We start from the raw sequence: 115,343 nt of genomic DNA, 5'->3' as shown, positions 1-115,343 counted from the left end.
GTGCTGCCCATTATCTTCTCTACCTGCTCGCGAGATTTACCCTTGAATTGCGGGAGATCCTGGGCAGCAACGAGGCCGAGCTCGTCTGTCACGAGGGTAGGGCTGCCGTTGAAACCAAACAGATCGCTCCCGCCCTCGATGCCCAGCGGGTCCGGCGACAGCCACCGCCCCACGTCCGGATCGAAGTACCGGAACCGCGTCGAGCACAGCCCGGTCTCCTCGTCGGCATACTGCCCGAGCAGCCGGAACGGCGAGCTCACCTTCCCCAGGTGGTTCATCTCGCTGATCGGGTCGCCGTAGGTCTCGACCACCTTGCCCCAGGCCGAGTGCGCCGCCGACCAGGCGACCATCCCCTTGCAGTCGATGAGCTCCTTCGGCGTCCCCAGGTGGTCGTTGACGTACGTGAACACCTCCCCCCGCTCCGCTTGCAGCAGGGGCACGAGCGTCCCGGGCTCGTGCACGAAGCACCGCGCCCCGCACACGCTGTCCAGCTCCGCGGCGATCGCGTCGCCATCCCACAGGAACGTCACCTCCCGAGCCCTGTCGCCCGCCGCGGCGATCACCTCCTTGCGCACCCGCCGGCCCAGGGCGTCGTAGGCCATGCGCACCCGCTCCCCGGACGGCAGCTTCACCTCGCGGAGCCGGTCGCGCACGTCCCAGCCGTAGGTCGTCGTCCGCTCCGCCTCGCTCGCCTTCGGATCCGCGCCCGTCGCGGCGATCTCGCGCTTGCCCACCCGCCGCCCACGCGCGTCGTAGGCATACCTGCCCCGGTCCGTCTGGCGGAGCAGGTTGCCCGGCGCGAGGGTCCACGGCGGCGCTTCCGAGCCCCTCGACCAGCTTGCGCTCTCGCCCGCGCTCGCCCGCGGGTCGAGCCCCTCCAGCGCCTGGACCAGCGCCCCGGCCCCGTCGTACGCGAACACCTCGCGGTGCGCTCCGCGCGTCGCCTCCACGAGATCCCCGCCGCGGCTGTACCGGTACGCTGTCGCCCCCCAGCGCGCGTCGTCGATGCGCGTGACGCGCCCGCCCTCGTCGCGCTCCCAGCGCCGCGTCACCAGCATCCGGGGCACGCCGTCGCCCGGCGTTGGCGCCGTCGCGCGCTGCTCGATCAGCCGGTCCATCGCGTCGTAGCCGCTGTGGATCGACAGCCCCACCGCCGCATTGCGCCGCGCGATCTCGCGGCCCAGGACGTCGCGCTCGATGTCGAGCCGGACGCCGCCGTGCTCCACCGCCGCCAGCGCGTCGGCCGCCTCGTAAGCATACCGCGTCGTCGCCCCGTCCGGCATCACGCGCACCGCGCGCCTGCCGCGCGCGTCGTACCCGTAGCGGATCGCGCGGTCGCCTTGCCGCTCGACGACGATCCGGCCGAGCGCGTCGCGCTCGAACCAGGTCTCCACGCGCTGCCCGTCCTCCTCGATCACGGCGGCGAGCAGCCGCCCAACCCGGTCGCGCCCGTACGAAACGGTGCTCCCGTCGCTGGCCCTCTCGCTCACGACGAGCCCTCGCCGGTCGTAGCCGAACACGCGCCAGCTCTTGTCCGGGTGGTGGATCTCCCGGAGCTTCCCGGCCGCGTTCCAGAAGTACCAGAGCTCCCGCCCGTCGAATGTCTTCTCCTGGATCACCCGCCCCGCGTCGTCACGCGCAAACGAATACACCTCCCCGCGCGGGTTCTTGATCGATCGGAGCCGCTCCTTGCTCGTGTACTCGAAGGTCCACTCCCGTCCTTCCGGGTCCTTGAGCCACGCGAGCACGCCCATGCCCGAATACCCCATCGAGGCCGTGCGCCCGAGCTGGTCCACCTCCCGCACGACGTTCCCCGCGGCGTCCCGGCTCATCGTGATCCTCGACCCATCCGGGAACACGATGCCCAGCGGTCGTCCCATCGTGTCGTACCGCACACGCGTGGTGCGCCCGAGCGCGTCGGTTCGCGTGAGCGCGCGGCCGAGGCCGTCGTACGTATACGTCGTCCGCGCGCCCCGCGCGTCGATCTCGGCGGCGATGTTGTGCTGGGCATCGTGCTCGAAGCCGGTCACGAGCCCCTCGGCGCTGTAGATCCCGGTGAGCCGCCCGCGTTTATCGTACGTCAGCGAGAACGTCTGTCCCGAGGGCAAGATCACGCCCGTGAGCGCGCCGCGCTCATCGTGCGCGAACTGCGTGACCAGCCCGTCCGGCGTCACGCGCCGCGAGAGCAGATCGCTGTCGTCATACTCGGTCGCCGTGACGCCACCCTCCGCATCGACCGATCGAATGTGATTGCCGCGCGCGTCGTACCAGTGCTGCGTCCCGGCGCCGTCGCCGGTCACCTCGGCGACGAGGAACAGGTCCTCGTCATAGGCGCGCTCCTCGATGACAGTCCCATCGGGCAGCGCCTCGCGCGTCATCAGGCCGTCGTCGTTCCAGGTGTACACCCGCGGCTCCTCGCCCTCGACGGCGGTCGTGCGCGCCTTCGGATCGGCGCGCAGCGCGATCTCGTACAGCCCGTCAGGCCCCCCGGTCTTGATGCACCGGCCCGAGTCGCCGTACACGTAATAGAAGCGCACGCCCGTCTTGACCGTCGTGGCGCGCATGCGGTGGTCGCGGTTGTACTCGTAGGTGTCGGCCGCCCCGAGCGCGTCCACGGCCGCGCACAGCAGCCCCGTCGCGCTGTAGCGGTACTCGACCCATTGCCAGAGCCGCCGCTCGCTCCACACCTCGAGGCGCGTGATGCGGCCGCTCGCCCAGGTCACCTTCACCTCGCGCCCGGCCGTATCGACGATACGGCGGAGCTCCTCGCCGCCGTATTCGAGCGCTATCGCATTGCCCCAGGCGTCGCGGATCGACCGGAGCCGCGCGGGCGCACCAGGGGCACCCGCGGAGAACACGTGCGTCAGGCGGGTATCGAAGCTGAAGACCCGGTAGGTGCCATCGTGGTCGCGCGAGAGGCGCAACCGCTCACGGCGGTGGAACGTGCTCTCCCCGGGGGCGACCCTGGCGAAGTAGATGGATCGCCCCTCGCCGTCGCGCAGCACCAGCGACCGCTCTCCCTCGGTGATCCGCTGCTCGAACCCGTGCGCCCAGCCCGGACCCAGGCTCGCCGTCGCGTCGCCGCTGCGCGCCGACGAATAGTACCGCTTCCAGACGAGCGGGATAAGCCCCGGCAGCTGCAGGTCGGTCGCTTGATCCACGACGTGGCCGGTGACCACGTTGACCGGATGCCCGTCCTGGCAGGTGTGCGCGTCCGGCGGCGCCGACGATCGGCCGGGCGGCCCGCTCGCGCCCATATGGCTCGTCCCGCCGCCACCCCCACCGCCGCCGCCCGGCCCTTGGGGCCCGCCGCCGCCCGGCGCCCCCGCCCCGCCGCCGCCTCCACCGCCACCGCCGCCCCCTGCGCCGCCCGCATTGCTCGCCATGGCGCCCGCGCCGACGGTGATCGACTTGTTCATCTGCCCCATGCTGCCGGTGATGCCGGCCATGCCGAGCTCGATGAAGACATTCGGCGCCCCGAGCCAGGGGAAGCAAGGGCCGGCCGTGTTCAGGCTGACGACCTCCTTCAGCGTGCCCGGCTCATTGCCGTGACACGCCTTCATGCAGCCACCGACGGTGAGGATCTTCGCGCCGTTGATCTTCGTGCGCATCGGCGGGTCGATCACCCCCTCGGCCACCGTGCCCATGGTCGGATACGGGATGGGCAGAGGGCTCGGCGCCGCAGGCGTCGTGCACACGCTCACGGCCATTCCGGTCATCTGATGGCCGGACTTCTCGGTGATCGTATCCATTCCCAACGCGGTCACCTTGGCCATACAGCGCCAGGGTATTCGATCGCTGTTCCCCGATCCATGGCCCCCATGGCACGACGCGAATGCCCGTAGAAGCGTGTGGACGGACGGCCAGACGGAGGGGCGCCGCGCTCCGGCTCCGCAGCCGGCCGGGCGATGAGCGCCTACGCCGTCCTCACCCAATGCCGCGGCATTTCCTCCCACCCCGCAGGACAAGCTCCCTCTCGACCTGGGGCGAGCTCGGGCGACGCTGCCCTAAGGCGGCCCTGGCACATAGCAGACGTGCATCCACGGCCGACTCATGGAGTAGCGCGGCTGCACCTCGCTGGAGAGGAGGCGACTCTGCTCGCTGTCGTCCGCGCGGAGCAGCATCCCATGGTGCTCCGCCTTGCCGTCGAGCCAGCGCGCGACGAGCTCGGTCACGTCGAACGAGATGACCCCGAACGCCTCCACGCCGGCCGTGGCGGTGCCAGAGGTCGCGACCGGGGTCGGGTCAAAACCGTTCTCCTCGAAGGAAGCCCAGGACTCGCTCTCGTCCCAGTCCTTCAGCACGCGGTGCACGCTGATCGCCCGCGGCTCACCCCTGCTCACCAGCCTGAGCCCGACGCGGGCGGTGAGCAGCGTGGCCCCTCGGGGGACCGCGTCGAGATCGAAGCGGAGCAGGGCCCTGCGGACCGCATCGGTGCCAGGCGGCCTCCCTACCAGGAGATCGACGCGCTCGCCGAAGCTCTGATCGGGCTTGTCGCTCGCGATGTACGTATCGCGCACCGGACCGGGGGTCGTGCCGCTGCGCCGGATCAGGCGGGCCTCGACCGAGGGTTTCTCGCCGGCGAGCACCTTGTCCAGGAACTCGTCGCGGATGCCGCCAAAGGTGACGCGCCCGATCCCACCCAGGATGTCGCAGAGCTCGTCTCCGGGAGCGAACGAGATGACACCGGCGACGACCTCGACGCCGCCCTGCTGGATCAGCGCGGGGCCACCGCTGTCGCCGGAGCACACCCCGCCACGCTCGTTCGTCTGATCGATCGCGATCAGGAGCGGCGAAACCTCGCTGACGCTCGCCTCCACTCTCCGGCGAATCGTGCTCAACGCCGGGGTGACGCCGTACCCGACGAGCGTGACGGAGCTGCCGACAGCGAGGCCATCCGGCGCGGACGCGAGCGGAATCGGCCTGACGTTGAGCGCCCCCGCGCCCCTGGCCGTCACGACGCAGACGTCGTAATCCAGGTTGACCGACTGCAGGCGACTACCGTAACACGGATGACTCTGGAACGACTCGACCGGAAGGACGAGCGACGGATCGCTGGAGTCGAAGCCGACCCTGATTTGCCTGGGAGGAGAGGACTCCGAGCAGCAGTGCGCGGCGGTGAGCACGTGGACCTTGTCGCCCTCGGCGCTCCGGCGAACGATGGTGCCGCTGCACCGTGCACGGTCCTGGTGCACCGAGACGACCGCCGTGTGCGTGTTGTCCGCGCGCGCGCCGGTGCCGATGACCGCTGGCCGTTCCTCCCCGCCCTCCTCGTCCGAGCCGATCTCGGTCGGCTCGGCGCAGGCCGCCGACAAGAGCACGCCGCTGACCCGCAGGGCCACCGTGAGCGTTCGCATGATGTCACCCTCCCCCAGACCACCGCGCGCACGAGGCCTGTCACCCGCTCGTCCCCACGCGCGCTCGCCCGTCCCCGCTGTCACCAGATCGAGAGGATCTTGCGGACGGATCGCGCGTCGTCAATCGAGCGGACACACGCCCCGGGCCCGCGCGGATCGAGACTCCCCGGACGATCCGGACGATGGGCGTCTACGCCGCCCGCACCCACCCCCGCGGCGTCTCCTCGAAATGCTCCGGCGCGGCGATCCCGAAGGCGCTGCCCTCCGGCTGCCAGTAGTTCCGCTCGATATGGATCTTCTTGCCGTCGATGCGGATCACGTTGAACGCGTTCTGCTCCCCGCGGCCGCGCGTCGACGTCGCCGTCCCGGCCTGGATGATCAGCGTGGAGTGGCCGCGGACCTCGAAGCGCTCCGCCGAGTGACCCGTGTGGCTGAGGTGCAGGTGGCCCGACAGGATGACGTCGACGCCGCAGGCGGCGATGGCGGCCATCGCCTGCTTCGCACGGCCGACGATCTCGTGGGGCGAGTTCTCGGGCAGATCGAACGGGTGATGGGTGACAACCACCTTCGTGACCTCGGGCCCGAGGTCGCACATCCGCTCCCGGATCCCCTGGATCTGGCGCGCGTTGATGCGCCCGTCCTTGATCGTCAGCGAGCGCGCGGTGTTGATGCCGAGGATGGCGACCTCCGCGTCCACATGGAACGGCGAGAGATCGTCCGTGATGTGGCGCCGGTACTTGTCGAGCGGGCGAAAGAACCTGTCGAACAGGTTGTAGAGCGGGACATCGTGGTTGCCGGGCACCACGATCTGCGGCGACGGCAGCGCGTCGAGGAAGGCGCGCGCCTCGGCGAACTCCGCGCTCCGCGCCCGCTGCGTCAGGTCGCCGGAGACGACGATCACGTGCGGCTCGATCCCCCGTATCCTGTCCATCAGCGGGCGCAGGATCGTCTTGTCGACGCGTCCGAAGTGCAGATCCGACAGGTGCACGAGGGTGCGCATTGGAATCATCCCCCCAGCGCGGCGAGCTGGCCCGGTTGGTCCTCCTGCCGCCGTGATCCCGCGCTGATGTCCGACGACAGGGGAACGACGACGCGAAGCGCCGACGGCCGCGCGCGGTAAACGAGCGGCGGCGTCATCCTGTGAACCTCGCCGTCCGCGGCCACGTGGAGGCTTCGGCAAGGCGCCTCGACCCGCAGCTCCGTCGTCCGCAGGACGCTGAAGTCGTCGGCCTTCTGGATGCGCCCTGCGAAGGCGCTGGCGATCAGCTTGACCATCGCCAGGCGGCTCTCCGCGTGCGCCACGCACACGCCGAGCTCGCCGGGGTGCGGCGGGCGCTGGCGGGCGAGGTCGAGATCGCCAAGCTTGAAGTCGCTGTTCGCGACGAACACGAACGGCGTGTCCAGCTCGAGCTCCTGCCCGTCCAGGATGAGCCGGAGCCCGACGCGCTCGTGGCGCCGGATCCCGGAGACGGTCGCCAGCGCGAAGGCGAGCCATTTGTTGAGCCCGCTCCGCTTCCGGAGCGCCTCGCGGCCGCGCACGATGCTCGGATAGATGCCCAGGGTCGAGTTGTTCACGAACACCCGGCCGTTGACCTCGCCGACATCGACCTGGACCCGCCGCCCCTCGACGAGGGTGCGCACCGCGCCCTCCAGGTCGAGCGGCACCCCGAGGTACTTGGCGAAGTGGTTCACCGTGCCGAGCGGCAGGACACCCATCGTCTTGTCGGTCCCGGCCACGGCCGCGGCGATCGTGCTCATCGTGCCGTCGCCCCCGCCCGCGACGACGAGCTCATACGGCCCCTTCGCCGCGCGCCGGGCGAGCTCCCCCATGTGACGGCCCTTCTCCGCGCACAGGAGATCCGCCGCGAGGCCGCTCTCTTTCAGGAGCTCCCCGAGCCGCGCGCGCTGCTCCGCCGCGCGGTTCGACCGGGAGGAGCAGTTCAGGAGGACAGCCACGGATCGTTCCATCACCTTCGAGTTTCCAGCAGGGGGCGAGGGCTCGTGTTCGCCGGACAGCACGGCGGCAGGGCAGGCGCCGTGCGCCGCGCGCCGCACCGAGGCGCGAAGCAAGCCGCGCGCCCGGCCTCTCCGCCGCCTCCGGCGGGGCGAGCTTCGCGGACGGGCGCCGCCGGAAAGGCGCCCCCCGCCGAGCACCTCGCGGACCCCGGCGGAGCGGACAGCCCGCCCGCGGGGCGACCGACGGCGCGGCGGCGCGGTCCCTCGCTGCCTCACGCGGCGCGGGGCGTGGCGGATTGTCACGCCCCCGCGCGGCGCGCTCCCGCGCCTCAGGGCACGCTGCTCGTCGCGTCCGTCTCGAGGCGGGGCCAGGTGAAGAAGAACGTGGCGCCCGCGCCCTTCTCGGACTCGACCCACGCGTGCCCGCCCTTGCTGAGCACGATCTTCTGCACGATCGAGAGCCCGATGCCCGTCCCCTCGATGTTGTCGCGCGGGTTCAGGGTCTGGAAGATCTCCCAGACCTTCTGGTGGTACTGCGGGGCGATCCCGGGCCCGTTGTCCTTCACCGAGAACTCCCAGACATCGCCGAGGTCCCGCCCCCGCACCTCGACGCGCGCGTCCGGGCGGCCGGCGTACTTCAGCGCGTTGCCGATCAGGTTCAGAAAGACCTGCTCGAGCGGCACCCGCTCGGTGAAGAGGGTCGGCATGCCCCCCGCGATCTCGATCGACGCGCCCTCGGGGATCGTGAGCAGCGCGAGCACCTCGTGGATCAGCTTCCGCACCACCACCGTCTGCGGCTTGTCGCGGGCGCGCCCGGCGCGCGAGTAGCGGAGGATGCCGTCGATGAGCGACTCCAGCCGCAGGACGCGCGAGCGCAGGAGCTCCATGTGATGGCGCGTCTCCCCCGACGCCTTGTCGATGAGGTCGTCCTCGATCCACTGCGAGAGGTTCGCGATCGCGCGCAGCGGCGCCTTCAGATCGTGACTCGCCACGTAGGCGAAGCGGTCGAGCTCCTGGTTGCTCCGCTCGAGGGCCTGGATGAGGTTCTGCGCCCTCCGGAACAGGTGCGCGTTGTCCATGGCGATCGCGGCCTGCGCCGCGAGGCCGACGACGAGCTTCTCCGCCCGCTCGGTGAAGACGCCGCGCGCCGGGTGCCCGAAGAACAGGCCGCCGATGACGCTCCCGGAGCGCGAGATCACCGGCACGGCCAGGTAGCTGACCACCGGCAGGTGGCCCTCCGGCATGCCCTTGTAAGGCGGGTTGTTCCCGTAGCGCGGATCCTGCGTCACGTCGTCGAGGCGCACGACGCTTTCTCCGTTGAAGGTCGGCGCGAACACGTGCGTGTTGCGCGGCATCGGGAACCCGGAGAAGTGCTCCCGGGACACGCCCGAGATGGTGTAGAGCGTGTAACTCTTCCCCTCCGCGTTCGTGACGTTGTAGAAGAACGCGCCGAACTGGGCGCCGCTCAGCCGGGTTGCCGCGTCGGTCACCGCCTGCACGAGCTTCTCCAGGTCGAGCTCCGCGGCGATCTGCTTGCCCGTGCGGTTGAGCAGCTCCAGCGTCTCGCCCTCTTCCTGGAGCCTCATTTCCGTCCGCTTGCGCTCGGTGATGTCGAGCACGACCGTCCCGACGCCGACGACGTTCCCGTCCTTCGAGCGCACGGGGGCGTAGTTGACGAGCCACGCGCGCGGCTGGTCCGACGCCCACGTCCACCCCGTCACCTCGGCGGTGAACGCCTCCCCCGTCTCCAGGGCGCGGCGGAGCGGGGCCACGATCGCGTCCCCCATCGCCGGCAGCAGCTCGGGGATCGTCTTGCCGAGGTGCGCCTCCAGGGGGAGCCCGTTGATGTCCGCCAGCGCCTGGTTGAGGCGTACGACCCGGAGGTCGCGGTCGATCACGGCGAGCCCCGCGCTCGTCGCCTGGAAGAAGGCGTCGAGCAGCGCGCAGTCCGCGTGGGAGCCGTGCAGTCCATGGGGATCGTCCTCGAGCAGCGCGCCCCCCGCCGCCCCGCCCTGCCGCGGCGGATCCGAGGCGGGCGCCGCCGCCGCGGGCGGGGCTGGCTCCAGACCCTCCGCGGCGCCACCGTTGTGCGAATCCATGTTCTCCATCGACGTCGTGGCCACCGGCTGCTCCCGCTCGAGCGTGGCGCTCGAGTGCAAAGGCGACTCGGCTGCGTGTCGCCGGACGGTCCCTCCACTTCAGCACGGAGCGACGGACCAGGCGAGACGGGGCGAGAAGAACCCCGCCGGCGGCACGGCGCGTCAGAGGGAGGGGGGTAGACCGCCGCGCGCGCCCGCGCAGCGGAGCTGAGCGTCGAACGACGCCTCGACCAGGCGTCCGCCGGGCGTTACCCCGCGTGCGTTGCGAGGCGGCGGAGCTGCTGCGCCGCGGTCTCGAGGCCGTTGACGAGTCCCTGGAGGAGGTGGGCGACGGCGCTGTCCTTCGCCGCCCGGGTGGCGCGCGCCGGACGCGCCGCGAACCACGCGAGCTCGCCGGCGGCCGCCTCCACCAGAGGCCGGCGCGCCGCGAGCCAGCGCGCGCACCACGCCGCGAGGATCGTCTCCCCCTCGGCCGCGGCGACGTACTGGATGAGCTCGACGAGGTCGATGCCGTGGCGCATCCCGAGGAGGGTGCCGCGGTACGACTTCTCGGCGCTCAGCAGGTGATCCGCGATGCGGTCGCGCAGCGCCGAGAAGACCTCCCCCACCGCGCTTCCGCCCGCGCTGACGGGCAGCCCGCGATCGCCCAGCAGCGCCGGGAGCTCCGCCAGCACCGCCTCCGCGTGGGCCGACACGGCGCGCATCGCGTGCGCCGGCGGCACGTCGCCGAGGCGCTCCGCCTCCACGAGCGGATGGGTCCTCGCCGAGTGCTCCGTCTGGAACAGCTCGCGCACGAGGTTCGCCAGGAACGCGCGCCCCTTCGGGCTCTCCTGCTGCGGCCCGGATTCGTCCTTCTCCGGTCCGCCCCCGTCGATCGCCGCCCCGTTGCTCTGAGCTTGCTGCATGGTCGTTCCCCTCTCCCCTCCTCCAGGCAAGGTCAGGACCCGCCGGCGGCGCGCCGCCGCGCGCCCGTCCTCGTCCGCGCCGCCGTCGTGCGCGTCGTCGTGCGCGCCGTCTTGCGCGACGCCCCTGCCCCGCCGCGGCGCGCCGTGCCCTGCGCGGCGCGGGGGCGGCTGCTCGTCGCCTTCGCGGTCGTCGACCTCGTCGACCTCGTCGACGTCGTCGACGGCGTAGAGCTCGTCGACGTCGGCTTGCGGCCGCGGGTGCCTGTCGCGGAGCGCTTCGCCGCGCTCTTCGTCGCCTTCTTCGCGGCCGGGCGCCGTCCCGGGCTCGCCGCGGCGCTCCGCTTGGCGGCGTTCCGCTTGCGGGTCGCCGCCGCCTTCTTCGCCGCCGCGCTCCTCGCCGCGGCCGGCCGCGCCTTCGACGCCGCGGCGCCCTTGCGGCCGCCCTTCTTCGCCGGCTCCTTGTTCACCTCCTTGCCGACCCCGGAGCCCGACTTCTTCCCTCCGCCGGTCATCTTGTTGACGGTCGCCCAGGCCCGCCGCTCGGCCTCGCCCTCGGGGACCCCTCGCTTCTCGTACCCCTCCTCGATGTGCTCGGCCTGTCGCTTCTGCTTGCCCGTGTAGCTCGATTTGTCGCCTCTCGGCATGGTGCCCTCCTTGCGAGCCTCCTCCGCCGTGCGGGTCTGCCTCTCACGCTGGAAGCCCCGGCCCGGACTGTCGTGCGCGCCGTGAGGGCCCTGCGGACCATGAGAAGAGAAACAGGACCGTGCCTGTGGCCCGGGCCCATCGATGGGCGGAGTCTGACGTCGATTGTTTCGGGAAGGAGCAAACGCGATGCCGTTCACCGGGCGCCATCCCGCCGCCTGACGTGAGTCCGGATTTCCCGTCTCTTGCGGCCCTGCCGCCGCGCCTGTCGCGAGGCCGCGGCGGGGCGCGATCGTGGCAATCGGCCCCGGGAATCGGCTGCGGGTGATGAGGAACGCCCCGGTCGCTCCACGCGAGGAGCGCGCCGGGGCGACGGCTCAGAGCGACTCGAGGTACGCGATGAGGTCGTCGATCTGCGCCGGGGTCAGGCCGGAGACGTCGCCGTGTTTGTCGCCCCCGCACTGCGGATCGAAGCGATCGCGGAGCGTCGCCGCGCAGCCGTCGTGCATGAACGGCGCGCGCCCGGCGATGCCGAGGAGCGAGGGCACCTGGAGGATCTCGTCCTTGCCGACGTCCTCGTTCCGGTTGTTCGTGAGCATCGGGCCGCTGTGGCAATCCGCGCAGGCCACCTTCTTGTCGTGGAAGAGGGCCGCGCCGCGCGCCACGGCGGCGTCGTCCTCGGGCGGCGACGCCGGGAAGGCGGGGAGGCTGTCGATGTAGCGGGCCATCAGATCGAGCCGCCGGGCGCCGGGCTTCGGTCCGCCCATGCGGGAGACGAACACCTCGCCCATCAGGCCGTCGAGGTCCATCAGGTCGCCGCTCCAGTGGAGGGGCGCCGTCTGGAGGATGCCGCCGCCCATGGCCTGGGTCCGCCGCTTCCCCACGGGATCGAAGATCCACGTCCGTCCGTCCTCGTGTCCTTCGGGGTGGCACGACGCGCACGCCACGGCGCTCACGCCGTTCGGCGGGCGGTGGAACATCTCGTGGCCGGTGTCCCGCACGCTCGCGCCCGGCAGCGCGATGGTGCGCGGGTCGAGCCCCCCCACGGCCTCCGGCCCGCGGATCACCTCCAGGGCCGCCGGCTCGCGGAGCTGCACGACGATGTCGCCCCGGCCGTCGATCGCCACGGCGATCGGCTGCCCGCTCACCTGGTGCGGCGTGGCCGCGGGGGCGCAGTTCCCCTCCCCGCCCTCCACGTCGTCGAGGGTCGTGCTCACGACCATGTCGTTGCCGGCTGCCACCACGGCCACGCGCTTGCCGTCGGGCGCCACGGCGATGTCGACGGGGAGCGAGACGCGCGCGAGCGCGGCCGCGGGGGCGGTCCGTTCGACCTCGGCGTCGGCCGGCTCGATCGTGCTGACCGCACCGTGCACGATGTTCCCATCGCAGTTGCTCGCCTGGTAATAACCGCCCGGGCTGAGGGTGACCTGCGTCGACATCGCACGCTGGTGGAGCATCACGGCGCCCCCGCCCGGGAGCGGCGCCATGCGCCAGGCCACCGACGGCGTATAGGAGGGCCTGGTCCCGCCGAAGCCGGACGCGTGGAAGTCGGGGAGCGTGCGGCGCGCGAGGACCTCGCCGTCGGGGCCGATGACGAGCGTCTCTGCGGACTTGAAGCGGCTGACGAGGAGCCGATGGCCTTCGACCACGACGTCGCGCAGGTCGGCGGCGGGGCGGAGCTTGCGGACGGCGGGTCCGCCTTCGGCCGGGAGCGTCACGAGCTCGCCGCCGGCGCAGGCGACGTGGATGGCGTCGCGCGCGGCGTCGTAGGCGACCCCGCGGGGCGCGGGGCAGACCTCGCGGCGGTCGAGGACCGACCGCGTCTCGACATCGAGCGTCACGACGGCCCCGGCGCGCCGGAGCGCCACGTGGACCCGGCCGCTCGCGTCCTCGACGAGTCGCCCGGGCTCGTCGCCGTGCTCCAGCCGGACCTCCGCCGGCGCGCCGCCGTCGAGATCGACGATGACGACGCGGTCGCGGTCGGGGTCTGCCGCCACCGCCGTGTGCCCGTCGCTGGCGATGATCAGCGTGCCGCCGCTGATGGCCGGCGGCGGCACCTCGGTCACCGTGATCCGCCGATCAGGGCCGTCCATGCCCGGCTCGAGGATCCCGGGCAGATCGGATGGCCCGCAGGCCGTGAGGAAGGACGAGAAAACGCTCGTGATCAAGGTCCCTACGAGGACGAGAGGACGAGAAAGTCGCTGGCGCATGAGTTCCTCCGTTCGCCGCGCGCGCGAGCTCAGCAAGAAGGATTCCATGGATATGACGAGATTTTGGACGGCGGCTGGCGCTGGGCGCGGAGCGCACCGCGCCGCGCCGCGCCGCAGGCTGGGAGTCTGGCGCCGCAGGCGGGGGAACCGGGAAGGCGTGTTCTCGGGCGTGGTACGAAGGAAGGCGCGCGCCGCGGCCGTGGGCAACGCGGCGTCCGGAGGCGCTGCGCGGGTCCCCCCTTCACCCTGGGCGGAGAGGAGGTCAAAGGCTGGACCACCTCACCGCCCACCGTGGAGCGCGCGCAGCCAGCCCGGTGTCCCGTCGCGGCGCGGCGGGTTGCCGCTGGAGGGCGCGTCAGGGCTGTGGGGCCGCGCGACGCCTGCCATCTCAATATACGATGCGCACGAACGGCGTCGCGAGGAGCGCACACCACACCGTGACTCCCGCGATGTAGGCAGCCGTCGAGAGCAGCGCCAGATATCCACCAAGGCCCCGCTCGATCAGCAGTCGCTGCGCCGCCAGAACGCTCAAAGCGACACCGATCCCGCTTACCAGAACAAACATGATCTGGGGGACGCCGTGCACGGTTATCAGCCCCGCTTCCGCTCCTGTCTTCCAGCAGATCGTAGCGGCGTGGGCGATGCGTGCACCGACCATCCAGTGCTGAGCCACCGCGCCAGCGAGCAGACCAACCACCAACACGTTCCACCTGCGACGCACAACACCCACATCACTGGGAAGCATGGCTCATCCTATTTCACGGTCAGATCGCCGAACTTCTTAATTTTTTCATTCGACCAGAACTTGTACCAAGGCCCCCCCTGATCAGTCACCACGTCCGTTTTCGTTTCATGGATAAGCTTGACGAGTTCATTATATTTCTTCCGGTCCTTGCATGCGATGCACCCGATCGTGTTCCCAGGTCCATGCAACCTGAACTCGCCACGTCCCGTTGGCTCATGAACATCATCGCGAGGCTTCGTATCCACAGCATCGAGACGGAACCAATCCGGTTTCCCACCGCGCTCGAGGATCTCCCAGTTGCCCTTTGGAATAGGATCGCCATATGGCTTCCCTCCCGATTCAACCTCAACAGTAATCGACTTCTTTGTGTCTCTGTCGGTTACCGTAAGAGTTCCTGCTGCCGTGTCGTACACCGCATCCACAAGAAGCCCGGTGGGATCAACGAACCGCAGCGGATTGTTCCACGTATATGTGTACAGGGCCATGTTCTTCGGGTGGAGCACGGAATGAGACGTTTCTCCGTGACCGCCGGTCATTTGAGTTCCAGAACGCTCGCAGCCTGTCGTTCGAGGATTGCACTCTCGCCGCCCTTTCGTGGGTAACATGCTCCGGAGCCATGGGCTACCAGCGATGGCGTCGCCTGCTTTAGAACGGTCCATATTCGAGATGCGTCGCAGTGACGTCGCATTGGCGTTGCTTATATACACATCAAGAATCGGATCCGGGCTCAGCCACTGGCTCTGGCGCCCATCGTAGTACCGCGCTCCGAAATAGTAGAGCCCGGTTCCGACATCGAGCTCCTTGCCGCTGAACGTGTAGCGGCGCGCCAGCTCGTAGCGAGAGTCGGTCTCATCCCGCCAGAGCTCGCCGCTCGGGAAGTACTCGTTGTGCTGGATGAGCGTCTGCTCTTCGCTGCTCGAGTACTGCGTGCTACTGAGGTGGTCGGTGTGGAAGTACAGCGTCGGCGGGTAGTTCAGCCAGGCGCTGTCCATCTTGGACGCGAGCTGCTTCCCCCCCGCGTACACGTGCTTGGTGAGGTAGCGGCCGTCGCGGATCGTGAGATCCTGGCTGATGTACGCCGTCTCCTCCTGGCCCACGACGTCGTGCTTCGAGATCGCGCGCTGCCCCTCGCCGTCGTAGAGATTCCTCGATCGGGTCTGGTTGAAGAGCTTGATCTCACTCGCGAGGTTCTCTTCGTTCCAGATGATCTCGCGGGTGGCGTCGCGAAAGGTCCACATCCGCTGATTGCCGCTCTCGTCGTACTGGTAACCGCGATCGTAGCGCCGCGACTCCGCGTGGAGCAGCTCGGAGGTATTCGTGACGGCGTGAGGCCGGGGCCCTGCGTAGGTGTAGTTCGCGTCGTACGTCTGCTCGGGGATGACTTGATCGATCCGCCACCCGTCAGCTTCGCCATCCTGTTCATCGAGCTCGGAAGTGTCTGGCACCTGCCGCAGGCTCCGGTTCGTCTTCCTGATGATATTGTGGATGTCGTCGTACTCGAACGCCTGCGTGTAGCGATACCTCTCATGGGACCTGGCCTGCACCACGCCGGTCGCCAGCGTCAGCCGGTCCAGCGCGTCGTACTGGTACGTGTGCTTCAGGTTGCCCACGAGCACGCTGCCATTCATCTGGGGGTCGAGCTCCGCGTCGTTCCGCAGCTCGGTCACGTTCCCGGCTTCGTCGTACGTGTAGGCGAGCCGCTGGAACGGCCTCGCCGGCTTGTTCTGCTGGCGCAGGAACGGGTCGCGATGGTCCGCGTTGACGTTGGCGAGCCTCCGCGAGCGCGGCTTGTACTGGTACGTCGTCTCGATGAAGTTGCCGGCGATGAGCCGGACTTTCTGCCCGAATTCGTCGTAGCCGATGTGCGCCAGATAGATCGTGTTCGGTGACTCGTCGGGGTGCTGCTCGTTGATCTGCGTGTTCAGCCCGAGGATGCTCTTCAGGTTGCCTCCGGCGTCGTAGCTGTAGCTGAGCACCTCGCGGCTCGGATCGCCGAGCGGCATCTGGTCGGGGTTGGTCCCGACCCGCAGGTCCGGGAAGAGAATGCGCAGCACCCGTCCGAACGAGTCGAACCGATGCTCGACCTGGTAACGGTAGGGACCGCGGTGCGGCTCCCGCAGCCGCGGGAACGTCACCTGGAGCTGGACCCTGTTGCCGTACCGATCGTAGCGAAAGGTGCGCTCGCCGGCCTCGCTGGTCTCCGTCATGACGCGGCCGGCGACATTCCCATTCTCGTCGCCCGCGAGTTCCGGACCACCGTAGGTGTAGACCCGCGGCGTGCTCGTCGGATAGGTGACCTGCCGCAGGCGATTGAAGTCGTACTCGTAGATGATGCGCTGCGACGACGCCCGCAGCTTCGCGGTCTGCTTCTCCCGCAGGTTGCCGACCAGATCGTACTCCCACTCGATGAGCCCGGCGTCGGGGCTGTTCAGGCTCACCATGCGTCCGAGCGTGTCGAACGTCGCGGTCGTGACGTTGCCACGAGCGTCCTCGACCTCGACCAGGTCGCCCACGGGGTTGTAGCGATACTGGGTGACGATCGGCGTGCCGTCCGCCGGGTTCGCGCGCTCGATCGTCTCGACGACGCGATCCATGACGTCACGGTGCTGGATGGTCATCCGGTTGCCGGGCTCCGTTACCGTGGTGCGGAAGCGCAGGGCTCCCTCATGATCCAGTCCGAAACCGTAGGTCATCTCGGTCTCGACGAAGCTCAGCTCGATGTCCTCCAGATCCGCGGGCGTCGTCATCCTGGTCACGCGCCCGAGGGCGTCGTACTGCCACGTCGTGGAGAGGGCGACCGAGTTGGGCTCGATCTCCGGCACGTCCACCAAGGCGGTGGCGGCCGCCGTGCTGAAGATGGGCTGGCCCTGCGCCTTCGGGCGCCCACGTTCGTCGAACTCGATATGGCCGCTGACGGTCATCCCGACCTCGGTGTGGTCGCCGAAGTCCTTCTCGAGATCCTTCTTCGTCTGGATGACGCGATCGAAGCCGTCTATGAAGGTGACCGTCTCGACGTAGTCGTGCTGATGGGGCGGGAGTGTGGGCGCGTTGCGGACGACGTCCTTGTGGCCCATGATCGCCCAGAACGGCGCGGCAGGAGCCCCCGGCTGCAGCCCATACACGGCGCGCAGCATGGGAGCCACATCCTCCTGTGCGGCGGGATCCGCCACGAAATCGTTCGGCCCCCACACGGCGACCAGGCGCCCGAAGCCGTCGTAGCTGTACCTCGTCCGGTGACCGTTCAGGTCGGTCGTGGTGTAGACGGTGCCGAACAGGTAGTTCGGGGTGCTCGTCGACGTGTAGCCGAAGGAGTCGGTGATGCTCGTCCGGTAGATCCCCGTCTCGTCGTATTCGTAGGTGAGCTCGTACGCGTTTGGATCGATCACCTTGTGGATGTTGCCGAACTCGTCCCGCTCGATCGTGACCGTGCCCGCGGCGTCGTTGTACGTCGCGCTGGAGCCCGGAATGCCGCCTCCGGTGATGTGGTGGCTGAACGTCTCGAGCACGCCCGTCGTGGGGTGATAGGTGGCCCGCCGGTCACGCAGCACGGCGCCCGACGCGCTTCCGCTGCGCGCCACCACCCTGTCCGGCCGCGCGAGGTACAGCTCGTCGGGGCTCGAGTAGCTGAAGCCGCGCGTGTCGTACTCGACCTTGTAGAACAGGTCGTCCGCGGCGCCCTCGTCGGCGCTCAGGAAGAGCGTATCGAGGCCGCCGTGGTCGAAGTTCCAGGTTCGCTGCTCCGCCGTGGATTTCTGCGCCGTCGCCTCTCCCTCGAACCACTCCGTCGTGCGGTGCGTCTCCGCGGGGAAGAACGAGCCGACGATGGGATCCGGCTTGTCCTGCACGCTCGCCCCGCCGGGCGTCGGGTCTTCGTACGTGAACGTCTGGCGCGTGTAGGGGACGAGCTCGCCGCTCGCCGAGAAGCCGCGCTCGATCGCCTGGTGGACCAGCCCACGACGGTAGTAATCCTGATTGTAGTAGTGCGTCTCGATCTGCGAGCCGTCGCCCGAGCCGTCCACCCACTCGCCCTCGCTGTCCTTCACGCCGCGCGTCATGGTGACGATCGACGAGCCGTAGTCCTCGCGCTCGACGCGATCGTACTTGCCCGTCTGCGCGCGGGCGGCTCCGCCCGCCGGCGTCGTGTAGTCCAGGGTCTGACCGAGGATCTGGCCACGGCCGTCCATCGAGACGACCGAGACGAGGGCGTAGCTGTTGCCCGGCAGGTCGACGCTCGGCTCGGCCTCGTCGCCGACCTCGTTGCCGTAACGCTCGTACTCGAGCTCGAACCTGCCGTCGAAGGGGCGATTGACGGCCGTGAGGAGGTTGGCCCTCCCGAGCTGGTTCAGCTTGACCCAGACATCGGCCTGGCCGTCGACCTTGGCGACGTGATCGACCAGCCCGTCGCCGTTCACGTCGCGCCAGGCCACGTCGCTGCCGCCTGCCGTGTCGTTGTAGAAACCGTAGACGCTCCCGCAGACGAAGAAGTAACAGATCTCGGCATCGAACGTCGCGCTGTAGTCGCGCGAGCTGGAGACGGTCAGCGCCTCTTGCTTGCGCTTGTTGGCGTCGAAGGTCTCCAGAATCTTCGAGCCGACGGTGGCGAACTCATCCTCCACGTGGTTCGGCCATGGCGGGAGCTCCCACGGCTGCTCCGTGTCGAAGCGATCGCCCAGGTTCAGCTTGACCCGGAGCTGCGGGTCGTACGGCAGCCGGCTCACGTGATCGAGCAGGCCATCGCCGTTGACGTCGATGAAGTCCACCGCCTGCCGGTTGATGCTGTAGACGTACCCCGCGCCGACGTGCCCGCCGCCCCCGAACAGGCCCACGCTGAACGACGCGCCGACCGAGACGCCTGCGCTGAGCGAGCCGGTGTCCTCGAAGCGCGCCGCGTTCGGGCCGGTCTCGACGTCCATCACGTTGATGGAGTTCAGCACGTCCTCACGGAGGCCGATGCCGCTGGCGGCCCAGTCCGGATTCGGCCACTCGATGGGCGCCGTGAGGCCGTAGCCGGTGTTGAGGCGCACGACGGGGTTTCCGCCGGCGGGGCTGAAGGATACGCGGTCCGGCAGGCCGTCATGGTTGATGTCGAGCAGCTCCGTCTTCGCGGAGCTCACGGCGTAGTCGAGTCCGACGGAGAAGCTCGTGGACATGACCGCGCGTGTCCGGCCGCGCGTGTCCGTGTCCGGGACCGCCTGGTTCTTCTCGTCGTTGCCGCCGAGCGCCATGCTCGCCTTGAAGCGCATGCTCTCCTGGTCGACCTCGCGGAACTCGTCGAAGTCGACCGCGCGCTTCGAGGTGAAGCCGTCGCCGGTGTTGAACAGGACGCCGTTGCGCGTCACCAGGTCGGGCAGGCTGTCCCCGTTCATGTCGAGGAAGTCGACCTCACCCGTGGTGTCGGCCGCGCCGATCCCCACGCTCGCCACGCCGAAGGCGTTGGCGTCCAGGCCGTAGCTCCACGTATCGGACAGCCGCAGCGCCTCGATGCCCGCGCTCCCCGAGAAGCCGCGGCCGGCCTTCGTGCGCCCGGGCGAGAACAGGCCGCGCCCCACGAAGCTGTTCTGACCGCGCGTGCTGTACACGGGGCCTGCGCCGCCGCGCAGCCCCCCCGCGCGGGAGATGGTCGCGAAGAAGAAGGGCGACGTGTCGCTGCTCACGTTCGCATGCTGGATCGCGGACTCGCTGAAGGTCTGGTCGCCGCGATGATCCCCGAACGACCACCGGTGGTATCCGCCCGCCATCATGTCGTGCGTGGGCGCCGGCGCCCCGGTGTCTCCGAAGCTCGGATCCAGCCGGCGGACGTTGACGGGCGCGAGGTCCCCTCCGGTCGAGGGATCCCAGTACACCTGGCCATCACCGGGCGTCGCGCCGACGCGCGTGAGGGGCGACCTGGAGATCAGGGTGAAGTAGATGGGCTCGCCCGGGGTGATGCCGACCGGAGCGGCGAGCGCGGCGGGGCCCGTCGCCGTTGGGCCGAGGCACGCCTTCGAGAAGAGCTTGTTGACGCCCTGCACGAGGGCGCACACCGGGTGGCTCGTGATGCCCTTCATGAAGGTGCCCGCGCTGGTCGAGCTCTCCGCCGTCACCGGCGTCGTCGGCGCGCCGGCCTGCCACATGAAGACGGCGACGTTCACCTCCGGCTGGTGCAGGATGAAGCTCAGCGGCACCGGATCTTCCGGCGTCGGATCGTTCGCGATCTCGCAGACGGTCGTCTCCGGATCTTCCTCGGAGGGACCGCACCCGAGCACGTCCCCCTCCACGTAGACCTCGGCTTCCGGGTCGGGCCGGCTGTAGCGCGTGTACTCGACGATGGGCTCCCAGCCCACCCGCTCGGGATCCACGGGCGAATCTGACTTCAGCTCGAAGTAGAGCAAGTCGCCCGTCTCGACGCGGATGCCGGTCGCATTGACCTGATACGTCCCCTCGAAGCTGGCGGCCAGGGGGGTGTGCGCCACGCGCACTGCGGCATCCCACGTGGTCGCAGTGGACGGGACCTTGTAGACGTTGAGCTCGACGTCGTCGGAGGTCGAGCGCTTGATCGACTCTCCGGATACGCTGACCACGCCCGGCGCGTTCGGGATCCAGGGCCGCTTCGGCATGCCCACGAGGCGGAAATCGTCGGCCAGCGACGTGCGGTAGACGAACGCGCCGTACACCTCGCGGTCGTCGACGCGGCCGGAGGGAATGCCCTGGTACGCGATCTCGGGAGACCAATGCACGAGGTCCTTGCGCGGGTCGTCGACGGAGCTCACGCGGAAGTAGAGGTCGTCCCCGACGCTCAACGCCTCCTGGAGCGGCGTGGAGCCGTTGCAGGTGTTGCCCGCGGTGGGCACACACGGCGCCAGATCGTCCCCGGCGAACGTCCGGGTCCAGATCGGGGGGAGCGCGTCGTTCTTGAGGATGGAGACGGTGACCCCGTCGCCGCCCGCCGCGTCCTTCTGGATGGCGCCGCCGATCTGCACCGTGCCGGCGAACGGCGCCTTCCAGCGCGCCAGCGGGTCGACGAGGAAGAAGCTGCTCTTCTGGTTCTCCAGGCGATCCGCGTTCGCGAACGCGATCATCGACTCGTCGTACGCGCCGAACGTCTCCTCGCCTCCGAAGCGGTCCTTCGCGCCGCTGCGGAACTTGATGGCACCGTCGCTCACCCACACCTGATCGACGAAGCCGTCGCCGTTGATGTCGGAGAGGATGTGGCGATCCTCGGCTTCCGTGTGGGCGAGGCTGCCGCCGAGGCCGAGAGCGCCGCCGAGCACGGAGAGCCCCGCCCCGGCCGTCCAGCCGCCGGTGCTCGTGTAGCCGAGTGAGTTCTCTACGACGCCAGGGATGCTCTTGTAGCTCAGGTGATCGAAGGAGGGCAGGAGGCGCGGCGCCGTGTTGACGCTGCTGCTCGCGCCGGTGAGGAAGTCGAGCATGCCGTCGCCGCTGACATCCAGGGGCGAGCGGCGCACGCGGTTGTGCCCGCTGGAGCCGCCTAGGCTCGCGCTCGCGGAGATGACCGGAGATTTGAATCCGATGCCGCCGCCGCCGCCGAAGCTTGAGCCCTTCGTCCGGGAGAGCCCGAACTCCGTGCGCAGACCCGAGCCCGACTTCAGCGTTCCCCAGACCTCAGGCTCGGCGAAGGGCGTATCGGGCAGCTGCTCGTACTCGAAATCGTGCTTGTACAGCTCGGTGCCGTCGGTGCCGAGCAAGCCGACCTCCTCGAGCAGCGTCTTCTGGAAGGCGCCGACCGTGTAGCGGAAGTCATAGCTGCGGATGATCGTGTCGCCGAAGGCGACCTCGACGCTCTCCAGGCGGCGCGACGTCTTGATCGGGAAGCCGGCCCGCGCGTCGACGGTGCGGTCGGGCCGCGTATCGGCGGCGTCGAGCACGAAGCTCACGTTGTAGGTCCCGTCGCAGTCGACCTCGTCCGCCGACGTGATGGCGCCGTAGCAGATCTTCTTCGGATAGATCTGCGGCATTATGACACCGGACATCGTCTGCTCGTCGTGGAAGTACTTGAACACGATCCGATTCCCGAACCGGTCCTCGGTGTACTCCAGGTTCCATTTGAAGATGCGGCTGGCGTCGTTGGGATCGGCGAGCCGCGCGTTCGCGGTCTTGCCGTAGACCGACTTCACCCCGTTCTTGTCGGTCACCTCCCAGTAGAAGATGCCCGGCTCGCCCGTGGGCAGCCGGAGGATGCGCTGGAACGCGCCCTCGATGCGGCGCAGGTAACGCATGCCGCCCGCGGCCGGACCGACGGCGGTCAGCTGGGCGCCGTCGAGCGCGTAGCGCACCGAGCCCGCGACAGAGCCCGGGTGATCATTCTGGATCTTGGTACCATCGTAGTCCGGGACGCCGAAGCGCGTGTCGTGCTGGATGCTCGAGATCTTGACGTCCCAGCCGACGCCGAGCCAGCCGCTGCCGCTGCCGCTCGAGTACGTGAGCGCCAGATCGGGGTCCAGGCCGTTGCGGCCCGGCGGCACGCGCAGCGGATAGCCCAGGTTTGCCGTGCGCTGCGGGTTCGCGCCCGGCGGATCGATCAGGTCCACGCCGGCCGAGGGGCTGCCGAGCTCGATGCCGTTCATCTCCTCGGGCAACGTGTTCTTGGGCCCCGGCGCGTCCGGCGCCGGGAGCGTGGCGTTCATGAACTCGGTGAAGTGGTCGGTCTCGCTCACCATCACGCCGCCGCTGGCGTCCGCCACCTTGGGGATCGCGCGCCACAGGGCGACGGCCTCGTCGAAGTAGAGGGTCGAGATGCTGGGCATCGTCGCCGCAGGCGGCATGCCTTCCCGGTCGAACGGCAGCGTGAGCCGCACGGGCCGCTTGAAGCGCAGCCCCGCCGGGCCGAAGCGGAAGCTGCCGCTGCCCGGCACCACGTTGACGAGCCCGCGCCCGGGGGGCGAGGCCTGGTCGCGCGTCAGGGGTCGAATCGTGATGCGCACCGGCTCCGAGACCGCCCCCGCCGGGATCTCGAGCGTCGCGCCGGCGTAGTGCAGTGTCTTCGCCTCACCGGGCGTGACCCACTCGCCATAGGGCGCGCCCACGTCGGGCGTGACGCCGGCGGGCGCGGCCGCGAGCGCGCTCTTGTCCAGGCACGGGCCGAGCTCGACCTGGCGGGCGACGGTCGAGCCATCGGCCAGGGTGGCGCGCAGCTGAACGGACCACGCGGCCCCTCCCCCCGCCTGGGGCACGCTGAGCTCGAAGGCCCCGTCGCCGCCCAGCTCTGCGGGCGTGAGGGCGCGGCCATCGACGCTGACGCCCGTCACCGCGGCGCCCGCGCCGTGCACGAAGCCCCGGACGTAGGCTCGCCCCTGCTCGCACTCGCCGTGCAGCGGGTAGGCAATGCGGAGCTCCGGACGCGCTTGCGCCGGCGAGGCGCTCGCGGCCACGCGCAGATCGCCGATGGTCGACAATGGCTCCTTGGCGTCGTGGAGCGAGAAGCGAACCGCGTCAAGCGTTCCGAACACGCCCGCCGCGTCCCACTGGTGCCAGCCCGACGAGAGGCCTCGAAGCGGAATCTCGAGGCGCTCCTTCCCTCCTCCGGCGATGGCGACCAGCTTGCCGTCCGACGGCTCGATCAGGCGGAAGCCGAGCGTGTGGGGGGCCGAGGGCTCAGCGAAGGAGGCCGATCCGAGCTGGGTCGCCTGCGCCAACGGCGGGCGACCTGCGATGCTCGACAGCTCGGCGGGGGAGACCGCAGCGTAGCTGCCGCCGTGCGGGATGCCGATCACGCGCACGTGGCTCACGCGGTACGTCGACACGGAGCCGTGCTCGACGGAGCTGCGCGGCGCCCCGAACGCCACCTGATTCACGCCCTGCTTGAGCCACGCGGGGTTGATTTCCTCGACCTGTAGGCCGGACTTGGCGCTCGCCAGCGGGAGCGCCGCCGACGCGCGCTCGGCCGCGCCGTTGATGCTGCGCGGTACGCCACTCCAGTGCGAGACGCCCTCGAGCTCGTACACCAGAAACGCGCGCGACAGCGACCGCGGTGCGGCGAACACGTCGACCTGGAAGGTCTGAGCGCCTCCCCCGGCCTCACGCACGCGCGCCGTGGCACGATCCGAGGAGAAGACGAGCGCTCCCGGGAAGCCGTTGCTCGTCACGCGGTCGGCCCACTGCGCTTCCGGCAGCACGCCCACCGGATCGCGAGCGCCCCAGAACGCGAGCTCCGCCAGACCGGACTCGTCCCCGGGGAGCCATTCGATGACCGCCCGCTCCGCCAGGACGGGCAGCGGCATGCGCAGCGGGCCGAGGGTGCCCGACAGCTCCAGCGGGCGCCGCTCCACGCCCTCGAGGACACGCTCGCCCGCGGCGCCATCCACGGTGATGGTCAGTGCGCCGCGGGTCCGCCCGAAGCCGCTGACCTGGTGGATCCAGGTGGGCTCGGCGAAGCGGACCTCCATGCGAATCGGGGCACCCGAGGGCGAGGACAGCGTCGTCCGCGCGTCGCCGTCGAAGAGCGTCCAGGCGGCCCTCGGATCGGCGTCCGCGGGGGCGTTGAGCCACTGCGCCGAGGCCACCGCCGCGACGGTCGTCGCGTCGCCCGAATCCGGCAGCGCGGTCGCCGCACCGCGCTCCACGCTCTGTGGCGCCGCAGCGCCAGGCATACCGGTCCTCGCGGACTCGATCTCGCGCAGCGCCTCGTCGAGCGGGAGGCTGGGCTCCGCCGCGCTCGCCCTCGCGCTCTGCGCTCGGGACGACGTCGCGGCCAGCGCCGCGAGCGGCTCAGCGAGCCCCAGCACCTGGATTAAGACGAGACAGGTCGCCCGAGCCCCAGTGGATCGACCGATGACGTTCATCATAGTCCTTTTCTCACAGTCCGCCGTGCCAGGTGCAGGCCTGGAACTCTTCTCGCGCGGTGGTGATGGCCTGCCGGCACACGTGCGCCAGCGCTTGCTTCTTGAAGGGGCTGTCGGCCATCGTCTTCCACGAGGTCCGCTGGCGGCGGATGCCGTTCTGCTGCTGGGTGAACTGGTGTGACGGCAACGTCGCCTGCATGCACAGCTCGTATTGATCGAGGTAGCTGTCGCACTCCGTGACGCCGGTGCTGCCATCGTTGGACGTCAGCCGGTCCGACGATCGGCCGGCGCCCAGCAAAGCGCCGTCGTCACAGGCGACGAGCAGCAGGAAGATCGCGCCCAACCAGCGGGCGCTCCGCAGCGGCGAACCCGAGAGCCCCCCGGAGCCCGCCATGGTGAGCCGAACCTGCGGCAGCGCGCATCTCGCCGCCGCACTGCGCCCCTGGGCGCACCTGCCATGTTGGTGCATGCTTCTTCCTTCGTCGCTCGTCCAGGTCGTGGACTCACACCGAGAGCCAACAGAGTTTTAACGGACGCGATGCACTCTCTCGCGTCCCGATGTCGCAAGAGTCTCCAGGCGAAGTGGCCTACCGCCCTGAAACCATGGTCGCGCATGCAAGCACCACCACAGGCAGACCGTCCAGACCAATTTGCGCGGAAAGCAAGATTGGGTCGGCTGCTTCAAGACTCCGCCACGTTCACCCGCAGATGAAGCTGCGGGTGGCGTCTGCGGGGCGCCGACGCGCACGAATGGAGTGGGGAACGGGGACGGGGGCACCTGCGGCGGCGAGGACTGCGCGCTTCCATGCGGGGAGCAGCGATGTGCTCTCCCCGCGGAGAACGCTTCCGGTTCAGACCGGCGCGTCGTCGCCTTCTAGCAGATCCTCCTCCGCTGGCGGCGCACCGCCGGTTGCGCCGCCAGGGGTGCCATCGCTCGGCGCGCCGGTCACCTTCTTCCTGGTGCGCCGGCTGAAGAGCCGCCGCGTCGCGATCGGCACGAGGCGCGGGATGGCCGGATCCTGCTCGTTGGCGCGCTCGAACACCCGCACGATCTGCTCGAGGAGGATCAGGTTGATGCCGTCGGCCCTGTCGAGGTCGCCGGCCGTGACCTTCTGGCCCGCGGGCCGCGCGGCCGCGGTCTTCGCCGCCTGGGCGACCTCCCTGGCGGTCTCCTCGAGGCGCTCGACGTAGTCCTGGTCGAGCCGCATCAGCCTGGCGCGCACGGCGAGGGGGCCCTTCTTCTGCGCGAGGTAGCGCTTGCCGAGCGCGGCGAGCTGGGTGAGCCCTCGCGCGAGCGCGGCCGGGTCCTCCGCGGTGCCGACCGCCTGTGCGAGCCCTTCGCGCGCCTCCTTGCCCGAGCCGCCGACGCCCCGCAGGACCTCGTAGGCCTGGTCGCGCAGGAGCAGGGCGCGCGAGAGCGTCTCGCGCAGCGCAGCGTCCTTTGTGGCGCGGGTGGCGTCCCTCTTCTGGCCGGCGCTCTCGTGCGCGTCGAGCAGCCGCTCCAGCGCGAGCGCCTGCTCGACGGCGAGCGCGAGCAGCTCCGGGGAGAAGCCGCGCAGCTTCTCGCGCTTGTCCTTCGACGCGCTCGACCAGCACGCGTGCGCCGTCGCGTAGAGGCGGCGCACGTCGGTCAGGACGCGCGAGGAGGCGATCTGCCGCCCTCGCTCGACGAGCTGGGATTCGCTCGTGCCGTCGAGCAAGGCCTCGAGGAGCCCCGGCTCCGGCTTGCCGAGCCGGTCGGCGAGGGATTCGAGCGTGGGGAGGTTGTCGTCGGTCTCTTCGATAGGAGAGGTAGGTCTGGCCATCAGCGCAGGCTAGGCGCGCCCGCAATGGCAGATCGAGTGGGTGGCAAGTTTTGGCCATGGCGCCGGCGAGCGCGGGCGGACGCTGGTCGGTGGCTCACGACGGCGCGGCGCTCGGCGGGCGAGACGGAGCGCACGGCCCCGCCGGCGTTGCGGCGGAGGGCGTCGTCATGCCGCGAGGGAGCCATCGGCATCCGGCCCGGAGCCATCGGCATCCGGCCCGGAGCCATCGGCATCCGGCCCGGAGCCATCGGCATCCGGCCCGGAGCCATCGGCATCCGCGCTGACCCCTGTCGTCATCCGGCCGGAGGGCGTCGGCACCCGGCCGAGCGGCGTCGGCATCCCGCCCGCAGCCGTCGTCATCCGGCGAGCAGCCCGTCGTCATCCGGCGAGCAACCCGCCGTCATCCGGCCGGGACCCGTCGTCATCCGGCGAGCAACCCGTCGTCATCCGGCGACGAGCCCGTCGTCATCCGGCCGGGAGCCGTCGTTCCACGCGATCGGGGCGTCGTCCTCCGGCTCCGATTCTGTCGAGGCCGCCGTCAGCGGTAGGCGCCGCCGAACCCCATCTCGTGCTCTATCTTGACCAGCTTGTTGTAGATGCCGATCACGAGCAGCGATGGCACCCACTGGCCGACGAAGTTCGCTATCTGCTTCTTGCCGGCGAGCATGAAGCCGGCCGAGAGCACCATGGATCCGATCGCCAGCCCGAGATAAGCGCCGGACGGAACCTTGCCGGTCTTCTCCTCGATCTTCGTGGTGACCTTGCCCTCTTCCTTCTGCATGATCGGTTGGGTCGTCGTCGTCGTCATCGTCGATCTCCTTCGGCGGCGCCTGGCCGGCGCTGCGCTTGCCGTCGCGAGCTCCGGCGCTGCGCTTGCCGTCGCGGGCCGGTGCGATGACCGGGCCAGAACAGAGGGCATCCGGACGGGAACAATCCGCGCACCGGCGGCCGGGCGCTCGGATCCGCGCGGTGGTCCGCGCCGTCCTCGGATCCGCGCCGTCAGACCCGCGCCGTCACCGCGCGCAGGAGCTGCCGTTGCGCCGCCGCGAACACGGCGAGCACCGGCAGGCTCAGGAGGACGTTGCCGGCCATGACGACGTGCCAGCGGACCCCCGTCCCCTGCTCCCGCAGGAGGGCAATCGCGAGCGGCAGCGTGCGCACGTCATCGTCGGTGGTCATGACGAGCGGCCAGAAGTAATCGTTGTAGTGAAAGACGAAGCTGAACAGGAACAGCGCCGAGAGCGTCGGCCGCAGCATCGGGCCGAGGATCAGGTAGATGATCCTGAGCTCGCCCGCCCCATCCATCCTCGCCGCCTCGATGATCTCGTCCGGGACCGAGAGGAGCGCCTGGCGCACAAGGAACGTCCCGAGCGCGCTGACCCCGAACGGCAAGATCAGCGCGGCGAACGTGTTCACGAGGCCGACCGAGCCGAGCATCGTGAACACCGGGACGAACGTCACCTGCGCCGGGATGAGAAGGCACGAGAGCACGAGGACGAACGCCACGCTCCGCCCGGTGAACCGGAGCTTCGCGAGGGCATAGCCGGCCGGCAGCGCCAGCGCGATCTGCAAGAGCGCGATCGCCGTCGCCATGAACACGGTGTTGGCGAAATACCGCATCACCGGCACCGCCTGGAGCACCTCGCTGTAAGCGCCGAGCTGGAACGCCTGCGGCAGCGGGTAGGCCGGGGCGCGGGTGATCTCGGGCAGCGTCTTCAGCGAGGTGACCGTCATCCACGCGTACGGACCGAGCCACGCGAAAGCCACAAGGACGAGCACGACATCCGACACGAGGCGCCGCGGCGACCGCCCCGCGCGCCCCGCACCGCCGCTCTGCCCCGCGCGCCCCGCACCGCCGCGCTGCCCCGCGCGCCCAGCGCCGCCGCGCTGCCCCGCGGTCACGACGGCCGCCTCCCCTCGCGCGGCGCGCCGGCGCGGAGCGCCCGGAGCTGAAGCACCGTCAGCACCAGCAAGAACCCGAAGAAGATCACGATCATGGCGCTCGCCCGGCCGACCCGCAGGTTCACGAAGACGTGCTCGTAGATGGCGTAGACGAACAGGGTCGTCGCCTTGACGGGCCCGCCCTGGGTCATGACGCGGACAACATCGAACGCCTGGAAGGACAGGATGAGGCTCGTCGTCGCGACGAACGCGGCGCTCGGGCGGAGCAGCGGCCAGGTCACGTGGCGGAACCGCCGCCACGGGCCGGCCCCGTCGAGCGCCGCCGCCTCGTGCAGCGCGCGGGGGATGTCCTGGAGCCCGGCCAGGAAGATGACCATCGCGTACCCGGTGATCTTCCAGACGCTCACCGCCGCCAGCGCGAGCAGCGCCGAGCGCGGATCGCCGAGCCAGCTCATCGTCGGCAACCCGAGCGCGCGGAGCGCCGCCGAGAGCACCCCGTCCGCGTCGAGGATCCACATCCAGAGCAGCGCCACGGCGACCCACGACACGACGTAGGCGCTGAACACGGCGCCCCGCACGAACGCGTAGACCCGCCCCGGCCGGTCGAGCGCCACCGCCAGCGCGAGCCCCAGCGAGCCGGAGAGCGTCACGACCACGGCGCTGTAGCCGAGCGTGCGGAGGAGCGTCCCGGTGAGCTCGCCGCTCGCGGCGAGGACCTCGTAGTTCCGCAGCCCCACGTACCGCGGCGGCGTGAGCAGGTCCCACGCGTACAGGCTGTTCTTCGCCGCCAGCAGGAGCGGCACGAGGAAGAACACGGCCAGGAAGGCCGCGGTCGGCAAGAGCAGCAGGTAGGGCGAGAGGGGGTGCTTCGGCTTCATCGCTCGCGCGCCGCGCGGACGGCCTCGGAGAGGGTCTCGGCGGCGTCGCGCGGGGCGAGCACCGCCTCTTCGAGCCGGGGCTGCACCGCCTCGCGCTGGACGCGGAACAGCTCCGGCGACCACGGCCACGGCGCCGCGTGCGCGAGCTGGTCGACGGCGACGCGGTCGTTCGGGTGCGCGGCGTAGTAGCCGCCCTGCGACAGCGCCTCGAGGCCGCGCCGCGAGACGGGCATGTAGCCCGTGCGCGTCGCCCAGGCGTTCGCCTGCTCCGGCTGCATCATCCAGCGGAGGAACGCGAACGCCGCCTCCTGCGCCGCCGGCGCCGCGCCCCGCGGCATCACGAACATCGTGCCGCCCGTGGGCACCGAGGCGCGCACGTCGCGCGGCAGCGGCGCCGCGCCGACCTCGAAGCGCCCCGCGCCCGCCTGGCCCGCGTTGTCCTCCAGGTAGCGGAGGAACGCCGTCGACGTCCAGATCATCGCGACCCGGCCCGCGAGGAAGTCGGTGTTCGTCACCTGCCACGCGTTGTAGTCGCGGCCCGGCGGCGGCTTCATCGTGCGGTCCTCGTGCACGAGCGCCTGCCAGAACCGGAGCGCGCGCACCCCCGCCTCCCCGCCGAGCGTCGGCGCGCCGTCCGGCCCGAAGAGGTCTCCGCCGGCCTGCCCCACGAGCGCCGCCCAGAACCACCAGTCGATCGGGCACTCGAAGCCCCACCGCCGCGTGCCGCCCCCGTCGCGCACGCAGAGCCGCGCCGCCGCGGCGCGGAGCTCGTCCCACGTCGTCGGCGGCGACAGCCCGAGCTCGCGGAACACGCCGCGGTTGTAGTAGGCGATCGGCGTCGACCGGTTGAACGGCAGGCACACGAGCGGGCGCTCGCCCCCGCCGACGAACGTGCCCGACTGCCCGAGCGCCTCGACGACGTCGAGATCGCCGCCGGGCGCGGCGGCGATGAACCGATCGAGCGGCTCGAGCGCGCCCGCCTCGGCGAGGTACGGCACCACCTCGCCGACGACGTGGGTCAGCGCGGGGGCGGCGCGCGCGGCGAGCGCGGTCCGCAGCTTGGCGAGCGCCTCGAAGTAGTCGCCCTGGTACACCGCCTCGATGCGGTAGCGGCCCTGCTCGCCGTGGAACCTGTCGATGAGCGACAGGAGCACCTCGCGGTTCTTGCCGCCGTACGCGAACCACAGCGAGGCCTCGACGCGCCCGTCCGGCGACCGCCGCGCGCAGCCGGCCGGGCCTGCCGCGGCCGCGGCGATCGACGCGGCGAGCGCCCGCAGCGCGTCGCGGCGCGACACGGACGGCGCCCGGCTCATGGCGCGGCCCCCCGGCTCATGGGCAGCGCGTCGCGGCGCGACAGGGACGGCGCCCCGCTCATGGCGCGGCCCCCCGGCTCATGGCGCGGCCTGCGGGGCGATGCGCGCGCCGGAGCCGGCGTCGAACCACAGCACGGCGCGCGGGTCGAGCCGCGCGCGCACCGCCTCCCCCGGCGCGGGTGTCGCGAAGCCGTGCGCCCGCGCCCTGAGCCGCGTCCCCCCGGCGTCGAGGTACAGGAACGTCTCGGCGCCGAGCGGCTCCGCGACGACGACGCGCGCCGCGATCTCCACCTCGTCCGCCGCCCCCCGCGCCCCCGCCTCGCCCTCCACCCGCGCCCCCGCCGCGGCCTCGGGCCCGAGCGAGACGCGCAGGTGCTCCGGCCGCACGCCCGCGATGGCCCGGTCGGGCAGCGCCACGCCCGGCGGCGCGGGCAGCGCGAGCGCCGCGCTCTCGTACAGCGCGCCGGAGCGCTCGAGCGCGATCAGGTTGATCGCCGGCGTGCCGAGGAACCCCGCCACGAACACGTTCGCCGGCGCCTCGTAGATGGCGCGCGGCGGGCCGACCTGCTGGAGCTCGCCGGCGCGGAGCACCGCGATGCGGTCGCCCATGGTCATCGCCTCGACCTGGTCGTGGGTCACGTAGACCGACGTCGTGCCGAGCCGGCGCACGAGCGCCGCGAGCTCGACCCGGAGCTCGGCGCGCAGCGCGGCGTCCAGGTTCGACAGCGGCTCGTCGAACAGGAACGCCGCCGGCGCGCGCACGATCGCGCGGCCCATGGCCACGCGCTGCCGCTCGCCGCCCGACAGCTCGCCGGGCCGCCGGTCGAGCAGGTGGCCGATGCTGAGCAGCGCCGCCGCCTCCTCGACGCGGCGCGCGCGCTCGGCCTTGCCGACCCCGCGCATCCGGAGCGGGAAGCCCATGATGTCGCGCGCGGTCATGTGCGGGTACAGCGCGTAGCCCTGGAAGACCATGGCCACGTCGCGGTCCTCCGGCGCCACGCGGCCGACGTCGCGGCCGCCGATCGACACCGTGCCGCCGTCGGGGCTGTCGAGGCCCGCGATGAGCCGCAGCGCCGTCGACTTGCCGCAGCCGGAGGGGCCGACGAGCACGAGCAGCTCGCCGTCCTCGACCTCGAGGGAAAGGCCGGCGAGCGCGGGGCGCTCGGCGTTCGGGAAGCGGCGGGTCAGGCCGCGGAGCGAGAGGGTGGCCATGGCGGCAGCAGCAGCTAGCAGTCGAGCAGGAGGAGCCCCGGGATCGACGCCGCGACCGCGAGCAGCTTCGGGCTCGGGGAGACAGCGACGGGCACCCGGGCCGTCCTCAGCAGGGCGGCGTCGTACGCGCTGTCGCCGAAGGCCGCAAGCACGGCGAGCTCGGGGAAGATGCGCTCGAGCGCCCGGGTCTTCCCCTCGCCGTACGTCGCCGGCGCGCCGAGCTCGGGGGCGATCCGGCCCTGGCGGACGGCCGGGGTCATCGCGGCGATCCGCTCGGGGGCGATGCCGAGCGGCGCGACGGCGCGCTCGATCACGAAGCGCGGCGACGCCGACACGACGAACACCGGCGCGCCGTTCGACCGCGCCCACTCGAGGATCGGCAAGAGCGCCGGCCGGATCCGCCCCGCGTGCCCCTTCTCCTCGAGCACGCTGTCGACGAGGCCGGCGAGCTCGTCCTCGCGCCACCCCGCGAAGGCCCACGCCATCATCGCGAAGGCCCGGTCCTCCGGGTACCGCTCGGCGACGAACGCCGCGTAGAGCGCGCTGGCGATCTCGTGCGCGCCGCCCTCCGCGGCGACGCCGAACGCCTCGGCCTCGGCGCGCAGCGCCGCCTCCGCCTCGGGCCGCGCGCGGCGCCCCGCGAGGAACGCCTCGAACAGGTCGATGCCGACGTCGCCCGCCCAGAGGGTGCCGTCCGCGTCGAAGGCGAGCGCCGCGCCCGCGCCGGCCGCGCCGCGCTCGGCCTGGAGGCGCCGCAGAATGTCGCTCGTGCTCTCGCGCGGGATGGTGGGCGCCCCGCCGCCGTCGGGGTGTGCTGCCGTCGGCACGGTCAGCTCGCCTTCTCGAACAGCGAGCGGTGCAGCACCGCGACCGCGGGCGCCACGCTCGCGTCGTCGATCACCATGCACAGGTTGATGCTCCCCATCGCGTAGCTGAGCATCTCGACGTTGACCCCGGCCTGGGCCATCGCCTCGAGCACCTGCGCCGCGACGCCCTTCTGCCGGGGGAGCCCCTGGCCGACGATCACGAGCGTCGTCCGGTTGGGAAGGACCTCGCAGGTGCCGAAGCGCTCCAGCTCGGGCAGCGCGCGGCCGAGCTTGCCGAGGTCGTCGGTGGTCATCGAGACCGACACCTCGGACGTCGTGATGACGTCGATCACGACCTCGTGCCGGGCCAGCACGGCGAGGACCTGCGCGAGGAAGCCGACCTCGCCGAACATCCGGGTCGAGCTGATCTTGAGCACCACCTGCCGCTCGCGGTACGCGATGCTCGTCACGGCCGGCGACGCGGCGTCCGTGTTGAAGTCGATCACCGTGCCGGGGTGATCCGGCCGGTTCGTGTTGAGCACCCGCACCGGGATGCCCTTCTCCATGGCGGGCAGGAGCGTCGACGGGTGCAGCACGCGCGAGCCGAAGAACGCGAGCTCCGCGGCCTCGTCGAAGTGCATCGTCGGGATGTTCCGGGCCGTCTTCACGACGCTCGGGTCGGCGGTCATCACGCCGTCGGTGTCGCTCCAGATCTGCGCCTCCTCCGCGTCGAGCCCCGCGGCGAGCAGCGTGGCCGTCAGATCGCTCCCGTTGCGGCCGACGGTCGTGATCTCGCCGGCCTCGTTGCGGCCGACGAAGCCGGTGACGATCGGGACGACGCCCTCGGGCACCCGCTCGGCGAACATCGCCTTCACGCGGGCGTCGAAGCCGGGCAGCGGGCGCGCGCGGCCGAAGCTCGCGTCGGTGATGAAGCCGAGGTCCCAGACGTCGTACGCGCGGGCCGGGACGCCGCTCCGGGCGAAGAAGTCGGCGATGCAGCGCACGGCCATGCGCTCGCCGAAGCTCGCGATGTAGTCGAGGCTCCGCGGGCTGAGCTCCTTGACGAGGCTGATGCCGCGCAGGAGATCCTCGATCTCCTGGTAGAACGGCGCGAGCAGCTCGGGCGCGCAGCCGAGCGACTCGGCGACGGCGCGCTGCCTGGCCAGCGGGACGGAGGGGTCGAGCCGCCCGGTGGCGGCGAGCTTGGCGGCGTTGATCAGCGCGTCGGTCATGCCCTTGTGGGCGGAGCTCACGACGACGGGTCGGCGGGCCAGGCGGGCTCTGACGATGTGGAGAACCTTCTCGATCTGCGCGCGGCTCTCGACCGAGCTGCCGCCGAACTTCATGACGATCATGCGCGTGCCTCCATGGGCCTGCCGGCCCGGCGGCGCCGCATGATAGTCAGGGCCGGCCGCCACGCGAGGAGGGAAGCGGGGGTTTCCTTGGGCGCCATCCAGGGCGCCGATCGCCGCACATGGGCGTCACGCCTCGGGCCCCCGGACACCGGGCCGCGTCAGACCGCGTCAGACCGCGTCAGGCTTCTGTTGCGAGCAGCGCCCGGAAGCTCTCGCGCTTCGTGAGCAGGAGCCAGCGCAGGTTCTTCATGAGCTTGCTCTGCTCCGCGAGGGCGGCGTGGCTCAGGAGGACGAGCTCGGCCACGCTGATGCCTTCCCGCACGTCGTCCAGCGAGACCTTGACCCTGCCGTCGGCCGCGGCGCGGCACCGGGCGAAGCGCGAGATCACCACCGTTGCGAGCGAGAGGTCGAGCACCGAGGCGAGCAGGTGCCGGGGCGACGAGAAGATGTGCCGGCGCTGGAGCACGAGGCGCAGGTAGTCCCGGACGGCGGCCCCCTCGTCCCCGTCGAGGAACCGGTCGACCGTCCTCACCCGCTGGAGCTTGAACGGCCTCGGGACGAACAGCATGTCGACGGTGCCGCGCCCGAGCATCCAGGCGACCTTGTTCCAGGCGCTGCGCAGCGCGTGGAGCTGCGTCCACGGGGCCTTGCCGACCCGGTGGCCCTGGCGGACCCGCGACGGGTAGCAGAGGTTGCCGAGGAGGTGGGCGAACAGCACCCGCGCGTAGAACGAGGGCCTCTTGCGGGGCGCGAGCGGCTCGAGCTCCCCGGCGCTGGCCTGCGCGAGGGCGGCCTCGGTCGACGCGTCCGTCGCGCGCTCGGCGCCCGGCGGCAGGGCGCGCTCGAAGGCGGCCGTCCAGTCGTAGAGCCGCGCCAGCGTCGCGGCGGGCGACGCGTCGGTCGCGAGCTCGTCCTCCCAGTGCTTCACCGCGCGCAGGTACTGGGGCTGGGGCAGGATGACGCCGCCCAGCGTGGCGAGCGCCTTCGACATCCGCTCCGTGTCGCCGCGCTGCTCCAGCTTCGCCGCGAGCTGGCCGGCCACGGGCTCGCCGTAGTTGTCGCGGATCGACGGGCAGAGATGGGAGAGCTGCGCGACGACGACGTCCTTCTCATCGCGCACGAACCCGAACGGGAACGCCTGGCACGACTTCGGGATGTACTCGTGGCCGAACCGCTTCTGCATGCTGCAGAGCAGGTCGTCGTCGAGGAAGACGCACTGGAGCCGGCCGTCCTCCTCCCGCATCGGCAGGACGCCGCGCGCGATGACGAGCGCCCCCTCCTCCCCGACCCGCTCCCGCACCCACGGCTCCTCGAGGTACCGCCTGGCCTCGTCGCTGCCGAAGCGGATGTTCCAGGGCAGCCGGCAGCAGCGAGCCGGGCAGTCGCGGCACGCGAACTTCTGATCGGGAGGAGAGGAGAGCTTCTCCGCCGGAAGCTTCGGGAGCCTCTTCGCCGGAGAGGCGTGCTTCGTCTTCGTCGCCATGGGGCGGCGGACGATACAACGCGCCGGCAGCCCGCGCTTGGCCGCGCCACCGAACGGTCGCGCCGAACGGCCGGCGCCGCCCGCCCGCCGAGCTCGCCCTGCCGGCCGGCCCCGGCCGGCGAAGCGGACCTGGGGTCTCAAGCGTGGGAACGCGCCAGGCGAGCGGGCAGAGGAGCGCGGACAGACCGCGGACAAAAAGACAGCGCCGCCGGGGCCTCAGGGGGGCGAAGGCCGCGCCGGCGGCGCTGACGTCCTATGAAGCACTCAGCGTGCCATCCGGCGCCCCCTGAGCTCGCAGCAGAAATGGCGGCATTGCGTCGGGAACATCCCTTCCACGTTTCGATTCTGAAACGCCAGGGTCTCAGCATTGAACGATCGTAAAATCTATTTTCTTTCCACCACGTTTCGGCATGGACGCAACAAGTACAGCCAGAACTGAGTTTTTCCCGTGTTGTGGCACGTCAGGCCGTGCTCCGTGCTACGAGCGCCGTACCCTCACTCAGGAGAAACAAGATGCGGGTTGGTCTTCCCCTGTCTGCAGTTACAGCGATGTGTCTGGCGCTCGCGGCGTGCGGCGGCGAGGATCCGACGCCGCCCGGGACGACGTCCGGCACGGGCGGTCAGGGCGGCGCGGGCGGCCAGGGCGGCCAGGACGATCAGAGCGGTGACGGCGGCAAGGGCGGTGACGGCGGCAAGGAGGGCGGAGGCGAGCGGCCGAGGGCGAGGGGAAACGGCGAGCCCTGCACGAGCAACGACGAGTGTCTCGGCGGGGTCTGCTTGACGGAGCAGAAGTTCGGCTGGGCGGGGGGCTACTGCTCCTCGCTGTGCCACCCGGACATCCTGCCGTGCGAGGCCGGCGCCGTGTGCGCGGACCACGGCGACTACTCGATCTGCCTCAGGTCGTGTGAAGAGACGGCCGACTGCGGGCGAGCGGGGCACGCCTGCATCGACAGGACGGGGGAAGGCGCGCTGACGTGCGTCGGCGGCTGCAACGCCGAGCAGCAGTGTCAGGGCGCCTGCAACGACGATCTCGGGCTCTGCGTCCGGTCCGGCGAGGTCTGCGACAACGGCAGGGACGACGACGTGGACGGGCTGCGGGACTGCGAGGAGCGCGACTGCGCCGCGCACGCGGCGTGCGCCGCGAGCATCGCCGCCGCGTGCACCGGGGCGACCGACGTGTCCGCGGGGGGGACGTTCTCCGGCACCACGGAGGGCGGCACCAGCGTGTTCGGCGCGATCTGCCCGACCCGCGACGGCATGCACCCCATGGGCACGGGCATGAACGAGCGGCTCTTCCGGTTCGTCGCGCCGGCCAGGGGCATCGTCGCGCTCGCGGCGAGGGCCACCGAGGGCGACCTCGACTGGTACGTCCAGACCAGCTGCGCCGACGCGGCGACGCGCCGCGGCTGCTTTCGCGCCTTCACCGCGGGCGACCGGCCCCTGGAGCTGACCGTCGCGGAAGGCGACAGCTACTTCGTCTTCATCGAGGGCAAGGACGGCGCGGACGCGGCGTATGCCCTCGATGTGGCCTTCGCGGCGGAGATCTGCGGCGACGGGACGCGCGTCGGCGCGGAGGAGTGCGACGACGGCAACACCGTGGACGACGACGCGTGCACGAACGCGTGCGCCGTGAACCCGGAGGCCGCCTGCGCGGCCGCGGCGCCCATCGCCGGGGACGCGGCGGAGGGGGACGCGTCCCGGGGCACGCAGGGCTTCACGGGATCGTGCGGCGGCGCCGGCGGGGAGGTCGTGTATCGGTATACCCCGCTCGCGAGCGGCGAGGTGACGATCACGGCGACGCCGGTGGGCTCGGCCGATGTCGTCCTCTACGCGCGGACCGACTGCGCGGACCGGGAGAGCGAGATCGCGTGCGCGGATGACCCGGGCCACTTCGAGGCCGCCGAGTCGATCAGGGTGACGGTGACCGAGGCGGCGCCGATAGACATCTTCGTGGACAGCTACGATGGCGCCCGCTCGGGGCCCTTCACGCTGACGATCGCGCCCGCGGAGTGACCCGCCGGCGGGGCGCGCTCGCGCGTGGGCTCGCTGGAGCCCACGACGTCACCCGGGCGCGGCGCGCGTCGCCGCCAGTCGCCGCCACAAAAGCGGACCGGCCGTCCGGGAGGCGCCGCCTCCGGACGGCCGGGGATCGCCGCCTTCGCTTCGCTCACTGCGGCGGCGGGGGCGGGGCCTCCCTGGCGCTCGGCGCGTCGGCCACCCGCAGATCCACCGTCGCGACCTCGTCCGGCTTCACCTCCACGCCGGCCCCGGCCGTCGTGGACTCGACGCTGATCATGTAGATCCCGGGGGAGATCGCGGACACGCGGTACGAGCCGTCCTCCGCGGTGATCGGCGAGTACAGCCCTATCGAGTTCTCGTCGCCGACCGGCGTGGCCAGCGTGAGGCGGACCCCGGGGAGCGGGCGCCCGCCGGCCGTGACGCGGCCGCGGATCTCGCCCGTGCCCCCGGGCGGCAGGGAGACGTCCTGCTCGGTCTCCTTTCCTTCCTGGACCTCGGTGTCGATGAGCCTCATCCGCTCTCCGTACTGCGCCATCACGCGGATCGGGCCGGCCGGGAGCTGGTCGAAGCGATAGCGGCCCTCCGCGTCGCTCATCGTGTTCACGAAGCCGATCGGCCGGTGCAGCAGCGTGAGCCGGACGCCGGCGAGCGGCGCGCCGTCGGCGCCGCGCGCCACGCCGACGACGCTGCCGCCGGGCGACATCACGAGCTTCACCGGCGGGAGGTCGTCGCAGCCGGCGACGTCGACGTTGACCGAGCTCACCGCGTTCGCGCCGTCGTAGCCGCGGACGGCGATCGTGCCCGTCGGCACGTTGGACAGGACGAACGCGCCGTCGTCCTCGGTCTGCGCCTGGGCCGCGGCCTCCAGGGCGACACTGCTCATCTGGCCGGCGGCGATCAGCGACTCCGCGTCGACGAACACGCCAGGCAGCGGAGCGCCGGACGGATCCACGGCGCGCCCGGTCAGCGTACATCCCTTGGAGAGGGTCAGATCCACCTTCTGGACGTCCCCGGGCCGCACCGAGACGAACGACGAGAACGCCGGCGCGTGCTCCGCCGTCGTCGCCCTCACGACGAAGGGCCACGCGGGGAGCTGAGCCACGCGGTAAGAGCCGTCCGGGCTCTCGAACACGCGGGAGAACAGGGGCGGCGGCGCGGGGTCGGCCTCCGTCACGGGCGAGAGCACGTCGATGGAGAACCGCCGCACGGGCTCGCCGCGCTCGTCGAGCACGCGCCCCTCGATGACGCCGCTCTTCGGGAGCACGAGGCTCACCGTCTGGCCGCTGTGCGCCGTCGTGGACGTGGTCCCGTAGCCCTCGACGCTCGCGCTGAGCTGGTAGGTCCCGTCGGGCAGCGTGAGCTCGAACCGCCCGGCCTCGTCGCTCTTCGCGGTGCCCGCGGTCGTGAGCACGTTGCCGGCGACCTCGAAGGAGGACGCGACGACCGTCACGCCCGCGAGGGTGCTGCCGTCGGTCGCGTACACGTGGCCGCCGATCGTGGGCCGCGCCTCGGGCCGCGCCTCGTGGGCGCCACGGAGGAGCGCCCTGTTGCGGTAGCGGGCGCGCTTCTCCGCGCCGGCGGTCTGGGGCTTCGCGCTGCTGCGGGCGACCTCCTCGCCGGTCGGGCGCAGGAGGAGAAAGAGGACGACGCCGGTGAGGGCCGCCGAGAGCAGCCCGAGGGCGACCCAGAAGGGCCGGCGGGAGGGTCTCCGTGTCGACGTATCGCGTTGCATGGTTGCTCCTGCAGATGAGTTGACCTGGCCAAAGCTGCTCGGCCGGACGCTCGACGGAGAAAGAAAGAGGGGCCGCTGGCCGTGGCCAGCGACCCCTCCTCCTCCGTGCGCGGCGCGCCGCGAGAGATGCGCTCCCTGTCCTGCCCGGGGCCTGCGTTGTGGGCTATTGGCAGGGAGTCTCACGCCGGGCGCCCGCGCGCCGAGCGCCGTCCTATCGCCGGGACGACGCCGGAACGGCCGGCGTCACGGCCCGTGGCACTCCGCGGTCAGCTTGACCCGCCTGGCCGAGCTCAGAGGGCTGAACTTGATCATGGCCGCGATGACGCCGTTGTGATCCGACATCCCATAGAAGCTGAACATCGGAGAGACCTGGCCGTTCGCGGTGATCGCGTAGTTGTTCTCGTGCGGATCGGCCTCGATGGACCCATGGGTGAACTGGTAGCTGGCAGCGTAGCAGTCGCCCCACTCGAACGAAGGAGTATAGAACATCCTGCTCTGAGCCACCGCGATCGGGCCGCCCCCCTCGGAGTACCAGTTGACGTGGTTCGAGCACTTGGGATCGAACGGGCTGACCATCACGTGCTCCTCGAGCTGAGCGACCCAGTACCCGTTCGGGAGGGTCCGGAGCCCGGTGCTGGTGGACACCCTGTAGAGGCAGTCGTTGCGCAGGGCCATGGCGCTGCCCGAGACCGACGTCACGACCGCGAAAGCGAGAGCATAGCGAGCAATCTTCTTCATGAGAAACACCTCCGAGGAATCGAATCTGTGGTGAAGTTTAGTTGCAGATACCTATCCAGATCGTCACCCAAGGGATTCATGCCCCGGGGCCTGCGCCAGGGGAGCGTGCCCCGACGGGTGCGGCGCGCGTCGTCGCCGGCCCGTCATGGTCACGCGCCCGGAGGAACCCGCCCCGAGGTCATGACGCGAACAACAGGAGACTATTCTCCCCGCGGGATCGCGCAAGCACTTTTGACTGGCCATCACCGGCCCAAAACGCGACTGACATAGAACCAGGGAGAATACCGGCACTCCTCGATTATGCACTCATACCCTCTGCCTCGAACGCACCCCGAGGGCTCCCACATCCAGCCGAAGTATCACGCACCAGCGCGCCAGAGGCGCTGTGCGGCGACGCTGCGAAGAGCGGTCCAGGCCCGGAGTGGCGAGAGGCGCGCAGCGCGGGCGCACGCCGGGCGCGCCAGGCCAGGAACCCAGGGAATTCGTGCGTGTCTTCGCGCCCGACGGCGGTATGACGCCCTGTGGGTCCTGACCCGCCATGTGACGCCGATGAGCATCGAGGAGCCACCCTCGCGCCGAGCATCGATTGAGCGCGGCAGTCCTGCGATGATGGGAACTCCAGATATCGAGTCGTCGCGCGGGGCCCGGTTCGTCCCGGCCCCTCCCGGCCATGCCCGGAGCGGGCGCGCGCCATCTCGGCTGGACGTGGGCGCGGCGGCCCGGGACGCCCGGCGGCGCCCGCGTGGATCACGCCCTCGCCGTCGCGCGGCGACAGACGGCCGGCGATCTCGAGCGACGCGCACGTCCCCGCGCCGCCCCCGACGAGCGCCGCGCCTCAGTACGCCACGGCGACCGCCTTGCGGACGTACTCGTCGCTGTCGAGCTGCGCGAGCATGAAATGCGCCAGGTCCTCGCGCGATATGGTGGGGCCGCCGAAGAAATAACCGCCCATCGGCAGGTGGTCGGCGCTGGCGCGGTACGCCTTGCTGAGCCCCCGGTCCGTGAGCTTGGGCGGGCGCACGAGGGTCCAGGCCACGTCGCTCTGGCGGACGGCCTCCTCCATGCGCCGCATGTCGGAGTACCTGTTGCGGAGCAGCGGCTTGACCAGCGCGCGGAACAGGAGCCCGGCCTGCTCGTCGTCGATGCCCGCCGCGGTGACGGCGATGAGGCGGCGGACGCCGTGCGCCTTCATCGCGCGGAGCACGTGGACGATGCTCTCGGAGTAGACGCGCGTCGGCCCGAGGCCGCGCGACCCCAGGGCGGAGAGGACCGCGTCGTGGCCCGAGACGGCGCGCGACACCTGCTCGGCATCCATGATGTCGCCGCGGAGCGCGCGCAGCCGCTCGTGGTGCGGAACAGGGATGGTGGCGGGATCGCGCGCGAACGCCGAGACCTCGTGGCCGGCCTCCAGGGCCTGACGCACCAGCGCGGCGCCCGTCCCCCCGGTCGCCCCCAAGATCAGGAGTCTGCTCATGAGCCGCGAGCCTACCCGGTCTGCCGCGGCGGGTACAACTCGCGCGCGGGCGGCGCGCCGGGGCGCGCGGCGGCGAGATCGGCTGGAGAGCTCCGGGCGCGGGGCGCTCGGCCTGTCAGGCGCCGAGCCGCAGCCACGCGATCACGCCGTGGTGATCCGAGCCGGAGAACGGCGCCCGCTCGCAGCGCGTGATCGTCCACCCCTCGCCGGGCTGGACGAAGACGTAGTCGATGCGGCGCAGCGGCAGGCCCGCCGGCCAGGTGCCGCCGGCCTTGCCGGGGTGCGCCTGCGTCCATGCGTCGGCCCAGCAGGCCTCTCCAGCGCTCGTCTGGAGATAACAGACCGCCTCCTCGCTCGGGAGCGCGTTGAAATCGCCCATGAGCACGGCGCCGAGGCTCTGCGACTTCTGCCGCTCGCGCGCGGCGAAGCTCACGAGCTCCCGCACGGTGCGCGCCCGCGCGCGCTTCGACAGCGAGAGGTGCGTGACGAGCACGTCGATCACGACGCCAGCGCGCCGGATCGCGGCGCGCAGGACGACGCGCTGGCTGTCGCGCTCGAACGGATCCTCGCGGTCGAGCGTGAGCGCCTCGACGGAGTGGTCGAGCACGTCGATGTCCTCCCTGCAGAGCAGCGCGACCCCCTCGCACGCGCCGCTCGCGGCGACCCTGCCGGGCGCGAACCAGGCCCTGTATCCGCCGACGAGCCGGGCGAGCTCGCCGGCCTGCCCCAGATCGCCGCTCGCGGCTTGCGCGTGCACCTCCTGGAGCCCGAGGATGCACGGGCGCACCTCGCCGATGAGCCGGGCCAGCATCGTCCGCCGCCGCTCCCAGAGGGCGACTCCACCCCAGATGTTCTGGGTCATGATGACGAGATCGCGTTCGTCGCTCAAATGCCTCCTCCTCGGGCGCCCGGCCGGGGATGCTTCACCAGCGCGTCGAGGACGCTCAAGGCCCCGTGAGCGAGCCAGTCAGCCGCCTTGTCGAGGAGCGGCCGCGCCGCGAGCGTCTCCCGGGTCACGGCGCGCGAGTCCGCCCTGTCCCGCGAGAACAGGTCGGCCACCCGGGCCACGAACGCCGGATCGAACACGAAGAGATTCACCTCGTTGACGGCGGTCAGGCTGCTCGGGTTCGCGTTGAACGTGCCAATCGTGCACCAGTCGCCGTCGACGAGCGCGAACTTCGAGTGCATGACGTCGCGCTGGTACTCGAAGAGCTTGAAGCCGCGATCGAGCCACGCCGCGTGCTCGGCGCGCGCGGCCCGCTGGATGATGGGCAGATCCGTCGCGCCGGGGAGGATGACCTGGACGTCGACGCCGCGCCTGGCCGCGTCGACGAGATCCTTGAGCATCCCGGAGGGCGGGAAGAAATAGGCGTTCTCGATCCAGACGCGCTCCCTCGCCCGCCGGATCGCCTCGCGGTAGCAGGTGTAGACGCGCGCGTTGTCGTCCGGCGTGTCCGCGATGAGCTCGAGATCGGGGTACTTGCGGCCGGTCGCGTAGTCGCGGAGCCCCCCGCCGTCGCCGTCGGCCTCGCGCCAGCGCTGCTCGAACAGGTGGGCGAAGTCGCCGACGCAGGGGCCCTCGACGCGCATACAGACGTCGTGCCACCCCTCGCCGCCGCGCCGCTCCGGGAGCCACTCGTCGCCCCACGCGGCGCCGCCGGTGTAGGCGACGTCGTCGATCACGATCACGCGCGAGTGATCGCGCGGCAGGAGCCCGCCGCGGCCGAGCGCGACCGCCATGGGGCGGTAGGCGCGGACCTCGACGCCGCGGCGGCGGAGGTCGTCGAAGAACGGGGTGTCGGTCTCGTTCGAGCCGAGCGGGTCGTAGAGCAGCCGCGCCCGCACCCCGCGCGCGGCGGCCCGCCCCATGACGTCCGCGAACGCGCGCCCGAGCACGTCGTCGCGGTAGATGTACGTCTCGATGTCGACGCACCGCGCTGCGCGATCGACGTCGCGGAAGATCGAGCCCAGCACCGCCTCCATGCCGGGCAGCAGCGTGAGCGCGTGCTCGGCCGTCCGGATCGGGCCGACGGCCTTCGGCGCCTCCTCGCCGGCGCCCGCGGCCGCGCGGGCGCCCGCGGCCGCGGCCGCGGCAGCGCGATCCACGGGTGGGACGCCCGGCGCAGGCGCGCTGCGTCCGTCGTCGAGGGGGCCCTGCAACCGGCGCTCGCGGAAGATCATCGCGGCAGTGTGGAGGATGTGCGGGGGAAGGCGAGCGCTCCCGGGGGCGACCTGCCCTCGCCGCGCGCGGGCGAGGACGGGCGGGAGGAGGAGCGCTCAGTTCTTGAGGGAGAGCGGGCCCTCGCCGGCCTTGGCGTCGCCCTTCATCTCGTGCGAGTTGGGATCGTACTTCGAGGTGCACTTGGCCATCACGAGGCTCGCCTCGAAGTTGCCGTCCTGCTGGAGCGCGCCCTCGACGGTCACCTGGACCCCGCCGCTCGGGACGTCGCGGAAGGTGTCGGGGATGACGCACTGGGCGTAGCGCACGGGCAGCTCGGCCTGCGTGCCGTGGATCTGGAAGCGGTACTCGCAGGGGGAGTCGCGCTTGACGAGCGTGCCCGGCACGAGCTCGCCCTCGACGCGGACCTTGCGGCCGGCGAGCTTGTCCTTCGAGGCGAGGAGCTGGTCGACGGGCGTCGCGTAGACGGCGGCTTCCTTGAAGCCGACGAGGAACAGGGCGACGAGCGCGCCCACCATGACGAGCAGCGTGGCGAGCAGGCCGACGCTGCGCGAGGGGCGCGGCTTCGGCTGCGCGCTCGGCGCGGCCGGCTTCACGACCGCCGGGGTCTCCTGCTGCTCTGCGAGAGACAGCGCCTGGGCCAACTCTTCATCCAGCTTCTTGCTCATCGTGGAACCCTTCAGGCACCAGGCTAGCCCGCGCTCCACGGCCGGTCGAGCGCCACCTGCTCTGGCCCGAGCCGGGCCGGCGGCGTCCCGCAAGATCTGGACAGCTTTACCGGACTTGTCCCTCGCGAGCGGACTCCACGAACTCGCGCGCCTGCTCGCGGAGCATCGGGACGTCCTCGGGGTCCGGGGCGGTGAACAGGACGCGCAGCCCGTCCGCCGCCTCGACGACCCTGCCGCGCGCGCCGGTGCGGGCCATGTCGAACAGGCGGCAGCGCGTCGCGGTGTGGCTCGGCGGCCGGCCCCCGGCCGCGCGGATCTCGCCGAGGTGGGCGTCGAGCTGGCGGGCGAGCGTGTCGAGCGACGTCGCGCTGGCGCCGGGGCTCGGGGTCATCACGATCTGCACGCCGTGCGGGATGTCCTCCGCGGTGACGCTGGTCGACGCGGCGAGCTCCTCGCAGAGCGCGTGCTCGTCGACCTCGCGCGCCGCGCGCTCGCGATCACCGCGCGGCCATCCGTTGTCCGCGGGCCCCCTGCCGAGCTCGCCCGAGCCCGGCCCCGGCGCGTGCCGTCGAGCGGCGCCCGGCGGCAGCTCGTCGGTGCCGTGAGGCCCCTCGTGGTAGGGGCCCTCGCGGTACGGCCCCTCGTGGTAGGGGCCCTCGTCGTGGGGCACCTCGGACTCGAACGTCGGCGTCCCGGTGACCGGCTGGGCCGTCTGCCGCTGCCCGCCGCACCCGGAGGCGAGCGCGAGGAGCGCGAGGGATCCCAGAGCAACGTGCAAGCGGTGAATCGACGCGTTCATGGCGGCCTCCTGGAGGGCTCTAGCGCAGGTCGGTCGCACGCGTCCTCGACAGCGCGACCGACCTGGGTGGAGCGGGCGGTGCGCGCCGGCGCCCGGACCCGCCGGGCGGGTTCCTGGGGTTCTCCCGGCCAGTGCCGCTCGGCTAACGAGCGCCGGCGCTGCGATCCTGCTCGAGCGAGCCTCTCGCGCTGGCGGCTTGCAGGCGGCGTGCCGGCTCGCGGGATCCCTTGCGGAACGTCCCCGGCCGGCGCGGACCGGCACCGTGCTGCACGTCGCGGCGCGCGCCATGCTGCCGAGCGACCGGGAGCGAGGCCGGCGATGGCCGCCTTGGCGACTCGACCGCGACGGCCCGGTCGAGCTGGCAGCGCGCCCGTTCAGGCCGGCGGCTGGCGGCGTGACCGAACCAAGCCCCCGTCACGACGTCCGCCCTGTCACGCTCTGCGGACGGCTGCCCGGCTCGATACGCTGCCGCCGTTCTTGCGTCGCGGCGATCCCGGGCGGCATGCTGGACGCGAGGCGAGATGGACTGGAGCCGGTTCGACGCGCACGGAGAGGACAAGAGCACAGCCTTCGAGGCGTTCTCCGGGCAGCTCTTCGAGCGCTGGTGTCGGAAAGTGCACGGCGCAGCGCTGGGCGAGGTTCGCTTCGTGCGCGGCGACGGGGGAGACGGAGGGGTGGAGGCCTACGCGCTGCTCGCTTCGGGCGACTGCATCGGGCTGCAGGCCAAGTGGTTCGAAGGGGGGCTCGGTAACGACCAGATCAGGCAGGTCGTAAAATCGCTCCGCACAGCGATCAGGAACCGGCCCCGGCTCATCCGCTACTGCGTCGCGCTTCGCCAGAACCTGACGGACACGCGCGGAAGAAACGAGGTGACTGAGCGCCAGCGCTGGGACGAGTTTCTCCTGAAGGCCAGGAGCATCGCCCCGGGCACGTCCATCGAGCGCTGGGATGAGCGGCGGCTGGAGAGCTTGCTGGTCGAGCCGGGAAACGAGGGCTTGCACGCCTACTGGTTCCCCGGCAGCGTCGCCGTGCTGCATGACCTCGAGCGCCGATTCGAGGCGCAGCAGTGCAGATGGCTGAGGGGGCGCTACATCCCGGATCTCCACGCCGCCGGCAAGCTCGAGGAGGATCTGTCGATCCGGCTGGGCTCCCCCGACGCGCGCTCGCCCCTCTTCCGACGCGCGCTGGCCATCGCTGCGGAACTCCAGGCCGTCCACCGCGACGTCGCCCGCCTTGATGGAGATCCGACGTTCATGGGCTCGCCCGGGGCCGCCGAGGTTCGCGACCGAGCGCTCCGCGCGCTTGACAGGATCGTCCGAGCGGCCGAGGCGGATGTGCAGGCGCTCCGCGTGGGCGCCGAGCGAGCGGCAGGCGCGTCGGTACAGGGCGACGACGTGCAGGCCGTGCACCGACTCGAGGTCGCGCTCGCGCAGCTCGCCCGGAACGCGCGCCGCTCGCGCACCCCCACCTGCAACATCCACCAGCGTGTCAAGCGGTGTCTGGGCGGGGAGAAGGCCGCCCTCCTGGATCTCTCGGCCACGAAGCACTGGTGGGAGCGTATTTCGCGCATCGCAGCCTACCTGGGCCCGCCAGGCGCGGGCAAGACGCACGGCCTGGCCCACGCCGTCCGCGCGCGCCTCGACGCGGGCCTACCAGCGCTCCTGCTCCGGGCGAAGGACTGCCCCTTGTCCGACGGGTGGGAGGGGATCCTCCGGAAGGCGCTGGATCGGCCGACTACGCCGCTTGAGGAGCTCCTCAACGCGCTCGAGGCAGCCGCGGTGCGCGCCGATGTGCGCCGGGCCAAGCCAGAGCCGGCCAGCGCCGCCGAGATCGCGCTGGAGCCGACGCGTGTTCTCCTGGCCATCGACGCCCTGGAAGAGTCTGGCGCCCACCCCCGCTGGGCCGAGCTGCTCGGGGAGCTGCCAGTGCACCTGGCGAGCCATCCGCGCCTCCGCGTGGCCGTCACGCTCCGCACAGCCAGCGGCGAGGCCATCCTCGGAGGTGTGCACAGGCGCCGCGACGTCATCGACGAGGTGAGGCTTCCGGAGGGCGGCGAGGTACAAAAGCTGCTCCCGGAGTACTGCCGGTATTACAAGATCGATCTGCCGGACACGCGGCTACGCTGGGCCATCCGGGATCCGCTCAGCCTCAGGCTCTACTGCGAGCTCCGGGTGGAAGCCCGGCTGAGCGCTAGAGAACCGCCTGCGGATCGTCAGGCTGTCTCGCTCCCTTCACTTTTGGGGAAAAAGCTCAAGCATATCGAGGAAGACCTGCGTCTCGGCGGCGGATGGAGCGACCGCGACACACCGTTCCATCTCATGCTCGAGATCATCGCTGTCGAGTACATCCAGCGCGGCTCGGCGCTGCAGCGCGACGACGTCATCGAGCTTGCGTCCGGCGAGATGCCATGGCTTCCCGCCGACAGCTGGAGCTGGATCCTGGACCAGTGCGAGGAGCGTGGGCTGCTGCTCATGCACACTGACGAGCCCGATGGCCCTCTGGGGCGTAGAATCCAGTACGTCGAGCCGGCGCTCGATCCGCTGATCGACTTCCTCATCGCTCGGCGAGTATGCGAGCAGATCGGCGCACCCAGTGTACCCGATACGGCGCGAAGGCTGTCCGCACATCTGCGATCGCGCCCGGACGCCGTCACACAAGCCGCGGTGCTCCTGGCGCAGGAAAAGGGAATCAGCCTGGTTCGGTCGGGCCTGTGGGCGGAGGATCTTCCAACCGAGGAGCTCGAGCGCCTGGAGCTACGCGCGATCGCCACGCTGAACAGCGATGCGGCCCGCCGTCATGAAGACTGGGTCCTGGCGCGACTCCGGTCCAGCATGCCCTCGTGCCGACGCGTCCTGAAGGAGCTCTGCATACCTGTCGCTCGGGACGACGAGAGCCCGTTCGGTCCGCGCTTCGTGCACGAGGCGCTTCGCCCGCTTCAGCCGGCAAAGCGTGATCTGTTCTGGTCCGGTCCGCGCTATCTACATGGCGAAGCCGACCAGCCCTGGGCGGGTGAAGGCGACGAGGCGCTCGAGCTGCTCGAGCTGGATTCGGACGATACCGCAGAGGGACCGCCGCTGCTCTTGGCCTGGGCGCTCACGTCGGTCGATAGCCGATGGCGCAGAGAGGTGCGTGCGAAGCTCGCGCGCTGGGGAGCAGGACAGCTCGATGAGCTTCAGCGGTGGCTTGACCTCGCCTTCCAGACCAACGATCCGCAGATGGCGGAAGACGTTGCCATGGTCGCCTTCGGCGCGGCTTGCCTCGCGGGGAGCGACGTGCGCCTGGCGAGCCTGGCGCGATGGGCGGAGGAGAACCTTCTCGCGCTGGATGCCCGTCATCGCCGCGAGGATCTCGCCGTCCTGCACGCCGCGCGAGGGATCGTGGAGCGCGCTCGCGTGATGGGTGTGCCGGTCGATGTCTCGGCTGTGGAGCGAGCCCAGAGCTTCTACCGGACCGATGGCGGAACGCTGCCGTTCGATGCAGCCGCCGCGAGGACCGCCAGCGACCATGACGGCGTACGACCGATCACCGGTGACCTTGCGTGGTACGTCGTGCCTGCCTCGATCGAGGGATTCTTTCGGCCAGTGAACCATCATGGTCGGGCGACCCCCGATCCTGCGCTTTCCCTCGCAACGGACGAGCTACTGTCAGCAGCGATGGCGGGCACGTTCGGACCGCTGCGGGAAGATGTCCAGCGGGCGGTGGAGGAAGAAATCGAGCGACGAAGAGCACATGAGCACATGTGGGGATTTTTGCTCGGTCGCGCGACACACCAGGACGCTCCAAGAATGAGCGAGGCGGACACCGCCGAGGGGGCGAAGCCGAGGGCGGACACTTGCGATCGCGAGGAAGCCCGCCTGCTCGATGAGCACCTCAAAGCGTCGGTGGAGCGTGGGCCCGCTGGACGATTGGACCCGCGCGCCGTGGCCATGCTCGCGGAGTACGCAGAGCTGGCGCAAGTCGAGACATTGACGCCTCAGCGGTTCGCCTTCGGAGTGCTGAAGGCGCATCTGCAAGACATGGGGTGGAGCGAAGCCGAGCTCTCCGAGCAGGGACCGAGCTCTCGAGCCAGCATGGACGGCGCCATCATGTGGGCCCATTGGCCAGCGGCGCACGGCGGGCGCAGCCCGATCTGCACGATTGCCGAGAAGTACGTTTGGACTGGTTGTCGGCTCCTCGGCGCTCATCTTGCCGGGCGCATCCCGTTTTTATGCGATTCATGGGGCGGCGTTTGGGTCGGGCCCCCTGTGGATCCTGTGCTCATCGCGTCAATGGAACCCAACCCGGCTTCGGACGTCCCTGAAGGGCCCGAGCACCTTGCGGCCGCTGCCTGGAGCTTCTGGCCAGATGACGCGCTGGTCGTCAAGTCGCCCTCGCTCGCTCGAGCTCAGGCCGCACGAGCAGTCGAATGGGTTCGCACTGCGCCTTTACCGGATATTCGCCCCTGGCTGGTGCTGCAGCGCCATGCCTCACCGCCACAGATCGCGGACATGGAGGACGACGACTGGCTCACGTTGCGATGCCTCGTCAGCGCGAGGGAGGATGACGCGCAAGCCGACTCCCAGATCAGGATCTGGTCGGCAGGCGTGAATGAAAGCGACGCCGTTCTTCTCGCGCGGGATCTGAAGCTCGGGATTCGGGCGCAGCTAGATAGGTTCGTCGAGCTGCCGGAGGAGACTGTACGTCGGGCTGGATTCGTCGATCCCACGGAGGCCGTTTGGGCGCCGTGGCTGACTCACGTGGCCTGCGGCGGGAGCGTGATCACCGTGGATGATCAAGGAGCGCTCAGGCCGGTTGACATCTTGACAGCCACCGCCGAGACGGACTGGGCGTCCTCGACGGGAGGCAAAGAGATCTGGGTACCCGCGCACTGGATCCGATGCGCCATAGGGCTAACTGACGCCAGACCGGCGCACGGGGGTGCCGAATGGCACTTTGCGGATCGAGGAGGAGTCATCCACGCTCTATACACCTCGAGAAGCAAGGACGGCGAGATCCGCCGGGCGCTCATCGTCCGACGACGCTCCCTGGAGGCCGCGACGAGCGGCCGCGGGCTGACTCTGCTATGGCTCGGGCAGCTGCACCGGGAGCCCAGCGCGGAGCTACGCAGCTCACTCCGGGAAGAGGAGCGCGATCTCCACGGCGTCTGGTCCTGGCTGGCGAGAATGTTCGCTACAGGTCCGGCTGTCATCCATGAATCCGGGTCGGAGTTTTTCTCCAGTAGCAAGCCGGAACCGCGGCTCCCGCGTGCCACGCAGGAGGATGCCACCAGCGCCTCGCTTGTCCCGGTAGGCCCTGTCAACCCGGGTCTAGCCGTGCCCCTCTCCACCGAGCTCAGCGACGATGCGATCCCCTATTTCCTGTGGGACGATCCGATGCCCGTCAGCGAGCTCCGTCGTCGCCTCGCGACCGCCCCTCCCCACGAGCGCGTCCAGCTCCTCGGGAAGATACTCCGCGAAGCCCGAGATCCCGACGTGTGGCACTTCACGACGCCCGGAGAGATTGCCGCTCGATTCGGCACGCTCGCACGTCATCTGGGGCGGCGACGACGCTTCTGGGAGTTCTTGCTCAACCGCTGGCACATGGAGGGATTGCTTGAGCAAAAGCCAGCTTAGCCCGCTCCAGGAAGAGATCCTCGCCGCCTTCTTCCGTCGCGAGCAGCGCTTCTTCCTCACCGGAGGCGCAGCCCTCGCCGGCTTCCATCTCTACCATCGTCGCACAGCCGACCTCGATCTCTTCACCACCCATCTCAGCGCTGCCGGAGCACCGAGCACCCTTGACGCCGGTGATGCAGCCTTGCGCGCAGCCGCCGAAGAGCTCGGCGCTACCGTCGAGAACCTGCAGACCTCACCGGACTTCCGCCGGCGCCAGGTCACACGGGGCGCCGATCGCGTGGTGGTCGACCTCGTGCTCGAGCGCGTAGTCCAGGGCTACCCGAATAAGCCGATCGTCGGCGACATCCGGATCGATCCTCCAGAGGAGATCCTGGCCAACAAGCTCTGCGCTCTCCTGTCCCGCTCAGAGCCTCGCGATCTCGTCGATGTTTACGCCCTCGAGCGCACCGGCCTCCGTGTCGAGCAGGCGCTCGAGCTCGCCGTCCGGAAGGACTCTGGCCTCACGCCGGCCCAGCTGGCCTGGGTGCTCTCGGAGATCCAGATCGCCGAGGACGCCCGCCTTCCCGGGGGAATCTCGCCCGATGATCTTCGTGACTTCCTTGAGAAGCTCATATCTCGGCTCACCCGTCTCGCTTACCCAGAGAAGGTGTAATCTCCCTCGTGGGCTCGAGGCGTTCTGGCGGCAGGCGGGGGACAGGCGCTCGACCACGGGGACAGGTCGAGCCCTCATGAAGGGCGACGCGGACTGTCGCCCGGAGCAACATGAGAAAGTACCTTGCTCGTCGTAATGCGATCGCAACGGGGGTGGTCTGCCCCGGGGTTGGTCTGGCGGCGTCCTGGAGCCCTCTGATAACGTGGCCGCACTCGATGTTTCCCTCGGCCCTCGGAGCGCCGTCACCTGGGATTGGGCGTGGAGCGGTGTCGCGAGGTGACCGACGACCGGCGTCGTCCTCGCGCGATGCGTGGGATTGCCGGTCGCCTGCCGGCGGGCGTGCGGGGAGCGGCGCTATCCGATCGGCTCGGGCTCGGCCTGGGTCTTCTTCCTGGCGCTGGCGGCGCGGGCCCGCTGTTCGGCGCGCCGCTCTTCTTCCGCCGCGTCCTCGTACGGCGAGAGCAGCCGGTCGCGGAGGAGCGCGTGCGTCTCGTCCTTGTCGTCGTCGTACTCGGCATGGACCTGGACCAGGAGCGTGCCATAGGCCTCGTGCCACGCCTCGATCGCCTTGACGGCCGGATCCGCGCCCTTCGCCTCGGTGACGCCGAGCTTCTTGCCGTACAGCTCCGTCCAGCGCCGCAGGCGGCCTGCCTCGGCCGACAGGCCGAGGCGCTCGACAGCCGCCTTCACGTCCTTGCCGTCGAGCGCCTTGATCATCGCGCTCATGCGCACCCATTGCTGGGAGTAGACGAGACGGATGAAGTCGGTGCCCGACGACAGCACCTCCGAGCGCACCAGCAGCGCATCGCGACGGCGCGCCGCCTCGTCATCCGTCAGCGGCAGGATGTCGTCGTGATCGAACGCGCGCTCGATGCTGGCGAGCTGGCCGCTGAACGCTCCGATGCACCGGTCGGTGCCGCGATCGATCTCCACCATCGTGGCGTCGAGGCTCCCGAGCGGATCGAGGGCCTCGGTGGACGCAATGACGGACTGGACCGCTGCGTCGACCTTGGCAGCGAGCTTGATCTTCTTCGATCTCAAGGCCTCCCGGTGAGCGGCCAGCTTCGTACCTGCAACAATGCACCCGCTCGGCGTGAGCCGGCGGGCGAGTAATGCGGCTTTTCCCATCAGACCCGGCTATCGGGCTCACGATGACCCGGCAAGGCGGCAGCATGCATTCGACGCACCGCGACATGCCGGCGGGCGTCCCTCCACGCGCCGCCGCACGCCGGCCGGCGTCCCCCCACGCGCCGCCGCACGCCGGCGGGCGTCCCCCCACGCGCCGCCGCACGCCGGCCGGCGTCCCCCCACGCGCCGCCGCTCGCCAACGGCGGTCCCCCCACGCGCCGCCGCTCGCCAACGGCGGTCCCCCCACGCGCCGCCGCTCGCCAACGGCGGTCCCCCCACGCGCCGCCGCTCGCCAACGGCGGTCCCCCCATGGCCCCCAGGAGGCGGGCCAGGGATCCGAGGGGAGATTTCAACGCAAAGGCGCAAAGGCGCAAAAAGACAGAGATATTTGTAGTTTCCGGTCCCTGAGCTCGTCCTTCCGTCGCGTGGACCACGCTCCGCCTGCGAGGCGGCTCGCCGGTCGCGACGGCCAACAAAATTTCTCTGCTTTTTTGCGCCTTTGCGCCTTTGCGCCTTTGCGTTGAATTCTCTCTCTCCGCTCGCGAGGTGGATCGCTGACAAGATTTCGGCCCCGCGGTACTAGGCTCGGCTGCCGCCCCCGCCCGGCCGCGCCGCGCGGGGGCCGCGCGTGCGAAGAATGCGACGCCCCCGACCGCCCCTCCCCGTGATCTCCGCCCTGCTCGTGCCGCTCGCCTGCGGCGCGGGCGCGTGCTCCGGCCAGCCGATGACGGCATCCCCCGCGCCCGCTGGCACGGCGGCGCGCGCCGTGAGCCGCGAGCCGGCCGCGGCCCCGGCGGCAACCCTCCCGGTCGACGCGCTCGCGGCGGCGGCCGGCGGCGCGGCGCAGCCCGGGCGCACGCCGCTCGGCGCGCCGCAGGTGGAGCCGCTCCCGTTCGCCATCGAGCCGTCGCTCGACGGCCGCTCGGTGGTGTTCGTCGCCGGGACGTCGTCGGATCGCGTCGGCTGGGCGCGGCGCCTCGACGCGGCGACGGGCGAGCTCGGGCCGCCGATCCAGCTCGTCGACGAGCACCTGGCCGGCGCGCTCTCGTCGGCCGGCGGAGGCACCACGCTGATCACCGCGCAGGGCGACGAGATCTGCGCGACGGCGTACCTGCCCGGCGAGACCTCGGCCGCGTCCCGCGCGTGCGCGAAGGCCCGCGCGCACGCGATGGCGGCCGTGGGCGAGCGCGTCGCGCTGCTCGATCTCGAGGTCGTCGGCGGCGCCGCGCGGCGCGACAAGGCCGCCGCGGCGAAGCCCGCCCGCAAGACGCCCGCGGCGAAGCGGGACGGGAAGGCCGCGAAGGCGCGCAGCAAGGCGACCGAGAAGAAGCGCGACAAGGCGACCGAGAAGAAGCGCGACAAGCGCGGCGCGGACCGCGGGCGCGACGGGCGGCCGAAGAAGAGGGCGCGCCCGGCGCCCCGGCCGAAGCGGCCGGACCCGCTGCCCGAGGTCGAGGTGCGGCTCCGGTGGATCTCGCCTGGCGAGGGGATCGCGGCGACGTCGTCCCCCACGGGGCTGCGCTTCCGGCCGCCGCTCGACGGCATGGCGCTGATCGACGCCGGCGGGAGGCCGGGCGCGATCGACCTGCTCCACTACGCGGCGAGCTCGAAGAAGAGCGCGTCGTGGCTCGGGAGCGCGCAGATCGCCTTCGCGTCGCTCGGGGAGGACGGCAAGCTCGATCCGGGCCGACGCGCCGTCGTGGTCGAGGGGGATCTCGAGTACGGCGCGCTGCGCGGCCACCAGGATCCGCGCCTCGTGACGACGGGCGCGGGCGCGGTGGTCGTCGACGTGACCGGCCGCAACGGGGCGTGCCAGGCGACGCGCGTGGCGCCGTCGCTCCAGCGGATCGGCGGCGGCCCCAGGGCGGTCTGCGCCGTGGATCCCGCGCGGCTCGCGGACGCGACGCCGCTCGCGCCGGCCGAGATCGCCGCGCTCGAGCGCATCGCCGCGAGCGGCGCCCGGCGCGCCCCGGGGCAGCCGGCGTACGATCCGGGGCTCGCCGCGTGGGCGGGCGATCGCGCCTACTTCCAGACGGGCGCCGGCGCGCTGTTCTCTGCCTCGCGCGCCGACGGGCAGCCGCGCCGCGAGCCGGACCCGTTCCCGGCGAGGCGCGTGCGCATCGCGTGGGGCGCGCTCGCGCCGGACGGCGAGGGGCTCGCCTTCGCCGCGGGGCAGCTCTACCGGCTCGACGCGCGCGGGCAGGTCGCCGCGACGGCGGCGCCGGCCGGGGCGGCGGCGCCGGAGGGCCTCGTCGCCGCGACGCCGGGAGCCGCCGCCGCGCCTGGCGCCGTCGCCGCGCCCGGCGCCGCCGCGCCTGGCGCCGTCGCCGCGCCCGGCGCCGCCGCGCCTGGCGCCGTCGCCGCGCAGGGCGCCGTCACCGCGCAGGGCGCGCCGGGAACGCCGATCGGCGAGCCGGAGCGGCCCGCGGACAGGCGGCGCGCCGCGCGCATCGGGGCGTCCTGGTGGCTCGCGAGGACCGACGTGGTGCGGCTCCTGCCCGAGCCCCTCGTCGTGCCCGCGCTGCGGGGGCGCGCCCACGAGGACGCCACGGCGCTCGTCGGCGGCCGCGAGCGGGGGCTCTTCCTCGAGGTGCTCGGCGACCGGCTCCAGATCACCGGGATCGACGCCTCTGGCGCGCTGGTCGCGCCCGGCGCGCTCGCGCAGGCCGCGCCCGGCGCGCTCGCGCAGGTTGCGCCCGCCGCCGGCGCAGCAGGCCACGCGCCGCCGCCCGCCGGCGCAGCAGGCCACGCGCCGCCGCCCGCCGTCGCGATCGCGTCGCCGGTGCGCGCGGGGTTCGACGCGTGCGAGCGCCGGGGCGGCGGGGCGATCGTGGCGGGCGTCAGCGCCGCGGATCCGACCCGGGTCGTGGCGCTCTCGATCGACGCGCTCGGCCGGCCCGGCGCGGTGCGCGAGACGTCGCTGCCGCTCGCCGAGGGCGACCTCGCGGTGCGGCTCGTCGCCCTGCCCGAGGGGGGCGCGCTGCTCAGCGACGCGGCCCGGCGCCACGTGGTCTGGCTGGACGACGACGGCGCGGAGCTCGCGTCGCAGCCGTGGCCGGCCGACGACACAGGCGCGCTCTGCGTCGACGGACAGCCCGCGCGGCGCGCCGTCCCGGCCCCCGCGCCCGGCGCCTTCGTGACCGTCCCGGAGCTCGCGGCCCCCGGCGCCTGCGTCGTTGGTGACGCCGTCTGGGCCGCCGACGGCAGCCTGCGGTGGTTCGGCAGCGCCGTGAGCGGCCTCGACGCGCAGGCCGAGGCGGGCGTCGCGCGCCCCGCGCTGCCCGCGGGCGCGGCGGTGCGCCCCGCCGCGACGGAGCCCGGGGAGGCGCCCGCCCCGGCGCCCCCCGCCCCGCCCGCGTGCCCCGCGGACATGGTCGCCGTCGACGGCGGCCGCTTCTGCATCGACAGGTTCGAGGCGATGCTCGTCGACGGGGCGACCGGACAGGCGCTCTCGCCCGACTACCCGTCGACCCCGAACCTCCTCGAGCTCACGCTCGCCGCCTGGTCGACCGGCCGGCAGCGGATCGGCGACGTCCACGCGCGCGCCTTCCCGCTGCCGCTGCTCCCCGGCTGGCAGCGCGGCCGGGCGACCGCCGCCCTGGCCCGCTCCCGGTCCGGGGTGCGGCCGAGCGGCTACGCGACAGGCCTCGTCGCCGAGAGCGCCTGCGCCGCCGCCGGCAAGCGGCTGTGCTCTGTCGACGAGTTCGTCACGGCGTGCCGCGGCGAGGACGACACGCTGTACCCGTACGGCGACACGTACGAGGAGGGTGCGTGCAATGTCTTCCGGGCAGGGCACCCGGCGGCCGCGCTCCACGGCAACGCGTCCGTCGGCCACCTGGATCCGCGGCTCAACCGCGTGCGCCTCGGCCCGGAGCCGCTGCTCCGGGAGACGGGCGGGAGCCCCCGGTGCAGGAGCCGCTGGGGCAGCGACGCGGTCTACGACCTCGTGGGCAACCTCGATGAGTGGGTGGACGAGCCGGGCGGCGCGTTCGCCGGCGGCTTCTATTCGCGCTCGACCCGCGCCGGCTGCGAGGCCCTCGTCACGTCCCACCCGAAGAGCTACCTCGACTACTCGACCGGCGTCCGCTGCTGCCAGGACGGGCCCCCTGCGGCCGCGATGGACGCGGAACCGGCGGCGCCCGCAGGTCCCGCGGCGCCCGCAGGTCCCGCGGCGCCCGCAGGTCCCGCGGCGCCCGCCGGATCAGCGCCGCGGCTGCCCGGGGACCTGCCGGAGCATTCCGGTCACGGCGAACGCGGCGGAGATCACGAGGAGCACGTGGGTCCAGTTGTCCGCGGGCAGCACACCGAACACGGCGAGCAGCCACATCAGCAATGACACGGCGGCGACGCTCCAGAGCACGCCATCGGTCCAGTGTCTCATTCGGCCCCTGTCGACAGGCATTTGTCCAGGGATGAAGCGAACCGCGTGCCACACCGTCGCGGGCGCGCGCGTCCGCGTGCTACGTTGGGCAGTGATGAGCGCGTCCTCCTCCGCCATGCAAAGCGATCTGGAAAACCCGACGGAAGAGCACCGGATGCTGCGGCAGATGGTGCGCGATTTCGCCCGCGAGGTCGTCGAGCCCCAGGCCGGCGAGCACGACCGCACGGCCAGCCTCAACGTCCCCCTGATGCAGCGGCTCGGCGAGCTCGGCCTGCTCGGCGTGACCATCCCCTCGGAGTACGGGGGCGCGGGCATGGACGCGCTCGCCGCCGTGATCGTCCACCACGAGCTCGCGAAGAGCGATCCCGGGTTCACCCTCGCGTACCTCGCGCACGCGATGCTGTTCGTGAACAACTTCTTCCACGCGAGCAACGACGAGCAGCGCGCGCGCTACCTGCCCAGGGTGCTCTCCGGCGAGTGGATCGGCGCGATGGGCATGACCGAGCCATCGAGCGGGACAGACGTCCTCGGCATGAAGACGTTCGCCCGGCGCGACGGAGACCGGTACATCCTGAAAGGGCGCAAGGCGCTCATCACGAATGCGCCGGAGGCGAGCGTCTTCCTCGTCTATGCGACCATCGAGGGCCGGATCACGACCTTCGTCGTGGAGCGGGGGTTCCCCGGGTTCTCCACGGACGAGAAGACCCCGAAGATGGGTATGCGGGCGAGCACGATGAGCGAGCTCATCTTCGATGATTGCGTCGTGCCCGCCCGGAACGTCCTCGGCCAGGAGGGGGGCGGCATCCGCAACATGATGAGGAACCTCGAGATCGAACGGCTCACCCTCGCCGCCATGAGCCTCGGCATCGCGGATCGCTGTCTGGACATCATGATCCAGTACGCCGGGGAGCGGAGGAGCTTCGGCAAGCCGATCGCCGAGCACGGGCAGATCCAGCGCTACATCGCGGAGAGCTACGCGAAGACCGAGGCGGCGCGCGCGCTCATCTACTCGGTGGCGCGCAACGTCAGCCCCGACCGGCGCAACCGGCTCGGGACGGACGCGGCCAAGCTCTTCGCGGCGCCGGTCGGCAAGGAGGTGGCCGACAACGCCATGCAGGTGCTCGGCGGCTGGGGCTATTGCACCGAGTACAAGGTGGAGCGGTTCTTCAGGGACGCCAAGCTGCTCGAGATCGGCGGCGGCACGCTCGAGTCCCATCAGAAGAACATCACGCGAGAGCTGATCGGCCGCATGACCAGCTGACGCCCCAGACCGCGCCGGACCAGCTCGCCATGGGCGGTCCGCGTGGGTCGGCGACGGATTGTCGTGGACGGTCGCCGGCTGTCCATCACGACGTCTCGTGGGGAGTCGCCCACGGGACGGCGTCGCGATGAGGTCCTGTCACGCCTCGGTAGCGGAAAGGCAGCGCTGGGTTTGCGGTCCGGCCATCGAGGCGCCACGCGTCTCCGTCACGATCGCCAACCATGGATTGGGGAGATCTGGCGACGGTCGCGCCGACGGCGCTGTCATCCACCCTCTACGCGACGCTACAGGCCTCCTTCCACTGGAGGATCGCGCGGCATCGCCTGAAGGCGCGGCGCGAGCCGCCGCAGCCGCTCGGGGCGACCCCGGTCGTCAGCATCCTCAAGCCGGTGGCCGGCGTCGACGACGAGCTCGCCAGCAACCTCGAGTCGTTCGCCCACCTGGATTATCCCCGTTACGAGATCGTCTTCGGCGTCGCCTCGCGCGAGGACCCGGCGGTGCCGGTGATCCAGGCCTTCATCGCCGCGCACCCCGAGGTGCGGGCGCGGCTCTGCCTGACGGACCCGACCGAGGCGTTGAACCCGAAGGTGGCGCAGCTCCTCGAGCTCGAGCGCAGGGCGGAGGGCAGCGTGCTCGTCATCTCGGACGCCAACGTGCGTGTCCGCCCGGACTATCTCCGGTCGCTGCTGTCGATCTTGATGCGGCCGGGCGTGGGGCTCGTCTCGAGCGTCGTCGTCGGCACGGGGGAGCGCACGATCGGCGCGGTGGTCGAGAACGCGCAGCTCGGGTCGTTCATCGCGCCCGGGGTGGTCGCGGCGGCCGAGCTCGCGGGGCGGGCGATCAGCGTGGGGAAATCGATGGCCATGCGGCGGGTCGACCTCGATCGGGTGGGAGGGTTCGAGAGCGTGGCCAGCGTGCTGGCGGAGGACGATATGCTCGGGCAGCGCTTCAGCGCGCGCGGGTACGTCGTCGAGCTCTGCCTGGATCCTATCGAGAACCGCAACGCGAGCTGCTCGCTGATGCGCACGCTGGATCGGCACACCCGCTGGGCGAAGATGCGGCGCGCGCTCGCCCCGCGCTGCTTCGCGGTGGAGCCGTTCAACGCGCCGCTGCTCGTCGCCTGGATGACACTGCTGCTCAGCCCGACGCAGCTCGCGCTGGAGCTCTGGCTGTTCGCCTGGGCGCTGCAGAGCCTGGGGACGCTCCTGGCGCTGAGACAGCTGCGGCCGGCGCACGCCAACACGGCGCTCGTCGCGGCGGAGCCGCTGCGGACGCTGTGCTGGTTCTTCTGCTGGCTGAACGCGTACGCGAACCGGCGGGTCGCCTGGCGGGGGAACGCGTTCACCCTCGGGGCGGGGTCCGAGCTGGTGGCGGCGGAAGAGCCGGCTTCCCTGGGGTCGCCGGCCAGGTAAAGAGGCCGATCCGGGCGGCGGGGGATGGGGGTCAGAGGTGGACCGACGCGACGCCGAGGGCAGCGCCGGCCAGGATGAGCCAGAGCGAGCTCACGCGGTAACGGACCAGCAGGAACGCCGCGACGATCGCCAGGGCGGCCGTGAGCCAGTCGACCACCGCGGCCCGCGTGAGCCGGTAAGCGACGACCGCCATCAGCGCGAGCGACGCGGCGTTCACGCCGTCGAGGAAGGCAGAGGCCACGGCAGAGCGACGGAGGCGGGGGATCAGCGGGCCGCTCAGGGCGACGAAGAAGAACGCCGGGAGGAAGATGCCCGCCGTGGCGACGAGAGCGCCCGGGAACCGGCCGAGGACGTATCCGATGAACGTCGCCGTGGTGAAGACGGGACCGGGCGTCACCTGGCCGACCGCCACCGCGTCGAGGAGCTGCGCCTCCGTCATCCACCGATACCGCTCGACGAGATCGGCGCGGAGAAACGCGAGGAGCACGTAGCCGCTCCCGAAGAGGACCGAACCCACCTTGAGGAAGAACAGGAACAGCGGGAGGAGACCGAACGGCGCGCTCGCCGCCGCGGCCGCGGCGCCGCCGGCCAGCGGGGCGGCGACGCCGCCGGCCAGCGGGACGACGGCCGCCGCGCCGGCCGAGGGGCCTGCGGGGCGCCCGGCCGCGAGGCGGTGCGCCACGGCGAGCGCGCCGGCGCCGGCCAGGACCGCGAGCTCGTGGACGCCGAGCAGGATCGCCCCCGCGCAGAGCGCCGCGAGGACGAGCGAGGGCCACGAGCGCAGGCCGGCGCGACCGAGGCCCCAGAGCGCCTGGACCACCACCGCGATGATCACCGGCTTCACGCCGTAAAGGAGCGCTGACATCTCCGGCAACGCGCCGAACCGGACATAGCCCCACGCAAAGCCGAGCGTGATCAGCGCCGCAGGGAAGATGAAGCAGCCGCCGGCGACGAGCAGCCCCGCCCAGCCGGCCCGGCGGTGCCCGATGTGGATCGCGAGCTCGGTCGAGCTGGGCCCCGGGATCAGGTTCGTCGCACCATAGAGGTCGAGGAAGTCCTCGCGCGTCATCCAGCCGCGCCGGCGGACCACCTCGTCCTCCATCATGGCGACATGGGCCGCGGGGCCCCCGAAGGCCGTGGTCCCGAGCCGGAGAAAGAGCAGCGCGAGCTCCCGGAGCTCCGCGCGGCGCGCCTGCGCGGACGCCCGGGCATCGCCGCTGGCCAGGCCTTCGCTCATGAAGGGTGTCTACCCGAAAACGGGCACCACCGCGCGTCCATCGAATGGAGCCGCCGCGGCGAGCCCGCCCGGGCAGCCCAGAGCGCCGCCGCGGCGAGGCCGCCCGGGCGGCCCTGGGCGCCGCCGCGGCGAGGCCGCCCGGGCGGCCCTGGGCGCGGCCCGTGGGCGCCGTCAGCGCGTCAGACGGGGGGCGGCGGGATCTCCGGCGGGACGAGGAAGAACACCTTGCGGGTGCTGAGCGTCGTCACGCCGTCGCCGGTGACGACGATGCTCGCCGTGAACATCTGCGGTGTTTCCTTGGGCGGCACCGCGGCGTTGATCTTCGGGATCACGTCGAAGCAGACCGTGGGCCCGGGGAAGACGTTCGTATAGGTGTCCGCGACGCCGTCGCGGTCCTTGTCGACGACCCTGAGCCCCGAGGTGCACGGCTCCTGCGCCTCGTTGTTCGCGATGATCTTGTCGACGAAGGAGCTCACCGCGTCGATCGCATCGCCCTCCTCGTCGTCCACCGCCGCCGCCGAGATGTCGAGGGTGACATAGGTCGTGAGCACCTTGATCGCCTGCACGACGGCCAGGCTCAGGCCGGTGCCGCTGCTGGAGATCTGGAACACGAGCGGGCACTTGCCGTTCGCCGCCGCCACGCCTTTCCCGCCCTCGCCGGTGCAGCACTGGCCGACGTCGCACCGCGGCGGGCGCATGCCCTCCGGCCCCCACGCCGTCGGCGGCACCACCGAGCCGGTCGCGAGCGCGCCGGCCGTGAGGTCGGCCTTGGCCTCGCTCCCGTCATCGAGGTCCGTCACCATGCCGATGAGGCGGCCGCCCAGGCTGGTCATCGCGCTGAGCGCCTGCGTGTAGCTGGGGGACGAGAGCCCGGTGTAGTTGTAGCTCGGCACCGTCCCGTTGTGGTTCGGCACGTCGGTCATCATCACGACGATGGGCAGCGAGCCGGCGCGGAAGCCGACGCCGCCGATGTGCCCCACCGTCTCGCCCGCCGGGATCGCGTCGGGCGGCGCGGTCATCGGATCGAACGGGGGCACGCGGGCGCCCCCCTCTCCGGTGCCCGCCCCGCGGGCGATCTGATAGAGCGCCTCCCAGCCGCTCTCCGGCGTGTCGCCGCCGCCCGAGGCCAGGAGATCATCCACCGCGTCCTGCACCGAATTCCGCCCTTCTGGCGTGAGCACGCTCATCACCCGGTGCTCCAGGAAGAACGGCTTGTCGGCGCCCCCCCCGTACGGCGACCTCGGGAAGTCCTTGTAGTGAGTCACGCCGATCCCGATGCTCGGGATCCCGTCGGCGAGCTGATCGATCATGTCCTGGAGCGTCGACCTCAAGCTCGATATCACGTTGCCCATCGACGAGGTGGTGTCCATCGCGAACACCACGTCCGCCTGCGAGATGTCGGTCGAGAAGTCGAGCGTGTCCTCCGCGGGGGTCGGAGCCTGCATGTACGGCACGACGAACACGAAGTCCCCGTTCGCCTGCGGGTTGTCCAGGTCGTCGTCCGGGTTCGTGCCCGCGGCGTGCTCGATGAGGTCGCTCACGCCGTCCTCATCCGTATCGTCGCTCGCGATGCTGGACTCCCCCGGGTCGAGCACCCCGTCGCAATTCACGTCCTCGAGCTCATCGAGCAGGCCGTCGTTGTCGCTGTCGAGATCGAGGAAATCGCCCCCGCCGTCCTGGTCGCTGTCGCTCGGCAGCATGTCGCGATCGCCGTCGCCCCGCTCGACCTCGTCGGACCGGCAATCGCCGTCCGAGTCGAGATCGCGGAACGCCGGGATCCCGTCGCCGTCGGCGTCGATCTCCCGCTCGAAGCGGTCGAGGATGCCGTCATTGTCGGAGTCGGTGTCGCGGAAGTCAGGCCACCTGTCGTCGTCGGTGTTGATCGGGTCGGACACGTCCCGGCCCAGCTCGATCTCGTCGGAGAGGCCGTCGCCGTCGTCGTCGAGGTCGGCGTAGTTGGGCAAACCATCCTCGTCGAGATCCTCGACCCCCTCCACCCCGTCGGCGAGTCCGTTCCCATCGGAGTCCTCGTCCCGGAAGTCGGGCACCCCATCGCCGTCGCTGTCCGGCAGACCCATGTTCCCTGGCCGGATGGCGCCCTCGATCGCGTCGGGCACCCCGTCGCCGTCCGCGTCGGTGTCCTCGAAGTCCGGCTCGCCATCGCCATCCGTGTCGATCGCATCGGCGCGCCCCTCGTCCTCGTCGCTGATGCCGTCCTCGTCCGTGTCCTCGACCGTCGGCGCCGGCTCGACCGACGTCCCGCCCGGCGGCGACGGCCTGGTCTCCGACACGGCGTTGCAGCCGAGCGGCACCGAGAGCAAGAGGCTGTAGACAAGAGGGCAAAGACTGCGACGCATAGGAGCTCCTGCGCGAATGTGGGCGCAAAAAGCCTAGACGCTTGGCGCAATCCGGATCAACCGACATTCCATGGAGATGTGAGCCCTGCGCCATCGAGGGTCCGGCGGATTGCCGGGCAGCGATCGCCGAGGGCCAGCGCCACGCGCATCGGCACGGCAGCGGCCGCCACGTCACCTGATGCGTTAACAACGGAATACGAGGCGCGGTCGCCGCAGATGCCGCGGACGATCGAGCGCGACCTCACGCCGGCCGTCGATTCAGCGAAGTTTCAGGCGAGGCACCGAGACGGTCACCGTCTCATCCGCGGGCGCCTCTTGCCGGTAAGGGCAGTGGCGGCACTTCGAGTTGCAACAGCTCCCCCGCTTCAGGTGATACGCCGCCGTGAAAACCACCCGGCCTCCCTCGAGGTAATAGTCCTCGCCCTCGATCGCCTTGAGAGGTTTCGGCCCGCGCATCGACCCTCGATCAAGCTACTCCGAAACGCGCGCGGGCGCCATCGCGCGGGCGCCCTGCGTCCCTCCGCCCTTCCTCGTCTTGGTCATCGATCATCGTGGGCGTCGTCGGCCTCGTCGGCGTCGTCGGCCTCGTCGGCGTCGTCGGCCTCGTCGGCTTCTCCGGCACGCGCGCGCACGCCTCGATGCGCACACGCACGCCGGCGCCGCGACGCCCGCGCGCCTCCCGTGCTACGCCTGCGCTGCCCGCCGCACCTCGCCTGCACCGGCGGGTCCGCCCGCGATGCCCGATCGATCCTGCTCGAAGCTCCTCCGCGCCCTGCTCCCGCTCCTCGCCGCGACCGGCTGCGACGGCTGCCCGAGCTCGAAGCCCTACACGCCCTACACGCTCGGCTCGGCGACGCCCGCCGGCTCGCCGCCGCCGCTGAGCGGCGCGGCCCCCGGCGCCGCGGACGCCCGCCCCGAGGCCGACGCCGGCGCCGAGGACGCGGCCGCCCCGCCCCGCTTCGCTGTCGTGCAGAGCGTGCCGGCGCCCGCGGGCGGCAAGCAGTGGCCCCTCGAGGGCGGCGCCGTCGTCGCCGCGCCGACCGGGCGCACCTTCGAGACCGGGCTCCTCCTCGACGTCGACGGGGACGGCGCGCGCGACCTCGTCGCGTGGGCGCGGTCGCCCGACGGCCTGCGCGGCGAGCTCCTGCTCGCGCCCGCCGCGCGGCCGAAGGCGCTGCGCACGCTCACCGCGCTCCCCGGCGATCTCGCCGCGCAGGGGTGCACCCCGCGCGTCGGCCTCAGCCAGATCGGCCCGTCCGCGCTGGCCCTGGATTTCGCCCCGCAATGCGGCGACCAGCAGCGCGCCGCCAGCGCGGGCGCCACGCGCTGGATCGCCGTGATCCGCCTCCCCGGCGCGGGCGAGGGCGCGCCGCCGGAGCTCGCCCTGGAGCTCCGCCTCCGGGCCCCGCCGCCCGAGGAGGCGCTCTCCGCCGCCCTCGAGGTCGCCGACCGCGACGCGGACGGCCGCGACGACCTCGTCGTCACGGTCGGCCTCTCCGGCGCGCTCCGCCCCTTCTCCGCCCCCGGCCCTAAAGGCGCCGCCGCCGAGCTCCGCGCCCCGCTCGTCTTCCTCGATCGCCCCGCCGGCCTCTCCCGCGACGCGGCGCAGCCCGGCGCGACGCTGCGCGACCTCGCCGCCTCCCTGCTCCGCGACGCGCGGGGCAAGTCCACCGCGCCCTCGGTGGCCGCCGCTGCCCAGCGGCTGCGCCGGCTCCACGCCGCCCTCTGCGCCGACGCCGCGGGCGGCGACGGGGCGAGCGCCGGCCGCGACGCCGCGCGCGCCGGCGAGGCGCTCGTCTGGACGGGCGCCGGCCCCGTGCGCTGCGGGGAGCCGGGCCTCGCGGCGTCGATCGACAGCGCCGAGGCGGTCGCCGCGTCCACGCGCGGCGCGCCGCTCGCGGCCGTCGCGGCGCTCGACCGCGGCGGGGCCGAGCCCCGCGCCAAGGAGGAGGCGAAGCTCCTCGCGAAGCTCGCGCCGCCCGCGACCCCGACCGCCGTGTACCGCACCGCCGCCGCGCCGCAGCCGGCCGCCCCCGGCGCCTTCGGCCCGCTCGCGTTCGAGGCGAGCGGCGCGCTGCTCGTCCGGACCGCGCAGGGCGTCGTCCGCGTCGATCCAGCGGCCTCCACCGAGTCCGCGACCGACGTCCCGCCCTGGCCCGCGGCGGTCCATGCCGGCCCCGCGCAGCTCGTCGCCGTCGAGCGGCGCTGCGACGCGTCCACGCTGCTCGCGCTGTTCCGCAGCTCGCCCGACGCCGTCGGCGAGATGGAGGTCCCGCTCCCGCTGCTCCGCGCGCAGGGCCCTCGCGCCCGCGCGGGCTCGCCCGCGCGCTGCGCCGGGACGGAGCGGCTGCCCTTCTCCCCGCTGGCTGCGTCCGCGAGCGGCTTCGACATCGCGCTCGGCGCCGCGCTCGTCTCGATCGACCTGCGCGCCGCCGCGCCGACGTCGTCCGCGCTGTCGTTCCCGCTGACCACGCCCGCCCCGCAGGGCGCGCCGCGGTCGCCCGACGGCGCCACGCTGGCGGTCCCCGCCGCCGGCGGGCTCCTCGTCGCGACGGCCGGCGGCGCCGCGCGCCTCTGGTCGGGCGGCGACCTCGCGCAGGCGACGGCGTGCGCGCCGGCCAACGGAGGGGCCCGCGTCGCGTGCGTCGTCGGCGCGGCCGCGGTGATCTTCGAGGCGAAGTGACGCCCCGGCGGCCGTGGCCCCGGGGGTCAGCCGGGGATCAGCCCTTGTTGACCCGCTCCAGGTACTTGCCGTCGGCCGTGTCGATCTTGATCCACTCGCCCTCCTTCACGAAGAGCGGGACGTTGACCGTCGCGCCGGTCGACACGGTGGCGGGCTTCGTGGCGCCGCTCGCCGTGTCGCCCTTCACGCCCGGCTCGCTGCTCACGATCTGGAGCACCACGTGCGGGGGCATGCTGACGCCGATCGGCAGCCCGTTGAACAGGGTCACGTCGATCGACATCCCGTCGCTCAGCCACTTGGCGTCGTCGCCGATCTTGTCGCCGGGGACGGTGAGCTGCTCGCCGGTCGCCGGGTCCATGAACACGTAATCCGTGCCCTCGGGATAGATGTACTGGAGGCTGCGCTCTTCCACGTCCGCCGGCTCCAGCTTCTCGCCCGATTTGTACGTGCGCTCCAGCACGGCGCCGGTCGCCATGTTCCGGATCTTGACGCGGGTGAACGCCTGCCCCTTTCCCGGCTTGACGAACTGGAAGTCGATGACCGAGTAGGGCTGGCCGTCGACCATCATCTTGAGGCCTTTTCGGATGTCGCTTGTGTCCATGGGCAGAGCTTCCTGGTAGCGTAAGGGCGGCCTGTCGGCGAGGCCGGGGATCCGCGGGCGGGCCCCCTGGCGCGGCTCGGGCGTCCGCGTTCGCGGCGTCCCTAGCGCGGGCCGGGAGTCCGCGTTGGCGGCCCCCTTAGCACGAGCGCGGCCCCCTGCACAGGGCGCGGTTTCAGGACCTGAAAATGCACGACTTCGACGACGAGCTCCGGGAGATCAAGCGTGAGATCGTGGAATCCCGTGGGCTCATCATCAAGACGAACAACCTAACGAACGCCCTCGCCGCCGATCTGAAGAGCATCTCGAAGCGCCAGATGGCGTACGAGCGGCGCGCTTTCTGGAACAGCGCGAGCGCGAACCTCCTCTTCGTGATCGTGGTGATCGGGGTGGTCAAGCTCGCCTGGGACGCCCGGGTCGACGCCGTCCAGGCCGAGACGAAGGGCGCGCGCGACCGCATCGCCAAGCACGAGGCCGATCTCAAGGAGATGCAGCAGCGGAGCGACGCGCGGGCCAAGGCCGAGAGCGACGCCGCGGCCTTTTACGAGCTCATCCGTGCCGAGCGGCGGCAGGAGGTGATCGAGGGCTTCGAGGCGCTGCGGAAGGCGCCGCTCACCCGGGCCGAGCTCGCGTTCTTCACGGACGCCGTCGACAAGGCGCGGTCGGAGCTCTCGATCAAGTCGTACCAGACGGGCCTCGATCACATGCGGACGGGCCGCTGGCACGAGGCCGCGGTCGCCTTCGAGGACGCGATCCGCCAGAAGGAGACGGCGTCGCACACCCCGTCGGCCCGGCTGAACCTGGCGCGCGCCTACCGCAGGCTGAACCGGCAGCGCGACGCGATCCCGCTCCTGATGACGCTCTCCGAGGCGTCGCCCGACCGCGAGGTCATGGACGACGCGACGTTCCTCCTCGCCGAGTGCCTCCTCGACATCCAGGCCTGGAACGACGCGAAGACGACCCTGCGGTCGTTCATCCGGCGCTTCCCGGACAGCGCGTTCATCAACGACGCGCGCCTCGCCCTGGCCGACGTCTCGCTCCGGCACTGACGCGCGCGGCGCGACGCGGCGCCGGCCGGCTCTCGCGCCGGCACGGACGCGCGCCGCGCGGGCAGCGACGCGCCGCGCGGGCAGCGACGCGCCGCGCGGGCAGCGACGCGCCGCGCGGCGCCGTGGCCTCAGGACGGGGAGCGCACGTCGATCTCGCGCGGCTCGTCCTTCTTGTCGAACCAGCGCGACCGGAGCTGCCGGCGGAGGCCCGACGCGAAGAGGCAGTCGCGGAACGCGTTCTGCTCGAAGGTCACCGCGCTGTGCGCGACCGGCGCCTGGATGAAGATCGCGCGGCCGGTCAGGAGCTGCTTCCGCGTGAGCTCGCCCGGGCGGCGCTCGTGCAGGCACGCGACGCCCCGCGCCTCGAGCGCGCGCTCGAGCTCCAGGTTCAGCCGCCGCACGTCGCCTCCGACGAAGTGGCTGATCAGCTTGTGCCTGTCCCGCCCCGACCTGTCCTTGCGCTCGAGCACCCAGTCGCGGAACGCGTCGACCTCGCCGTACAGCGCGTCGAACAGGTACACCTCGTTCACCTCGCAGCCGCCGTGGCGGAGGCACGCGGCCGCGACGCGGTAGCCGCCCGAGTGCGCCGACAGGCAGAGCATCCCGAGCCTCGCCCGCCGCGGGACGGCGCAGTCGCCGAGCGCCCGCAGCGCCGCGGGGGCCGCGAGCACCGCCGCGATCTCGCCGCACAGCCGCCGGAGGCCGCCCTTTTGCCCCAGCTTGCCCGGGGGCGACTCGGCCGCGTTCACCGCGCCCTGCGGCACGACGAGCACCGCGTTCTGCTTGCTCTCGTGGAGCTGCTCGCGGAGCTTGTGCGCCGCCATGGCCCGCGCCGCGGTCGTGACGTGGCCGTGGAAGTGGACGACGAGGTCGAGCTCATCGCTCTCCGGCGCGCGGTAGTGGGCCGGCACGAAGACCATCACGGTCGCGTCCCGGTACGGCGCCCCGTCGCAGGGGAACGGCGCGTCCGAGAGCTCGAGCTTCAGCGTCACGCCGATCTCGGAGGTCTCGAGCTCCTTCACCCTCGACCCCGCCCCGGCGAGCGCCGGCGCCGGGTCCCAGATCCCGGGCGCCGCCACGGCGCCGCCCGCCGCGCCGAGCGCCCGGAGGAACGCCCGGCGGCCGAGCGCGGGCGCCGCGACGCGGGACAACCTGCCGACCTCGTCCGAAGCCACCTCGGCGCGGGTATCACGGGCCCCGGATCACGGCCAAGAAACGGCCGGGGCGCGGGGCGTCAGGGCTGGTTGCCCACGGCCGCCGTGCTGACCTGCGCGAGCAGGTCCTGGATGCGCCGGACGAGCTTCGCCGGCTCCTGCACGACGCCCTCGACGAGGAGCGCCTGGTCGAGCAGGAGCTCGGACCACTGCTTCACCCGCTCCGAGTCGGCCTCGCGCTTCGCCAGGATGTCGAGGTTCTTCACGACCGGGTGGCTCGGGTTGAGCTCCAGGATCCGCTTCGACTCCTCGGTGTTCTGGTCGATCATCTTCATGATCCGCTCGAAGTTCGCCCCTGGGTCGCCCTCGGCGGCGACGAGGCAGCTCGCGCTGTCGGTCAGGCGCCGCGAGACGCGCACGTCCTTCACCCGGTCGCCGAGCGCCGCCTTGACCGCCGCCACGGCCGCGTCCACCGACTCCTCCGGCTGGTCCTTCTTCTCGGGCTCGGGGCCGAGGTCGACGTCGCCGTGCGTCACGCTCTTGAGCCGGCGCTTGTCGAACTCGTTCAGCGCCTTCACCAGAAACTCGTCGACCGGATCCACGAGGAACAGCACGTCGTAGCCGCGCTTCCGGAACGCCTCGAGGTGCGGGCTCTGCTCGACCGCGCGGCGGCCGAGCCCCGTCACGTAATAGATCTCCTTCTGCTCCTCCGGCATCTTCGCCACGTAGTCGCGGAGCGAGATGAGCTTGCCGGCCTCCGTGTTCATCGACTCGAACCGGCAGAGCTCGGTGATCGCGTCCTTGTTCTTCCAGTCGTTGATCCCTCCCTTGACGACCTGGCCGAACTCCTTCCAGAAGGTCGCGTAGCGCTCGGGGTCCGACTCGGAGAGGTCCTTCAGCGACTTGAGCACCTGCTTGACGATCTGCTGCTCGATCTGCGAGAGCGTCCGGTTCTCCTGGAGCATCTCGCGCGAGACGTTCAGCGACAGGTCCTCGGAGTCGACGACGCCGCGCAGGAAGCGCAGGTACATCGGCGTCAGCTTGTCGCAGTCCTCGACGATGAGGACCCGCTTCGCGTAGAGGCGCACGCCCCTGCGGTCCTTGTGGAACATGTCCGCCGGCGCCTTCTCGGGCACGTAGAGCAGGGCGTGGAACTGCACCGGCGCGTCGATCGACAGGTGCACGGTGAGCAGCGGCTTGTCCCCCTCGTAGCCGCCGGTCACGTGCTGGAAGAACTCGGCGTGCTGCTCCTCGGTGATCTGCGACTTGGGCAGCGTCCAGAGGGCCGCCGAGCGGTTCGCGACCTCGTCGTTCACCTTGATCGGGAAGTGGACGAAGTCCGAGTACTTGCGGATGATGTCCTTGATGCGCCAGGCCTTCGTGTACTCGCGCGCGTCGTCCTTGAGGTGGAGGACGATCTTCGTGCCGGGGTGCTCGCGGTCGCCGGGGGCCACCGTGAAGGAGCCGGCGCCGGACGACCGCCACAGGACGGGCTCGGCGCCCGGCAGCATCGAGCGGGTCTGCACGTCGACGCGCGAGGCGACCATGAAGGCGGCGTAGAAGCCGACGCCGAACTGGCCGATGAGCTGGAGCTTGCCGCCGTCCTTCTTCTGCTTCGCGGCCTCGGCGTTGGCCTTCAGGAACTCGAGCGATCCCGAGCGCGCGATGGTGCCGAGGTTCTGCACCACCTCGTCGCGGGTCATGCCGATGCCGTTGTCCTCGATGGTGAGGGTCCGGGCGGCGTCGTCGAGCGTGATGAGGATCGCGGGCTCGCCCACCTGCTCGGCGACGCCCTCGCGCGTCAGGGCCAGGAAGCGCGCCTTGTCCAGGGCGTCCGACGCGTTCGAGATGAGCTCGCGCAGGAAGACTTCCTGGTTTGCATAGAGCGAGTTGATGACCAGCGCGAGGACCTGCTGCACCTCGGCCTGGAAGGGGAGCTCGACGGCGCCGGCCGCCCTCGTCTCGTCGGACGTGGGCGAGGCGGGCGTCGCGGGCGGCTGGGCGTCCGGGGGCTGGGCAGAGGGCGCGGAGCCGCTGGTTTCGGGGTTCTGGCTTTCCGTGTTCATCTCGGCGACCAAATGGATCCGATTTTCGAAACGGCAATCCCCCGATGCGCTGTCGGGCGACGGCCGGAACGCGCCCCGGGACGCCGCCCTCTCCGGGCTCGCCTCCCGCGACGCTCCCGGGGTGGAGGCTCACCGGGCCGCGGGGCGCGATCTACGCCGACGTCGGGCGCTGCGGGCCGGGCTCCTCACGTCGAGGTCGCTATCTCCGATCCCCGCATGTACGCTGGGCTTTTCTCGAGCGTCAGGGTTTCTTCGGGAGCGCAGCGGCGCTAGATTCACGGAGGTTGCACCCACGCCGTCGGGGGAATCCGTTGTGGTAGCACTTCTCCGCGCAGTACTCCATCTTGTCCCGGCAATCGGGATGTTGGCGCTCGCGGGGTGCGGTGACCGGGGCAAGGCGGCGGCCCGTGACGACGCGAAGCGTCCGCCCGCCTTGCTCCAGTTCGAGGGGCATCTCTACGTCCCGACGGAGACGAGCGACTTCAAGCTCCTCGAGCGCGTGCGGGCGCAGACGCGCTCTGTGTTCACGGGGCTGCGGCGCTCCCGGGTGATGGTGAGCCGGCGCGAGGTCCAGGGCGCGACGACCGATCATTTCATCAAGGAGGCCGTGACGGTCGTCGACACGGCCACGGGCAAGCGCGACGTCGCGCTCCGCGTGCGGTACCGCTACGTGGCCCGGCCCGAGATCGCGAACGGCGTCGACGATCGCAAGGAGATCGCGCTCGCGCTGCTGCACCGGGAGGACGACGCGATCGCGGAGCGCGTGCTCCAGGAGTGCACGGCGAACCCCGAGGCGTCGAAGCGGGGCGCCAGCACCGTCGGCCTCGATTTCGATCCGTCCCTCCCGGGCTGCAAGGCAGCGATCGACGCGGAGCAGGCGGCGATCGACGCCGCGCGCGCGAAGCTGCCCGAGCTCGCGCCCGAGCTTGTCGGCGGATCGCCGGGGGCCGCCGCGGACACCGTGGTCACTGTCGAGGAGGCGCGGCGCGTGTACATCCCGACCCGGGTGACGGTCGAGCTCCTCGACCGGAGGCCGGGCGAGGTCGCGCCGCGCTACGCCCCGGTGGGTCGCCCGGAGGAGGTCGCGGGGGCCGCGGCGGCGGAGCCTTCCGGCGGCGAGTTGCTCGAGGAGCTCGCGCCGGCGGCGGTGATCATCGACCCGGATCTCCCGACGCGCACGCCGGAGGAGAAGGCGCTCGCGGCCGAGGGCGCGCTGTTGCCGAAGCTGCCCGGGTCCGGCGGCACGGCCATCGGGGGCGGGAAGCGGCTGCCCCAGGTCGTGAGCCCCGCGGTCGCCGAGGCGCAGCAGCGCAAGGCGGAGCCTCACAACGAACGCTTCGAGATCCCGTTCGAGACGCTGGCCGACCCCAAGTTCCTCGTCGTGTGGCTGAGCCTCCTGATGGCCTACCCCATCCTCCGGGGTGACCCGCGGAAGAAGGGCTGACGCGGCGAACAGTGTAAGGTCGTCGCCATGATGCTTCGCCTCATGGGGATATTCAGCCGTGCGCTCGCGGAGACGGCCGTCGAGCGGGCCCGCCGGGGGCCTGCTCGCCCGAGCTGGAGCTTCGGCTTCGAGTGGGTGGTCCGGGCGCTCCGCCGCGACTTCGTCGACATGCTCGACTGGCCGTATCCGAGGGTGCGCGCCGACCTGGACGCGCGCTTCACTCCCCAGAAGGCCGTCCGGCGCGTCAAGCGCACGAGCGACACCCTGGGGGGCGTCCCCGCCGTCTGGTTCGAGCCGCCGGGCGCGATGGCCCGGGGGGTCGTCCTCTACCTTCATGGGGGCTCGTACCTGTTCGGCTCCACGAGGACGCACGCCGACGTCATGGCGCGGCTCGCGCTGGCGAGCGGCGCGCGCGTCGTGGGGATCGACTACAGGCTCGGGCCGGAGCATCGCTATCCCGCCCAGCTCGAGGACGCGCTCGCCGCGTTCGACGCGCTCGTCGCGCGGGGCCACGCGCCGGGCGAGATCGCGCTCGCGGGCGACTCCGCCGGCGGCAACCTCGCGCTCGTCGCCCAGCTCGCGCTGCGCGACCGGGGCGAGCAGGCGCGCTGCGCCGCGCTCATCTCCCCCTGGCTCGACCTCACATCGAGCAGCGCCTCGACGCGCGCGAACGAGCCGACCGATTACGGGACCACGGAGGGGCTGCTCCGCCAGGCGCGCGACTTCGCGGGCGCGATCCCGCTCGACGACCCCCGGCTGTCGCCGCTGCACGCGCGGCTCGACGGCCTCGGCCCGCTCTTCATCCAGGTCGGCGACGCCGAGCGCCTCCACGACGAGGGCGTGGAGCTCGCGCGGCGGGCCCGCGAGGCGGGCGTCGACGCCACGCTCGACGTGCTGCGGGACATGCCGCACAACGGGCCCGTCCTCGCCGAGTACCACCCGGAGGCCGCCCGGGGCGCCGACACGCTGGGGTCGTTTCTCCGGGCGTCGCTGTCGGGGGCCGCTCGGGCGCCGCGCCCCCGGGACGCGTCGACGCGTTCCCCGGACGGGGTGCCCGCGCGCGGGGTCTGAGCTCCGCCCCGCGCGGGTTGCGGTGCGCGCGCGCCGCGCGTACTGGATCGCGCCCGCGGGTTCGCCTCGTGGGGCCCCGAGGAGGACGGAGACGATGACCCCTTCCCAGGACCTTGTCGATCTGGCCCAGCGGCTGGCGGACGCGAGCGGCGCCGTGATCCGCCGCTATTTCCGCAAGGGCGTCGAGGCCGACGACAAGGAGGACAGGAGCCCCGTCACGGTCGCCGACCGCGAGGCCGAGGCGGCGCTGCGGGAGATCCTCGCCGCGCGGGCGCCGGGCCACGGGATCGTGGGCGAGGAGCTCGGCCGCGAGAACGCGGAGGCAGAGCTCGTGTGGGTGCTCGACCCCATCGACGGGACGAAGGCGTTCATCACGGGCAAGCCGCTCTTCGGCACGCTCATCGCCCTGCTGCACCGGGGTCGCCCTGTGCTCGGCGTGATCGATCAGCCCGTGCTCGGCGAGCGCTGGCTCGGCGTCCTGGGCCGGCCGACGCTGTGGAACGGCGAGCCGGCGCGCGTCCGCGCGTGCGCGGGGCTGTCGGAGGTGCGCCTCTCGACGACCGGGCCGCAGTACTTCTCGCCGGCGGCGGCGCGCGCCTTCACCGCGGTCGCGGCGCGGGCGAAGCTCGTGAGCTACGGCGGCGACTGTTACCAGTACGGCCTCGTGGCGAGCGGCTGCGTCGATGTGGTCGTCGAGCACGGCCTCAAGCTGTACGACTTCGCGGCGCTCGTCCCGGTGATCACGGGCGCCGGCGGGGTCATGACCGACTGGGAAGGTCGCCCGCTCGACGCCGCGAGCGCCGGGGACGTCGTGGCCGCGGGCGATCCGCGCGCCCACGCCGAGGTGCTGGCCGCGCTCCGCGCCGGGTAGTGCGGCACCCTGGCCGAAAGTGCGGGACTCCGGGAACCGCCAAGACGCCAAGGACGCCAAGAAATCTCAATAATTTTGCGTTCTTGGCGTCCTTGGCGTCTTGGCGGTTCGATCCTCTGCGGCGCTGTCTGCGGTAGAGGCGTGGGGGGCGGCCGAGCCAGCGCGCCCGGCCCACGTCTCATGCGCGCAGCCCGCGGTACTGGAGCGCGAGGGCGTTCTTCAGCACCGGGTCGAGCGCGGCGGTGAGCGTCACGAAGCCGCTGAGCCACGAGAGGAGCGCCGCGAAGTAGAGGGCGAAGATGTTGTGCGCGGCCGCGAGCGGGTCGATGTCGCTCCCGACCTCGCCGCGCGCCTGGGCGTCGCGCACGAGGCCCGCGATGCGGTGCAGGAACGCGAACGTGAGGGCGTTCAGCCGCTCTCCGTTCGGGCCTGACGCACCCGGAAAGGCCTTCACGAACGCCTGCGACACGAGCGGCTGCTCGCTGTACATCGCGAACAGCCGCTGGAACACGTGGAGGAGCTGCGGGAGCAGGGGCTCCTTGCGCGGCAGCGTCTCGAACGCCGCGTCGACGGCTGCCGCGATCCGGTCGTGCATCACCATCATGAGCAGGTCGGCCTTGTCGCGCGCGTGAACGAACACCGTCCCCGTGGCGACCTCCGCGCGCTCCGCGACCGCCTTGGTCGTGGTGCCGTCGTAACCGAGCTCGGTGAAGAGCGCCCACGCGGCGTCCCGGATCCGCCGGCGGGTGTCGAGCTTCTGCTGCGCGCGCCCGCCGCGCCCGGGCGGCGGTGTGGCCGGCGCGGCCGGCGCGGCGGACCCCTTCCGGCGTTTCGCTGAGCCTGTACTGACCTTGCTCATCGTACGGCCAATCTGTTTCTTCGGCCGTCGACAAGTCAACCCTCCTTCACGGTTGACAAGACGAGCCACCATGGTGACCATGGTCAGTGACTGAAGTCATTGAACGAGGGTGGTGCCATGGCTCTGGTGCATTACGACGAAGGCCTCACGATGCGGCAGGCGCGGGCGATCTACTTCGACGTGAACCGCTTCGGCGCGGACGGCGGGTACGGGGACGCGTGGGTCGACTTCAAGCTCGGGCCGCTCCCCGTCCCGTTCCCGAACACGCAGGCGCGCGTGCGCGCCGTCCGGTACCACGACCTTCACCACGTGCTCACGGGCTACGACACGAACACGATCGGCGAGTTCGAGATCTCCGCGTGGGAGCTCGGCGCCGGCTGCAAGGACTTCGTTGCGGCGTGGCAGCTCAACCTGGGCGGCCTGCTCGCCGGATTGCTCTCGGCCCCGCGCCGGACGGTGCGCGCGTTCCTCCGCGGCCGCCGCAGCGAGAGCCTGTACGGTCGGCCCTTCGAGGCGCTGCTCGGCCGCACCGTGGGAGAGCTTCGCAGAGAGATGCGCGTGGATGCGCCCTTGTCCGGCCCGACGGCGAGCGACGTGGTCTGGCTCGCGCTCGCGAGCCTCGCGGGCCTCGCGGTGGGCGTCCTCGGATTCGCGTTCGTGCTCGTCGTGGCGCCGATCGGGATCGTGAACCTGGCGCTGCGCCGGCGACAGGCCCCCGGCTGAGCCCGCGCACGAGGCCGCGTGTCCTCCCGCCCCCCTCGGTCCGGGCATCCATTCTCCGCTTTGCCCGCGCGTCGCGCCCTCCCCCTTCCCCCCGCCCCAGCTTGACCTGGCGCCCGCGACGCACGAGGATCCGCCCCGTGCCCCAGCGAAAGCGCTACCTCTTCGTCTGCGTCAACCGCCGCCCCGACGGCGTCCCGAAGGGCTCCTGCGCCCAGCGCGGCGCCGAGGGCATCCACGCGCAGCTCAAGGCCGCGCTCGCCGAGCGCGGCCTCGCGAAGGTCGAGGCGCGCGCCTGCACCGCGAGCTGCCTCGACGTCTGCTGGGCGGGCCCCGTCATCGCCGTCGAGCCGGACGGCTACTTCTACGGCCGCGTGACCCCCGCGGACGTCCCCGAGATCGTCGACGCCCTCGCCGCCGGCCGCCGCGTCGAGCGGCTCGTCCTCCCGCCCGAGGACTTCACCGAGGCCACGGCCGGCCCGCCCCTGCCGGCGCCGCCCCGCAACGCGCCCCCGGAGGCATGATGGGCGGGGGCGTGATGCGCGGCTTCGAGTTCTGCGAGACGATGGCCGGGAGCTTCCACCTCGTCGACTCCCCCGCCGACGAGCGGCCCATGTCGTTCACCATCCGCGCGCGCTCGCGCGGCCTCCTCCACTTCCTCCGCAAGCCCGAGGTCGAGATCGAGGGCGAGATCGACGCCGAGGGGTTCGCCGACCACCGCTACCTGTCCGGGCGGCTCGGGCTCGATCTCGCGCGCACCGGCACCCTCCCCTACTCCTTCGAGTTCACCGCCAACGACGGCCGCCGCTGCGCGTTCGCCGGCCGCAAGACCGTCCGCACCCGCGACCTCCTCGAGTCGATGACCGTCCTGCCCGGCGTGCTCGTCGGCGAGGGCGGCGCCGTGATCGGCGAGGCGCTCCTCCGCTTCGACCTGCGGAGCGACCTGCTCCGGTTCCTGAAGAGCTTCCGCGCCACGAGGTAGCCGCCATGCGAAGACTCGAGCCCGCCGCGAGCGCCGTCATCGTCATCGACGTCCAGGAGAAGCTCGCGGCCGCGATGCCGACGCCGCAGATGGACGCGCTGACCCGCGCGGCCACGGTGCTCATCGAGGCGGCCCGGCGCCTCGGCGCGCCCGTCCTCGCGACCGAGCAGTACCCCGCGGGGCTCGGGCGCACCGTGGCGCCCATCGCCGAGAGGCTCGCGCAGGCGGGCGCGCCGGTCTTCTCCAAGATGGAGTTCTCCGCCTGCGACGCCGCCGAGTTCGAGCGCGCGCTCACCCAGCGCGCCCCCCGCACCGCCGTCGTCGTCGGCCTGGAGGCGCACGTCTGCGTCTTCCAGACCGTGCGCGACCTCGCCTCCCGCGGCGTCGCCGTCCACGTGCCCCTCGACGGCGTCGCCTCGCGCCGCGACGACCACCGGCTCGCCGGCCTCGACCTCTGCCGCGCGGCCGGCGCCACGATCACCACCGCGGAGACCGTCGTCTTCGACTGGCTCCAGGTCGCGGGGACGGACGACTTCAAGCACCTCTCGAAGCTCATCCGCTGAACGCCGAGGACGCCGTCCGGCGCCCCCTTCGCGCCGGGCCGCACGTCTCTTCCGCGCGGTTCCCGGGCAGCGGCATCCTGACAACGTCGCCGTGTCACTTTGTCAGACCGCCCGATCGGACTTTGTCAGACCCGTGCTCGGCTGGACACCGCGCGCGCGCCTATGACATAGTGACGCATGGCTGACGATCTGGCACAAGCCGGCGCACCGCCGAGCGCGCCCCCGCCCGCCGGCGCCGCGCCGCCGCCCGGCGCCCCCACGGTCCTCGTCGTCGACGACGAGCCGTCGAACGTCGCCTCCATCGAGAAGATCTTCCAGCGCGACGGCATGCGCGTCATCACGGCCGACAGCGCGAAGGCGGCGCTCGAGATCGTGCGCAGCCGCCGCGTCGAGGTCGTCCTCACCGACCTGATGATGCCGGGGGTCAGCGGGCTCGAGCTGCTCCGCGCGCTGAAGCAGATCGCGCCCGACACCGAGGTCGTGATGATGACCGCGTACGGGACCGTGGAGACCGCCGTCCAGGCCATGCGCGAGGGCGCCTACGACTTCGTCGAGAAGCCGCTCAAGCGGATGACGATCATCAAGAGCGTGCGCAAGGCCGCCGAGCGCCAGTCGCTCGTCGCCGAGAACCGCTCGCTGCGCCAGGAGATCAAGCTGCTCACGAAGCGCGAGATCGTCGGGTCGAGCCCGACGCTCCGCCGCGTGCTCGACATCGCCACCCAGGCGGCGCCCTCGAGCGCCACGGTGCTCGTGCTCGGCGAGAGCGGCACCGGCAAGGAGCTCCTCTCGCGCTTCATCCACGAGCGCAGCGCCCGGTCGCGCGGGCCGTTCGTCGCGGTCAACTGCGCCGCCATCCCGGAGACCATCCTCGAGGCCGAGCTCTTCGGCCACGAGCGCGGTGCGTTCACCGGCGCCCTCGCCAAGCGCGAGGGCCGCTTCGCCAAGGCCGCCGGCGGCACGCTGTTCCTCGACGAGATCGGCGAGCTCTCGCCGGCCGTCCAGGTGAAGCTCCTCCGCGTGCTCCAGGAGGGCGAGTACGAGCCCGTCGGCGGCGACACCGTGCGCGCCGACGTGCGCCTCGTCGCCGCCACGAACAAGGACCTCCGCGCCGAGGTCGCCGCGGGCCGCTTCCGCGAGGACCTGTTCTACCGGCTCAACGTGATCGCGATCACGGCGCCCCCGCTCAGGACCCGGCGCGAGGACATCCCGCTCCTCGTCGACCACTTCCTCGGCGTCTACTGCACGAAGAACAACCGCCCCCGCCTGGAGGCGCCGCGCGACGTGCTCGCGCGCCTCACCGACTACACGTGGCCGGGCAACGTCCGCGAGCTCGAGAACGTGATCGAGCGCGCCGTCGTGCTCTGCCGCGGCGACCAGCTCTCGGTCGACGACCTGCCCGACTTCATCCGCGAGGCCGCCCCCGCCGAGCCGAGCTCGCTCACCTTCTCGGTCGGCACCCCCCTCGACGAGGTCGAGCGCAGGCTCATCCGCGAGACGCTCCGCCACGCCCGCGGCGACAAATCCGTGGCCGCGCAGCTCCTCGGCATCTCCACGCGCACCATCTATCGAAAGCTCGGCGAGCTGGAGTGACGCGGCGCGCGAACCCCGGCGGACAGGGCCCGCTCCGGCTCGACGGCCTTCCGACGGCCGCCATGGAAATCCGTTTGTCACTTTGGCAAGGCGGGGCCGTCCGGCCTGCCCCGGGTGCGTCACCTTGGCGGGGCAGCTTCCGTAATTGCGTGAAAATGGGGGGGAACTACCGAAGATTGACCCCTGGCATGGAACTCGCCTAGAGGAGCATGGGCGCATGGGCATCGACGCGATCCTGAAGCGGTATTTTCCCTGGGTGCTGGGCGTGTTGATCGCGCTCGCCGCCTATTTCCAGGCGTCGGGCATGGGCCAGCTCGTGGCCTCCAGCGTCGCGGTCGACGCGCCGCCGCCGCCGCCGCCGAGCCCCCCGACGCGCTCGGGGGCGTTCGGCTCGACCGCGAACGCGGACCACGCGACGAACGCCGGGCCGATCCTCTCGCGCAACCCGTTCGACTCGGTGACCGGGCCGCTCGACGGCAAGCCCGTCGAGATCCCGAGCGTCCAGCAGGAGATGGCGAACAAGGACCCGTACGCGGATCCGTCGTGCGACGGCGCCCGCGTCCTGCTCATCACGCAGGCCGAGGATCCGGAGTGGTCGTTCGCGGCCATGGCCGGCTCGGACGGCAGGGCGATCTTGCGGCGGCAAGGGGATGAGATCGCCGGCCAGACCGTTTACTACGTGGGGTGGGATCGGGTCTGGCTGACCTCCGGCAGCTCGCGGTGCCAGGCCATCGTGGGCGGCAACAACGCTGGCGCGCGGGCGAGCGCCTCGCCGGCGCCCGCGATGGCGCCGCCGCCCACGGCGTCGACGTCGAAGGCCGCCCGCGGCGGCAAGAAGGTCCCGCCGGAGATCGCCTCGAAGATCCAGCGGGTGAGCGAGACGGAGTTCAACGTGGAGCGCAGCGCGGTCGACTCCATCCTCGAGAACCAGGGCGAGCTGATGCGCTCCGCGCGCATCGTCCCCGAGAAGGAGGGCGACAAGGTGGTCGGCATCCGTCTGTTCGGGATTCGACCGGACTCGCTGCTCGGGACGCTCGGCCTTGAGAACGGAGATCGGCTGTCCAGCATCAACGGGTTTGAGATGAGCGATCCGCAGAAGGCCCTCGAGGCCTATGCGCGGCTCCGGACGGCAGACCGGCTCACGGTGACGATCAACCGCAAGGGCAAGCCGATGAACATCGACTTCAACATCAAGTGAGCGCTCCGGACTGAACTCGGTGACGACGCAGGCGAAACCAGACTTGTTCAGACGCAATCAGGCGTGATCAGACGCAACCAGGCGTAAGCAGACGCAATCGGCGTAATCAGACGCAACCAGACGCAATCAGACGCAACCAGACGAGACCGGGGTAGTTGCATGGCGCGATGGATAGGGAGACTGAACGAGGGGAGCCTGCTCCGGCGGACGCTGATGTACATCGGCACGTTCGTCCTCGGCTCCCTCACGTTCGTCGGGGTCATGAGCCTCCTCCTCGTGTCGGTCGCCAGGGCCGTCCTGCCGCCCCGCAACGCCGATGGCTCCGCGGCGGAAGCGACAGAGGAGGCCGAGAGCGACACCGCCTCCGGGACGAGCAAGACCGCCCTGGGCAAGACCTCCCGCTCGAAGCGGCCGCGGCCCCCCTTGCCGGCCGAGCGCGAGAGCGCGCCGAGCGCCGACTGAGCGGCGCCGCCTCCCCCCTACTCATCAACCCACGCAGAGAATATCGAGCCGACTGATGGTGATGACGACCCTCGAGCGACCCCGCTGCCTCCGGAGGAGGCTCCTCGCCGCGCCGGTTGCGGCGCTCGTGCTCGCCGCGGCGGCCCCGCCCGCCGCAGCGCAGCCCGCGAACCGCAACGCCCCCGTGCTGCGGACCCCCGGCCAGAGCACGCCGGCTCCCGGCCGCGCCGGGGTCCCCGCCGGCGCGGGCGCGCCGGGCGCGCCGGGCGCCGCAGGCGCGCCGGGCGCAGGCGCTGCAGCCACGGGCGCGGCGGGCGACGCCGGCGACGATCCGCTCGCCGGGGTGAAGCAGGGCGTCCAGGAGATCGAGTTCAAGCCGAAGCCCGGCGGCTACAAGGTCAGCTTCAACCTCGACGAGGCCGACCTCCCCGAGCTGGTGAAGGCGATCAGCAACATCACCGGACGCCGCTTCATCTACGGCGGCAAGCTCCGGCAGATCAAGGCCACGGTCTACGCGCCGGAGAAGGTGACCGTCGCCGAGGCGTACAGCGCGTTCCTGTCGATCCTCGCCTCGAACGACCTCACCGTCATCCCCCACGGCCGCTTCCTCAAGATCGTCGAGACGCCCGGCGCGGTCTCGGAGACGACCCCCGTCTTCGGCGCCGCGGCGCCCGTGCCCGCGGAGGACCGGTTCGTCACCCGCCTGTACCGGCTATCGCATATCGACGCCAACGACGCGGGCGGCGTCCTCAGCAAGTTCAAGTCGAAGGACGGCGACGTCACCGTCTACCCGCCGGGCAACCTGCTCATCATCACGGACACCGGCACGAACATCCAGCGCATGCTCCGGATCGTCGAGGAGATCGACGTCGGCGGCGCCGGCGACCAGCTCTGGGTGCAGCCGGTCCACTACGGCTCCGCCGCGGAGGTCGCGACGAAGCTGAACGAGATCGTCGACCCGAGGGCGGCGGGCGGCGCGGGCGGCAGGCCCGGCCGGGGCGGCGGCGGCGGCGGCACCGGCGCCCGCATCATCGCGGACGACAGGACCAACTCGCTCATCATCACCGCGTCCGAGCCGGACTACCTGCGCGTCCTCGGCATCCTGAAGCGCCTCGACGTGCCGCAGTCGGGCGAGGGGCAGGTGCACGTGCTCTCGCTCCAGCACGCCGGCTGCAAGGAGCTGTCGGCGACGCTGAACCAGGTGCTCGGCGGCAGCGCGGGCGGCGGCGGCGCGGCCGTGGGCGGCAGGGGGGCCGCGCGCAACGCCCCCCCGGTGCCCGGCTCGACCGACGACATCTTCGAGGGCCAGGTCAAGGTCACGTGCGACGAGGCGAGCAACAAGCTCCTCATCACCTCGTCCCCCCACGATTACGCCCAGCTCCGCGCCGTGATCGACCAGCTCGACGAGCCGCGGCGGCAGGTGTTCATCGAGGCCGTGATCATGGACGTGAACGTCAACCGCTCGCTCGATTTCGGCATCGGTTACCACGCCGGCGCGCCGTTCAACACCGACGACGGCCAGGGCCTCGTCTACGGCGGCAACAACGTCGTACCCTCGGTCGGCGGCCTGCCGTCGCAGCTCGGCGCGCTCGCGCTGGGCGTCCGTGGCGTCGAGATCCCGAACTCGAACAACATCTTCGGGACGGGCCTGTCGATCCCCGCGTTCGGCGTCGTCCTCCACGCGCTGGCCCAGGACGGCGACTCCAACGTCCTCGCGACGCCGCACATCCTCGCGACCGACAACGTGCCGGCCGAGATCTCGATCGGCCAGAACATCCCGCTCCAGACCAACGTCGGCGGCGGCGGGCTCAACCAGCTCGCGAGCCTCGCGGGCGGCGCGGGGGCCGCGGGCGCGCTCGGCGGGCTGGGCGGGCTCGGCGGCCTGCTCGGCGGCTTCGGCGGCGCCGCGGCGCGCCAGGACGTCGGCACGAAGATCAAGGTCATCCCCCACGTCAACGACTCGGACCAGGTGCGGCTGGAGCTCACCGAGGAGATCTCCGACGCCGGCGCCCCCCTCGAGGGCGCGCTCGGCGCGATCCCCATCAACAAGCGCACCGCGAGCACCACCCTCGTCGTCCGCGACCAGCAGACCGTGGTGATCGGCGGCCTCGTGCGCGACGGCACGACCACCTCGGAGACGAAGATCCCGGTGCTCGGCGACATCCCGGTGCTCGGGTTCCTCTTCCGGCAGCGGGTCAGGACCAAGACGAAGACGAACCTGCTCCTCGTGCTGACGCCCTACGTCATCCGCGACCAGGAGGACCTCCGGGCCATCTTCGAGCGCAAGATGCAGGAGCGGCAGGAGTTCATCGACCGCTACTTCGTCTTCAGCGACAGCGCCGCGTGGGAGCCGCCGCGCGACTTCGGCCGGTCGAACGGGCTCGTCGAGGACATCCGGCAGTCGATCCTGACCGAGGAGGAGCGCGCGCGGCTCGAGGAGGAGGCGCGGCCGAAGATCCCGCGGGAGCACACGCCCGTGGAGCCGGTCGGGCTGCCGGTGTTCGGCGGCAAGGGCGGCGCCGGCGTGGCGGTGGGCGCTGGGATGGACGTGGACGTCGACGCGGTCCCGCCGCCCCCGCCGCCGAACGGGGCCCCGCCGCCGCGGCCGTCGCGGCGGCCGATCGGCGGGCGGCAGATGGAGCGCGTTGAATGAGCATGCAGCAGTACCTCGGCGAGATCCTGGTCCGGCGGGGCGTCGTCCCCGCCGAGCGGCTCGCGCCGCTCTACGACACCGTCCGCGAGCGCGGCCAGCCGCTCGCGGACCTCATCGTCTCGTCCAACATCGCCGACGAGGCGAGCATCGCGAAGGCGCTCGCCGAGGAGTGCGAGGTCGGCTTCCTCCAGCGCATCGACATCGACGCCGTGCCGCTCGAGCTCGCCAGCCGGGTGCCGATCACCTACGCGAAGCAGCACAAGATCCTGCCGCTCGCCGAGCACGACGGGGTCGTCTACTGCGCGACCGCCGACCCCCTCGACACGACCGCGATCGACGACGTGCGCGCGCTGTTCGGCAAGCCGGTCGAGATCGCCGTCGCCACGAGCGACGCCGTGCTGAACGCGATCAACCGCGTCTGGGAGAAGAAGGAGGACGGCGGCGCGAAGCTCGAGGGCGACACGGCGCTCGAGGAGGACAACCTCGTCGACATCATCGACTCGGACGACGACGCGCCGATCATCGCCTGGGTCAACGGCCTCTTCGCGCAGGCGGTCCGCGAGCGCGCGAGCGACATCCACATCGAGCCCGAGGAGCGCGACGTCGTCGTCCGCTACCGGATCGACGGCGAGCTCTACGTCGCGAAGCGCGCCTCGAAGCAGTTCATGGCGCCGATCATCGCGCGCGTGAAGATCATGGCGTCGCTCAACATCGCCGAGAAGCGGCTCCCCCAGGACGGCCGCATCACCCTCAAGATCGCGGGCAAGAGCGTCGACATCCGCGTCTCGACGGTGCCGACGAGCCGCGGCTTCGAGCGGATCGTGATGCGCATCCTGCACAAGGCCTCGGTCCTGCTCGGGCTCGACGACCTCGGCTTCGCGCCGCGCGAGTACGCCCTGATGGACCAGCTCATCCAGCGGCCGGACGGCATCATCCTCGTCACGGGCCCGACGGGCAGCGGCAAGACGACCACGCTCTACGCCTGCCTCAACCGGATCAACGAGCCGAGCCGGAACATCCTGACGGCCGAGGACCCTGTCGAGTACGAGATCGGCGGCATCCACCAGGTCCACGTCCACCCCGGGATCGGGCTCACGTTCGCCTCGGCGCTGCGCGCCTTCCTCCGGCAGGACCCGGACGTGATCATGGTCGGCGAGATCCGCGACAAGGAGACGGCCGAGATCGCCATCCACGCATCGCTGACCGGCCACCTCGTGCTGTCGACCATCCACACGAACGACGCGGCCGGCGCCGTGACGCGCCTCGTCGAGATGGAGATCGAGCCGTTCCTCGTGCGGAGCAGCGTGATCGGCATCCTCGCCCAGCGGCTCGTGCGCCTGCTCTGCCCGACCTGCAAGGTGCCCTACCGCCCCTCGGACTACGAGCTCCAGCAGCTCGGGCTCGACCAGGACCGGCTCGCCTGGAAGGCCCGGCGGAAGCTGTCGAACCGGTACGGCGTCCACGGGCAGAAATACGACTACATCGGGCAGGACATCGACCGGGCCGTGTTCTACAAACCCGGGGGCTGCGACGCCTGCAACCAGAAGGGCTTCATCGGCCGGCGGGGCATCTACGAGCTGATGATCATCGACGACGCGGTGGGCCCGCTGATCCTGAAGAGCGCGGACGCGCAGACCATCAAGCGGGTCGCCATTTCCCAGGGGATGGATACGCTGCGTGACGACGGGGCGCGCAAGGTGCTCCAGGGCACCACCACCGTCGAGGAGGTGCTCGCGGCGACCCAGGAAGACGTCATCGTCGACGAGTAGGGGAGGCCGTGGCGGTATTCGAATACAAAGGCATCCTCGTCGGCACCGGCAAGCCGGTCAAAGGGGTCCGCGACGCGGAGAACGCGAAGGCCCTGCGGGCCGCCCTGCGCAAGGACGGCATCATGCTCACCGGCGCGACCGAGGAGCAGGCCGCGAAGGCGAAGGCGAAGCGCGATCTCAAGATCCTCGAGTTCGCGGGCCGCCCCTCGACGTCGGACGTCGCCGTGATGACCCGCCAGCTCGCGACGCTCATCGGCGCCGGCATCCCGCTCTTCGAGTCGCTCAACGCGCTCATCGAGCAGGTCGAGAAGGAGTCGCTGAAGAAGGTCCTCACGCAGGTGCGCGAGCACGTGCGCGAGGGCACGAGCTTCGCGAAGGCCCTCGAGGCGCACCCCTCCGTCTTCCCGCCCCTCTACGTGAGCATGGTGCGCGCCGGCGAGGCGTCCGGCACCCTCGAGGGCGTGCTCACCCGCCTGACCCTCTTCATGGAGAACCAGGCGAAGCTCGTGGGCAAGGTGACCGCCGCGCTCGCCTACCCGGCGCTGATGGCGCTCATCGGCGTCGGGCTCATCTCGGTGCTCATGATCGCGGTCGTGCCGAACGTGACGGGCATCTTCGCCTCCATGGACCAGGCGCTGCCCTGGTACACCGCGGCGCTCATCGGCACGTCGGAGTTCGCCGCGAGCTACTGGTGGCTCGTGCTGATCGCGCTCGCCGGCGCGATCTACGGGTTCCGCCGCTGGGTGCGGACGCCGAAGGGCCGCCTCCGGTGGGACACGTTCGTGCTGCAGGCGCCGATCTTCGGCAAGCTCATCCAGATGCTGTCGATCGCGCGCTTCGCCCGCACGCTCGCGACGCTGCTCTCGTCCGGCGTCGCGCTCCTCAGCGCGATGGACATCGTGCGGAGCGTGCTCGGCAACGCCGCCCTGGAGAAGGTCGTCGTCGACGCCATCGGGTCGATCCGCGAGGGCCAGAGCATCGCCGAGCCGCTGAAGCGCAGCGGCCGGTTCCCGCCGATCGTCACCCACATGATCGCCATCGGCGAGAAGAGCGGGCAGCTCGAGTCGATGCTGGAGAACGTCGCCGACGCCTACGACTCCGCCGTGGAGACCCGCGTCCAGGTGCTCACCAGCCTGCTCGAGCCGCTCATGATCGTCATCATGGGCGGCGCTGTCGCGTTCATCGCGATCTCGATCCTCATGCCGCTCATCCAGATGTCGAGCTTCGTCGGGTAGGTGGCTCATGGGGCGCCGCAGGCAGCGAGAGAGCACGATCTTCTTCCCCTGGGAGCGTGGCGGCGGCCTCTTCCGGCGGACCGGCATGGCGCGCGCGAAGCCGTTCGCCGCCGGGCTCGCGATGGTCGTCCTGCTGCTGCTCCTCGGCGCGCGCGAGCGGCGGCTCGTGGGAATCCGGTCGACCCGCGCCACGTTGTCTGTCGTCCACGGGGCCATCACGCTGTACCGCGCCGATCACGAGCGGCGGTGCCCGGGGTCCCTGGAAGAGCTGAAGCGCGAGGGGTACCTCGCGATCGATCCGGTCGACGCGTGGGGCAGGCCGCTCCGGCTCACATGTCCCGGCAGGAAGGATCCGGAAGGGTACGATCTGATGAGCGACGGACCCGACGGCGAGATCGGCGGACTTGACAGGGTGGAGTGAGAGATGGAGACGAACAGAGCAAGCAGCGCACGAAGGATTCGACGGCTTGGCCGGAAGCTCTCGCGGGGCGTGACCCTCGTCGAGGTGCTGATCGTCGTGACGATCATGGCGATCATCGCCGGCGGCGCCACGCTCGTTGTGTGGCCGAAGCTCAAGCAGTCGCGCGTCAAGAGCGCCTACACCGGGGCGACGATCATCAAGAGCGCCGCGGAGCAGTACCAGCAGCTCGGCGCGGGCAGCGAGGGGTGCCCGACCATCCAGACGCTCGTGAGCGCGAAGCAGATCGACGGCAACAAGACCGACGATCCCTGGGGCCAGCCGTACAAGATCAAGTGCGACGAGGCCACCAACGAGGTCCACGTCATCTCGTCCGGCAACGACCGGAAGGAGAACACCCCGGACGACATCCGGGACGACATGAAGCAGTCCGAGCTCAACAAGATCGCGGAGATGTAACGCCGCGCTGGACGTAGGAGCGCCCATGTCACGCCGTCGCACGAGGGGACTCACGCTTGTCGAGGTGCTGATCACCGTCACGGTGATCGCGCTCATCAGCGGCTCCGTCATGCTCGGCATGGGCGCGGTCACGAGCGCGCGGCTGAAGCGCAGCGCCGCGCTGCTCGCTGGCGCCGTCCGGGTCGCCTACGCGCACGCGAACGCCAAGTCGAAGCCGGTGCGGCTGGTCTTCGATTTCGAGGAGCGGATGATCGTGCTCGAGGAATCCACGGGCGAGCTCCTCGTCGAGAGGAACGACCGGACCGGCGGCGCCGCCGCGGCCACGGAGGCCGAGCGGGCGGCGGTGGCGGAGGCCGAGGCGATCCTGAAGGGGCCGCGCGCGCCGCGGCCCTCGTTCGAGCCGGCGAAGGCGTTCGGCTTCAACCCCGAGAAGGACAGGCCCGGCAAGGAGCTCTCGAGCGGCGTCCGCTTCCTCCAGGTGGAGACGGCGCACCAGGACGAGCCCGTGACGGAGGGGCGGGCCTACCTCTATTTCTGGCCCGGCGGCCAGACGGAGCGCGCCGCGATCCAGCTCAGCCTGGGCGGCCAGGAGACCCAGGATTCGGTGATGACGGTGCTCGTCTCGCCGCTGACCGGCAAGACGGAGCTCAGGAAGGGCAAGGCGAGCATGCCGAGGCCGCGCGACGACGCCGAGGAGTCGGAGCGCGAGGACACGGGGTTCTGATGCGCGCCCGCGGCTTCACCCTGCTCGAGGTCATGGTGGCGGTGGCCATCCTGGGCCTCGGCCTGACGGCGATCCTCTCCGCGCAGGCCGGCGCCTTCTCGGCCGCGGCGCACGCGAGGAACATCAGCGTCGCGAACGGGCTCGCGCGCTGCAAGATGACCGAGATCGAGGAGCGGCTCGCCAGGGACGGCCTGCCGGCGCTCGACGAGATCGACAGCGGGCCGTGCTGCGAGGGCGACGAGTCGCCCAACATCAAGTGCGACTGGCGCATCGAGAAGCCCGAGATGCCCGAGCCCAACTACGGCGAGCTCGACCTCGACACCGGCCTGGAGGGGCTCGGCTTCGCCAAGCCGGGCGAGTCGACAGGCACCGCCGCCCCGAGCGGCGACATCGGCGAGCTCGCGCAGTCGCTGGCCGGCGGCGGCGCGGGGGGCGGCAGCTCGGCCGGCGGGATCGCGGGGCTCCTCCAGCCGTTCGTCGACATGCTCGCGCCGACGCTCCAGCCCATCTTCGAGGCGAGCGCGCGGCGGGTGACGGTCAGGCTGACCTGGCGGCAGGGGGCGCAGGAGCACGGGCTCGAGCTCGTGCAGTGGGTAACGATCCCGCAGATGGGCCAGCCCGAGCAGGGCACCGACGACGGCGGACAGGGGGGAGGGACATGACGGCGCGACCCACGAGCTCTCCCGCGCGCCTCCGGCGCCGCCGGCGCGCGGGCGGCGTGACGCTCCTCGAGGTCCTCGTCTCGGTCGGGATCCTCGCGCTCATCGGGACGCTCATCTACGGCGCGTTCGACGGCATGAGCCGGGCGCGCTCGGGCATCTCTCGGATGAGCGACCGCTACCACCAGGGGCGCGGCGCGATCGCGCGCATCTCGCGCGAGATCCAGACGGCCTTTCTGTCCCGGCACCAGCCGACCGACAAGAACATCGCCGTGCGGCTCACCGCCTTCACGGGGGAGGACGCGTCGCCCGCGGACCGCGTCGACTTCACCTCGTTCGCGCACCGGAGGCTCCTCAGGAACACGCACGAGTCTGACCAGTGCGAGATCGGCTATTTCGGCTCGCGCGACCCCGAGCGCGACAAGCTCGACCTCGTGCGGCGCGAGGCGAAGACCATCGACATCGAGCCCACGAGGGGCGGGGTCGTCAACGTGCTCGCCGAGGACATCGAGAGCTTCAACATCCAGTACCTCGATCCCGTCACCGGGGAGTGGACCGACTCGTGGGACTCGACGCAGCCGGCGGCGCAGTTCGAGCGGCTCCCCTCGCAGGTGTGGGTGACGCTGGTCCTGAACGGCGGGCCGGGCGGGGAGCCCATCAAGTTCGAGACGAAGGTGCCTATCCCGATGCAGGTGCCCATCGCCTTCGGGAACCCATGAGCCGCCCCGGACGCCATCACGGAAAGAAGCGCGCGTCCCCCGCAGGGCCGGGCGGGCGCGCGCGCCGGCGCCTGCGCGCGCGGCGCGACCGGCGGGGCGTGGCGCTCGTCATGGTGCTGGGCGCGATCACGGTGCTCACCGTGTTCCTGACCGAGCTCCAGGAGGAGACCTCCACCGAGCTCTCCGCGGCGCTCGCCGATCGCGACGCGCTCCGGGCCGAGTACTACGCGCGGAGCGCCGTGAACCTGTCGCGGATGCTGATCTCCGCCGAGCCGAGCGTGAGCGCGGCGATCGGGCCGATGCTCGCGATCATCGGCATCAAGGGGAGCTTCCAGGTGCCGGTCTGGAAGTTCACCGACATGTTCCTCGGCCCCTTCAACGCGCAGCTCGTGGAGCCGGGCGCGGAGCCGCCGGCGCCTGGGGCCGAGGGCAGCGCGGCGGGCAAGAACCTCGGGCTCACCGGCGGCGGCCGCTTCGAGCTCAAGATCGTCGACGAGGACTCCAAGATCAACATCAACCGCGCCGCGGACGACGTGGGCGGCATCCAGGACCAGCTCACCGTGGGGGGCCAGCTCCTCAGCCTGATGGCCCCCGCGCAGTACAACCCGCTCTTCGAGGAGCGCGACGGCGACGGGCAGTTCTCCGATCGCACGACCATCTGCAGCGCGCTCGTCGACTGGGTCGACCCCGGCGACCAGGCGTTCGGCTGCGACCTGTCGCCGAACGCCCCGAGCTCCACCGGCGCCGAGGACAGCTTCTACCAGACGATCGGCCTCCCGTATCAACGCAAGAACGCCCCGTACGACTCGCTGCAAGAGCTGCGGCTGGTCCGCGGCATGAGCGACGACTTCTGGGCGACGTTCGTCGAGCCGGATCCGGGCGATCCGGACAAGCGCGTCCTGACCGTCTGGGGCAACCGCAAGCAGGGCATCAACGTGACCTCGGCGAGCCCCCAGGCGCTGCTCGCGCTCACGTGCAGCCCCAACATGCTGGCCGATCCCGCCGCGACGCCGCTCTGCGCCGACATGAACCAGATGACGGCCTTCCTCACCGTGGTCTCGCTGGTGCAGAGCATGACCGGAGGGCTCATCTTCCCTTCCGACGCCGATTACGTCGCCGCGATGACCCAGCAAGAAGGGATGTCCATGGGGTCCATGCTGGGGCAGCAGCTCAAGGCCATGGGCGTCGAGCCCGTCAAGTTCAAGCAGAGCCTGAGGACGATGCGGAAGCAGAACCTCATCGGCAACAGGACCAACTTCCTGAGCATCTATGCCGACGGCATCGTCCCGGGGAACAAGCGCGAGACGCGCGTGCGCGTCCACGCTGTGGTCGATCTCACGGGGGCAAAAAAGCTCGACGAGGCCATGCCGGACCCGAACGGGCCCAGCAATCCCGGTTCCGGTCAGACCGGCTCCCCCGCGACGCCGGATGCGTACGAACAACAGGTCCGATCGAACCCTGCCGGGACGATCGTCTACTATCGCATCGAATAGGACACCCCTCCGGGAAGAAGCGCGGACATGCACAGGCTGCTCGGGATAGATGCTGGAAAATCCGTGGTGCGGGCGGCGCTCATCCGCACCGCTTACAGGAGGGTCTTCGTCGAGGCGCTCGGCGAGGTGGCTGTCACGGACGGCGTCTCCGAAGCCGAGGCGATCCGCGCCGCCGTGGGGCTCCACCGCCCCGACGGCGCGGCGATCGCCCTCTCCGGGGAGCGGTCGTTCTACCGCCGCATCGACCTGCCCGCGGCCGCGCAGAAGGAGATCGAGAACGTCCTCGGCTTCGAGCTCGAGGCCACCGTGCCGTTCGAGATGGAAGACGCGGTCTTCGACTACCGCCTCCTGAAGCGCCCGCCCACCGCCGAGACGCTGCCCGTCTTCGCCGCCGTCGCGCGCGCGGACGACGTGCGCGAGCGCATCACCGTCGTGAAGGAGGCGCTCGGCTTCGAGCCGGAGCGCGTCGCGCTCGGCGCGGTGGCGCTCGCCAACCTCGAGGCCGTGATGCCGGAGCTCGCCGCCCCGCCCACCGCGGGCGCGAGCGGGCCCATCGCGATCCTCGACCTCGACTACCTCACCTCCGAGATGGTGATCCTCTCCGGCGGCGAGCCGGTCTTCGCCCGGACGCTGTCGCGGGGGACGGCGGGCCTCCCCGGCACGGCGCCGGCGCTCGCGCGCGAGCTCCGCCAGACCCTCGCGGCGTGGCGCAACCTCGGCGGCGAGCCGCTCGCGGGCATGTACCTCGTCGGCGGCGGCGCCACCGCGCAGGGCGCGGAGCTGTTCCTCGCGACCCAGCTCGGCCTCACGATCCTGCCGCTGCCGACCCCGCGCATCGAGGGGCTCACGCCCGAGCAGGCCGCGGCGCTGCCCCGCTTCGCGAAGGCGCTCGGCCTGGCGCTCGGGCTGACGCCGAAGACCAAGGGGTTCAACCTCAGGAAGGGCGCGCTCGAGGCCGAGCGCAGCTACCCGTTCCTGCGCGAGAAGATCCCGATCCTCGCCGGCCTCGGCACCGTGATCGCGCTGAGCTTCGGGTTCTCCGTCGTGGCGGAGATGCGCACCCTCGACGCCGAGCGGGAGATCCTGCTCGCCTCGCTGGCGACCGCCTCCCGCGACGTGCTCGGCGAGGAGACGAGCGACCCCGTGAAGGCCCGCGAGCTGCTCGACCAGGGCCCCGGCGCGGCCGACGAGGACCCCATGCCCCGCGTCGACGCCTTCGACGTCATGGTGCAGCTCTCGAAGGCGGTGCCGAAGGAGATCACGCACGACGTCCTCGAGCTCGACGTGAACCGCGGCCACACGACGATCCAGGGCGTCGTCCCGTCGGTGTCGGACGCGCAGATCATCGCGGATCACATGAAGGAGCACCGCTGCTTCCGCGACGTGAAGATCTCGCGGACCAGCCAGTTCACCGAGGGCAGGCACAAGTACGTCCTCGAGCTGGATCTCAAGTGCGAGGACAAGAAGAAGAAGAAGACCGGCGGCGCTGAGCCGGCGGACAGCGCCGCCGCGGGCGCGGCCGACAAACCAGAGGGATCGCGATGACGCTCCGCGAGCGACTCGACAAGCTGGAGCCGCGCGAGCGCCGGCTCCTCACCATCCTCGTCGGCTTCCTGGCCGTGTGCTTGCTCCTGCTCGTGCCGATCGGGCTCGCGAGCGTCGCCGCGAGCAAGCGCACCGAGAACCAGGAGATGCGCGATCTGCTCCAGTCGATCTACGAGGCGGCCGGCAAGGTCAACGAGCGCAAGGCGCAGCGCGACGCGCTGCTCGCGCGCTACGCGCGGCCCGCGCCGCCCCTCGCCGGCTTCATCGAGGACGCGGCGAAGCAGCAGGGGCTCACCGCGGCCGAGTCGCAGGATCGCCCCGATGTCCCGCACGGCAAGAAGTACACAGAGCGGGTCACGGTGGTGAAGATGCACAAGATCGGGATGCTCGGGCTCGCCAAGATGCTCGAGCGCATCGAGAGCTCGGGCCACCCGGTCGCGGTGACGCGGCTGAACATCAAGCCCCGCGCCGGCGAGCCGGACTCCTACGAGGTGGAGCTCGGCGTCTCCGCGTTCGACCGCAAGGGCGATCCCCCGCCGGCGAGCGCCGCGCCGACCGCGGCCCCCGCCGGCGATGACGAGGAGGAGGAGCTGTGAAAGAGCGCCTCCTCAAGATCGCGAAGTGGGCGGTCTATCCGCTCTTCTATCTCTTCTGTCTGGGGCTCTTCGGCTATCTGACGTTCCCCTATGACCGGCTCAAGGACCGGCTGATCGCCGAGTTCGATCGCGCGCAGCAGAAGCGGGGCTCCGGCCCGGCGCAGCGCCTCGAGATCGACGAGCTCGACGCCTACTGGTTCACCGGCGTGGAGATGAAGGGCGTGCGCCTCATCATGCCGCCGAACGAGCCGAGCAGCAGGACAGCGGCCGCCGCCTTCGCGTCGGGCGACGCCGCGAAGGAAGGCGGGCCGAAGCCGAGCGTCATCGAGATCGACGAGGCGCACGCCCGGGTGAAGATCCTCCCCCTGCTGATCGGGCGGATGCGGGTCTCGTTCTGGGCGAGCGTTTTCGGCGGCGAGGTCGAGGGCGTTGCCCCGATGGGCAAGTCGGGCGGCGACATGCACGTCGAGGTCTCGGGCGTGGAGCTCGCCAAGGTGGGGCCGCTCGGGGACGTCCTCGGCCTGCCCATCGCCGGGACCCTGGACGCGACCCTCGAGCTCGACGCGCCGGAGGGCAAGTTCAACAAGGCGAACGGCGCGCTCGAGGTCACGGCCAAGGAGGTCTCGGTCGGCGACGGCAAGACGAAGATCCAGGGGCTCATCGCGCTCCCGGAGGCCAAGCTGGGCGAGCTCGTCCTGTCGGCGGAGGCGAAGGACGGCGTCCTCAGGATCACGAAGATGACCGCGAACGGCTCGGACCTCGAGCTCGACGGCGACGGCAAGGTCAACATGCGCGAGCCGTGGAACAACTCCACGGCGGATCTCTACGTGCGCTTCAAGTTCACCGACGCCTACCGATCGAAGAACGACCTGACGAAATCGCTGCTCGGCGCGCCGGGCTCCAACGTGCCCGGGCTGATCGAGATGCAGCAGCCCAAGATGAAGCGGTCGAAGCGCGCCGACGGCTTCTACGGCTGGCACGTCCACGGCTCGCTGAAGAGGCCGCGGTTCGATCCGCACGCCGCGGACTCGCCCGCGGCGCGGGGCCGCAGCAAGACCACGGACACGCCGGGGTCGAGCCCGGTCACGACCCCGCGGAAGCCCGCCGGCGCGAACCTGCCGTCCGGCCCCTCGGAGGCCGCCGCGAGGGACAGCGAAGACCAGGGGACCCCGCCCCCACCGCCCCCGCCGCCCCCGCCGTCGACCGAGGACGAGTCGCCGTCGGGCGAGCCGCGGTCGCGGCCGACGCCGCCCTCCGAGGGCGAGGGCGCACCTCCGGTCGAATAGCGCCTCACCTCACGCTCCGAGGACTCGTCCATGCGGGACCCCAGCCGGCAGAAGAACCGGCGCATTCTGTTGATCGACGACAGCGAGGCGATCCACGAGGATTTCCGCAGGATCCTCCGGCGCGACGCGGAGACCTCGGCCTTCGATCGCCTCGACGAGGCGCTGTTCCGCGAGCCGCCCGGCCGGGCGCCGGTGAGGTTCGAGCTCACGTGCGCGACCCAGGGGGAGGAGGGGCTGGAGAAGGTCCGGGAGGCGCTCCAGAGCGGCGCACCGTACGCCCTCGTCTTCGTGGACGCGCGCATGCCGCCGGGGTGGGACGGCCTCGAGACGCTCTCGCGCATCTGGAGGGAAGACTGCGCCATCCAGGCGGTCATCTGCTCGGCGTACACGGATTACTCGTGGGAGGAGATCTCCGCGCGCTTCGGCCACACCGACAACCTGCTCATCCTCGCGAAGCCGTTCGACGCGATCGAGGTCCGGCAGATGGCCTTCGCGCTCACCGAGAAATGGAACCAGCGCCGCGCCCTCGCCGAGGCCAACTACAAGGTGTCGGCGCAGTACACGGTGACGAGGATCCTCGTCGAGGCGACGACGCTGAGCGAGGGCGTCCAGGCGCTCCTCGGCGCGCTCGGGGAGACGCTCGGCTTCCGGTTCGCCGCCCTGTGGCTCGGCGACGACGAGAGCGGCGGGCTGCTCTGCGAGCACTCGTGGAGCGCGGCGCCCGACGACGCGGCCGAGCTCCTGTTCGCGACGCGGGGCGCCCGGTGCGCCCGCGACGCGGGGCTGCCCGGCCGCGCGCTCGCGCAGGGTGAGCCGAGCTGGTTCGTCGACCTCGACGCCGTCGAGGACGACCCGCGCGCGCGGGCGGCGCGGGGCGCGGGCCTCCGCTTCGCGGTCGAGCTCCCCATCGCCGTCCGCGCCGACGCGCAGGTCGCGGCCGTGCTCGAGCTCATGGACGCCGAGCCGCGCGAGCCCGACCCGGGGCTGCTCGACGTGCTGCTCGCCGTCGCCGCCAAGGCCGGCCACTTCATCGGCAGCAAGCGCGTGGAGGCCGCGCTCCGCCGCAGCGAGGCGAATAACCGCGCGCTCCTCGACGCCATCCCCGACACGATCCTCCGGATCAGCAGCAACGGCATCTGCCTGGGCTTCAAGGCGTCCAGGGAGTCGCGGCCGACGCTCCGCGCCGAGGACTTCCTGCACAGGCACGTCTCCGACGTGTTCCCTTCCCGCGTGGCCGATCAGATCACCGACCGCGTGGCGCGCGCGCTCGCCGACCAGGCGACGCACGTCTTCGAGTACCAGGAGCAGCAGGGCGACGGCGCGCGCGAGTACGAGGTCCGGATCGCCGGCAGGGACGAGGCCGAGGCGGTCGTCATCGTCCGCGACATCACCGAGCGCAGGCGCGCCGAGGCGGAGGCCGAGGCGCGGCGCGCCCGGGAGGACGCCCTCCGGGCGCAGAACGAGATCCTCGCGGCGCTGTCGACGCCGCTCATCCCGATCAGCGACGACATCGTCGTGATGCCGCTCGTCGGCGCCCTCGACGCGCAGCGGGTGCGAAGGGTGCAAGAGACGCTGGTCCGCGGCGTCGCGTCCCGCCGCGCGCACGTCGCGATCCTCGACATCACCGGGGTGCCGCAGATCGACGGCCAGTGCGCCGACGAGCTCCTGCGCGCCGCCGTCGCGGTGCGCCTGCTCGGCTCGGAGGTGATCCTCACGGGCCTGCGCCCGGACGTCGCCAGGACGCTCGTCGAGCTCGGCGTCGACATGAGCGGGATCGTCACGCACAGCACCCTGCAGGACGGCATCGCCTCCGCGATGACCTCCTCGGCCGCCCGCGGGAGGCGCAGGCGCCGCCGCGCGCGGGCGCGCAGGTAGCGCGGCCGCGCGCCGGGCGTCACCGACCGCGCGCCGTCGCCAGCGGCGCGGCGCCGCGCGACGAGCCCGAGCGCGCTCAGCGTTCCTTGGCCTGGGCGCGACGAGCCCGAGCGCGCGGGGCGCTCAGCGAGCTTTTGCCGTGTGCGCCGCGTGTCGGTCGAGGGCGGCCAGGACGCGGTCGTAGTCGGGCGGCAGCTCGACCGGCGGGTTGGCGAGCCGGCTCGTGACGTCCGGGAGCGCGCGCTCGTGGTATTTCACCTTGAATTCCGTGAACTTGAGGCCGTTCGCCGTCGAGACGACGACGACCCGCTGGCGCTTCTCCACGAGGCCCTTCTTCACGAGCTTCTCCAGCGCGGCGAGGGCGACCGCCGTGTGCGGGCAGGTGTACATCCCGGTGCGGTCGGCGCGCGCCGCCGCGTCGCAGAGCTCGTCCTCGGTCACCTCCTCGGCGACGCCGTCCATCGCCTGGAGCGCCAGCATCGCCCGCGGCGCGCTCACCGGGTTGCCGATCTGGATCGCGCTCGCCAGGGTCTCCCCCGCCTTCATCGGCTCGACCTCGCTCCGCCCCTCGGCCCACGCCCGGTAGAGCGGGTTCGCCCGCGCCGACTGCGCCACGCACAGGCGCGGGAAGCGCGTCGTCAGGCCGAGGTCCTTCAGCATCTTGAAGCCCGCGTAGAGCGCGTAGGCGTTGCCCAGGTTGCCGCTCGGCAGGATGACCCAGTCGGGCAGCGTCCAGTCGAACTGCTGCACGATCTCGATGGCCACCGTCTTCTGGCCCTCGAGGCGCAGCGCGTTCATCGAGTTCGCCAGGTAGACGACGCCGTCGGCCGAGAGGCGCTGCACGATGGCCATGCAGCCGTCGAAGTCCGTGTCGAGCGACAGCACCAGCGCCCCCGACGCGATCGGCTGGACGAGCTGCGCCATCGAGACCTTGCCGCGCGGCAGGAGCACGACCACCGGCAGGCCGGCCGCCGCGCCGTACGCCGCGAGCGAGGCCGACGTGTCGCCCGTCGACGCGCACGCGATCGCGCGCACCTCGAGGCCCTCGCGGATCGCCTTGTTCACCACCGAGACGAGCACCGTCATCCCGAGGTCCTTGAACGACCCCGTGTGGCTGTTGCCGCAGAGCTTCACCCAGACGTCGTCGAGCCCGAGCGAGCGGCCGTAGCGGTCCGCCCAGAAGAGGTTCGTGCCGCCCTCGTCCATCGACACGATGGCCTCGTCCGGCACCTCGGGCGCGACCCACTCCCGCTTGCCCCAGACCCCGGAGCCGTAGGGCCACACCGTGCGCTTGTAGCGCTCGTCGAAGAGCTTCATCCACGTGGCGGGGCTCCGGTCGCGGAGCGCGTCGATGTCGTGCGCGACGTCGAGCAGGCCGCCGCAGGTCGGGCATCGATACAGGGGCTGCGTCAGCGGGTAGCGGCCGGGACAGCCGGTCAGACATCGGAATGCAGCAGTGTAGGCCATGGCAATACGGATCTCCTGGGTGGCGGGAAGCGCCCGCGGGAGGTGGTGTTGATTCAGTCGAAGCGTGGGGCTTCCATGCCGAGCCGCCTATAGAAGTAGATCGCCGCGTTCCTGGCAAACGATCCCTGCGGAACATAGACGTCGTCCGGCTCCGGGAGCGGCTCTTCCGCCGAGAGCGGCCCGTCGCGGTCGCCGGCCAGCCGCTCGAGGTCCTCGAGGAACGCCTCCATCGAGGGATAGCGGTTCTCCGGGCGCTTGCGGATCGCCTTCAGGATCACGGCCTCGAGCGGCGGCTCGATGCCGCGGCGCTTCTCCGACGGGCGGGGCGGCGGGGTGACGAGCTGCCGGGCGAGGAGCTCCGCCTGCTCCGAGCGCGGGAACGGGAGCTCGCCGGTGAAGGTCCGGTACATGACGACGCCGAGCCCGTAGACGTCGGTGCGGGCGTCGGGCCTGTCGCTGACGACCTGCTCGGGGGCCATGTACTCGAGGGTGCCCACCGCGGTGCCGGTCGCGGTGATGTGGTCGGCGGCCTGGATCTTCGCGAGGCCGAAGTCGAGCACCTTGACCGCGTACGGGTCGCCCTGCGCGCCCACGAGGTAGATGTTGTCCGGCTTCACGTCGCGGTGGATGATCCCGGCGCGGTGCGCGGCGGCGAGGCCGGACGCGGCCTGCGACAGCACCGGGATGGCGAGGTCCGCGTCCATGCGGCGCTCGCGCCGGAGCCAGTCGCCGAGCGACTCGCCGAAGAGGTACTCCATGACGAGGTACGGGGCGCCGTCGACGTCGCGCGTGCCGGCGTCGAGCACCCTGACGATGTTCGGGTGCCCGATCATCGCGGCGCTCTGCGCCTCGCGCACGAACCGCTCGCGCGTCCGCTCCGCCCGGGCGGCGAACGCCTCCAGGACCTTGATCGCGACGGGCTGCCCGGTCTCGATCTCGACCGCGAGGTAGACGCGCGCCATCGCCCCCTTGCCGAGGTACCCGCGCACCTCGTAGCGCTCCCCGAGGACGGTGCCCCGCAGCCGGGTCGGCTTGAACCGGAACAGCTCGATGCGCCGCGCCTCGGCGAGCTCCGCGCCGTCGTACGGACAGAACCGATGGCCCGCGTCGTACTCCCGGTGGCAGCGCGCGCAGAACATGGCCCCGCATCGAATAGCGCCCCGCGCTCCGGCCACGCAAGCCCGCTCGCTCGCCTCGGACCGCCGCGACGACCGCCGTGCGCCCCGCGCTCACCTCCCACGCCCCTCGCTCACGCCGCCTTGCGCGGCGAGCGCCCCGTCAGCTTCGTGTACGCGTGGTACCCAAGCCAGCGGAGCGGCTCGGGCGGGACGCCCCCGAGCCGGGCCATGTAGAAGGGCAGCGCGCGCCACCGCTCGCCGTCGCCCGCGTAGAGGTCACAGAGCACGCGGCCCGCGAGGTTGGCGAGGACGACGCCGTGGCCGCTGTACCCGAGGGCGTAGTAGACGTTCCGGTGCTCGCCGCGCACCCCCATGCTGCAGAGCCGGCTCATCGTGATGCCGAGCGTGCCGGTCCAGCGGTGCGCGATCCGCAGCCGCTCGGCCGCTGGGAAATACCCGACCAGCCGGCGCCGGATCGCCTCGAACGCCGGCCCCGCGGCGTCGGGTGAGCCCGGGTAGGAGGTCCGCCCCCCGTAGAGGTAGGCGTACGCCGCGTTGCTGCCCCCGCCGAACACGATCTCGCCGGCCGGGGTCATGCTGGCATACGCGATCCGGTCGCGATCGTCGCTGAAGCCGGCGACCTGCCCCCAGCCGAGCGCGGCGCGGGCCTCGGCGTCGAGCGGATCGGTCGCGATCACGTGCGAGTGCAGCGGGAAGATGCCCGTCTTGAAGTAGCCGAGCCGCGGCGTGTAGCCGTTCGTCGCGAGCACGATCGCCGGGGCCCGGACGACCCCGCCCGGCGTCGTCAGCTCGATCGTGCGCCCCTCCCGGATCCCGAGCACCGGCGTGTCCTCGTGGAGCGCGACCCCCCTCGCGAGGAGCAGCGGGCGCAGGCCGCGCAGCAGGTCGATGCCGTTGAGCTGCCCCTCGGTCGCGTCCAGCACGGCCCCGGCCGCCCCCTGGACGCCGAGCCGCTTCGCCAGCGCCGCGCTGTCCAGGTACTGTAGCGGAATGCCCCAGGCGGCGAGCTGCTCGACCCGCGCGTGCGCCGCCTCGGCCCGCCGCGCGTCGGTGAGCACCTCCATGCAGCCGTCGCGCCGGTGGCGCACCGGGAGGCCGTGCTCCTGGATCAGCCCGACGATGCCGTCGATGCCCTCGCGCGTCGCCTCGTAGACGCGGCGCGTGAGCTCCGGATCACGGTAACTCACCCCGTTGATCCAGTTCAGCATCATCCCCCCGTTGCGCCCGCTCGCGCCGTTCGCGAGGTGACGCGCCTCGAGGATCATGACGCGGAGGCTCGGAAATCGGCAGATTAGGTGGTATGCCGTGGAGACTCCGGTGAACCCTCCCCCGATGATGGCCACATCGGCCACGGCGTCCCCGCGCAGCGGCGGGACGGGCTCATAGGGGGGGCCGGCCTCGCTCCACACGGAGCGAGCGGAATCGATGTCCGTAGGCGTGTCGACGAGCGCTCCGCGAGCCACGATGATCACCTATCAGATGAACGCTCCGTCTGACACCATGGACCCCGGGAGCCATCCTTGAAGAAGCGCGTCCGGCTCTGCATGAAGGATCTCTTCCACCAGGACGTGGTGGAGATGATCGAGCGCGAAACCCGGAAATACCAGATCTGGTCCATCGAGGACCCTTCCGACCCGGACTTCGACGCGGCGTATCGGATCCTCTGGGACTGCTTCGGTCCTCATGGCGAGATGGAGCGCAAGGAGGCCATCGAGGCCTTCCTGCGGGACGACCCGTTCACGCCCGAGCCGTCGGGCACATACATGCGCTACTTCCTGCTCGTCGCGCGGGACTCGGAGGGGAGGGTGCGCGGCGTCCGCGACGGCACCGTGCTTGTCAATCCGGCGTATGCCCCGGATCTCTGCGTCATCTATCTCGCCCATATCTTCATGATCCCCGAGGCGCGCGGGACGGTGCTGTCGTACTGGCTGCGCATCGCGCCGGTCGAGCTCGCCATGCAGTACCTGGCCGACCTCCACGCGATGGGGAAGATCACGCTCCCCGCGCCGGGGGCCCCGGGCAAGTACTTCGGGATGAACATGGATCTCGCGGCCGAGGTCGAGTTCTTCACGCCCGAAGAGCGCCTGTCGTGGCAGCGCATCCTGTTCTACGGCCGCGGCGGCTTCGACGCGATCAACCCGCGCCATTTTCCCTACCGCCAGCCGGACTTCCGCGATCCGGAGGAGATCCGCGCGACGGGCAACCAGCCTTCGCCGTTCATGGTCCTCGTCCGGCGGATGGGCCGCGAGCGGCAGGCGCAGCTGCCGATCGACGAGGCGAGGGCGCTCATGCGGCTGCTCTACGACGATTTCGCGGATCACTGCGCGCCGCACCTGCTGGAGAACAGCCTCCAGCTCGTCCTCGACCGGCTGGAGGAGCGGGCGAAGCGGAAGAGCTTCGTCCAGCTCTTGCCCTTGCCGACCGGGCCGAAGGACCTGCACCGGCTCAAGCCGCTCTTTCGCTACAACGTGTACACGAAGTACTACCCGGACAGCCCCGACATCCGCGGCTACCTGAACAGCGGCATCCGCGAGCGGCTCGCGAACCCGCGCTACCTCGACGAGGAGCTCGCCCGCATCGCGCGGGAGCTGGAGAGCCGGCCGCCGTTCGTCTACGGGAGCCGGGACAAGAGCGCGACCTGGGAGGGCACGCCGGTCACGCCGGGCTCGGAGCCGCCGCCGCCCGAGGGGATGGACGCGGGCGAGATCACCCGCGAGCTGCCCGCCGTGCCGGCGGCCGCGACGCCGCCGTCGACCGCGCCGCCGCCGGCCGCGCCGCCGCCGCCAGCCGCGGCGCCGTCGGCCGCGACGCCGTCGTCGGCCGCGACGCCGCCGTCGGCCGCGCCGCCGCCGGCCGCGACGCCGCCGTCGACCGCGACGCCGCGGTGATCGCGACGCGCCCGGGCAGCGCGGCGGTGGCTCACGGCGAGGACGACGGCGCCGGGGCGCCGCCGGAGCCGCTCGTCGCGGCCCGCGCGCGCAGGACGCCCGCGCGGATCTCGCTCACCGCCGCGGAGGCGGCCTCGTGCGCATCGAGCGCGCCGCGCAGCACGAGCGCCCTCCCCCGCTCGGCGGCGGCTTCATCGAGCGTCCCCTCGAGCACGCCCTCGGCGAGGCGAACGAGCGGGCCGACCTCGGCCAGGCCTCGCGCCAGCGCCCGCGCCGCCTCGGCGAGCCTGGACGCCGCGGGGGCGGAGCTCGCGACGGCCGCGGCCTCGGCGCAGAGCTCCTCCGCGACCGACCCCACGTCGCGCCAGCACCCGACGGCCGCGCGAAGGCTGGCGAGCGTGACGAGCGTCGAGGGGGTCGCGTGCATGGCGTCCACCGACGGCCCTCCCGGCCGCGCCGGGCTCTCGACCGCGGCGATGACCGGCGCGAGGGCCAGGAGCGCGCGCTCCAGCACGCGCGTCGCCTGCTCGATACGGACGAGGCGCTCCTGGACGTCGGCGCTGCCGAGCGGCGCGTCGCGCTCGACGAGGTCGGAGAGCCGACCGGCGACCTCGATGGCGAGCTGCTCGAGGCCGTCGACGGCGCGCGGATCGAAGCGGCGGGGCACGACGTCGAGCACGCAGAGCGACCCGATCGCGTGGCCGCGCACGCGCACCGGCACCCCGGCGTAGGCGCGGATGCCGTAGTGCTCGACGAGCTCCTTGGGCACGCGCTCGTCGCGCAGGGCGTCCTCGACGAGCAGCGGCGCCTCGTCGCGCACGACGAGCTGACAGAAGGAGTTGCTCCGCGAGGTGGCACAGCTCACGGCGAGCTCCAGCGGCAGCCCGTGGTGCGCGCGCAGGAGCTGGATGTGGCGCACGACCAGGCTCACGAGGGCAATCGGCGCCCGCGCGAGCCTGGCAGCCCGCGCCACGCAGGCGTCGAGGAGGGCGTCCGCCTCGGTGCGCAGCATGGCGCCGCGCAGCTCGGCCAGGCGGGCGGGGTCGTTCAGGTCGGCCATGGCGCGAGATTATCAGCAAAGTCCGGCGCGAAGGCGCCGCGCCGGCGGGGCGCGCTGCGCGGCGTCCCTCGCGCCCCCCGCGCGACGGGCGTGCGCCTGCGCCTTGCGCTGGCACGGCGGGATCGCCGGTCACCTCCCACGGCTCGGGCGCGCGCTCGCGTTGCCGCGCCCGCGCCGGCCGGGCAGGATCCGAGCGATGGCTGACCCCGCGCGCAGGTTTGCTCCGGCCACGATGGCCGACCTCGAGGCGCTCCCGCCGCACATCAAGGGCGAGATCATCGAGGGCGTGCTGTACACCCATCCGCGCCCGCGCTCGCGGCACCAGCGCGTCCTCTCGCTCGTCGGCCACGAGCTCATCGACCCCTACGACCGCAGCCGCAGCGGCCCAGGCGGATGGTGGATCCTCCCCGAGCCCGGGATCGAGCTGCCCGGCTCACCGGAGTTCTCCCCCGACATCGCAGGCTGGAAGCGCGAGCGCCTGCCCGAGCTGCCCGACGACGAGCCCATTCGCATCGCCCCCGACTGGGTTTGCGAGCTCTTCTCTCCGCGGATGCGCTCGTACACCCAGGGCGTCAAGCGCCCCTTCTACGCGCGCATCGGCGTCGGATGGCTCTGGTACGTGGATCTCGACGCGCAGACGTTCACCTGGAGCCGCCTTCACGAGGGGAAGTGGCTGGAGCTCGGCGTGGTGGTCGGCGAGGCGCGGGTGCGCGCGGAGCCGTTCGACGCGGTGGAGCTCGACGTCGCGGAGTGGTGGACGAGCGGCCGCGCGACCGGCGCCCCGTGAGCCGCGGGCGCCCGCGAGGCGCTCGCGGAGCGGCGCTCCCCCCGGCGCCGCCCCGAGCTCAGCGACCGGGATCCCCCGCCGCGCGCGCCGCCTCTCGCGCCCGCACCGCCGCGGCGAACGTGCCGAGGTGCACCTCGACGACCCGGCTCACGTCGGGCGTGTAGCCGCCCGCGAGCACCCACGCGATCGGGATGCGCCGCTCGAGCGCGGTCCGGAACACGATCTCGTCGCGCGCGCGCAGGTCGTCGTGCGTCAGGTCGAGCGGCGAGTACGGGTCCTCGCGGTACGGGTCCGCGCCGGCCTGGTAGAGGATCAGGTCGGGCGCGGCGCGGTCGATCGCGGGACCGAGGTGCCGCTCCAGGATCTCGAGGTACGCGGCGCCGCCGCTGCCGTTCGGCACCGGGACGGACCAGCAGTTGTCCGTGTCCGGGGCGCGCTCGCCGTCGACGTCCCGGTACGCCCGGTTCTGCTTGTACCAGTTGCCGTAGATCGAGAGCTGGAACGCCCACGGCCGCGAGGCGAGCAGCGACGCGGTGCCGTTGCCGTAATGGAGGTCCATGTCGACGACCAGGGCGCGGCGGATCCGCCCCTCGGCGCGCGCGCGCTCCAGGGCGACGACGAGGCCGTTGAAGGTGCAGAAGCCCTCGCCGTGATCGGCGTGCGCGTGGTGGAAGCCGCTCGCGAGGTTGCCCGCGATGCCGTCGTCGAGCGCCGCGAGCGCGGCGGCGACGCAGCCGCCGTTCGTGTAGCGGACCGCCTCGGCGAGCGCCGGCGACCACGGGAACTTCTGCGATTCGGCCAGCGACCGGGGCTCGCCGGTCGCGATCGCCTGGAGGTACCCGGGCGTGTGGACGCGGAGCAGATCCTCGTCGCTGACCGGCCCGTGCTCCTCGATCCGCGCTGGCAGGCCGCTCCGCTCGATCGCCTCGCGCACGAGGGCGAACTTGCGCATCGGCATGACGTGCTCGCCGATGTCCGCGAAGTAGCGCGGCGAGTGGAACACCCGGATCGGCGGCGGGGCGGCCGCGCCGGCGGTCACTTGCAGACCGACTCGAGGATGTCGAGCGCCTCGGCCGCGTGGCGCGGGGCGAAGATGAGCGCGGGCCGGAAGCGGAGCGTGCGCTCGCCCGAGCCGCCCACCTCGAGGCCGCGGTTCCGGAGCGCGGTGAGCGCCGCGTCGCGCCGGGCGGCGTGGGGAAAGTCGACGGCGGCGAAGGTGCCGCTGCCGCGGGCGCCCGAGAGCACCCCGGGGTAGCGGCGGCAGAGGTCTTCGAGGCCGGCGACGAGGCGCGCGCCGGTCGCCCGGGTGTTCTCGAGGAGCCTGTCGCGCTCGATGACCTCGAGGATGACCTCGAGCTGCGCGCCGCGGAGCGGGTCGCCCAGCCACGTGTTGAACACGCGCAGCGCCTCGATCGGCGCGAGCTCCTCGCGGCAGGTGAAGCCGCCGAGCTGCATCTTCTTCGAGAACGTCACCATGTCCGGCGGCTCGGGCAGATCCCACGCCTCGTGCGCCCAGAGCGCGCCCGTCCCGCCGCCGCAGGTCTGCACCTCGTCGACGATGAACGCGACCCCGCGCTCCGCGGTGAGGCGGCGGAGCGCCTGGAAGAACGCGGGGCTCGCGTGGCGGTCGCCGCCCTCGCCCTGGATCGGCTCGACGATGAGCGCGGCGACCTCGTCCGGGTGCGCGTCGATCGCCGCCTTGACCGCCTCGAGCGAGCGCGCCTCGGCGGCGCGGTTCTGCTCCGCGTGCTCCGCGTCGGGGAACTGGTTCGCCGGGAACGGCACGACGGGCCAGTCGAACGCCGGGATGTCGAGCTTGTGGATCGGCTTGCTCCGCGTCGCCGAGAGGGCGCCCATGCTGCGGCCGTGGAACCCGCCCTCGAAGGAGATCACCTTGAAGGCGTTCACGCCGGGCTGCCGGTTGAGCATGCAGGCCGTGAGGTCGGCGTCGCTCGGCTGCGCCCCGCCGCGCCGCCGCCGGGCGAGGTGGATGAACGCGGCCTTGAGCGCGTTCTCCACCCCCTCGGCGCCCGTCGTGAAGGTGAAGACGCGGGTGTGCCCCTTCGGCGCGACGCGCATCAGCGTCTTCTCGACGAGGTCGACCCACTCGGGCGCGGGCGCGACGCCGAGCGCCGAGCGGTAGCCGGCGCACCAGTCGAAGCGGCCGCTGCGCCACGCGGCGAGCAGATCCGGGTGGTTATAGCCGATGGGCACGGCGGCGATGTGCCCGTAGACGTCGAGCAGCACGTTGCCGTCCACGTCGACCATGTAGTTGCCGAGGCTCTTCCGCGCGTCCTGGTAGAAGTGGATCGGGCGCGCGTCCTGGTAGCGGTGGTGGCGGGCGCGGAGCGCCTCGGACGCGGGCCCCGGGATCTCGGTGCGCATGGCGGCGCGCTCGGGCTCACCAGGGATGGGCGGAGAGATGCTGGGCAGGGGGGCGTTCATCGTCTGACTCCATTGCAACGAGGGCGGCGGCGCGTCACGCGGATCCGCCGCTCACGGCGGAAGGCGCGACGCGCACGACGATCGACTTCGACGCGGGGGTGTGGCTCTTCTCGGCCTTGCTGCCGAGCGGCACGAGCACGTTGGCCTCGGGGAAATAGGCCGCCACGTTGCCGCGGGGGATCTCGTAGAGCACGACGCGGAACGCGCGGGCGACGCGCTCCCCGTCGGAGAAGCGGCTCGTGACGTCGACGAGGTCGCCCTGCGCGAGCCCCCGCTCGGCCGCGTCCTCGGCGTTCATGAACACGACGCGGCGCCCGCCGCGCACGCCGCGGTAGCGGTCGTCGAGCCCGTAGATCGTCGTGTTGTACTGGTCGTGGCTGCGGATGGTCATCATCAAGAGCTCCCCGGGCTCGAGCTCGTGCCGCGGCAGCGCGTGGGCGATGAAGTTCGCCTTGCCCGTCGCCGTGCGGAACTCGCGCCGGGCCGCGGCGTTCGGCAGCGCGAAGCCGCGCGGGTCCTTGACCCGCACGTTGAAGTCGTCGAAGCCGTCGATCGTGCGCTCGATGAGGTCGCGGATCCTGTCGTAATCCCCCGCGAGCTCCTCCCACGGCACGCGCGACCGCGCGCCGAGCGTCGCGCGGGCGAGGGCCGCCACGATGGCCACCTCGCTCCGCAGCATGTCCGAGGCGGGCGGCAGGTTGCCGCGCGAGCTCGAGACGACGCCCATCGAGTTCTCGACCGTCACGAACTGCGGCCCTCTCGCCTGCACGTCGCGCTCGGTCCGCCCGAGGCAAGGCAGGATGAGCGCGCGCCGGCCCGTCACGAGGTGCGCCCGGTTCAGCTTCGTCGACACGTGCGCCGTGAGGTCGCACCGGGCGAGGGCGCTGGCGGTGAAGGCCGTGTCCGGCGTCGCCGAGAGGAAGTTGCCGCCCAGCGCGAAGAAGACGCGGGCGCGCCCGTCGGCCATCGCGGCGATCGCGGCGACCGTGTCGAGCCCGTGGCGGCGCGGCGGCGAGAAGCCGAAGTTCTTCTCGATGCGGTCGAGCAGCGCGGCGGGCGGGCGCTCCCAGATGCCCATCGTCCTGTCGCCCTGCACGTTGCTGTGCCCGCGCACCGGGCACGCGCCCGCGCCGGGCCTGCCGATGTTGCCGCGCAGCAGCAGGAAGCTCATGACCTGCTGCACGTTCGCCACGCCGTTCTGGTGCTGCGTCAGGCCCATGGCCCAGCACGCGATCGTGCGCTCGGACCGCATGGCGATCTCGGCCGCCGCCCGGATCTTCTCGCGCGGGACCCCGCTCTGCTCCACGATGTCGTCCCACGGCGTCCCGCGCACCGCGGCCGCGAACGCCTCGAAGCCGTGCGTGTGCTCCGCGATGAACGCGCGATCGAGCACGGCCCCCGGCCGCCGCTCCTCCTCCTCGAGCATCTCCTTGATGAGCCCCGTGAAGAGCGCGACGTCGCCGTTGATGCGCACCTGGAGGAACAGCGTCGAGAGCGGCACCCCCGGCCCGACGAGATCCATCGGGTGCTGCGGGTGCTGGAAGCGCTCGCTGCCGACCTCGGGCAGCGGGTTCACCGTCACGATCTCGCAGCCGCGCTGCCGCGCCTCGCGCAGCGCCGAGAGCATGCGCGGGTGGTTCGTCCCCGGGTTCTGGCCGACGACGAAGATCGCGTCCGCGAGCTCGAAATCCTGAAGAGATACGGTACCCTTGCCGACCCCGATCGCCTCGCGGAGGCCGACGCCGCTCGACTCGTGGCACATGTTCGAGCAGTCGGGCAGGTTGTTCGTCCCGAGCTCGCGCACGAAGAGCTGGTAGAGGAACGCCGCCTCGTTGCTCGTGCGCCCCGACGTGTAAAACACCGCCTCGTCCGGCGAGCTGAGCGCGCGCAGCGACGAGGCGACGATGCCGAGCGCCTCGTCCCACGACACGGGGCGGTAGTGGGTCGCCCCCTCCTCGAGCAGCATCGGGTGGACGAGCCGCCCCTGCTTGCCGAGCCAGTGGTCCGATTGCCGCGAGAGCTCCTCGACGCTGTGCTCGCGGAAGAGCTCCGGCGTGACGCGCCGGAGCGTCGCCTCCTCGGCGACCGCCTTCGCGCCGTTCTCGCAGAACTCCGCGACGGAGCGCTTCTCCTCGGGCTCGGGCCACGCGCAGCCGGGGCAGTCGAAGCCCTCGCCCTGGTTCACGCGCAAGAGCGTGCGCACCGCGCGCGAGACGCCCATCTCGCCGACGGCGTGCCGGAGCGTGGCGCCGACGGCCGCGAGCCCGCCGGCGGCCGCGCTGCGCTCGCCGATCCGGGGCGCCTCGGGCTCGAGCGGCGGCTCGGCCTGCACGTCGCGCAGCGCGTCGCGCGCGGTCACGACGCCGCCTCCGCCGGGGCTGCAATGAGATCGCTCGGCGCCTCGACCGAGAGCCGATCCTCGGCGTCCGCGGCGCTCTCCTCGGTGACCTTACGGATCGAGCTTTGGGTCATGGTGGAGGGCATGGCGGGGTCCTTCCGCGCTCCATCCTACCTGCCGCGCATCGTCCGATCGAGCCGGCCCCGCGAGGTTGCGTGCGGTGTCCCGCCGGCGTGCGGGACGGCCATGGTTGATGCCGAGCGGCAGCGCTGACATACACGGGCCATGAAGCCGCGATGGCAGCTCTCCGTGGAGGCGTTCGGGAAGATCGAGCGGGCCGAGGTGGAGGTGCGACCGCTGACCCTGTTCGCCGGGCCGAACAACAGCGGCAAGAGCTACCTGGTATCGCTGCTCTGGGGACTCGTGGCGCTTCCGGGCGAGCTCGCACCGCAGCCGTGTCCCGAGCTGGAGGCGGCCAACGAGTGGATCGCGCAGCGCATCGAGGAGGGGATGGCGCCGTCCGAGCACAACCTGACGGTCGAGGAGCTCGGACTGTTCGACAGGCTGTTCAATGCGCTGCTCGTCGCCAATCGGTCCCGACTGTCGCGGCGGCTCTTCAACAGCGACTCTGTCACGCTCGGCGCCATCTCGCTCCAACGCGCCTGCGCCGAGCGGCGCCTGCGGCTCCGCTGGCGAAGGGGGCCGGACGGCCAATTCGTGGCAGATGCGAGCTGGCATGGTGAAGATGGCATTTATGTTGAGATCGATCGGCCAAAGATCACCGACGCCCGGGAGGCCGCCAGGGATCTGGTGATGCGCGCCGCTATGCTCGAGCGCCTTTCAACCGCCTTGCCGGGAGGGATGGATGTCTTCGATGACTTTGCCCCCGTCTACCTTCCTGCATCCCGCACGGGCTTCATGCACCTCTACAAGGCGGCAGCGCGCCGGAGCATGCACGAGACCTTCCGTAGAACGGCGGAGAGGCGCGAGTTCTCTCTGGATCTTACCACCCCGGCCTTCCATTTCATCGACATGCTGGCGTTCGGGCTCAAGAGCGAGCAATCCCAGCTCATGCGCGAGCACTTCCCGAGCTACGCAGAAGAAGCCGCGTTCCTACAGCAGTCCCTGACGGGCGAGGTCGAGCTCGTCGCGGACGCCGGTGCCGTCAACGAGTACCGCTATCACCCGACGGGGACCCCGGCGCCGCTGCCGATGCAGCTCTCGTCCGCGCTCGTCACGGAGCTCGCCCCCCTGGTCCTCGTCCTTCGTCACCTGTCGTCCTTCCCCGCGCTCGTCCTGGAGGAGCCGGAAGCCCACCTCCATCCCCAGCTCCAGCGCCGCATCGCTCAGGTCCTATGTCGCCTGGTGCGCAAAGGGCTCTTCGTCTGGGTCACGACCCACAGCGAGAACTTCTGCCAGGAGATCAACAATCTCATCAAGCTGGGTAGCCTCCCGCCCGACAAGCGCGCCGAGGCCCAGCAGAGGCTCGGATACGAGCCGCAAGACTACCTCGATCTCGATGACGTCTCTGGCTGCGAGCTCAGGCTCGATCCGACCGGCGAGCGCTCCACCGCGGTGGCGATGAAGCGCACCGAGGCCGGCCTGGTGATGCCCACGTTCAACCAGGCGATCGTCAAGCTCAGCCAGGACGTCGCATACCTGGACGGTCTCCTGAACGAGTAGGACATGGCACGGCACGCAGGCAGCCTTGAACAGCGTCTCGCCGCGATCATCGCGCCGGAGCTGGGAGACGGGGGACCATTCTATGAGGTGCTCCGTCCTCCCTCCCAGGCGACGGTCAAGGAAACCAAGAAGGACGGCTACGCCGAGGTCGCGTGCACCATCCCGGAAGGACACATCTGCATCCAGTGGAGATTGGATGAAACCGGTCGCTTCCTGTTCCTGCGAGGGGACAAGAACGCCGACGGCGCGTTGCTCCTCATCGGGCCTGACGACTGGGTCGAGGCGCACATCATCGAGTGCAAGCGGAAGGTCACCCAGGGGAAATGGGAAGACATCCTCCAGCAGATGCGGTGGACGCTGTACAAGCTGCTCGCGCTCGCTGGCGTCCTGGGGCTCTCGATCGACGAGGTCCATCTCGGCACAGCGTATCGGGTTGATGAGCTCTCGGAGGAGAGCTCCCCCAACCCCGCCCTCGGCAAGCCCACGCTCGGGGGTACCTCACAGCAAACGCCCGGCGAGGACCTGCTCAGCGAGTCCCGCCTGCGGCAGCTCGCATGGGAAAACGACGAGGTCCATCTTCCCGGTTTTCAAGGGGCTTTCCGCCATGTCAAGGTCCAGCTCGACGAGACCAGCGGGCGCGGCGTGTATCCGACGCGTACGCCTCGGTCCCGATTCGCTCGCGAGCCTTGAGGGGATTGTCGTCGAGGCCCGCCGCAGCGCCACCTGCTTTAGCGCGGGCGCCGCTCGTGCCAGCGCTTTCTTCTGCCAGCGAACGCCCGGGGAAGCCCGCCCGAGCTCTCGCTCCGTCAGCGGGCCGCCTCCGCCGGGACCGCGACGCGCTCCCGGCCCGCGTACACGTTGAACCGGCCGTCGCGCGCGAAGCCGACGAGCGTCATCCCGTGCGCCGACGCGAGCTCGGCGGCCAGGCTCGACGGCGCGCCCACCGCGACCATGACCGGGATCGAGGCCCGCAGCGCCTTCTGCACGAGCTCGAACCCGGCGCGCCCGCTGACCATGAGCACCGCGCCCGGGTCGGGCAGCTTGCCGGCGAGCAGCGCGGCGCCGATCAGCTTGTCGACGGCGTTGTGGCGGCCGACGTCCTCGCGCAGGTCGGCGAGCGCGCCGCCCGCGTCGAACAGCGCCGCGGCGTGCAGCCCGCCCGTCCGCCCGAACACCGCCTGCGCGCCGCGCAGCCGCGCGGCGAGGCCGTGCACGACGCGCGGCGCGAGCCGCGGGACGCCCCGCGCGAGCGGCGAGGGCGGCGCGAACGACGCCACGTCGATCGACGCCTTGCCGCAGACGCCGCAGCTCGCGCTGGCCACCGCGAGCGCGCGCTCGGTGCGCCCGAGATCGACCGTCACCTCGTCGCGGAGGGCGACGCGCACGAGCCCGCCCGAGGGGCCCTCGCCCTCGTCGACGGCGACGACGTCGGCGGCGCTGGCGATGATGCCCTCGGCGAACAGGAGCCCGATCGCGAGCTCGCGGTCGTTGCCGGGCGTGCGCATCGTGATCCCGAGCCGGCGCTCGGCGCGGTCCTCAGCCCCGCGCGCCCGCGCGACGACGACGATCTCGAGCGGCTCCTCGACGGCGAGCAGATCCTCGGCGTCCGAGGCGCTGTCGTCCGTGATCCTGCGGATCGAAACAGGGGTCGTTGTCGACGGCATGGCTGCGTGTCCCGCTCTCCCCATCCTAGTTCTCCATGTCCGAGGCCGCCCCAGGATCCGGAGAGAGATTTCAACGCAAAGGCGCAAAGGCGCAAAAAAAGAGAAATATATAGTATTTTTGAGCACTTGTGCTCGTGACGCCACGGGCCGGCACGGCGGGCCGCCGCTGGAGATCACGCGCCGTCCCGCGCCGCCTCCGGGCGACCGGGCGGCGCTGCTCAGCCCGGGGACCACGCCGCGACGAGCCGCGCGAGCTCGCGCTCGGGCTCGTCGAGCGGGGCCTTGCCGCGCCACGCCGGCGGGAACAGCGGCATCACGGCGCCCCGGAGCAGCGGCGCGAGCCCGGCGATCTCGGCGGGCCCGCGCGGGATGCGGAGGAGCGGCACGCGCTCGCCCTCGAACGCGGCGAGGCCGGCGAGCGCGTTGTCGCGGATGAGGGCGAGGCCGGCCAGGTCCACCTCGCGGGCGTGGACCGCCTGGTAATGGCGCAGGAACGACGCGGCGCCGGCGCGCGCGATGTCGGCGCGGTGCTCCTCGCCGACCTGGCGCACGACGGCGACGAGCGGCACCGGCACCGGCGTCACCCCGAGCGCCGCCGTGTCGCGGAAGTCCGGCTGCGCGTACGGCAGCACCTCCGGCGGGATGGCCGCGAACCCCGCGCGGCCGTACGCAAAGAGCCGCACCGCCGTATCGCGGTCGTCCGGATCGACGGGCTCCATCTCGGCGGCGAGGAGGATCTCCGCCTGCGCCGCGTCGATCCCCGCCTCGCCGAGCGCGCGGCGCGCGAGCGCGACCGGCGCCGCGCGCAGCAGCGCGGCCAGGCCGGAGCGGCGGAAGTCCGGCAGCACGAGGGCGTGCGAGAGGAGCACGACGCAGCGCCGCGCCGCGCGGTCCAGCGTGACGAAGCAGTCGCGCGCGCCGGCCAGGCGCCCCTCCGCGTCCCGCGCGAGCAGCATGTGGTACGTCGCGGAGATCGGCGCCGCCCCGTCCGCGTGCTCCCCGGCGAGCCACGCCCAGAGCACCTCGCGGCGCTCGATCTCGCCCTTCGGCCCGAAGAACGCGTCGAGCGCCCGGTACCCCTCGTCGAACGCCGCCTCGTGCCGCGCCTCGGAGAGCGAGAACTGCGCGAGCGCCCGCGCGACCTTCTCCGGCCCCTCCCCCGGGCAGACGTCGCGCGGGTCGACGATCATCCGGCCATCTCGCGCAGCACCGCGTCGAAGACGGACGCCGCCTCGTCGACCTCCGCGGTCGTCGTGATGAGGTGCGGGCGGAGCCGCACCGAGCGCGTCCCCGTGTAGCTCGCGAACACCCCGCGGCGCAGCGCGCGCGCGAGGAAGTCGTCGCGCGCCGCCGTCGTCGGCAGGTCGAAGGCGAGGAGGAAGCCGCGGCCGCGCGGCTCGCTCGCGAGCGCCGGGTAGCGCTCGCACAGCTCCTCGATCCGCGAGAGGAAGTGGCGGCCCGTCGCGCGCACGTTGGCGAGCAGGTCCTCCGACTCGATCGCGCGGAGCGTCGCCAGCGCGACCGCGGCGCGCGCGCGGTCGCCGTTGCGCGTCTGGTACATGCGGCCGAACTGCGCGACGTCGTACGCCGCCGTCGCGAAGAACCCGCCCATCTGCATCTTCTTGCCGAAGCACACGAGGTCGGGCGGGCGCGGCAGGTCGAGCTGCTCGTGCGCCCAGAGCGTGCCGCTGATCCCGAGCCCCGTCTGCACCTCGTCGAGGATGAACGCCGCGCCCGCCTTGCCCGCGAGCTCCTGCGCGCGGCGGAAGAAGACAGGGCTCGCGTGCCGGTCGCCGCCCTCGGACTGCACGGGCTCGACGATCACGGCGGCCACCCTGCCCTGGTGCGCGTCGAGGGTCCGCTCGAGGGCCGCGAGCGCCTCCGCCTCGGCGCGGTCGTTCTCGGCGGCGTACCGCGCGAGCGGGAAGCGGCTCGCCGGGAACGGCGCCGTGGGCCAGGGGAACGCGGGCAGGTCGGCCTTGTGGATGACCTTCGAGTGCGTCGCGGACATCGGCCCGAGGCCGCGGCCGTGGAACGCGCCGGCGAACGACACGACGACAGCGTCCGTCCCCGCGTTGTCGAGGATGCTCTTCTGCTGCTCCTCCGGCAGCTCCAGCGGGTTCTTCGGCAGGCCCGCCGCCTCGCGCCGGCGCTCGCCGTGCCGGATGAAGGCGGCCTTGAGCGCCGACTCGACGCCCTCGCCCCCCGCGTCGACGCAGAAGACGCGCGCCATGCCGCGCGGGGCGTACCGCTGCTCGAGCGCCTCGACGAACTCGAACCACGCCGGCGTCGTCACGAACGGCGTCGACGTCGGGTTCGCGACGGCGCGGAGGAACGCCTCGCCGTGCGCCGCCTCGACGAGCGCCGGGTGGTTGTAGCCGAGCGCCCCGAGCGCGAAGTTCGCGAACAGGTCGAGGAACACGTTGCCGTCCACGTCGACGAGCGAGCACCCCCGGCTGGCGATGTCGTCCATCACGACGGCGCGGTAGCGCGACTGCATGTCGAAGCCCCCGCGCGCCATCCACGCGCGCGCCTTCGGCCCGGGCAGCTCGGTGACGACTCTTCGCGGAGGGACGGACGGGAGCGTGGGACGATCGGAGAAGTCCATGGGTGGCTCGAGTATCCCGCACGCGAGGGCCCGTGTCATCGCCGCTTGCCGAGCCCGGGCGCGCGGGTTTACGACAGGGCATGTCCGAGACGCGCGAGACCGTGAAGAAGCTCTGGATCGACAACGCCGAGAGGGAGGCGCTCTCCGGCGAGACGTTCGAGACCGCGAACCCCGCGACGGGCGGCGCGCTCGCGCGCCTCGCCCGCGGCCGCCGCGAGGACGTGGACGCCGCCGTCGCGTCCGCGCGCGCGGCGTTCCCGGGCTGGGCCGCGCTGGATCCGAACGAGCGGGCGCGCATCCTGTGGAAGGCGGGGGAGCTGATCCTCGCCCGGTGCGAGGAGCTCGCGCACCTCGAGGCCGTCGACACGGGCAAGCCGATCACCGCGGCGCGCACGATCGACGTGCCGCGCACGGCGGACACGTTCTTCTACTTCTCCGGGTGGGCGACGAAGCTCGGCGGCGAGACCATCCCTGTGCGGGGTCCGTTCCTCAACTACACGGTGCGCGAGCCGCTCGGCGTCATCGGCGCGATCATCCCGTGGAACTTCCCGCTGCTGCTCGCGGCGCGGAAGGTCGCGCCGGCGCTCGCCGTGGGCAACACGGTGGTCGTGAAGCCGCCGGAGGAGGCGAGCCTCACGACGCTGGAGCTCGCGCGCATCCTCGCGGAGGCGGGGGTGCCGCCGGGGGTCGTCAACGTGGTGACGGGCCATGGCGAGGAGGCGGGCGCGGCGCTCGTCGAGCACCCGGGCGTCGCGAAGATCTCGTTCACGGGCGGCACGGACACGGGCCGGGCGATCATGCGCGCGGCGGCGGGGACGCTGAAGAAGCTGTCGCTGGAGCTCGGCGGCAAGAGCCCCAACATCGTCTTCGCGGACGCGGACGTGGAGAGCGCGGCGAAGGCGGCGGTGACGGCCGTCTTCTACAACCAGGGCGAGCTGTGCACGGCGGGGAGCCGGCTGCTCGTCGAGCGGTCGGTGCACGACCGCGTGCTGGAGACGGTGACGCGCGGCGCGGGCCGGCTCGTGCCGGGCGATCCGCTCGATCCGTCGACGCAGATGGGCCCCCTCGTGTCGGAGGCGCACTTCACGAAGGTGCTCGGCTACATCGACCGGGGCGCGGCCGAGGGGGCGCGCCGCGAGGTGGGCGGTCGGCGCGAGGGCCCGGGGTTCTTCGTCGAGCCGACGGTGTTCTCGGCGGTCTCGGAGTCGATGAGCATCGCGCGCGAGGAGATCTTCGGCCCCGTGCTGGCGGTCATCCCCTTCGACGGCGTCGAGGAGGCCGCGCGCCTCGCGAACGCGACCGAGTACGGCCTCGCGGCCGGCATCTGGACGCGCGACATCGGCAAGGCGCACGCGCTCGCGTCGCGCCTCGCGGCGGGCACGGTCTGGATCAACACGTACAACCGGTTCGACGCGGCGAGCCCTTATG

Annotated in this window: 82 protein-coding genes (2 of these 82 only partly in view); 36 read left to right on the top strand and 46 right to left on the bottom strand. The window is 71.7% G+C overall.

Features of this window, described 5'->3' with window-relative positions; genetic code table 11:
* The 21 genes from WMF24_RS48050 to WMF24_RS47950 form a co-directional block, all read right to left on the bottom strand.
* Window positions 1-3,776: the 5' portion of a DUF6531 domain-containing protein gene (locus tag WMF24_RS48050; protein WP_437734222.1), read on the bottom strand. It extends 301 nt beyond the left edge of the window; 3,776 of the gene's 4,077 nt are visible here — the first part of the coding sequence; the start codon lies at window positions 3,774-3,776; the stop codon falls past the left edge of the window.
* 231 nt (window positions 3,777-4,007) lie between these two features.
* Window positions 4,008-5,357 (bottom strand): DNRLRE domain-containing protein, encoded by a 1,350-nt coding sequence (locus tag WMF24_RS48045; protein ID WP_437734221.1) that lies wholly within the window; start codon window positions 5,355-5,357, stop codon window positions 4,008-4,010.
* Between the two features lie 190 nt (window positions 5,358-5,547).
* Window positions 5,548-6,357 carry a metallophosphoesterase family protein gene (locus tag WMF24_RS48040; RefSeq protein WP_437734220.1) on the bottom strand — a complete coding sequence of 270 codons (810 nt, stop codon included), beginning with the start codon at window positions 6,355-6,357 and terminating at the stop codon, window positions 5,548-5,550.
* Window positions 6,358-6,362: 5 nt separating this feature from the next.
* Window positions 6,363-7,325: a diacylglycerol/lipid kinase family protein gene (locus tag WMF24_RS48035; protein WP_437734219.1), complete on the bottom strand. Its 963-nt coding sequence runs from the start codon at window positions 7,323-7,325 to the stop codon at window positions 6,363-6,365.
* Window positions 7,326-7,642: 317 nt separating this feature from the next.
* Complete coding sequence (locus tag WMF24_RS48030) at window positions 7,643-9,472, bottom strand: ATP-binding protein (RefSeq protein WP_437734218.1); 1,830 nt, start codon at window positions 9,470-9,472, stop codon at window positions 7,643-7,645.
* Window positions 9,473-9,660: 188 nt separating this feature from the next.
* Window positions 9,661-10,317, bottom strand: coding sequence for a hypothetical protein (locus WMF24_RS48025; RefSeq protein ID WP_437734217.1), 657 nt, complete (start codon window positions 10,315-10,317; stop codon window positions 9,661-9,663).
* Window positions 10,318-10,349: 32 nt separating this feature from the next.
* Window positions 10,350-10,961 (bottom strand): hypothetical protein, encoded by a 612-nt coding sequence (locus tag WMF24_RS48020; RefSeq protein WP_437734216.1) that lies wholly within the window; start codon window positions 10,959-10,961, stop codon window positions 10,350-10,352.
* A gap of 375 nt (window positions 10,962-11,336) precedes the next feature.
* Entirely contained in the window at window positions 11,337-13,127 is a 1,791-nt protein-coding gene (locus tag WMF24_RS48015) for a c-type cytochrome (RefSeq protein ID WP_437734215.1), read from the bottom strand.
* A 430-nt stretch (window positions 13,128-13,557) separates the two neighbouring features.
* Entirely contained in the window at window positions 13,558-13,914 is a 357-nt protein-coding gene (locus WMF24_RS48010; protein WP_437734214.1) for a hypothetical protein, read from the bottom strand.
* An 8-nt stretch (window positions 13,915-13,922) separates the two neighbouring features.
* Complete coding sequence (locus WMF24_RS48005; RefSeq protein WP_437734213.1) at window positions 13,923-24,695, bottom strand: SpvB/TcaC N-terminal domain-containing protein; 10,773 nt, start codon at window positions 24,693-24,695, stop codon at window positions 13,923-13,925.
* 10 nt (window positions 24,696-24,705) lie between these two features.
* The gene (locus WMF24_RS48000) at window positions 24,706-25,086 is read right to left on the bottom strand and encodes a hypothetical protein (RefSeq protein WP_437734212.1); all 381 of its coding nucleotides are present in this window, start codon (window positions 25,084-25,086) and stop codon (window positions 24,706-24,708) included.
* A gap of 457 nt (window positions 25,087-25,543) precedes the next feature.
* Window positions 25,544-26,497, bottom strand: coding sequence for a hypothetical protein (locus WMF24_RS47995; protein WP_437734211.1), 954 nt, complete (start codon window positions 26,495-26,497; stop codon window positions 25,544-25,546).
* Window positions 26,498-26,662: 165 nt separating this feature from the next.
* Entirely contained in the window at window positions 26,663-26,857 is a 195-nt protein-coding gene (locus WMF24_RS47990; RefSeq protein ID WP_437734210.1) for a hypothetical protein, read from the bottom strand.
* A gap of 178 nt (window positions 26,858-27,035) precedes the next feature.
* Entirely contained in the window at window positions 27,036-27,305 is a 270-nt protein-coding gene (locus WMF24_RS47985; protein WP_437734209.1) for a hypothetical protein, read from the bottom strand.
* Window positions 27,306-27,496: 191 nt separating this feature from the next.
* Window positions 27,497-28,399, bottom strand: a complete 903-nt coding sequence (locus WMF24_RS47980; RefSeq protein WP_437734208.1) for a carbohydrate ABC transporter permease — start codon at window positions 28,397-28,399, stop codon at window positions 27,497-27,499.
* Window positions 28,396-29,277 carry a carbohydrate ABC transporter permease gene (locus tag WMF24_RS47975; protein ID WP_437734207.1) on the bottom strand — a complete coding sequence of 294 codons (882 nt, stop codon included), beginning with the start codon at window positions 29,275-29,277 and terminating at the stop codon, window positions 28,396-28,398. The genes WMF24_RS47980 and WMF24_RS47975 overlap by 4 nt, the downstream gene beginning before the upstream one ends.
* Window positions 29,274-30,590 carry an ABC transporter substrate-binding protein gene (locus tag WMF24_RS47970; RefSeq protein ID WP_437734206.1) on the bottom strand — a complete coding sequence of 439 codons (1,317 nt, stop codon included), beginning with the start codon at window positions 30,588-30,590 and terminating at the stop codon, window positions 29,274-29,276. Before WMF24_RS47970 ends, WMF24_RS47975 begins: the two co-directional genes overlap by 4 nt.
* A 78-nt stretch (window positions 30,591-30,668) precedes the next feature.
* On the bottom strand, window positions 30,669-31,802 hold the full coding sequence (locus tag WMF24_RS47965) for an ABC transporter ATP-binding protein (protein WP_437734205.1): 1,134 nt from the start codon (window positions 31,800-31,802) through the stop codon (window positions 30,669-30,671).
* Window positions 31,803-31,816: 14 nt separating this feature from the next.
* Window positions 31,817-32,629, bottom strand: a complete 813-nt coding sequence (locus WMF24_RS47960) for an HAD family hydrolase (protein ID WP_437734204.1) — start codon at window positions 32,627-32,629, stop codon at window positions 31,817-31,819.
* A 2-nt stretch (window positions 32,630-32,631) separates the two neighbouring features.
* Entirely contained in the window at window positions 32,632-33,963 is a 1,332-nt protein-coding gene (locus WMF24_RS47955) for an aspartate kinase (protein WP_437734203.1), read from the bottom strand.
* A 178-nt stretch (window positions 33,964-34,141) separates the two neighbouring features.
* Window positions 34,142-35,446 carry a YkgJ family cysteine cluster protein gene (locus WMF24_RS47950; RefSeq protein ID WP_437734202.1) on the bottom strand — a complete coding sequence of 435 codons (1,305 nt, stop codon included), beginning with the start codon at window positions 35,444-35,446 and terminating at the stop codon, window positions 34,142-34,144.
* Between the two features lie 549 nt (window positions 35,447-35,995).
* Here WMF24_RS47950 and WMF24_RS47945 point away from each other — a divergent pair.
* Window positions 35,996-37,459 carry a DUF4215 domain-containing protein gene (locus tag WMF24_RS47945; protein WP_437734201.1) on the top strand — a complete coding sequence of 488 codons (1,464 nt, stop codon included), beginning with the start codon at window positions 35,996-35,998 and terminating at the stop codon, window positions 37,457-37,459.
* A 154-nt stretch (window positions 37,460-37,613) separates the two neighbouring features.
* Here the strand turns inward: WMF24_RS47945 and WMF24_RS47940 are convergent, their stop codons facing one another.
* The 7 genes from WMF24_RS47940 to WMF24_RS47910 form a co-directional block, all read right to left on the bottom strand.
* Window positions 37,614-39,197, bottom strand: coding sequence for an MSCRAMM family protein (locus WMF24_RS47940; protein ID WP_437734200.1), 1,584 nt, complete (start codon window positions 39,195-39,197; stop codon window positions 37,614-37,616).
* A 243-nt stretch (window positions 39,198-39,440) separates the two neighbouring features.
* Window positions 39,441-39,935 carry a hypothetical protein gene (locus WMF24_RS47935; protein ID WP_437734199.1) on the bottom strand — a complete coding sequence of 165 codons (495 nt, stop codon included), beginning with the start codon at window positions 39,933-39,935 and terminating at the stop codon, window positions 39,441-39,443.
* A gap of 835 nt (window positions 39,936-40,770) precedes the next feature.
* On the bottom strand, window positions 40,771-41,409 hold the full coding sequence (locus WMF24_RS47930) for an NAD(P)-dependent oxidoreductase (RefSeq protein WP_437734198.1): 639 nt from the start codon (window positions 41,407-41,409) through the stop codon (window positions 40,771-40,773).
* Between the two features lie 115 nt (window positions 41,410-41,524).
* On the bottom strand, window positions 41,525-42,298 hold the full coding sequence (locus WMF24_RS47925; RefSeq protein ID WP_437734197.1) for an endonuclease/exonuclease/phosphatase family protein: 774 nt from the start codon (window positions 42,296-42,298) through the stop codon (window positions 41,525-41,527).
* On the bottom strand, window positions 42,295-43,590 hold the full coding sequence (locus tag WMF24_RS47920) for a phospholipase D-like domain-containing protein (RefSeq protein ID WP_437734196.1): 1,296 nt from the start codon (window positions 43,588-43,590) through the stop codon (window positions 42,295-42,297). Before WMF24_RS47920 ends, WMF24_RS47925 begins: the two co-directional genes overlap by 4 nt.
* 96 nt (window positions 43,591-43,686) lie before the next feature.
* Window positions 43,687-44,256 (bottom strand): cytochrome c maturation protein CcmE, encoded by a 570-nt coding sequence (locus WMF24_RS47915; RefSeq protein ID WP_437734195.1) that lies wholly within the window; start codon window positions 44,254-44,256, stop codon window positions 43,687-43,689.
* 106 nt (window positions 44,257-44,362) lie between these two features.
* Complete coding sequence (locus WMF24_RS47910) at window positions 44,363-45,055, bottom strand: hypothetical protein (protein ID WP_437734194.1); 693 nt, start codon at window positions 45,053-45,055, stop codon at window positions 44,363-44,365.
* A gap of 521 nt (window positions 45,056-45,576) precedes the next feature.
* Here WMF24_RS47910 and WMF24_RS47905 point away from each other — a divergent pair.
* On the top strand, window positions 45,577-50,667 hold the full coding sequence (locus WMF24_RS47905; protein ID WP_437734193.1) for a hypothetical protein: 5,091 nt from the start codon (window positions 45,577-45,579) through the stop codon (window positions 50,665-50,667).
* Window positions 50,648-51,319 (top strand): nucleotidyl transferase AbiEii/AbiGii toxin family protein, encoded by a 672-nt coding sequence (locus WMF24_RS47900; protein WP_437734192.1) that lies wholly within the window; start codon window positions 50,648-50,650, stop codon window positions 51,317-51,319. Before WMF24_RS47905 ends, WMF24_RS47900 begins: the two co-directional genes overlap by 20 nt.
* A gap of 354 nt (window positions 51,320-51,673) precedes the next feature.
* Here the strand turns inward: WMF24_RS47900 and WMF24_RS47895 are convergent, their stop codons facing one another.
* Window positions 51,674-52,360, bottom strand: a complete 687-nt coding sequence (locus WMF24_RS47895; protein ID WP_437734191.1) for a phosphoenolpyruvate--protein phosphotransferase — start codon at window positions 52,358-52,360, stop codon at window positions 51,674-51,676.
* A 751-nt stretch (window positions 52,361-53,111) separates the two neighbouring features.
* Here WMF24_RS47895 and WMF24_RS47890 point away from each other — a divergent pair.
* The 3 genes from WMF24_RS47890 (at window position 53,112) to WMF24_RS47880 (ending at window position 59,501) form a co-directional block, all read left to right on the top strand.
* A complete protein-coding gene (locus WMF24_RS47890; RefSeq protein WP_437734190.1) occupies window positions 53,112-56,783 on the top strand; it encodes a hypothetical protein in 3,672 nt (1,223 codons plus the stop codon).
* 139 nt (window positions 56,784-56,922) lie between these two features.
* A complete protein-coding gene (locus WMF24_RS47885; RefSeq protein WP_437734189.1) occupies window positions 56,923-58,089 on the top strand; it encodes an acyl-CoA dehydrogenase family protein in 1,167 nt (388 codons plus the stop codon).
* Between the two features lie 221 nt (window positions 58,090-58,310).
* Window positions 58,311-59,501 (top strand): glycosyltransferase, encoded by a 1,191-nt coding sequence (locus tag WMF24_RS47880; RefSeq protein ID WP_437734188.1) that lies wholly within the window; start codon window positions 58,311-58,313, stop codon window positions 59,499-59,501.
* A 31-nt stretch (window positions 59,502-59,532) separates the two neighbouring features.
* On the opposite strand, the gene chrA is transcribed toward WMF24_RS47880, so the two are convergent.
* The 3 genes from chrA to WMF24_RS47865 form a co-directional block, all read right to left on the bottom strand.
* A complete protein-coding gene (chrA, locus tag WMF24_RS47875) occupies window positions 59,533-60,738 on the bottom strand; it encodes a chromate efflux transporter (RefSeq protein ID WP_437734187.1) in 1,206 nt (401 codons plus the stop codon).
* Window positions 60,739-60,917: 179 nt separating this feature from the next.
* Window positions 60,918-63,095 (bottom strand): VWA domain-containing protein, encoded by a 2,178-nt coding sequence (locus WMF24_RS47870; RefSeq protein ID WP_437734186.1) that lies wholly within the window; start codon window positions 63,093-63,095, stop codon window positions 60,918-60,920.
* 258 nt (window positions 63,096-63,353) lie between these two features.
* A complete protein-coding gene (locus WMF24_RS47865; RefSeq protein WP_437734185.1) occupies window positions 63,354-63,551 on the bottom strand; it encodes a DUF5522 domain-containing protein in 198 nt (65 codons plus the stop codon).
* A gap of 280 nt (window positions 63,552-63,831) precedes the next feature.
* Here WMF24_RS47865 and WMF24_RS47860 point away from each other — a divergent pair, with 280 nt between their 5' ends.
* Entirely contained in the window at window positions 63,832-65,778 is a 1,947-nt protein-coding gene (locus WMF24_RS47860) for a hypothetical protein (protein ID WP_437734184.1), read from the top strand.
* A 37-nt stretch (window positions 65,779-65,815) separates the two neighbouring features.
* Here WMF24_RS47860 and efp read toward each other — a convergent pair whose 3' ends face one another.
* Complete coding sequence (efp, locus tag WMF24_RS47855) at window positions 65,816-66,379, bottom strand: elongation factor P (protein ID WP_437734183.1); 564 nt, start codon at window positions 66,377-66,379, stop codon at window positions 65,816-65,818.
* A 185-nt stretch (window positions 66,380-66,564) separates the two neighbouring features.
* Here efp and WMF24_RS47850 point away from each other — a divergent pair, with 185 nt between their 5' ends.
* Window positions 66,565-67,425: a tetratricopeptide repeat protein gene (locus tag WMF24_RS47850; RefSeq protein WP_061607258.1), complete on the top strand. Its 861-nt coding sequence runs from the start codon at window positions 66,565-66,567 to the stop codon at window positions 67,423-67,425.
* Between the two features lie 128 nt (window positions 67,426-67,553).
* On the opposite strand, the gene WMF24_RS47845 is transcribed toward WMF24_RS47850, so the two are convergent.
* Window positions 67,554-68,600 (bottom strand): hypothetical protein, encoded by a 1,047-nt coding sequence (locus WMF24_RS47845; protein WP_437734182.1) that lies wholly within the window; start codon window positions 68,598-68,600, stop codon window positions 67,554-67,556.
* Between the two features lie 59 nt (window positions 68,601-68,659).
* Window positions 68,660-70,645 (bottom strand): molecular chaperone HtpG, encoded by a 1,986-nt coding sequence (gene htpG / locus WMF24_RS47840; protein WP_437734181.1) that lies wholly within the window; start codon window positions 70,643-70,645, stop codon window positions 68,660-68,662.
* A 361-nt stretch (window positions 70,646-71,006) separates the two neighbouring features.
* On the opposite strand from htpG, the gene WMF24_RS47835 reads away from it, so the two are divergent.
* From WMF24_RS47835 to hisN, 3 genes are all read left to right on the top strand, one after another.
* Entirely contained in the window at window positions 71,007-72,089 is a 1,083-nt protein-coding gene (locus tag WMF24_RS47835) for a hypothetical protein (RefSeq protein WP_437734180.1), read from the top strand.
* A 27-nt stretch (window positions 72,090-72,116) separates the two neighbouring features.
* Window positions 72,117-73,160 (top strand): alpha/beta hydrolase, encoded by a 1,044-nt coding sequence (locus WMF24_RS47830; protein ID WP_437734179.1) that lies wholly within the window; start codon window positions 72,117-72,119, stop codon window positions 73,158-73,160.
* Window positions 73,161-73,254: 94 nt separating this feature from the next.
* The gene (gene hisN, locus WMF24_RS47825; RefSeq protein ID WP_437734178.1) at window positions 73,255-74,031 is read left to right on the top strand and encodes a histidinol-phosphatase; all 777 of its coding nucleotides are present in this window, start codon (window positions 73,255-73,257) and stop codon (window positions 74,029-74,031) included.
* Between the two features lie 178 nt (window positions 74,032-74,209).
* Here the strand turns inward: hisN and WMF24_RS47820 are convergent, their stop codons facing one another.
* The gene (locus WMF24_RS47820) at window positions 74,210-74,890 is read right to left on the bottom strand and encodes a TetR/AcrR family transcriptional regulator (RefSeq protein ID WP_437734177.1); all 681 of its coding nucleotides are present in this window, start codon (window positions 74,888-74,890) and stop codon (window positions 74,210-74,212) included.
* 117 nt (window positions 74,891-75,007) lie between these two features.
* Here WMF24_RS47820 and WMF24_RS47815 point away from each other — a divergent pair, with 117 nt between their 5' ends.
* From WMF24_RS47815 to WMF24_RS47720, 20 genes are all read left to right on the top strand, one after another.
* Window positions 75,008-75,613 (top strand): hypothetical protein, encoded by a 606-nt coding sequence (locus tag WMF24_RS47815; RefSeq protein ID WP_437734176.1) that lies wholly within the window; start codon window positions 75,008-75,010, stop codon window positions 75,611-75,613.
* Window positions 75,614-75,750: 137 nt separating this feature from the next.
* On the top strand, window positions 75,751-76,134 hold the full coding sequence (locus tag WMF24_RS47810; protein ID WP_437734175.1) for a (2Fe-2S) ferredoxin domain-containing protein: 384 nt from the start codon (window positions 75,751-75,753) through the stop codon (window positions 76,132-76,134).
* Window positions 76,131-76,592, top strand: a complete 462-nt coding sequence (locus WMF24_RS47805; protein ID WP_437734174.1) for a hypothetical protein — start codon at window positions 76,131-76,133, stop codon at window positions 76,590-76,592. Before WMF24_RS47810 ends, WMF24_RS47805 begins: the two co-directional genes overlap by 4 nt.
* Before the next feature lie 5 nt (window positions 76,593-76,597).
* Entirely contained in the window at window positions 76,598-77,155 is a 558-nt protein-coding gene (locus tag WMF24_RS47800; protein ID WP_437734173.1) for an isochorismatase family protein, read from the top strand.
* 177 nt (window positions 77,156-77,332) lie between these two features.
* Window positions 77,333-78,745, top strand: coding sequence for a sigma-54-dependent transcriptional regulator (locus WMF24_RS47795; protein WP_437734172.1), 1,413 nt, complete (start codon window positions 77,333-77,335; stop codon window positions 78,743-78,745).
* Window positions 78,746-78,962: 217 nt separating this feature from the next.
* Window positions 78,963-79,943, top strand: coding sequence for a type II secretion system protein GspC (gene gspC / locus WMF24_RS47790; protein WP_437734171.1), 981 nt, complete (start codon window positions 78,963-78,965; stop codon window positions 79,941-79,943).
* A 159-nt stretch (window positions 79,944-80,102) separates the two neighbouring features.
* Entirely contained in the window at window positions 80,103-80,405 is a 303-nt protein-coding gene (locus WMF24_RS47785) for a hypothetical protein (protein WP_437734170.1), read from the top strand.
* A gap of 55 nt (window positions 80,406-80,460) precedes the next feature.
* A complete protein-coding gene (gene gspD / locus WMF24_RS47780; RefSeq protein ID WP_437734169.1) occupies window positions 80,461-83,058 on the top strand; it encodes a type II secretion system secretin GspD in 2,598 nt (865 codons plus the stop codon).
* The gene (gene gspE, locus WMF24_RS47775) at window positions 83,055-84,827 is read left to right on the top strand and encodes a type II secretion system ATPase GspE (RefSeq protein ID WP_437734168.1); all 1,773 of its coding nucleotides are present in this window, start codon (window positions 83,055-83,057) and stop codon (window positions 84,825-84,827) included. The genes gspD and gspE overlap by 4 nt, the downstream gene beginning before the upstream one ends.
* An 8-nt stretch (window positions 84,828-84,835) precedes the next feature.
* Window positions 84,836-86,062 carry a type II secretion system inner membrane protein GspF gene (gene gspF, locus WMF24_RS47770; RefSeq protein WP_437734167.1) on the top strand — a complete coding sequence of 409 codons (1,227 nt, stop codon included), beginning with the start codon at window positions 84,836-84,838 and terminating at the stop codon, window positions 86,060-86,062.
* A gap of 7 nt (window positions 86,063-86,069) precedes the next feature.
* Window positions 86,070-86,483: a type II secretion system protein GspG gene (locus tag WMF24_RS47765; protein WP_437734166.1), complete on the top strand. Its 414-nt coding sequence runs from the start codon at window positions 86,070-86,072 to the stop codon at window positions 86,481-86,483.
* Window positions 86,484-86,486: 3 nt separating this feature from the next.
* Entirely contained in the window at window positions 86,487-86,939 is a 453-nt protein-coding gene (locus WMF24_RS47760) for a type II secretion system protein (RefSeq protein WP_437734165.1), read from the top strand.
* Window positions 86,940-86,964: 25 nt separating this feature from the next.
* Window positions 86,965-87,663 carry a pilus assembly FimT family protein gene (locus WMF24_RS47755; protein WP_437734164.1) on the top strand — a complete coding sequence of 233 codons (699 nt, stop codon included), beginning with the start codon at window positions 86,965-86,967 and terminating at the stop codon, window positions 87,661-87,663.
* Window positions 87,663-88,325: a type IV pilus modification PilV family protein gene (locus WMF24_RS47750; RefSeq protein ID WP_437734163.1), complete on the top strand. Its 663-nt coding sequence runs from the start codon at window positions 87,663-87,665 to the stop codon at window positions 88,323-88,325. Before WMF24_RS47755 ends, WMF24_RS47750 begins: the two co-directional genes overlap by 1 nt.
* Window positions 88,322-89,041 (top strand): type II secretion system protein GspJ, encoded by a 720-nt coding sequence (locus tag WMF24_RS47745; protein WP_437734162.1) that lies wholly within the window; start codon window positions 88,322-88,324, stop codon window positions 89,039-89,041. Before WMF24_RS47750 ends, WMF24_RS47745 begins: the two co-directional genes overlap by 4 nt.
* Window positions 89,038-90,534 carry a general secretion pathway protein GspK gene (locus tag WMF24_RS47740; protein WP_437734161.1) on the top strand — a complete coding sequence of 499 codons (1,497 nt, stop codon included), beginning with the start codon at window positions 89,038-89,040 and terminating at the stop codon, window positions 90,532-90,534. Before WMF24_RS47745 ends, WMF24_RS47740 begins: the two co-directional genes overlap by 4 nt.
* A gap of 63 nt (window positions 90,535-90,597) precedes the next feature.
* Window positions 90,598-92,079, top strand: coding sequence for a type IV pilus biogenesis protein PilM (pilM, locus tag WMF24_RS47735; protein ID WP_437734160.1), 1,482 nt, complete (start codon window positions 90,598-90,600; stop codon window positions 92,077-92,079).
* Entirely contained in the window at window positions 92,076-92,675 is a 600-nt protein-coding gene (gene gspM, locus WMF24_RS47730; protein ID WP_437734159.1) for a type II secretion system protein GspM, read from the top strand. Before pilM ends, gspM begins: the two co-directional genes overlap by 4 nt.
* Complete coding sequence (gene gspN, locus WMF24_RS47725; RefSeq protein WP_437734158.1) at window positions 92,672-93,961, top strand: type II secretion system protein GspN; 1,290 nt, start codon at window positions 92,672-92,674, stop codon at window positions 93,959-93,961. Before gspM ends, gspN begins: the two co-directional genes overlap by 4 nt.
* A gap of 30 nt (window positions 93,962-93,991) precedes the next feature.
* On the top strand, window positions 93,992-95,836 hold the full coding sequence (locus WMF24_RS47720; RefSeq protein ID WP_437734157.1) for an STAS domain-containing protein: 1,845 nt from the start codon (window positions 93,992-93,994) through the stop codon (window positions 95,834-95,836).
* A 123-nt stretch (window positions 95,837-95,959) separates the two neighbouring features.
* On the opposite strand, the gene thrC is transcribed toward WMF24_RS47720, so the two are convergent.
* From thrC to WMF24_RS47705, 3 genes are all read right to left on the bottom strand, one after another.
* Window positions 95,960-97,303 (bottom strand): threonine synthase, encoded by a 1,344-nt coding sequence (thrC, locus tag WMF24_RS47715; protein WP_437734156.1) that lies wholly within the window; start codon window positions 97,301-97,303, stop codon window positions 95,960-95,962.
* A gap of 53 nt (window positions 97,304-97,356) precedes the next feature.
* Window positions 97,357-98,442, bottom strand: coding sequence for a serine/threonine-protein kinase (locus WMF24_RS47710; protein ID WP_437734155.1), 1,086 nt, complete (start codon window positions 98,440-98,442; stop codon window positions 97,357-97,359).
* Between the two features lie 110 nt (window positions 98,443-98,552).
* On the bottom strand, window positions 98,553-99,851 hold the full coding sequence (locus WMF24_RS47705) for an NAD(P)/FAD-dependent oxidoreductase (protein WP_437738945.1): 1,299 nt from the start codon (window positions 99,849-99,851) through the stop codon (window positions 98,553-98,555).
* Between the two features lie 111 nt (window positions 99,852-99,962).
* Here WMF24_RS47705 and WMF24_RS47700 point away from each other — a divergent pair, with 111 nt between their 5' ends.
* Entirely contained in the window at window positions 99,963-101,330 is a 1,368-nt protein-coding gene (locus WMF24_RS47700) for a hypothetical protein (protein WP_437734154.1), read from the top strand.
* Window positions 101,331-101,361: 31 nt separating this feature from the next.
* Here WMF24_RS47700 and WMF24_RS47695 read toward each other — a convergent pair whose 3' ends face one another.
* Window positions 101,362-102,390 carry a GAF domain-containing protein gene (locus WMF24_RS47695; protein ID WP_437734153.1) on the bottom strand — a complete coding sequence of 343 codons (1,029 nt, stop codon included), beginning with the start codon at window positions 102,388-102,390 and terminating at the stop codon, window positions 101,362-101,364.
* A gap of 196 nt (window positions 102,391-102,586) precedes the next feature.
* On the opposite strand from WMF24_RS47695, the gene WMF24_RS47690 reads away from it, so the two are divergent.
* Window positions 102,587-103,177: a Uma2 family endonuclease gene (locus WMF24_RS47690; protein WP_437734152.1), complete on the top strand. Its 591-nt coding sequence runs from the start codon at window positions 102,587-102,589 to the stop codon at window positions 103,175-103,177.
* 58 nt (window positions 103,178-103,235) lie between these two features.
* On the opposite strand, the gene WMF24_RS47685 is transcribed toward WMF24_RS47690, so the two are convergent.
* From WMF24_RS47685 to WMF24_RS47675, 3 genes are read right to left on the bottom strand one after another with little or no spacing between them, the layout of a single operon-like run.
* Window positions 103,236-104,216, bottom strand: coding sequence for a histone deacetylase family protein (locus WMF24_RS47685; protein WP_437734151.1), 981 nt, complete (start codon window positions 104,214-104,216; stop codon window positions 103,236-103,238).
* Complete coding sequence (locus WMF24_RS47680; RefSeq protein ID WP_437734150.1) at window positions 104,213-105,622, bottom strand: aminotransferase class III-fold pyridoxal phosphate-dependent enzyme; 1,410 nt, start codon at window positions 105,620-105,622, stop codon at window positions 104,213-104,215. Before WMF24_RS47680 ends, WMF24_RS47685 begins: the two co-directional genes overlap by 4 nt.
* A 34-nt stretch (window positions 105,623-105,656) precedes the next feature.
* On the bottom strand, window positions 105,657-107,981 hold the full coding sequence (locus WMF24_RS47675; RefSeq protein WP_437734149.1) for an FdhF/YdeP family oxidoreductase: 2,325 nt from the start codon (window positions 107,979-107,981) through the stop codon (window positions 105,657-105,659).
* A 264-nt stretch (window positions 107,982-108,245) separates the two neighbouring features.
* Between WMF24_RS47675 and WMF24_RS47670 the strand changes: the two genes are divergently transcribed.
* Complete coding sequence (locus tag WMF24_RS47670; RefSeq protein ID WP_437734148.1) at window positions 108,246-109,643, top strand: AAA family ATPase; 1,398 nt, start codon at window positions 108,246-108,248, stop codon at window positions 109,641-109,643.
* Between the two features lie 3 nt (window positions 109,644-109,646).
* A complete protein-coding gene (locus WMF24_RS47665) occupies window positions 109,647-110,333 on the top strand; it encodes a hypothetical protein (RefSeq protein ID WP_437734147.1) in 687 nt (228 codons plus the stop codon).
* 116 nt (window positions 110,334-110,449) lie between these two features.
* Here the strand turns inward: WMF24_RS47665 and WMF24_RS47660 are convergent, their stop codons facing one another.
* The 3 genes from WMF24_RS47660 to WMF24_RS47650 form a co-directional block, all read right to left on the bottom strand.
* A complete protein-coding gene (locus WMF24_RS47660) occupies window positions 110,450-111,307 on the bottom strand; it encodes a formate dehydrogenase accessory sulfurtransferase FdhD (RefSeq protein WP_437734146.1) in 858 nt (285 codons plus the stop codon).
* Window positions 111,308-111,525: 218 nt separating this feature from the next.
* Window positions 111,526-112,497 (bottom strand): hypothetical protein, encoded by a 972-nt coding sequence (locus WMF24_RS47655; protein ID WP_437734145.1) that lies wholly within the window; start codon window positions 112,495-112,497, stop codon window positions 111,526-111,528.
* Window positions 112,494-113,915, bottom strand: a complete 1,422-nt coding sequence (locus tag WMF24_RS47650) for an aminotransferase class III-fold pyridoxal phosphate-dependent enzyme (RefSeq protein ID WP_437734144.1) — start codon at window positions 113,913-113,915, stop codon at window positions 112,494-112,496. The genes WMF24_RS47655 and WMF24_RS47650 overlap by 4 nt, the downstream gene beginning before the upstream one ends.
* An 80-nt stretch (window positions 113,916-113,995) precedes the next feature.
* On the opposite strand from WMF24_RS47650, the gene WMF24_RS47645 reads away from it, so the two are divergent.
* On the top strand, window positions 113,996-115,343 hold the 5' portion of the coding sequence (locus WMF24_RS47645; RefSeq protein WP_437734143.1) for an aldehyde dehydrogenase family protein. 95 nt of this gene lie beyond the right edge of the window; only the first 1,348 of its 1,443 coding nucleotides appear in the window; it begins with the start codon at window positions 113,996-113,998; the stop codon falls past the right edge of the window.

The sequence above is a fragment of the Sorangium sp. So ce1335 genome (genome assembly GCF_051521615.1).
Lineage (GTDB): Bacteria > Myxococcota_A > Polyangia > Polyangiales > Polyangiaceae > Sorangium.
This window is presented reverse-complemented; position numbering and strand designations above follow the sequence as displayed.

Bases quoted from the DNA above. Each gene is read 5' to 3' on its own strand.
- WMF24_RS48045 (WP_437734221.1), bottom strand. From the start codon at position 5,357: ATGCGAACGCTCACGGTGGCCCTGCGGGTCAGCGGCGTGCTCTTGTCG.
- WMF24_RS48040 (WP_437734220.1), bottom strand. From the start codon at position 6,357: ATGCGCACCCTCGTGCACCTGTCGGATCTGCACTTCGGACGCGTCGAC.
- WMF24_RS48035 (WP_437734219.1), bottom strand. From the start codon at position 7,325: ATGGAACGATCCGTGGCTGTCCTCCTGAACTGCTCCTCCCGGTCGAAC.
- WMF24_RS48025 (WP_437734217.1), bottom strand. From the start codon at position 10,317: ATGCAGCAAGCTCAGAGCAACGGGGCGGCGATCGACGGGGGCGGACCG.
- WMF24_RS48020 (WP_437734216.1), bottom strand. From the start codon at position 10,961: ATGCCGAGAGGCGACAAATCGAGCTACACGGGCAAGCAGAAGCGACAG.
- WMF24_RS48010 (WP_437734214.1), bottom strand. From the start codon at position 13,914: ATGCTTCCCAGTGATGTGGGTGTTGTGCGTCGCAGGTGGAACGTGTTG.
- WMF24_RS48005 (WP_437734213.1), bottom strand. From the start codon at position 24,695: ATGATGAACGTCATCGGTCGATCCACTGGGGCTCGGGCGACCTGTCTC.
- WMF24_RS48000 (WP_437734212.1), bottom strand. From the start codon at position 25,086: ATGGCGGGCTCCGGGGGGCTCTCGGGTTCGCCGCTGCGGAGCGCCCGC.
- WMF24_RS47995 (WP_437734211.1), bottom strand. From the start codon at position 26,497: ATGGCCAGACCTACCTCTCCTATCGAAGAGACCGACGACAACCTCCCC.
- WMF24_RS47990 (WP_437734210.1), bottom strand. From the start codon at position 26,857: ATGACGACGGCTGCGGGCGGGATGCCGACGCCGCTCGGCCGGGTGCCG.
- WMF24_RS47985 (WP_437734209.1), bottom strand. From the start codon at position 27,305: ATGACGACGACGACGACCCAACCGATCATGCAGAAGGAAGAGGGCAAG.
- WMF24_RS47975 (WP_437734207.1), bottom strand. From the start codon at position 29,277: ATGAAGCCGAAGCACCCCCTCTCGCCCTACCTGCTGCTCTTGCCGACC.
- WMF24_RS47970 (WP_437734206.1), bottom strand. From the start codon at position 30,590: ATGAGCCGGGCGCCGTCCGTGTCGCGCCGCGACGCGCTGCGGGCGCTC.
- WMF24_RS47965 (WP_437734205.1), bottom strand. From the start codon at position 31,802: ATGGCCACCCTCTCGCTCCGCGGCCTGACCCGCCGCTTCCCGAACGCC.
- WMF24_RS47955 (WP_437734203.1), bottom strand. From the start codon at position 33,963: ATGATCGTCATGAAGTTCGGCGGCAGCTCGGTCGAGAGCCGCGCGCAG.
- WMF24_RS47950 (WP_437734202.1), bottom strand. From the start codon at position 35,446: ATGGCGACGAAGACGAAGCACGCCTCTCCGGCGAAGAGGCTCCCGAAG.
- WMF24_RS47945 (WP_437734201.1), top strand. From the start codon at position 35,996: ATGTGTCTGGCGCTCGCGGCGTGCGGCGGCGAGGATCCGACGCCGCCC.
- WMF24_RS47940 (WP_437734200.1), bottom strand. From the start codon at position 39,197: ATGCAACGCGATACGTCGACACGGAGACCCTCCCGCCGGCCCTTCTGG.
- WMF24_RS47935 (WP_437734199.1), bottom strand. From the start codon at position 39,935: ATGAAGAAGATTGCTCGCTATGCTCTCGCTTTCGCGGTCGTGACGTCG.
- WMF24_RS47930 (WP_437734198.1), bottom strand. From the start codon at position 41,409: ATGAGCAGACTCCTGATCTTGGGGGCGACCGGGGGGACGGGCGCCGCG.
- WMF24_RS47920 (WP_437734196.1), bottom strand. From the start codon at position 43,590: ATGATCTTCCGCGAGCGCCGGTTGCAGGGCCCCCTCGACGACGGACGC.
- WMF24_RS47915 (WP_437734195.1), bottom strand. From the start codon at position 44,256: ATGAGCAAGAAGCTGGATGAAGAGTTGGCCCAGGCGCTGTCTCTCGCA.
- WMF24_RS47910 (WP_437734194.1), bottom strand. From the start codon at position 45,055: ATGAACGCGTCGATTCACCGCTTGCACGTTGCTCTGGGATCCCTCGCG.
- WMF24_RS47905 (WP_437734193.1), top strand. From the start codon at position 45,577: ATGGACTGGAGCCGGTTCGACGCGCACGGAGAGGACAAGAGCACAGCC.
- WMF24_RS47885 (WP_437734189.1), top strand. From the start codon at position 56,923: ATGAGCGCGTCCTCCTCCGCCATGCAAAGCGATCTGGAAAACCCGACG.
- WMF24_RS47880 (WP_437734188.1), top strand. From the start codon at position 58,311: ATGGATTGGGGAGATCTGGCGACGGTCGCGCCGACGGCGCTGTCATCC.
- chrA (WP_437734187.1), bottom strand. From the start codon at position 60,738: ATGAGCGAAGGCCTGGCCAGCGGCGATGCCCGGGCGTCCGCGCAGGCG.
- WMF24_RS47870 (WP_437734186.1), bottom strand. From the start codon at position 63,095: ATGCGTCGCAGTCTTTGCCCTCTTGTCTACAGCCTCTTGCTCTCGGTG.
- WMF24_RS47865 (WP_437734185.1), bottom strand. From the start codon at position 63,551: ATGCGCGGGCCGAAACCTCTCAAGGCGATCGAGGGCGAGGACTATTAC.
- WMF24_RS47860 (WP_437734184.1), top strand. From the start codon at position 63,832: ATGCCCGATCGATCCTGCTCGAAGCTCCTCCGCGCCCTGCTCCCGCTC.
- efp (WP_437734183.1), bottom strand. From the start codon at position 66,379: ATGGACACAAGCGACATCCGAAAAGGCCTCAAGATGATGGTCGACGGC.
- WMF24_RS47850 (WP_061607258.1), top strand. From the start codon at position 66,565: ATGCACGACTTCGACGACGAGCTCCGGGAGATCAAGCGTGAGATCGTG.
- htpG (WP_437734181.1), bottom strand. From the start codon at position 70,645: ATGAACACGGAAAGCCAGAACCCCGAAACCAGCGGCTCCGCGCCCTCT.
- WMF24_RS47835 (WP_437734180.1), top strand. From the start codon at position 71,007: ATGTTGGCGCTCGCGGGGTGCGGTGACCGGGGCAAGGCGGCGGCCCGT.
- WMF24_RS47830 (WP_437734179.1), top strand. From the start codon at position 72,117: ATGATGCTTCGCCTCATGGGGATATTCAGCCGTGCGCTCGCGGAGACG.
- hisN (WP_437734178.1), top strand. From the start codon at position 73,255: ATGACCCCTTCCCAGGACCTTGTCGATCTGGCCCAGCGGCTGGCGGAC.
- WMF24_RS47820 (WP_437734177.1), bottom strand. From the start codon at position 74,890: ATGAGCAAGGTCAGTACAGGCTCAGCGAAACGCCGGAAGGGGTCCGCC.
- WMF24_RS47815 (WP_437734176.1), top strand. From the start codon at position 75,008: ATGGCTCTGGTGCATTACGACGAAGGCCTCACGATGCGGCAGGCGCGG.
- WMF24_RS47805 (WP_437734174.1), top strand. From the start codon at position 76,131: ATGATGGGCGGGGGCGTGATGCGCGGCTTCGAGTTCTGCGAGACGATG.
- WMF24_RS47800 (WP_437734173.1), top strand. From the start codon at position 76,598: ATGCGAAGACTCGAGCCCGCCGCGAGCGCCGTCATCGTCATCGACGTC.
- WMF24_RS47795 (WP_437734172.1), top strand. From the start codon at position 77,333: ATGGCTGACGATCTGGCACAAGCCGGCGCACCGCCGAGCGCGCCCCCG.
- gspC (WP_437734171.1), top strand. From the start codon at position 78,963: ATGGGCATCGACGCGATCCTGAAGCGGTATTTTCCCTGGGTGCTGGGC.
- WMF24_RS47785 (WP_437734170.1), top strand. From the start codon at position 80,103: ATGGCGCGATGGATAGGGAGACTGAACGAGGGGAGCCTGCTCCGGCGG.
- gspD (WP_437734169.1), top strand. From the start codon at position 80,461: ATGGTGATGACGACCCTCGAGCGACCCCGCTGCCTCCGGAGGAGGCTC.
- gspE (WP_437734168.1), top strand. From the start codon at position 83,055: ATGAGCATGCAGCAGTACCTCGGCGAGATCCTGGTCCGGCGGGGCGTC.
- WMF24_RS47765 (WP_437734166.1), top strand. From the start codon at position 86,070: ATGGGGCGCCGCAGGCAGCGAGAGAGCACGATCTTCTTCCCCTGGGAG.
- WMF24_RS47760 (WP_437734165.1), top strand. From the start codon at position 86,487: ATGGAGACGAACAGAGCAAGCAGCGCACGAAGGATTCGACGGCTTGGC.
- WMF24_RS47755 (WP_437734164.1), top strand. From the start codon at position 86,965: ATGTCACGCCGTCGCACGAGGGGACTCACGCTTGTCGAGGTGCTGATC.
- WMF24_RS47750 (WP_437734163.1), top strand. From the start codon at position 87,663: ATGCGCGCCCGCGGCTTCACCCTGCTCGAGGTCATGGTGGCGGTGGCC.
- WMF24_RS47745 (WP_437734162.1), top strand. From the start codon at position 88,322: ATGACGGCGCGACCCACGAGCTCTCCCGCGCGCCTCCGGCGCCGCCGG.
- WMF24_RS47740 (WP_437734161.1), top strand. From the start codon at position 89,038: ATGAGCCGCCCCGGACGCCATCACGGAAAGAAGCGCGCGTCCCCCGCA.
- gspM (WP_437734159.1), top strand. From the start codon at position 92,076: ATGACGCTCCGCGAGCGACTCGACAAGCTGGAGCCGCGCGAGCGCCGG.
- WMF24_RS47720 (WP_437734157.1), top strand. From the start codon at position 93,992: ATGCGGGACCCCAGCCGGCAGAAGAACCGGCGCATTCTGTTGATCGAC.
- thrC (WP_437734156.1), bottom strand. From the start codon at position 97,303: ATGGCCTACACTGCTGCATTCCGATGTCTGACCGGCTGTCCCGGCCGC.
- WMF24_RS47710 (WP_437734155.1), bottom strand. From the start codon at position 98,442: ATGTTCTGCGCGCGCTGCCACCGGGAGTACGACGCGGGCCATCGGTTC.
- WMF24_RS47695 (WP_437734153.1), bottom strand. From the start codon at position 102,390: ATGGCCGACCTGAACGACCCCGCCCGCCTGGCCGAGCTGCGCGGCGCC.
- WMF24_RS47690 (WP_437734152.1), top strand. From the start codon at position 102,587: ATGGCTGACCCCGCGCGCAGGTTTGCTCCGGCCACGATGGCCGACCTC.
- WMF24_RS47680 (WP_437734150.1), bottom strand. From the start codon at position 105,622: ATGAACGCCCCCCTGCCCAGCATCTCTCCGCCCATCCCTGGTGAGCCC.
- WMF24_RS47670 (WP_437734148.1), top strand. From the start codon at position 108,246: ATGAAGCCGCGATGGCAGCTCTCCGTGGAGGCGTTCGGGAAGATCGAG.
- WMF24_RS47665 (WP_437734147.1), top strand. From the start codon at position 109,647: ATGGCACGGCACGCAGGCAGCCTTGAACAGCGTCTCGCCGCGATCATC.
- WMF24_RS47660 (WP_437734146.1), bottom strand. From the start codon at position 111,307: ATGCCGTCGACAACGACCCCTGTTTCGATCCGCAGGATCACGGACGAC.
- WMF24_RS47655 (WP_437734145.1), bottom strand. From the start codon at position 112,497: ATGATCGTCGACCCGCGCGACGTCTGCCCGGGGGAGGGGCCGGAGAAG.
- WMF24_RS47650 (WP_437734144.1), bottom strand. From the start codon at position 113,915: ATGGACTTCTCCGATCGTCCCACGCTCCCGTCCGTCCCTCCGCGAAGA.